Annotated in this window: 99 protein-coding genes and 3 tRNA genes (2 of these 102 cut by a window edge); 52 read left to right on the top strand and 50 right to left on the bottom strand. The window is 58.8% G+C overall.

The features are described 5' to 3' along the window. From yihA to rpmH, 4 genes are all read right to left on the bottom strand, one after another. On the bottom strand, window positions 1-342 hold the 5' portion of the coding sequence (yihA, locus tag ACLB1Z_RS01700) for a ribosome biogenesis GTP-binding protein YihA/YsxC (protein WP_409561760.1). The gene continues 315 nt to the left of window position 1, outside the view; the window shows 342 of its 657 coding nt (coding positions 1-342); its start codon is at window positions 340-342; its stop codon lies off the left edge, out of view. A gap of 51 nt (window positions 343-393) precedes the next feature. Beyond that, complete coding sequence (gene yidC, locus ACLB1Z_RS01695) at window positions 394-2,286, bottom strand: membrane protein insertase YidC (RefSeq protein ID WP_409561759.1); 1,893 nt, start codon at window positions 2,284-2,286, stop codon at window positions 394-396. 90 nt (window positions 2,287-2,376) lie between these two features. Beyond that, on the bottom strand, window positions 2,377-2,775 hold the full coding sequence (rnpA, locus tag ACLB1Z_RS01690; RefSeq protein ID WP_409561758.1) for a ribonuclease P protein component: 399 nt from the start codon (window positions 2,773-2,775) through the stop codon (window positions 2,377-2,379). Window positions 2,776-2,838: 63 nt separating this feature from the next. Then, the gene (gene rpmH / locus ACLB1Z_RS01685) at window positions 2,839-2,973 is read right to left on the bottom strand and encodes a 50S ribosomal protein L34 (RefSeq protein WP_024275086.1); all 135 of its coding nucleotides are present in this window, start codon (window positions 2,971-2,973) and stop codon (window positions 2,839-2,841) included. Window positions 2,974-3,344: 371 nt separating this feature from the next. On the opposite strand from rpmH, the gene ACLB1Z_RS01680 reads away from it, so the two are divergent. The 3 genes from ACLB1Z_RS01680 to ACLB1Z_RS01670 all read left to right on the top strand — a co-directional run bounded on the left by ACLB1Z_RS01680 (window position 3,345) and on the right by ACLB1Z_RS01670 (window position 6,583). After that, entirely contained in the window at window positions 3,345-4,802 is a 1,458-nt protein-coding gene (locus tag ACLB1Z_RS01680) for a dihydrolipoyl dehydrogenase family protein (RefSeq protein ID WP_409561757.1), read from the top strand. Window positions 4,803-4,831: 29 nt separating this feature from the next. Beyond that, complete coding sequence (locus tag ACLB1Z_RS01675) at window positions 4,832-6,346, top strand: sensor histidine kinase (protein WP_409561756.1); 1,515 nt, start codon at window positions 4,832-4,834, stop codon at window positions 6,344-6,346. Between the two features lie 160 nt (window positions 6,347-6,506). Continuing rightward, window positions 6,507-6,583: transfer RNA gene (locus tag ACLB1Z_RS01670), tRNA-Arg, on the top strand. On the opposite strand, the gene ACLB1Z_RS01665 is transcribed toward ACLB1Z_RS01670, so the two are convergent. The 5 genes from ACLB1Z_RS01665 to ACLB1Z_RS01645 all read right to left on the bottom strand — a co-directional run bounded on the left by ACLB1Z_RS01665 (window position 6,554) and on the right by ACLB1Z_RS01645 (window position 11,118). After that, window positions 6,554-8,161: a recombinase family protein gene (locus ACLB1Z_RS01665; protein ID WP_409561755.1), complete on the bottom strand. Its 1,608-nt coding sequence runs from the start codon at window positions 8,159-8,161 to the stop codon at window positions 6,554-6,556. The genes ACLB1Z_RS01670 and ACLB1Z_RS01665 overlap by 30 nt on opposite strands. Next, window positions 8,158-8,400: a hypothetical protein gene (locus ACLB1Z_RS01660; protein ID WP_409561754.1), complete on the bottom strand. Its 243-nt coding sequence runs from the start codon at window positions 8,398-8,400 to the stop codon at window positions 8,158-8,160. Before ACLB1Z_RS01660 ends, ACLB1Z_RS01665 begins: the two co-directional genes overlap by 4 nt. 337 nt (window positions 8,401-8,737) lie before the next feature. Next, complete coding sequence (locus ACLB1Z_RS01655) at window positions 8,738-8,962, bottom strand: hypothetical protein (protein WP_409561753.1); 225 nt, start codon at window positions 8,960-8,962, stop codon at window positions 8,738-8,740. Between the two features lie 9 nt (window positions 8,963-8,971). Beyond that, window positions 8,972-9,661 carry a hypothetical protein gene (locus ACLB1Z_RS01650; protein ID WP_409561752.1) on the bottom strand — a complete coding sequence of 230 codons (690 nt, stop codon included), beginning with the start codon at window positions 9,659-9,661 and terminating at the stop codon, window positions 8,972-8,974. Window positions 9,662-9,747: 86 nt separating this feature from the next. Next, a complete protein-coding gene (locus ACLB1Z_RS01645; protein ID WP_409561751.1) occupies window positions 9,748-11,118 on the bottom strand; it encodes a hypothetical protein in 1,371 nt (456 codons plus the stop codon). A gap of 202 nt (window positions 11,119-11,320) precedes the next feature. On the opposite strand from ACLB1Z_RS01645, the gene ACLB1Z_RS01640 reads away from it, so the two are divergent. Further along, window positions 11,321-11,896 (top strand): hypothetical protein, encoded by a 576-nt coding sequence (locus ACLB1Z_RS01640; protein ID WP_409561750.1) that lies wholly within the window; start codon window positions 11,321-11,323, stop codon window positions 11,894-11,896. 292 nt (window positions 11,897-12,188) lie between these two features. On the opposite strand, the gene ACLB1Z_RS01635 is transcribed toward ACLB1Z_RS01640, so the two are convergent. From ACLB1Z_RS01635 to ACLB1Z_RS01620, 4 genes are all read right to left on the bottom strand, one after another. Further along, window positions 12,189-13,268, bottom strand: a complete 1,080-nt coding sequence (locus tag ACLB1Z_RS01635; protein WP_409561749.1) for a tyrosine-type recombinase/integrase — start codon at window positions 13,266-13,268, stop codon at window positions 12,189-12,191. Between the two features lie 20 nt (window positions 13,269-13,288). Then, entirely contained in the window at window positions 13,289-15,085 is a 1,797-nt protein-coding gene (locus ACLB1Z_RS01630) for a tyrosine-type recombinase/integrase (protein WP_409561748.1), read from the bottom strand. Window positions 15,086-15,136: 51 nt separating this feature from the next. After that, entirely contained in the window at window positions 15,137-15,385 is a 249-nt protein-coding gene (locus tag ACLB1Z_RS01625; RefSeq protein ID WP_409561747.1) for a helix-turn-helix domain-containing protein, read from the bottom strand. Between the two features lie 277 nt (window positions 15,386-15,662). After that, window positions 15,663-16,169 (bottom strand): hypothetical protein, encoded by a 507-nt coding sequence (locus ACLB1Z_RS01620; RefSeq protein WP_409561746.1) that lies wholly within the window; start codon window positions 16,167-16,169, stop codon window positions 15,663-15,665. Between the two features lie 581 nt (window positions 16,170-16,750). Here ACLB1Z_RS01620 and ACLB1Z_RS01615 point away from each other — a divergent pair. Continuing rightward, on the top strand, window positions 16,751-17,440 hold the full coding sequence (locus ACLB1Z_RS01615; RefSeq protein ID WP_409561745.1) for an HNH endonuclease: 690 nt from the start codon (window positions 16,751-16,753) through the stop codon (window positions 17,438-17,440). A gap of 55 nt (window positions 17,441-17,495) precedes the next feature. On the opposite strand, the gene ACLB1Z_RS01610 is transcribed toward ACLB1Z_RS01615, so the two are convergent. From ACLB1Z_RS01610 to ACLB1Z_RS01600, 3 genes are read right to left on the bottom strand one after another with little or no spacing between them, the layout of a single operon-like run. Further along, window positions 17,496-20,210, bottom strand: coding sequence for a hypothetical protein (locus ACLB1Z_RS01610; RefSeq protein ID WP_409561744.1), 2,715 nt, complete (start codon window positions 20,208-20,210; stop codon window positions 17,496-17,498). After that, window positions 20,203-22,026, bottom strand: a complete 1,824-nt coding sequence (locus ACLB1Z_RS01605) for a site-specific DNA-methyltransferase (RefSeq protein WP_409561743.1) — start codon at window positions 22,024-22,026, stop codon at window positions 20,203-20,205. Before ACLB1Z_RS01605 ends, ACLB1Z_RS01610 begins: the two co-directional genes overlap by 8 nt. Before the next feature lie 25 nt (window positions 22,027-22,051). Next, entirely contained in the window at window positions 22,052-24,937 is a 2,886-nt protein-coding gene (locus tag ACLB1Z_RS01600) for an ATP-dependent helicase (RefSeq protein ID WP_409561742.1), read from the bottom strand. Between the two features lie 255 nt (window positions 24,938-25,192). On the opposite strand from ACLB1Z_RS01600, the gene ACLB1Z_RS01595 reads away from it, so the two are divergent. Further along, on the top strand, window positions 25,193-26,512 hold the full coding sequence (locus ACLB1Z_RS01595) for a DUF4365 domain-containing protein (protein WP_409561741.1): 1,320 nt from the start codon (window positions 25,193-25,195) through the stop codon (window positions 26,510-26,512). Beyond that, a complete protein-coding gene (locus tag ACLB1Z_RS01590; RefSeq protein ID WP_409561740.1) occupies window positions 26,509-27,963 on the top strand; it encodes an argonaute/piwi family protein in 1,455 nt (484 codons plus the stop codon). The genes ACLB1Z_RS01595 and ACLB1Z_RS01590 overlap by 4 nt, the downstream gene beginning before the upstream one ends. Before the next feature lie 186 nt (window positions 27,964-28,149). Here the strand turns inward: ACLB1Z_RS01590 and ACLB1Z_RS01585 are convergent, their stop codons facing one another. Further along, entirely contained in the window at window positions 28,150-29,283 is a 1,134-nt protein-coding gene (locus ACLB1Z_RS01585; RefSeq protein WP_409561739.1) for a hypothetical protein, read from the bottom strand. 467 nt (window positions 29,284-29,750) lie between these two features. Between ACLB1Z_RS01585 and ACLB1Z_RS01580 the strand changes: the two genes are divergently transcribed. Then, window positions 29,751-29,975, top strand: coding sequence for a hypothetical protein (locus ACLB1Z_RS01580; protein WP_409561738.1), 225 nt, complete (start codon window positions 29,751-29,753; stop codon window positions 29,973-29,975). A 552-nt stretch (window positions 29,976-30,527) separates the two neighbouring features. On the opposite strand, the gene ACLB1Z_RS01575 is transcribed toward ACLB1Z_RS01580, so the two are convergent. Then, window positions 30,528-30,698: a CGNR zinc finger domain-containing protein gene (locus tag ACLB1Z_RS01575; protein ID WP_409563324.1), complete on the bottom strand. Its 171-nt coding sequence runs from the start codon at window positions 30,696-30,698 to the stop codon at window positions 30,528-30,530. A gap of 834 nt (window positions 30,699-31,532) precedes the next feature. On the opposite strand from ACLB1Z_RS01575, the gene ACLB1Z_RS01570 reads away from it, so the two are divergent. Then, window positions 31,533-32,873 carry a PepSY-associated TM helix domain-containing protein gene (locus tag ACLB1Z_RS01570; protein ID WP_409561737.1) on the top strand — a complete coding sequence of 447 codons (1,341 nt, stop codon included), beginning with the start codon at window positions 31,533-31,535 and terminating at the stop codon, window positions 32,871-32,873. Between the two features lie 31 nt (window positions 32,874-32,904). Here ACLB1Z_RS01570 and ACLB1Z_RS01565 read toward each other — a convergent pair whose 3' ends face one another. From ACLB1Z_RS01565 to ACLB1Z_RS01555, 3 genes are all read right to left on the bottom strand, one after another. Then, on the bottom strand, window positions 32,905-34,092 hold the full coding sequence (locus ACLB1Z_RS01565) for an alpha/beta fold hydrolase (protein ID WP_409561736.1): 1,188 nt from the start codon (window positions 34,090-34,092) through the stop codon (window positions 32,905-32,907). 155 nt (window positions 34,093-34,247) lie between these two features. Then, on the bottom strand, window positions 34,248-36,374 hold the full coding sequence (locus tag ACLB1Z_RS01560; protein WP_409561735.1) for a PQQ-dependent dehydrogenase, methanol/ethanol family: 2,127 nt from the start codon (window positions 36,372-36,374) through the stop codon (window positions 34,248-34,250). 104 nt (window positions 36,375-36,478) lie between these two features. Continuing rightward, a complete protein-coding gene (locus tag ACLB1Z_RS01555) occupies window positions 36,479-37,195 on the bottom strand; it encodes a c-type cytochrome (RefSeq protein WP_409561734.1) in 717 nt (238 codons plus the stop codon). A 593-nt stretch (window positions 37,196-37,788) separates the two neighbouring features. Here ACLB1Z_RS01555 and ACLB1Z_RS01550 point away from each other — a divergent pair. Then, the gene (locus ACLB1Z_RS01550) at window positions 37,789-37,944 is read left to right on the top strand and encodes a hypothetical protein (protein ID WP_409561733.1); all 156 of its coding nucleotides are present in this window, start codon (window positions 37,789-37,791) and stop codon (window positions 37,942-37,944) included. Between the two features lie 44 nt (window positions 37,945-37,988). Here the strand turns inward: ACLB1Z_RS01550 and ACLB1Z_RS01545 are convergent, their stop codons facing one another. Beyond that, the gene (locus ACLB1Z_RS01545; protein ID WP_409561732.1) at window positions 37,989-38,510 is read right to left on the bottom strand and encodes a nucleoside deaminase; all 522 of its coding nucleotides are present in this window, start codon (window positions 38,508-38,510) and stop codon (window positions 37,989-37,991) included. 240 nt (window positions 38,511-38,750) lie between these two features. On the opposite strand from ACLB1Z_RS01545, the gene ACLB1Z_RS01540 reads away from it, so the two are divergent. Further along, entirely contained in the window at window positions 38,751-39,992 is a 1,242-nt protein-coding gene (locus ACLB1Z_RS01540; protein ID WP_409561731.1) for a Zn-dependent hydrolase, read from the top strand. A gap of 7 nt (window positions 39,993-39,999) precedes the next feature. On the opposite strand, the gene ACLB1Z_RS01535 is transcribed toward ACLB1Z_RS01540, so the two are convergent. Together ACLB1Z_RS01535 and ACLB1Z_RS01530 are read right to left on the bottom strand one after the other, a co-directional pair. Next, window positions 40,000-40,332: a cytochrome c gene (locus tag ACLB1Z_RS01535; RefSeq protein WP_409561730.1), complete on the bottom strand. Its 333-nt coding sequence runs from the start codon at window positions 40,330-40,332 to the stop codon at window positions 40,000-40,002. A 10-nt stretch (window positions 40,333-40,342) separates the two neighbouring features. After that, the gene (locus ACLB1Z_RS01530) at window positions 40,343-41,581 is read right to left on the bottom strand and encodes a molybdopterin-dependent oxidoreductase (protein ID WP_409561729.1); all 1,239 of its coding nucleotides are present in this window, start codon (window positions 41,579-41,581) and stop codon (window positions 40,343-40,345) included. A gap of 310 nt (window positions 41,582-41,891) precedes the next feature. On the opposite strand from ACLB1Z_RS01530, the gene ahpC reads away from it, so the two are divergent. The 4 genes from ahpC (at window position 41,892) to ACLB1Z_RS01510 (ending at window position 45,468) form a co-directional block, all read left to right on the top strand. Beyond that, window positions 41,892-42,455 (top strand): alkyl hydroperoxide reductase subunit C, encoded by a 564-nt coding sequence (ahpC, locus tag ACLB1Z_RS01525; protein ID WP_409561728.1) that lies wholly within the window; start codon window positions 41,892-41,894, stop codon window positions 42,453-42,455. A gap of 99 nt (window positions 42,456-42,554) precedes the next feature. Continuing rightward, window positions 42,555-44,135 (top strand): alkyl hydroperoxide reductase subunit F, encoded by a 1,581-nt coding sequence (gene ahpF, locus ACLB1Z_RS01520; RefSeq protein WP_409561727.1) that lies wholly within the window; start codon window positions 42,555-42,557, stop codon window positions 44,133-44,135. Window positions 44,136-44,159: 24 nt separating this feature from the next. Further along, entirely contained in the window at window positions 44,160-45,122 is a 963-nt protein-coding gene (locus tag ACLB1Z_RS01515; RefSeq protein WP_409561726.1) for a LysR substrate-binding domain-containing protein, read from the top strand. Between the two features lie 133 nt (window positions 45,123-45,255). Further along, window positions 45,256-45,468, top strand: a complete 213-nt coding sequence (locus ACLB1Z_RS01510; protein ID WP_013950449.1) for a hypothetical protein — start codon at window positions 45,256-45,258, stop codon at window positions 45,466-45,468. A gap of 61 nt (window positions 45,469-45,529) precedes the next feature. On the opposite strand, the gene ACLB1Z_RS01505 is transcribed toward ACLB1Z_RS01510, so the two are convergent. Beyond that, on the bottom strand, window positions 45,530-46,024 hold the full coding sequence (locus ACLB1Z_RS01505) for a tat pathway signal sequence (protein ID WP_409561725.1): 495 nt from the start codon (window positions 46,022-46,024) through the stop codon (window positions 45,530-45,532). A 501-nt stretch (window positions 46,025-46,525) separates the two neighbouring features. Here ACLB1Z_RS01505 and ACLB1Z_RS01500 point away from each other — a divergent pair. Further along, a complete protein-coding gene (locus tag ACLB1Z_RS01500; protein WP_409561724.1) occupies window positions 46,526-48,886 on the top strand; it encodes an ATP-binding protein in 2,361 nt (786 codons plus the stop codon). 13 nt (window positions 48,887-48,899) lie between these two features. Beyond that, window positions 48,900-49,583 (top strand): response regulator, encoded by a 684-nt coding sequence (locus tag ACLB1Z_RS01495; protein ID WP_409561723.1) that lies wholly within the window; start codon window positions 48,900-48,902, stop codon window positions 49,581-49,583. A 33-nt stretch (window positions 49,584-49,616) separates the two neighbouring features. Here the strand turns inward: ACLB1Z_RS01495 and ACLB1Z_RS01490 are convergent, their stop codons facing one another. Further along, window positions 49,617-50,045, bottom strand: a complete 429-nt coding sequence (locus tag ACLB1Z_RS01490) for a response regulator (protein WP_409561722.1) — start codon at window positions 50,043-50,045, stop codon at window positions 49,617-49,619. Between the two features lie 235 nt (window positions 50,046-50,280). Here ACLB1Z_RS01490 and ACLB1Z_RS01485 point away from each other — a divergent pair, with 235 nt between their 5' ends. Continuing rightward, window positions 50,281-51,009, top strand: a complete 729-nt coding sequence (locus ACLB1Z_RS01485) for a DUF1345 domain-containing protein (RefSeq protein ID WP_409561721.1) — start codon at window positions 50,281-50,283, stop codon at window positions 51,007-51,009. Between the two features lie 15 nt (window positions 51,010-51,024). Here the strand turns inward: ACLB1Z_RS01485 and ACLB1Z_RS01480 are convergent, their stop codons facing one another. Then, a complete protein-coding gene (locus ACLB1Z_RS01480; protein WP_409561720.1) occupies window positions 51,025-52,140 on the bottom strand; it encodes a beta-ketoacyl-ACP synthase III in 1,116 nt (371 codons plus the stop codon). Window positions 52,141-52,423: 283 nt separating this feature from the next. Between ACLB1Z_RS01480 and ACLB1Z_RS01475 the strand changes: the two genes are divergently transcribed. Beyond that, window positions 52,424-53,329: an alpha/beta hydrolase gene (locus tag ACLB1Z_RS01475; protein ID WP_409561719.1), complete on the top strand. Its 906-nt coding sequence runs from the start codon at window positions 52,424-52,426 to the stop codon at window positions 53,327-53,329. Window positions 53,330-53,567: 238 nt separating this feature from the next. On the opposite strand, the gene ACLB1Z_RS01470 is transcribed toward ACLB1Z_RS01475, so the two are convergent. After that, window positions 53,568-54,395, bottom strand: coding sequence for an SDR family NAD(P)-dependent oxidoreductase (locus tag ACLB1Z_RS01470; RefSeq protein WP_409561718.1), 828 nt, complete (start codon window positions 54,393-54,395; stop codon window positions 53,568-53,570). Between the two features lie 161 nt (window positions 54,396-54,556). Further along, window positions 54,557-55,045 (bottom strand): DoxX family protein, encoded by a 489-nt coding sequence (locus ACLB1Z_RS01465; protein WP_409561717.1) that lies wholly within the window; start codon window positions 55,043-55,045, stop codon window positions 54,557-54,559. A 270-nt stretch (window positions 55,046-55,315) separates the two neighbouring features. Between ACLB1Z_RS01465 and ACLB1Z_RS01460 the strand changes: the two genes are divergently transcribed. The 6 genes from ACLB1Z_RS01460 (at window position 55,316) to ACLB1Z_RS01435 (ending at window position 61,023) form a co-directional block, all read left to right on the top strand. Then, window positions 55,316-55,573, top strand: a complete 258-nt coding sequence (locus ACLB1Z_RS01460; protein ID WP_409561716.1) for a hypothetical protein — start codon at window positions 55,316-55,318, stop codon at window positions 55,571-55,573. A 96-nt stretch (window positions 55,574-55,669) separates the two neighbouring features. Then, window positions 55,670-56,065 carry a thioredoxin family protein gene (locus ACLB1Z_RS01455; RefSeq protein WP_409561715.1) on the top strand — a complete coding sequence of 132 codons (396 nt, stop codon included), beginning with the start codon at window positions 55,670-55,672 and terminating at the stop codon, window positions 56,063-56,065. An 11-nt stretch (window positions 56,066-56,076) separates the two neighbouring features. Further along, a complete protein-coding gene (locus ACLB1Z_RS01450) occupies window positions 56,077-56,796 on the top strand; it encodes a cytochrome c biogenesis CcdA family protein (protein WP_409561714.1) in 720 nt (239 codons plus the stop codon). 18 nt (window positions 56,797-56,814) lie between these two features. Then, window positions 56,815-57,693, top strand: a complete 879-nt coding sequence (locus ACLB1Z_RS01445; RefSeq protein ID WP_409561713.1) for a DUF692 domain-containing protein — start codon at window positions 56,815-56,817, stop codon at window positions 57,691-57,693. Between the two features lie 20 nt (window positions 57,694-57,713). Continuing rightward, window positions 57,714-58,547 carry a putative DNA-binding domain-containing protein gene (locus ACLB1Z_RS01440; RefSeq protein WP_409561712.1) on the top strand — a complete coding sequence of 278 codons (834 nt, stop codon included), beginning with the start codon at window positions 57,714-57,716 and terminating at the stop codon, window positions 58,545-58,547. A 139-nt stretch (window positions 58,548-58,686) separates the two neighbouring features. Beyond that, the gene (locus tag ACLB1Z_RS01435; RefSeq protein ID WP_409561711.1) at window positions 58,687-61,023 is read left to right on the top strand and encodes an ABC transporter substrate-binding protein; all 2,337 of its coding nucleotides are present in this window, start codon (window positions 58,687-58,689) and stop codon (window positions 61,021-61,023) included. A gap of 3 nt (window positions 61,024-61,026) precedes the next feature. Here the strand turns inward: ACLB1Z_RS01435 and ACLB1Z_RS01430 are convergent, their stop codons facing one another. Further along, on the bottom strand, window positions 61,027-61,950 hold the full coding sequence (locus ACLB1Z_RS01430; protein ID WP_409561710.1) for a LysR family transcriptional regulator: 924 nt from the start codon (window positions 61,948-61,950) through the stop codon (window positions 61,027-61,029). A gap of 290 nt (window positions 61,951-62,240) precedes the next feature. Between ACLB1Z_RS01430 and ACLB1Z_RS01425 the strand changes: the two genes are divergently transcribed. From ACLB1Z_RS01425 to ACLB1Z_RS01415, 3 genes are all read left to right on the top strand, one after another. Beyond that, window positions 62,241-65,432, top strand: coding sequence for an efflux RND transporter permease subunit (locus ACLB1Z_RS01425; protein WP_409561709.1), 3,192 nt, complete (start codon window positions 62,241-62,243; stop codon window positions 65,430-65,432). Then, complete coding sequence (locus ACLB1Z_RS01420) at window positions 65,422-66,639, top strand: efflux RND transporter periplasmic adaptor subunit (protein WP_409561708.1); 1,218 nt, start codon at window positions 65,422-65,424, stop codon at window positions 66,637-66,639. Before ACLB1Z_RS01425 ends, ACLB1Z_RS01420 begins: the two co-directional genes overlap by 11 nt. Before the next feature lie 85 nt (window positions 66,640-66,724). Continuing rightward, window positions 66,725-67,039, top strand: a complete 315-nt coding sequence (locus ACLB1Z_RS01415) for a hypothetical protein (protein ID WP_409561707.1) — start codon at window positions 66,725-66,727, stop codon at window positions 67,037-67,039. A 9-nt stretch (window positions 67,040-67,048) separates the two neighbouring features. On the opposite strand, the gene ACLB1Z_RS01410 is transcribed toward ACLB1Z_RS01415, so the two are convergent. Continuing rightward, on the bottom strand, window positions 67,049-67,762 hold the full coding sequence (locus ACLB1Z_RS01410) for a YARHG domain-containing protein (protein ID WP_409561706.1): 714 nt from the start codon (window positions 67,760-67,762) through the stop codon (window positions 67,049-67,051). 194 nt (window positions 67,763-67,956) lie between these two features. Here ACLB1Z_RS01410 and ACLB1Z_RS01405 point away from each other — a divergent pair, with 194 nt between their 5' ends. Continuing rightward, window positions 67,957-68,226 carry a hypothetical protein gene (locus tag ACLB1Z_RS01405; RefSeq protein ID WP_409561705.1) on the top strand — a complete coding sequence of 90 codons (270 nt, stop codon included), beginning with the start codon at window positions 67,957-67,959 and terminating at the stop codon, window positions 68,224-68,226. Between the two features lie 77 nt (window positions 68,227-68,303). Here the strand turns inward: ACLB1Z_RS01405 and ACLB1Z_RS01400 are convergent, their stop codons facing one another. Together ACLB1Z_RS01400 and ACLB1Z_RS01395 are read right to left on the bottom strand one after the other, a co-directional pair. Beyond that, entirely contained in the window at window positions 68,304-68,678 is a 375-nt protein-coding gene (locus ACLB1Z_RS01400; protein WP_013950424.1) for a hypothetical protein, read from the bottom strand. Window positions 68,679-68,806: 128 nt separating this feature from the next. Then, complete coding sequence (locus tag ACLB1Z_RS01395) at window positions 68,807-69,319, bottom strand: hypothetical protein (protein WP_409561704.1); 513 nt, start codon at window positions 69,317-69,319, stop codon at window positions 68,807-68,809. A gap of 338 nt (window positions 69,320-69,657) precedes the next feature. Between ACLB1Z_RS01395 and ACLB1Z_RS01390 the strand changes: the two genes are divergently transcribed. Next, window positions 69,658-69,843, top strand: a complete 186-nt coding sequence (locus ACLB1Z_RS01390) for a hypothetical protein (RefSeq protein WP_013950422.1) — start codon at window positions 69,658-69,660, stop codon at window positions 69,841-69,843. A 366-nt stretch (window positions 69,844-70,209) separates the two neighbouring features. Further along, window positions 70,210-70,470, top strand: a complete 261-nt coding sequence (locus tag ACLB1Z_RS01385; RefSeq protein ID WP_409561703.1) for a hypothetical protein — start codon at window positions 70,210-70,212, stop codon at window positions 70,468-70,470. Between the two features lie 17 nt (window positions 70,471-70,487). On the opposite strand, the gene ACLB1Z_RS01380 is transcribed toward ACLB1Z_RS01385, so the two are convergent. The 6 genes from ACLB1Z_RS01380 to hemC form a co-directional block, all read right to left on the bottom strand. After that, entirely contained in the window at window positions 70,488-70,805 is a 318-nt protein-coding gene (locus ACLB1Z_RS01380; protein ID WP_409561702.1) for a PilZ domain-containing protein, read from the bottom strand. 1,447 nt (window positions 70,806-72,252) lie between these two features. Continuing rightward, window positions 72,253-72,328, bottom strand: a tRNA-Thr gene (locus ACLB1Z_RS01375). A 153-nt stretch (window positions 72,329-72,481) separates the two neighbouring features. Continuing rightward, window positions 72,482-74,230: a heme biosynthesis protein HemY gene (locus ACLB1Z_RS01370; RefSeq protein ID WP_409561701.1), complete on the bottom strand. Its 1,749-nt coding sequence runs from the start codon at window positions 74,228-74,230 to the stop codon at window positions 72,482-72,484. A gap of 19 nt (window positions 74,231-74,249) precedes the next feature. Then, on the bottom strand, window positions 74,250-75,953 hold the full coding sequence (locus tag ACLB1Z_RS01365) for a COG4223 family protein (RefSeq protein ID WP_409561700.1): 1,704 nt from the start codon (window positions 75,951-75,953) through the stop codon (window positions 74,250-74,252). 133 nt (window positions 75,954-76,086) lie between these two features. Beyond that, window positions 76,087-76,821: a uroporphyrinogen-III synthase gene (locus ACLB1Z_RS01360; protein ID WP_409561699.1), complete on the bottom strand. Its 735-nt coding sequence runs from the start codon at window positions 76,819-76,821 to the stop codon at window positions 76,087-76,089. Continuing rightward, entirely contained in the window at window positions 76,821-77,753 is a 933-nt protein-coding gene (gene hemC, locus ACLB1Z_RS01355; RefSeq protein WP_409561698.1) for a hydroxymethylbilane synthase, read from the bottom strand. Before hemC ends, ACLB1Z_RS01360 begins: the two co-directional genes overlap by 1 nt. Before the next feature lie 142 nt (window positions 77,754-77,895). Between hemC and tsaD the strand changes: the two genes are divergently transcribed. Beyond that, entirely contained in the window at window positions 77,896-78,999 is a 1,104-nt protein-coding gene (gene tsaD, locus ACLB1Z_RS01350) for a tRNA (adenosine(37)-N6)-threonylcarbamoyltransferase complex transferase subunit TsaD (RefSeq protein WP_409561697.1), read from the top strand. Between the two features lie 82 nt (window positions 79,000-79,081). Further along, window positions 79,082-80,098, top strand: a complete 1,017-nt coding sequence (locus ACLB1Z_RS01345; RefSeq protein WP_409561696.1) for an NAD(P)H-dependent glycerol-3-phosphate dehydrogenase — start codon at window positions 79,082-79,084, stop codon at window positions 80,096-80,098. Here ACLB1Z_RS01345 and ACLB1Z_RS01340 read toward each other — a convergent pair. Beyond that, window positions 80,058-81,911, bottom strand: a complete 1,854-nt coding sequence (locus tag ACLB1Z_RS01340) for a hypothetical protein (protein WP_409561695.1) — start codon at window positions 81,909-81,911, stop codon at window positions 80,058-80,060. The two genes, ACLB1Z_RS01345 and ACLB1Z_RS01340, sit on opposite strands and share 41 nt — an antisense overlap. Window positions 81,912-82,142: 231 nt before the next feature. Here ACLB1Z_RS01340 and ACLB1Z_RS01335 point away from each other — a divergent pair, with 231 nt between their 5' ends. From ACLB1Z_RS01335 to acs, 5 genes are all read left to right on the top strand, one after another. After that, window positions 82,143-83,663 (top strand): NAD(P)/FAD-dependent oxidoreductase, encoded by a 1,521-nt coding sequence (locus ACLB1Z_RS01335; RefSeq protein WP_409561694.1) that lies wholly within the window; start codon window positions 82,143-82,145, stop codon window positions 83,661-83,663. Between the two features lie 4 nt (window positions 83,664-83,667). Next, a complete protein-coding gene (locus ACLB1Z_RS01330; RefSeq protein WP_409561693.1) occupies window positions 83,668-84,174 on the top strand; it encodes a GtrA family protein in 507 nt (168 codons plus the stop codon). Between the two features lie 169 nt (window positions 84,175-84,343). Continuing rightward, window positions 84,344-84,781: an EVE domain-containing protein gene (locus tag ACLB1Z_RS01325; protein ID WP_409561692.1), complete on the top strand. Its 438-nt coding sequence runs from the start codon at window positions 84,344-84,346 to the stop codon at window positions 84,779-84,781. Continuing rightward, the gene (locus tag ACLB1Z_RS01320) at window positions 84,778-85,449 is read left to right on the top strand and encodes a class I SAM-dependent methyltransferase (protein WP_409561691.1); all 672 of its coding nucleotides are present in this window, start codon (window positions 84,778-84,780) and stop codon (window positions 85,447-85,449) included. The genes ACLB1Z_RS01325 and ACLB1Z_RS01320 overlap by 4 nt, the downstream gene beginning before the upstream one ends. A 149-nt stretch (window positions 85,450-85,598) precedes the next feature. Further along, entirely contained in the window at window positions 85,599-87,545 is a 1,947-nt protein-coding gene (acs, locus tag ACLB1Z_RS01315) for an acetate--CoA ligase (RefSeq protein ID WP_409561690.1), read from the top strand. Here acs and ACLB1Z_RS01310 read toward each other — a convergent pair. Then, window positions 87,524-88,018, bottom strand: a complete 495-nt coding sequence (locus tag ACLB1Z_RS01310; protein ID WP_409561689.1) for a hypothetical protein — start codon at window positions 88,016-88,018, stop codon at window positions 87,524-87,526. The two genes, acs and ACLB1Z_RS01310, sit on opposite strands and share 22 nt — an antisense overlap. A gap of 151 nt (window positions 88,019-88,169) precedes the next feature. Further along, window positions 88,170-88,379, bottom strand: a complete 210-nt coding sequence (locus tag ACLB1Z_RS01305) for a DUF1674 domain-containing protein (RefSeq protein ID WP_409561688.1) — start codon at window positions 88,377-88,379, stop codon at window positions 88,170-88,172. 132 nt (window positions 88,380-88,511) lie between these two features. Here ACLB1Z_RS01305 and htpX point away from each other — a divergent pair, with 132 nt between their 5' ends. From htpX to purH, 4 genes are all read left to right on the top strand, one after another. After that, window positions 88,512-89,495, top strand: coding sequence for a zinc metalloprotease HtpX (gene htpX / locus ACLB1Z_RS01300; RefSeq protein ID WP_409561687.1), 984 nt, complete (start codon window positions 88,512-88,514; stop codon window positions 89,493-89,495). 1 nt (window position 89,496) lies between these two features. Beyond that, window positions 89,497-90,912 (top strand): RsmB/NOP family class I SAM-dependent RNA methyltransferase, encoded by a 1,416-nt coding sequence (locus ACLB1Z_RS01295; RefSeq protein ID WP_409561686.1) that lies wholly within the window; start codon window positions 89,497-89,499, stop codon window positions 90,910-90,912. Window positions 90,913-91,011: 99 nt separating this feature from the next. Then, window positions 91,012-92,733, top strand: coding sequence for a heparinase II/III family protein (locus ACLB1Z_RS01290; RefSeq protein ID WP_409561685.1), 1,722 nt, complete (start codon window positions 91,012-91,014; stop codon window positions 92,731-92,733). A gap of 102 nt (window positions 92,734-92,835) precedes the next feature. After that, entirely contained in the window at window positions 92,836-94,419 is a 1,584-nt protein-coding gene (purH, locus tag ACLB1Z_RS01285) for a bifunctional phosphoribosylaminoimidazolecarboxamide formyltransferase/IMP cyclohydrolase (RefSeq protein ID WP_409561684.1), read from the top strand. Window positions 94,420-94,431: 12 nt separating this feature from the next. Here the strand turns inward: purH and ACLB1Z_RS01280 are convergent, their stop codons facing one another. The 4 genes from ACLB1Z_RS01280 to ACLB1Z_RS01265 are packed head-to-tail and all read right to left on the bottom strand — an operon-like array spanning window position 94,432 to window position 98,089. Continuing rightward, window positions 94,432-95,883 carry an MFS transporter gene (locus ACLB1Z_RS01280; RefSeq protein WP_409561683.1) on the bottom strand — a complete coding sequence of 484 codons (1,452 nt, stop codon included), beginning with the start codon at window positions 95,881-95,883 and terminating at the stop codon, window positions 94,432-94,434. Window positions 95,884-95,929: 46 nt separating this feature from the next. Then, window positions 95,930-96,550: a TPM domain-containing protein gene (locus ACLB1Z_RS01275; RefSeq protein ID WP_409561682.1), complete on the bottom strand. Its 621-nt coding sequence runs from the start codon at window positions 96,548-96,550 to the stop codon at window positions 95,930-95,932. Between the two features lie 37 nt (window positions 96,551-96,587). Then, window positions 96,588-97,430: a TPM domain-containing protein gene (locus tag ACLB1Z_RS01270; protein WP_409561681.1), complete on the bottom strand. Its 843-nt coding sequence runs from the start codon at window positions 97,428-97,430 to the stop codon at window positions 96,588-96,590. 38 nt (window positions 97,431-97,468) lie between these two features. Then, window positions 97,469-98,089 (bottom strand): LemA family protein, encoded by a 621-nt coding sequence (locus tag ACLB1Z_RS01265; protein WP_024275055.1) that lies wholly within the window; start codon window positions 98,087-98,089, stop codon window positions 97,469-97,471. Window positions 98,090-98,746: 657 nt separating this feature from the next. On the opposite strand from ACLB1Z_RS01265, the gene ACLB1Z_RS01260 reads away from it, so the two are divergent. Further along, window positions 98,747-99,172 (top strand): hypothetical protein, encoded by a 426-nt coding sequence (locus ACLB1Z_RS01260; RefSeq protein WP_409561680.1) that lies wholly within the window; start codon window positions 98,747-98,749, stop codon window positions 99,170-99,172. Between the two features lie 47 nt (window positions 99,173-99,219). On the opposite strand, the gene ACLB1Z_RS01255 is transcribed toward ACLB1Z_RS01260, so the two are convergent. From ACLB1Z_RS01255 to ACLB1Z_RS01245, 3 genes are all read right to left on the bottom strand, one after another. Then, the gene (locus tag ACLB1Z_RS01255) at window positions 99,220-99,393 is read right to left on the bottom strand and encodes a hypothetical protein (RefSeq protein ID WP_155831102.1); all 174 of its coding nucleotides are present in this window, start codon (window positions 99,391-99,393) and stop codon (window positions 99,220-99,222) included. A 150-nt stretch (window positions 99,394-99,543) separates the two neighbouring features. Next, the gene (locus ACLB1Z_RS01250; protein ID WP_013950392.1) at window positions 99,544-99,756 is read right to left on the bottom strand and encodes a hypothetical protein; all 213 of its coding nucleotides are present in this window, start codon (window positions 99,754-99,756) and stop codon (window positions 99,544-99,546) included. A 238-nt stretch (window positions 99,757-99,994) separates the two neighbouring features. Continuing rightward, window positions 99,995-100,069, bottom strand: a tRNA-Gly gene (locus ACLB1Z_RS01245). 181 nt (window positions 100,070-100,250) lie between these two features. Between ACLB1Z_RS01245 and ACLB1Z_RS01240 the strand changes: the two genes are divergently transcribed. The 6 genes from ACLB1Z_RS01240 to ACLB1Z_RS01215 all read left to right on the top strand — a co-directional run bounded on the left by ACLB1Z_RS01240 (window position 100,251) and on the right by ACLB1Z_RS01215 (window position 105,771). Then, complete coding sequence (locus ACLB1Z_RS01240) at window positions 100,251-100,748, top strand: prolyl-tRNA synthetase associated domain-containing protein (protein WP_409561679.1); 498 nt, start codon at window positions 100,251-100,253, stop codon at window positions 100,746-100,748. A gap of 27 nt (window positions 100,749-100,775) precedes the next feature. Continuing rightward, entirely contained in the window at window positions 100,776-101,690 is a 915-nt protein-coding gene (gene trxA, locus ACLB1Z_RS01235) for a thioredoxin (RefSeq protein WP_409561678.1), read from the top strand. Window positions 101,691-101,720: 30 nt separating this feature from the next. Further along, complete coding sequence (locus tag ACLB1Z_RS01230) at window positions 101,721-102,404, top strand: LON peptidase substrate-binding domain-containing protein (protein ID WP_409561677.1); 684 nt, start codon at window positions 101,721-101,723, stop codon at window positions 102,402-102,404. 14 nt (window positions 102,405-102,418) lie between these two features. Continuing rightward, window positions 102,419-102,649 (top strand): Trm112 family protein, encoded by a 231-nt coding sequence (locus ACLB1Z_RS01225; RefSeq protein WP_409561676.1) that lies wholly within the window; start codon window positions 102,419-102,421, stop codon window positions 102,647-102,649. Window positions 102,650-102,826: 177 nt separating this feature from the next. Beyond that, window positions 102,827-104,722 carry an ATP-binding protein gene (locus ACLB1Z_RS01220; RefSeq protein ID WP_409561675.1) on the top strand — a complete coding sequence of 632 codons (1,896 nt, stop codon included), beginning with the start codon at window positions 102,827-102,829 and terminating at the stop codon, window positions 104,720-104,722. Between the two features lie 80 nt (window positions 104,723-104,802). Continuing rightward, window positions 104,803-105,771, top strand: a complete 969-nt coding sequence (locus tag ACLB1Z_RS01215; RefSeq protein WP_409561674.1) for a GNAT family N-acetyltransferase — start codon at window positions 104,803-104,805, stop codon at window positions 105,769-105,771. A gap of 69 nt (window positions 105,772-105,840) precedes the next feature. Here ACLB1Z_RS01215 and ACLB1Z_RS01210 read toward each other — a convergent pair whose 3' ends face one another. Beyond that, entirely contained in the window at window positions 105,841-108,114 is a 2,274-nt protein-coding gene (locus ACLB1Z_RS01210; protein WP_409561673.1) for an NADP-dependent malic enzyme, read from the bottom strand. Here ACLB1Z_RS01210 and mutS point away from each other — a divergent pair. The 3 genes from mutS to murJ form a co-directional block, all read left to right on the top strand. Beyond that, on the top strand, window positions 108,058-111,153 hold the full coding sequence (gene mutS / locus ACLB1Z_RS01205; RefSeq protein ID WP_409561672.1) for a DNA mismatch repair protein MutS: 3,096 nt from the start codon (window positions 108,058-108,060) through the stop codon (window positions 111,151-111,153). The genes ACLB1Z_RS01210 and mutS overlap by 57 nt on opposite strands. Next, complete coding sequence (locus ACLB1Z_RS01200) at window positions 111,150-113,948, top strand: [protein-PII] uridylyltransferase (protein WP_409561671.1); 2,799 nt, start codon at window positions 111,150-111,152, stop codon at window positions 113,946-113,948. Before mutS ends, ACLB1Z_RS01200 begins: the two co-directional genes overlap by 4 nt. Window positions 113,949-114,082: 134 nt before the next feature. Next, window positions 114,083-115,343 carry the 5' portion of a murein biosynthesis integral membrane protein MurJ gene (gene murJ / locus ACLB1Z_RS01195; protein WP_409561670.1) on the top strand. It continues 320 nt past the right edge of the window, so 1,261 of the gene's 1,581 nt are visible here — the first part of the coding sequence; its start codon is at window positions 114,083-114,085; the stop codon falls past the right edge of the window.

Genomic DNA, 115,343 nt, shown 5'->3' with positions numbered 1-115,343 from the left:
CAGCACCTTATTCCACGCCGCAACCTTGTCCTTTGGCGCTTCCGCGAAGCCATAGCCCGGCATATCGACGAGATAGAGCTCGTCATTGGGCTCGGTGAAAAAGTTGAGGTCCTGCGTGCGGCCCGGGGTGTTCGAGGCGCGCGCCAATCGAAGCTGTCCGACAAGCGCATTAATCAAGCTCGACTTGCCGACATTCGACCGGCCTGCGAACGCGATTTCCGGGCGGTCGTCGGGCGGGAGATGATCGAGATCGGGCGTGCCGCGCGAGAACGTCCACGCGCGCGTGAAAAGCCGCCGTCCATTCTCGATCTCATCTGCCGATAGGGTATCTGTTTCAGCCATGACCAGGCTCCAATTGCAAAGGCCCGGAACGAGCCGGGCCTTTGAGAAAAGCTACTTGCCGGAGCCGCCGGTACCACTGCCGCTCGCCCCGAATAGTCGTAACAATGGTGCGAACGCGCGCTTAAGATTCCCGAACAAATGAATCTCCGCGCCGCTCCTCTTGTTGATCAGGAGCTGCTGGCAGATCGACAGCGTGTTGCTCCACGCCCAGTAAATCACCAGACCGGCCGGGAAACTTGCCAGCAGGAAGGTGAACATCACCGGCATGAACTGGAAGATCTGCTGCTGGATCGGATCGGGCTGCGGCGGGTTGAGCTGCATCTGAACCCACATCGTGATGCCCATGACGAGCGGCCACGCACCAATGTGCAGGAACGTCGGCACATCATATGGCAGCAGACCGAAGAGGTTGAACACGGTCGTCGGATCCGGCGCCGACAGATCGTGAATCCACCCGAAGAACGGCGCGTGACGCATGTCGATGGTGACGAACAGCACCTTATAGAGCGCGAAGAACACCGGGATCTGCAAGAGGATCGGCCAGCATCCCGCCAGCGGATTGATCTTCTGCGTGCGGTAGAGATCGAAGATCTCTTTCTGCTGACGCTGCGTATCGTCTTTATACTGCTCTTTGATCCGCTGCATTTCCGGCTGCATCTTCTTCATGCGCGCCATGCTCTCGTACTGCTTGCTCGCGAGCGGATAGAACGCCGCCTTCACGATCACGGTCAGCACGAGAATGGTGATGCCGAAGTTGTGCACCACACCGTTGATCATCTCCATCAGGCTGAAGAGCGGCCGCGTGATGAAATAGAACCAGCCCCAGTCGATCAGCCGGTCGAAGCGCAGAATGTTGAGCGCCTTTTCGTACCCGTCGATCAGCGACACTTGTTTGGCGCCGGCAAAAAGATGGCCTTCGACGCCCTTGCGCTCGCCGGGCGGAACCGTTACCGCGCCGAGCAGATAGTCGGTCTGGAAAGCATCGCGGCCTGCCGGATCGCGCGCCGGAAGCGCTGAATACATGGCGCGATAGGGCGCCGTTTGATTGGGAACGAGCGCCGTCGCCCAATACTTGTCGGTGATGCCGAGCCAACCACCGACGACGTTTTCGAACGTGCGCGGCACGCCTTCCTTGACGGCGTTGGCGTAGGTGTCCTCGATCAGGCCGTGATCGCCCGAAACGCCAACGAGACCTTCATGCAGAACATAATAAGCGTGATCGGGCGGATGGCCGCTACGATGCACGCGCGCATACGGCAGCAGCGATATATCGCTGCTCGTCTTGTTCTCGACCTCGTCGACGATCTTGAACATGTAGTCTTTGTCGAGCGAAATCATGCGATGGAAGATGACGCCCTGGCCGTTGTCCCATTCGAGGGTAACGGGCGTCTCCGGCGTCAGCTTCGCGCCGCTTTCGACTTTCCAGACGGTATCGCGATCCGGCACCCTGATCGTCGAACCGACCTGCGGCACCCAGCCGAACTCCGCAAAATAGGGATCGAACGACCCCGCAGGCGACAGCAGCGTTACCATCGGGCTGTTGGGATCGACCGTCTCGTGATATTTCCGGAGCACGAGGTCATCGATGCGGCCGGTCTTGAGATCGATCGAGCCTTCAAGCGACGGCGTCGAGATCGGTACGCGCGGCGTTTCCTTCAAAATTTCTTCGCGTGATTTAACCGGCAGACCAGTCGTCGGCTGGCCGCTCGCCGGTACGCTCGCAGACGGTCCCGCGATCGGAGCGTTCGCAACGTTCGGCGGACTTTCCGATGTCGCCGTGCCCTTGTTCTGCGCGTCGAGCTGCTTGTTATAAGCCTGCTTCGCCTGCTCGTGCTTGATCTGCGGTGCTGCAAAAAAATACTGCCAACCGATCAACACAAGGATCGACAGCACTACGGCGATGATCAGGTTGTTCTGGTCTTTTGGATCGCTAGGCGTGCTCATCAAATCCTCGAACTGGAGCGGGCTTCTTCAGGCCTTTTGTTGCCCGGAAGCGATGGAGGAAACTGGTCATAAAGGGAAGAAGACACCCAGTCACGCTGACCCTTTTTTGTCAGTTCGGTCGGCGTGGCGCGACTTAACACTGTGCAATGCGGCGAGCGCCCGATTGACGTCGCCGAGCAGCAGATCGAACGGCCGGTCAAGCGCGGCATGCCGAGCGACCACGACATAATCGCAGGCGCCCAGGCTCTTCGCCTTGGTTTCAGCGGCGAATGCCGCTTTGAGACGCCTGCGGATACGGTTCCGCGTAACGGCATTACCGATTTTCTTGGTGATCGTGAAACCGAAGCGCGGCCCCGCAGAATCGACAAAGCCGCCGCCACGCGGGGTGGCAGCGGAGCGTTCGCGCATTTCGATCAGGAATGCCGGCGTGGATTGACGCCGACCGCCGCGGACAGCGAGAAATTCGGATCGCGCCTTGAGCGTTGGCAAAATAGGAATGACAGCCTCCAGAGCCGCAAGACGCGGGCAGCGGGGCCTAGGCGTTAGACCCGATTAGGCCGAAAGACGCTTGCGGCCCTTCGCGCGACGGCGTGCCAGAACCTTCTGACCGCCGGCCGTCAGCATGCGTTTGCGAAATCCGTGGCGGCGCTTGCGGACAAGGCGGCTCGGTTGATATGTGCGCTTCACGGAAGTCTCCGTCCAAGTCTCTCAAAGCCACCGGTCCAGGCGCTTACCGCGCCGGCCCAAGCAGCATAATTGCTATTATTTTTCCGATGTTTACAAAAACGCGCCGCCTGGGCAAAAACCCCAGCCGATTGCGCATGTCTCCGGAATTCGGGCTCTTATAGTGGGGCTGCGCGGGCAAGTCAACGCAGGCCGTGCGCGCGCCAACGATAGAAAACGCCGCCCGCTTGCATTTGCACATCGTCGAAATTGGCCGACATCTGCTCGTATCCCCCCATTTCCGGCAGGGGATAGGCCCGATCTCCAGCGTGAAAAGTCGCGCCGCCGTATTAATCTAATCGCTATGGCCCCGCGATGACCGGATACCTTTCTCCATGCCCAAGGATACTGTCGAACCCCATCCCGAGACGCACACCGTCAATGCTGACTTCTGCGTCATCGGCGCTGGCGCGGGTGGCGTCGCCGTCGCGACGACGGCAGCTGCGTTCGGACAGCGTGTCGTGCTCATTGAAAAACACAAGATGGGCGGAGATGGCCTCAACTACGGCAGCATTCCCGCCAACGCTCTTTTGGCCGCCGCCAAGCGCGCCCAAGATATGCGGACCGCATCGCCCTTCGGTATTCGCGGTGTCGAACCGCTGATCGATCATGCGGCAGTAAACCGCTACGTCACCGACGTCATCGCCCGCATTGCGCCGAACACGACGGTCGAGCGCTTCGGCGGCATGGGCATCCAGGTGATTTCCGCCGCCGCCAAATTCCTGAACCCGACCACAGTTGCCGCCGGCGAATATCGCATCTCCGCGCGCCGCTTCGTCATCGCAACGGGGTCTTCGCCAATCATCCCGCTAATTCCGGGCTTGGCCGACGTTCCCTATTTCACCAACGAGACGATCTTCGATAACAACGCGCCCATTCCGCATCTCATCGTCATAGGCGCCGGGACGACAGGCATCGAACTGGCGCAGGCCCATCGGCGCCTCGGCTCCCGCGTCACCGTCATCGACGCTGCCCACGCGCTTGGCGATGAAGATTCTGAATTGGCCGTCGTGTTGCTGACGCAGCTTGCCGCGGAAGGCATCGTATTCCTCGAAGGCGTCCGCATCACGCGCGTCTCCGGCACGGTCGGCAATGTCGCCGTCGAGATCGCAGGCAACGAAAGCGAAACGGAACGGATCGAAGGCTCAGCCATTCTCGTCGCCGCAGGCCGCAAAGCCAACGTCGCCGACCTCGGCCTCGACAACGCCCGCATCAAAGTCGCCGGCAACGCGATCAAAGTTAACGAAAGCTTGATGACCACAAACAAGCGCGTCTATGCCATAGGCGATGCCGCAGGCGGCCTTCGCTTCGCACACGTTGCCGCCGAGCAGGCCGACGTCGTACTTCGCCGCTCCCTGTTTCGTCAGTCGGCAAAAACGGTTGGCCGTTCCGCGCCGCGCGTCGTCTTCACCGAACCGCAATTCGCGTGCGTCGGCTTGAGCGAGGCGGAGGCCAGCACTAAATACGGCCGCGTCAATGTTCTGCGCTGGCCCTATCACGAAAATGACCGCGCTCAGATCGAGCGTAAGACAGAGGGCCACATTAAAGTCATCACGACGAAGCGCGGCCAAATTCTCGGCGCGGCCGTCGTCGGCGCCGAAGCCGGAGAAATCATTCAGATGTGGTCGCTCGCCATTTCCCAGCGCCTCAACATCAAAGCGATGACGCAATGGATCTCGCCCTATCCGACGTTTTCCGAGATCAGCAAAAAAGCGGCGATCCGTTACTTTGCAACAGTGCCGAGTAACCCCTTTTTGCGTAAAGTCATCGCGTTGCTCGCGAAGCTCGGTTAATGATCTCCGCGTAGGAGATGCTCGGTCCAGTGCAGCGCGCAATTTTCAACGGCGACGATAAAAACAACAAGGACGCCAAGGGAGCGGCTTCCGTCTTCATGGCGCCGTGGCGTGCCGTGGCGCGCTTCTGGGAAAGCCGTGGCCTCCCGACCAAACTCATTCTGCTGACGGCCATCTTCGTTTTGGTCGCCGAAGCCCTGATCTTCTTGCCATCGATATCGAGCTATCGCGTGACCTGGCTGCAGGAACGCCTGACGGCCGCCCAGCTTGCAGCACTGGCATCGGATGCGTTCCCAGGAGGTCAAATCCCTTCGGCTCTGCGCGCCGACCTTCTCCGAACTGCACAAGTGAAGGCGATCGCCTCGCGCACCGTCAACGAACGCCGTCTTGTCTATCCGCCCGACGGCGACCTTTCGATCGACTACGTTTATTACCTGCCGCCCGAATCCAATTCCTTCTGGCAAAGCCTGTCGACGCACATCGAGCAGGCGCGCGACGCCGTGACGACCCTGCTATCGAACGATCGCACCATCCGCGTCATCGGCCACAGCGGCCCCGACAACAATAGCCTGATCGAGATCGTCATTCCCGAAGCGCCGCTGAAAGCCGCGATGATCCGCTACGGCATGAACATCCTGTGGCTCTCGATTATCCTTTCGCTGCTGACGGCCGTCGTCGTCTATTTCGCGCTGAGCCGCCTGTTCGTGAAGCCGCTGACGCAGATCACGACCAACATGCTGCACTTTTCGGAGAACCCCGAAGACCAAAGCCGCATCATGCCCGACACCGGCCGCCGCGATGAAATCGGGGTTGCCGAGCGCGAACTCGCAAGCATGCAGCGCCAGCTTTCGAGCTTGCTCGTACAAAAGAACCGCCTCGCGCAACTCGGCATGGCCGTCTCGAAGATCAACCACGATCTCCGCAATATGCTGGCAAACGCGCAGCTGATCTCCGATCGCCTCGTCGCCATTCCCGATCCGACCGTGCAGCGCTTCGTGCCGAAGCTGATCGCCTCGCTCGACCGCGCCATTCAGTTCTGCAATTCGTCGCTCAAGTTCGGCGGCGTATCGGAGGCCGCGCCCCGGCGCGAACTGATGCCGCTGAAACCGCTCATCGACGAGGTAGCCGACAGCCAGGGTCTGCCGCGGGAAGGCACCGTCGCTTTCACGACCGACATCGACCCTGCACTCCTGATTGATGCGGACCACGAGCACCTGTTCCGCGTCCTCTCGAACCTCATCCGCAACGCTGTGCAGGCCATCGAGAGTATCGATGGCAAAACGGATGGCGAGGTGCGCGTCATCGCCCACCGCGAGAGCCGCAAGGTCATTATCGATGTGATGGATAACGGCGCAGGCGTGCCGCAGAAGGCACGCGAGAACCTTTTCAAGGCCTTTCAGGCTTCGACGAAGAAGGGCGGCACCGGCCTCGGGCTCGCCATCGCGGCGGAGCTTGTACAGGCCCACGGCGGCAGCCTGACGCTCGTCGACAGCGAAATCGGCGCCCGCTTTCGCATCGAGTTGCCGGACCGACCTGTTGACTGAGCAAGCCGGAGATCAGCCTTTCACGCGCGAGCGCGGCGAGACGTCACGATGCTTGTGAAAGAGGGGTCTTGCGCTCGCCGCCGTGAGCCACTAGAGAGGGTTCCTTCGTTGCCCGGCCTTACGGCCGGATGGGCATCCGGCCCCAATCGCAACGAAAAAAGCGCCCGTAGCTCAGCTGGATAGAGCACCAGACTACGAATCTGGGGGTCAGAGGTTCGAATCCTTTCGGGCGCGCCATTCCTGAACAAAAGAGAGAACTCCGAGCGCGGTTTTATCAAGACCGTTGGATGCGGCCCGTGCCAGAAGGGCCTTAGAGCCCGAGATGCGGATTTCCTTATCTCCGACACTGACCTCTTGCATGGTGAGTCGAACGTATGCCTGCCTGAAGTCCGGCGGCCCGTTTTGGAGCTTATCACTCAGCAAAGCCGCAAAGGCCGCGATCTTGTCTGGAGTGATAGCCGGCTCGCCGTTCGCCAGGCGCTTTTGCAGATCGGCAACCTCCGCTCCCAGCTCGTCGCGTCGAACTTTGAGGCCGACGAGCCTCTCTCTGAGACTACCATCCTCGGCATCCATGACGCCCTGCTCGACGAGTGTCAGAAGCCGGGCAATTCCAGCTTCGGCGTCCTTATACGCCTGCCGAAGTCTGCTTAGCCGCTCCTTGATGTCAGCGGACCTGCTGTTTGCCGATTTGAGATAGGCCTTCAGCAGATCGCTCAATCGATCTGAGTGCAGAACACGAGCGCTAACCTCGTCGATGACGATCTGATCGAGCCGGTCCATCGGCATGCGCAGGCCCCGGCATGCCGTCGCTCCCTCTTTGAGTTTCCGCGAACAGGCGTAGTAGCGGTAGAGACCGCCCTTGCCGGTGTTCTGAATTAAAGCGGCCCCGCAATGTCCGCACCGGGCGACGCCAGCCAATAGCGTCGGACCATTGACGATCCGAGGCGCAACGCGCTTCGGGTTTCGACTTTGCAATAGGGCCTGTACGGCGTTGAAAGTCTGTTCGTCGACGATCGCCGGAACCTGAACTTGGACCCATTGAGAGGGCGGACGTGGCCGTCCGTTGCGGCTATCGAAGCGATTGAACTGATGCCGACCGCAGTAGGTTGACGATGTCAGGAGATCGTGGACGCCTCCAGTCGAGAAGCGCCGGCCGCGGCGAGTGATGCCGCGCTCATTGAGATAGGTCGCAATTGCCTTGACCCCCATCGGTCGGCCTTCTGTCCCCATCGCGAGGTTGAAGATCAACCGCATGATACGCGCCTCGTCGTCGCGTAGGACGAGCACTTTCTTATCTTTTGTACCCCGGCGCTCCTGTATTTCTGTGGCATAGCCGTACGGCGGCTGCGAGCCGTTCCAGAAACCTTGTCTGGCGTTTTCCAACATCGCGCGATGCACATGTTTTGCGTTCTCGCGGGACTGATGCTCGTCGAAGACGTTTAGGACCTTGCGGATGAACTCGCCGCTTGCATCCTGCCCAATGTCCTGCGTGATCGAAACGAGTCCGACGCCGGCCTTACGCAACTGCCGGACATAAAGCTCCGAGTGAAGCGCGTCGCGGCTGAAGCGACTTAGTGAATGAACTACGACGAAATCGTAAGGCCGCTCGATCCGAGTCGCCTTGTAGATCATTTCCTGGAAAACCGGTCTGTCGTCATCCAGCGCAGACGCTCCAGGCTCTGAGAAGACTTCGACGACCTGCCAGCCACGCTGGTCGCAATATGCCCGGCACTGGGCAATCTGATCCGGAAGCGAAAGATCGCGTTCGGCCTGTCTACTTGTCGATACCCGAACATAAATTGCGGCGGTTGTCATCGTGGGTTCTGTTTATCTTGGTCGAACAGGATAGCGTCGATCTCTTTTGCTAGAAATGCCCGGAGTAAAGCTATCTCGTCTCGAGTTGGAACAAGCGTCTGTGGCAAATCTGATGAAATAGTGTAGCCTTCGAAGACCGTCTTTGTCGTCGCGCTTTCAGAGGCAGTTGGAGAAACCTCATCGGATGTCTGGTTCCGATCGGCATCTGCTAACTCGAGATTGTGAGGTGTCTGTTCCACCTCTCAGTCTCTAGGGATAAAATCGATTGTCGACTACTGTGTAGGCAAGCAGTGGTATCGTTTGCGACCCACCCGGAAGCTAGAAAAGCAATCAGAGCAGTGCGAAGTGGCAATCATGCTTGAAGATAAGTTCTTGACCAAGGAGCACCTGGACGCTTCCCTCGATTCGAAAATCGCGGAGCTAACAACATCCATTTATCGAGCGCTGATACTCCAAACGGTCGCAATCGTCGGATTGTTCGCCGCAATATACAAATTTTGTTGCTGACCCGCCGGCCACCTCAATTGCCGCGCTAGAAACTATGGAGTTGGAACTTAAGCTCATGAGGCTCACAGGTCACGAGCTTCCGACCTTTATTAAACCGCTTCGAAGTGCGTCTTCGACGTCAGGAATGGCCCATCGCTCATTGTCCTCAAGGGCCTGATCTACCGCTTCGATAAAATCTTCGCTAGCTTCGTGCTTGTTTAGAAAGCGTCGTACTTTCATCAACAATTGACGTTGGCGGATACACATTTGTGCCTCGTCAATATCCTGCAGGCTAAAGTGCTTCGCTTTTTTCATTGCTGTGCCCTACTGTAATTTGCGGATGAGGTTTCGCGCCGAACGCAATAAGCGGCCGCGGTCTACATATCTTCGGGCATCTATACCCAACTGCTTTATCTCTCCGACGTCGTGCAGCGAAAGACAGTTGTCGTCGCTTTTAAGAAACCTCAAACAAATGGTTCCGGGAAATAGAAGCGAGTTCGTCCGCCCTCGTGGCCAAGCATAGCCAAGCTCGGACGCGATATCGGCGGTCAGTTCCCTCCAGACCGCAAGAGGCGCTTGTCGGTATTTTGGCTTTAGGCAAACCTCGACAGCAATATCAACATCCCCGCAATCGTTGGCTTTGGGATCGGCAGCACTTCCGAACAAAATCAGTTTCGAAATCCAAAAAACGAACCGATCGTCGTCCCTCATCTGTTCGACGCGCCCCAGTGCGCGGGCAAATCGTACCATCGCCTCGTCGCGGCTAATAGGTTTGAGGAACCGGGCGGAGCTTAATTGCAAAGCTTTGGAGGAAAGGACAAAATATCCGTCGACGCGCTCCAAGTAACCCGAACCCAGCAACCGAGTGACAAGCGCTTTCGGATCATCCGAGATTCTACCAAATTTTTTCTCGTACCACGACAGATCAGCCCGACTCTCCGTCAACTGCCGGAGCGCGTCACGCAAAACTTTGGCAGGAACGCCCTCTATAATCTCATCCTTTCGCAAACGCATATTTGACCATGTCTCCTGGATATTTCGTCCAAAACCACCCCGGTCGGTGGGAGGCGGTTGCTCCCGAGTAACTTTGATAGCGGCGCTTAGGGGGGCAGCTCCAACAACTCGTGATCGCTGAAAATCGTCAGCCCAGAAAAATCGATATGGACAACGCTACCGCAGTGCTTCTTGAAATCGTCTAGCGCCCTCTCTGACAAATCGAACGCCTGCATCCAGAATTTGAGGGCTCTCCGAGACTCTCTAAGTATCAGCTCGATGTCGTCGCACTCGCTGAATGCCCCCGCCCATCCATGGATAAGCTCTCTCATTTTGAGAAGGATCAGCTTGGCATCTTCAAGGTCTTTGCCGCCCACCTCCATTAAGTCGGTTAGACTGCACTCCAATTCATCGAATTTGTTTTTGAATGCCCCGATCGTCTCATTGGTCGGTCTTATCGATGCACTCCCTCCTTTGATCTGAAGCTGATGCCCGAGAAACGAGAATGGGTCTCCAGTCTTGCCAGACTCTCGCAGTGCAAGCGTGAAATTCCCGCCCGGGAGGTTTCCTACGGCCTTTACGAACTGCTCCGCCGCGGCTTCGACCTTCTGAGCAGAAGCAGCGAGCAGCAAAAAGTTGTCGGCGTAGTTGATCAAAGCTACGTCATCTCGTTCCCAGCGAAGCCGTGACAAAGACCAGCCGCTAACTATCGGTGAGCAGATAGAGCCTGTAGGAATTCCCGAGCGGGCGTCCGTAATGATCATGGAGGCATTGGGATATGGGGTCTGGACCTTTGGGTCCTTCTTGTGACTCCTTCTCGTGTCTACCTTCACGTTCAGGTGTCGTCCTGAGACGACGTAGTCTACCAATCCCTGTGGGACAGGCAGTTCCTTCAGTTGCTCCCTCTCGAAGCTGCCGAAGAAATTTCGAATATCGAGATGGGCAAAATGCGTCGGTGCTAGTCTCGTTAGTTCGCGGAAGGAAGCGATTGCCCTGTGAACGCCGCGATGGCCAAACTGGAATTTGCGCGGAACAAAGTGGGTGGCGACCAAGTCCTTGGCGATTAGTTGCATCGCCTTTTGCCGAGGACCGAACTTCGCCATCGTCCGATACTTGCCGTTTCCCTTTGGCGTTGCCCAAGCCCAAACTGTCTCTGGCAAAGGAGCTTTGACCGACATCCACAACGGAACTTCGATGCAATCCTCAAGCGGTATGCGGGCTGAAAGGGGGAGTGCTTTGTTAGCTTGAACTGTGTAGGCGATCAGGCAATCCTGATCTGAAACCAAGATACTGGCCCAGAGCCTCTGTTGGTCAATGTCCCGACTCTTCACCGCAGCCCGATAGCAACTGAGAGCCTGCCGCCGGCGTGCGTAACATTTTCCCACGAAGCGGATCATGGATTTCAGCTGGAAGGCCGATGCCTGCGTCGGAAATGGATGCTCATCCATTTCGACAAAATTTGATGGATGCCCCGCCAATCCGAAATCCTCCGCACTTCATCCGTTACAGGGGCAGTCGTACCACGGGATAGCAATAGAAAAAACATCAATTCTTCCTGATAGTTAAGTCAAATTTTTGCAATTGATTGCAATCTTGGCCCTGGAGTTGGATTGATGACGAGAAAAGACTTTGATTGTATAGGAACGCGCTACCCCAGTTTGCTCGGAAGACAGAACAGCCATGCCCGCCACTTCAAAACCTAAGTTTCCGAAGACAGCGAAAGAGGTCGTCAGCGAGATAACTAAGCGCGCTCCTTCGCTTGCCCAAAAGCCAAAAACCTCTGTCCTGAAGCTGGCAGACGACTTGTATACCTTCCGTTCGCTCAAGCGCGACGGCTCCGCGTTTCGCAATTTGGCCGAAAGATCGGGCATTTCCCAAAGAAAAGCCTACCACCTTGCGGACATAGCTCGAAAGCTTGAGGACTATTGGGATGCGGAACGCTTCGAAGCAATCGGCTGGACGAAGCTCTGCATGATTTCCGCCCGTGTAAAAGACGACACCGCCTCGAGAACTGTTGAGCACTGGCTAAAGTTTGCGGAGAGCCACACGGCCCGCGAATGCCAGCTCCATCTCGATGATCAACCGTTCGAACAAGAGACTAGGTGCATGCTCCTCCGGCTTGATGAGAGCCAATATGCAAAGTTTGCAAAGGCAGTCATGAAGCACGGCGCTAAGAAACGGGGAAAGGGCTTGTCCGGGGTGGAAAAGGCTCTGATGTCAATAATCAGAAAAGTCAGTCAGGCCGACGCACCGTAATTCGCCTGCTAAGGCCGCTTTCTGTTTCGAAAGTCGAGGATGCGGGGGGGGGGGGAATGACCATGTAAATTCCCTGCTCCCACGTACCAGTACGTTGTTGAGATTTTCAAATTCCCGAGCGGCTTTAGTGCCCATTGATCATCCGGCCACCCTCCCCCCAGGAGCAAAAAGGAGCATGCGACCTCCAGTTAAGTGAGACGAACGACAAACATCAAGACTCTAATCGAACCGGACGGAAGAACAATTTCAATTGTCAAGCTGTGCATTTTTGCAATCAATTGCAAAATTTAAATCACAGAGAACTATTATTTGTTCGGCGCAGGGCTTCCTTCCTACCCAATAAGAGCGCCTCTTGGACGGCTCTATGTGACTGCATTCCTCGGGAGAGGATGTAATACTTGCTCGTTGTGGCGAGAGCGGCGTGACCAAGTAGGTCCGGTGCAATCTCTATTTGATCGGGCGCATGATCGACAACCCCTGTCGCCGCAATCGTCCTGAATAGATGTGGCCAAATCCGCCGCCCGAAGGCATCGAGCGTTCGCTTCTCAATCTGAGCGCGAACAGATGCTTCGCCCATCGGCTTACCCCAACGATCAATCCAAAGTCGGGACGTAAATGAGGGCCTCTTTGCCTTCGCAAGAAGTTCCGTCCGGTGGATTTTCAGATAGTCGTCAATCCAAGGCGTCAACTCGGCAGGCAATTCACTTTCGTAAGCCTCTTTTGTCTTGGTTTCCTTTTCCGGGAAGCGAAGCCTATAGCGGTCATGATCAAAAAACAGGTGCGTCCCGATCTCGATCGATACCAAGTTGGCAATTCTAACGGGGCAACAGATGAGCATCGCGATCATAATGCCGTCTCGCCACTGCAAAGCGGGGAAGGGATAAGTTCGGTTGTCGCTCGCGCGGGCTTGGATCATGAGCCTGATGCCCAAGTCGTAGAGTTGCTCTGGCGAAACCATATGCGGCCGCTTATCGCGACGCTCTTTTGCAATGGCCTTAAGATCGGACGTTATTCCCCTTATCCAGCTCCAGTCGCACTTTGGCTCCATGACGTCGAGCATCCGCTGCAGCGCCCCCACCATCATGGCGACACTCCACGGAGAAACCCGTTTCTGCAGCTCAACAACAAATGCTTTTATATTGTCGAACGTGACACGGTCCCCCGACCATTCCTCGACCTCAAGGCAGGAACTGCTCTTCAAATGGGCCAGCCACTGACCGTAAGCCTGCTCACAGATACGCCGTCGCTTCGGGCTCCAGTTTCGGGCGGGTGATGAACCCGAAAGAAATACGCTGGGTTGGCATGCGGCAGCCCAGCGCTCTTGATCGCAGGCAGGCCATTCTTTCACCTTCAAACTCAACGCTGTGCTCAAGACCTATCTCTCCCTAGCCATTATTTCCGACCCCGCGATCGCCTAGCTGCTTCAGATCGATCCAGGATCACTCGCTCCTGGTAGCGACGGCTCGCCTCACGCTGCTGCTTGCGCGCGTAATAAGTTCGAGTTGTATTGAAATCCCGGTGACCGAGATGCTGGCTCACCGTGCTCAAACCTTCGGGATTGTTGCGGAGATAGAGTTCCGCCGAAATATGTCTGAACTGATGCGTAGAAACTGGCACACCAAGGATGCGCTTGGTCGCGTTCCGAATGCTGACCGTCATCGATCGCTGATCTAGCATCTGGCCGGTGAAATTGGGAAACAACCACGAGCTAGGCTCCTTGCAGAGCAGTGGACGCCATTCACGTAGGTAGATTTCGAGCAGCTCGGCACTTTCTTCTGGCAAGTGAAACCTGAGCGGTTCACCATTTTTCACATCACCTTCTGCGATCTCCACAATCCAGAGGGCGTTCTTTCCTGCACCGATCTTGCGGATGGTCTTGTCGAGCTCGAGACTGACGAGGTTTTCTCGACGCACCCCGCAAACTAGAAGAATCTCAATCGCAACCGCTGTCCGGAAGATGTTTGCAGCCCAGGCGCGATTGCTGCTGGTCCGCGCCCGTTCGACAAGCATCCCTGTCATCAAATAAATCAGATCCCGAAATTTCGGGTCATCCAAGCGATCAAGAAGAGCTTTATTCTTTGCCGTCATACCCCGCTTGCGCGGAGACTCTTCGATGACAGCCGCGACCAGTTGATCGAGGTGCTCGAGATCGCCCTCCGGCAATCTGGACCATTCCGCAATTCGCCGAGCACGCACTGCAATGTTCAAAAGGTACGGCGTTACTTTCTCTCCTGCGCGCTGATGTAAAAAGCGCAAGATCTGCTCAAGATTGCGAGGCGCAACCAGTGTAGAAAGACTCGAAAGCGACGCGAGCGGCAATCCAGCTGCGACCAGGGAAGACACCATTGTACTGATGCAGTTGCGATATTGACCAATCGTCGTAAACTTCAGATTCCTTCGAACCGGCCGACGGCGACCGTCGCGAGCTTGCCAACGCACTTTCTCTAATCGGGCTCCGAAGAGAGGTGGATCGCTCATTTCGGAAAGAAACCGTGCAATTTCGGCCTGAAGACTTTGAGGAAACAAGTCGGGACTGATCCAGTACGGCGTCCTCTTGGGCTCGGGCGGCGTCAATGTCACAAGGCCTTGATTGGGATCGGCGATCGCAATGCGGTTCCAAGAGCGAATTGTCCCCCTAACCACGTCATCCCATTTGACGACAAGCGCCTCTTCGCAGAGGTGGCTTTTGAATCTTTCAATATGACCGTCCGTTATGTCCTGCGGCGACCATACCTGAGCATTCGCGAAGTGGACCAGACGCGATGTCGACCTGAGATCACGGACTGCCAGGCCCGTCCGAAACAATCGCCATTCGGCGCGCAGCGGAAGTTTTGAGTTGGATGTCGCAATACACGGCTTCGCCAGTCGGAAGGCTGTCCGAACCCGGGATTTTAAGTTGGCAAAGGCCCCCGGGGTCATTCCAGCCATCGCCGGGGAGAACTGGCCGAGCTTGGACATGATCTTGGCGCAGTCCGCAGGAAGGTCGAGCGCGCCGTGCCCAATGAGTTGATCGACCCGCTTGATAGCCGACCGGACTTGCTCCTTCTTTGGACCACCCAGATTGCATCCTGCAATAAACTCCCGCAGGTCTCGAAGCGTATGGATTGCGGAAGTGGCTCTCACCTCCTCCTTATTGCCATTGTTATAGTCAGGAGTTATCATTGTTATGCACGCGCTATCATGGATCATATTTTGTTATTCCCCTATTAGATTATTCCTTGGCAGTAGTGAGATGGGGAATTAACAAGGCCCGGGATGACGGCCTTTTTCCAAGAAACTGGCTAGTTCCTGCCTTTCAATTCTGATTTGACGGCCTACCCGATAGACAGGGAAATAATTCGCCGCGATCCAGCGGCGAACGGTTGGCACCGATACGGCGAGATATTCGGCGGCGCATCGAATAGTGAGCAGATTGACTGGCTGGTTCCCGCCAGTACAGTCTGTCAAAGGTGTCACTTTGATTGGCTTCTGCGGAATACGAGAGGGCATCAATTCTACTCCCATGAAGCGCACCGTGAGAGCAGGTGATGACTGCAGCTTGCCGAAAGCATCGCCTCGACCCCGCGATCACCAGCTGGCTCAAACAAACGGCGCTGGTAATCCGGAATAATGATCAGTCACATCGGATTGGGAACAAGAGATTTCTCGGGTGGCTTGTTTCTGAGCCACCCGAAATTGATGCACGTATCTTGAAAAGCAAACACTCTTGGAGGAAATTTGACATCACGAATGCGATGACTCAAAGCCCCTACCTCCGCGACATTTTTCAGATTTTCAGGTCGGACAGAGCTCGGAGCAGCGCATCTTCCTTATCGATCAGACCACGCCCGACTTTAATTGCGCCATAGGCGACCAATACCTTCTCGAGAACCTCGTAATTCTTGGGCTCAAGATAGAAGAGCACGCTCTTCATACCGGGGCTGGGAAAGTCTTGCTTTAGGTACATTGCCAATTCGCGCGCTGTGCATTGTTCAGCCAGGATCAGCAATTCTTCAAGAATGCTCTCTTCCGCATGCTCACAGAGCAGCCGCACCTTACTCCAGCCGATCGCCGCGAGGCGCTTTTCGTCGACTCCGAGTGCACTGAAGGTTCGGTCTATTTTCGCGAGATCATACGCCTTGCGCAAACCAATACCCATGAACTCGGCTACAGAAACGAAGCTTTCTGGACTTTCGTCCTGAATTTCTCGCAGCCGCTTGGCAATTGAAATGAATCCGTCCCCCGCCCAATCGGCTATCATTTCAATTTTTTCTTTCGAACTACCCTTACTCATTATTCCACCATCTCCAATTCCATCGATAAATGGAAACTGGCTAGATGCCGGCCTCAAGGCAATTAGAACGACACGTGGCATCTCGATAATGGGCGATATGGTTAGCCTAGAAAATATGACCGACGAGAGATCAACCACATAGCGGCATTCCTCCGCATCGGCGCCGGTTAACCGGATACCAAGCGATGCAGAGAGCGATTCTGTTGGTCAACAGTGAAAAAGCCAAGTTACAAAAAATCCGATTAAGAGGGTCTGGACCAATAACGCTTTCAGAAAAGAACGGTGTAGCCTTCGAAAGGCATCGTCGACATCATCCTTGGTGATCCACCTGCATTCGCCCACTGACCGTCCTCCACAATCTGCAGTAGCCTGCGCAGTTCGCAAATATAAAGTTTTATCTCAAACGACGCCACTCTATGGCTGGCCCGCGCCAACAGCGACGCTGAATGTCGCTTAACTTTGTATCTGTGCCGATTCTTTGGGTTGTTTCGCAGGCCGCATCGAGATCCAAATTTTGCCATTCGTTCACCTGCAGCAGTTAGACTTGCTAATCGGGGAAATAGGAAGGTAAGCGGCTACTCATGTCTTTCATCAGCGGAGTTTCAACATCGCGTCCGCGCTGTCTTCTTGAACCCATTCCCGAAATTTATGAGGCCGCAACTTATTTGAAGGGTGCCGCTTCGGCGCTTCTCTCAGGCAGAGTTCAAGATGCTGATGCCTTGGTTCGCGCAGCCGACATTCCCAGGATTAGAGATTGGACGGAAGCTCTTTGGCGCAGTTCACAAATTTGGACCGTACCGTCTCTGATTGTCGGTACGGGCACTATTCGTATCTCGCGAACGGCGCAGAGAATGCCTGACAAGGCGACACGACAGGCGCTAATCCATCGAGACACGTATCATTGTCGGTTTTGCGGGATACCCGTTGTTCGGTCTGAAGTTCGCAATCGGCTCAGGAAATTCCTGCCGGAGGCTTTGCGGTGGGGAAGCTCAAACTCCACGCAGCACGCGGCGCTCCAGGCAATGTGGCTGCAGTACGATCACCTCGTTCCGCATTCTCGCGGCGGCGATAACTCGCTTGAAAATATCGCCATTACATGTGCCCCCTGTAACTATGCGCGCATGAACTACACTGTTGACGAGGTGGGCCTCGAAAATCCGCTGCTTAGAACGCCGGCGCAGTCTGAATGGAGTGGACTGGAGGAAATATTTTCTATCCCCAAGAGGGCGTCATCGACGCGCGACGCTGACTCGCAAGCAAGGAACTGCTGAGGCTTCCCGCGACGAGTTCCGCGATCACCATCTGATCCTTAGCCGTGATGAACTATCAGCGCAGAAAATTCGCATCTTCTAAGGAGACGAGAGAAGGGTCTTGCTCCTGAGGGGCTGGAACAAATTTCCCCCATCCCTCGTCAACTTGCAGAAACCGGTCGAAGTCATTGCTGGTGAGCAGGGCGTAATGGAATTCATTTCCTGATGCCAAACGCCGCGCGGCTTCTTGTTTGGCCAGCACCACGGGGTCATTGGACATCCAGGCGGACTTAATTTCTATCAGATGCGTGGTGCCGCAGGTCCGGATGATCAGAAAATCGGGGTAGTAGTTGCAGACGGTGTGGGAGTCGGGGTGGATGTAGTTGACGCGAAATCCCGACTGGCCGTGTACCAGCATGCCCGTGAAATAGATCCTATCGCCTTTTTCCAAACTCAAGACACGCTCAAAGAACTGCAATTCCGGGCGGCTATCGAAGCAGTAATGGTCGAGATGGAAAGTTCGCTCTTTGGAGGCTATGTACTTTGGGTAGTCACGGCCCGCCAATAGGTCAGGTTTCGCCCTGAAGCGAAACGAGCGCGGCCGATTTGATTGTGAGTTGTATCCCTTGATTAGTTCGACCTGCTCCTCGGTCTCACGCTCATAAGTTTCTATCTCGAAGAGCGAGTAAAACACCTTCGGAAGAATTATGTCGTACAGGACGTCATTCGACATATTCACGGCAGCAACGATCTCATCCAGTGCGGGCGACGCACTCCTGAGCATCTCGTCGATGGTGAATGGCGAAACCCCATCTCCTGCGAAGTATCGAGCAATCTCTGAGACAAGCGTATAAGCGGAAAAGACACGGTTCTCCAAGCGATCCGTGATGTCGGTCTCTTGTCCGATCTTACCGTTGATGGTCCGGCGGGTACGCACGAGGGCTCGGTAACTGACGAGTGCTTCATCAGATAAGTCTAAGGAAAGTTTGTCCGGCTTTTCCTTCCGCTTGGTCTGGTACAGTTCGCGCCTTCGTTTCAAAGTCAACACAATGGGGGGTGGCACTGCTGTCACGTCGACGGTCACGCGATCGTCTTCCTTCTTCGGCCCCAACTCCTCAGTCGTAACGCGGAAGTTCTGCTGAAGCTCATCCTCTAAAATGTCCATGTTCTCTTTGGACAGGTAGATATGTCCGATTTCCTGGATATCGCCTATGGACCGCAGGCAGCGCATCGTAGACTGAAGTACGAAAATTCGGGAACGAGGCGCGCGATAGAGCGCAACCCCAAAAAGAGAACGACAGTTCCAACCCTCTCTACCCTTGCCGACGAGTAGGATGAATTGCTTTTCTGACTCCGGTGTATCGAGCCGATTGAATTCTCTGATTTCCTCGGCGGTTGTTAGCCTCTCGTCGCCTACGTTTATGAGAATTCGGCTTGCGGAAATATCCAAGGAGGCGAGGATTTTCTCTAGTGCCGGCCTCAGCTCCCTATTCAATTCGTCGATCGTGGACGCGAAGAAAGCAAGTTTCGGCAACATTTCCTCGCGGCGGTTCTGACCCTCCTTCTTCCAGAAATCGTTGACGACTTCGCGTAAGAAATCGTTGGATTTTACGTTGCCCGAATAGTCCAGGAACTCCGGCTGCTTCAAGTATTCCTTCTCGATGGCTGCCTTGAGCCCGTAGGCATAGACGACCTCGGGCATGATCCTGTCTTTGACGTATGGTGTGCCGGTGTAATTGTAGCAGCCGACCACCTTGGTCCTTTTAGTTTCGAGCGCTTTCGCAAGTTCGTCGATCGTCGTGCGAAGGGCTGACGCATCCTTTGCTTGACCGAGATCCTTCTCGAGAGAGGCGCCCATCGAGTGGTGCGCCTCGTCGACATAGATGCCAAGCTGGGGCAGGCGCGCGATGCGTTGAAAGCGTGCGTTCACGGCGAGATCGGCATCCGTCTCTGGTGCCGCTTCGCCGAGGATATCGAACAGCTCGCCATACACCTCAGAAAGTGTTCCTGATCTCTCGGCAAACAGCTTATCGGTGACGGTAGGCTCCGCCGACCTGCGCTTCAGAATGATCTTCTGCGTATTTGAGATGATCACATTGAACGAAGAGCCGTCCTGGGTGCCGATCGTCGATGCGGTGTCATCAAGGAAGTGGAACTTCAGGTTCGTACGCAGGAAGTTGGCATACTCCGGCGGGATGACGAGCGACAGGTCGAAAGTCTGGATTTCCTTCAAAGACTGGAGGACCGTCTTGTCCGGTGCAAATACCAGTGCATTCTTGCAATATTTCGAGTCCTTGCCGAACTTGTTGGCCAGCAAAAACTCATAAAAGATACACGTGGCCATGAGGATGGTTTTCCCAAGGCCCATGGTCAGCGCGAAGATGTAATTGGGGTATGAGCGCGCCCGCTCGCTCAGGCGCTTAAAAATGACATCGTATTGAGCCTCACCCTCCAACTCCAAAAAAGGGAGCATGGTGGCCTGTCCCTTACGGTCGGCACCCGTGGTCTGAAAGCCCTCGAACAGGCCCTCATTCTTGGCCCATTCCGAGAAAAGCTCGTGGACGTGTCGGTTCTCTCCGAACTCCTTGAGGAAAACGTAAATCTCAAGCGCCTCGAATTGAGGTTGGCGTAAAAAGGCGTCGGCCCGCAACGCAGGGTCGTTGAAATCGAGGAGGTGGCGTGTGAGCTGCCGATACCGGTTCCGGATACGGCCGCGATTTGCGCGATGAAAGTTAGCGAGCGCCTGGAAGAACGCGAAATCCTGGCGGATGGTTGTGGAGGTTCTAGCCATTCTCAATTTCCCCCTCCCACGATTCTGACAGCAGGTCGGTGATTTTCACACGAATGGTGGCCGCATCAGCTGGGATTGAGTAGCGTCCTGTCACCAAGCCATCCTTATCGGGTGAATCAACGATCGAAGGGCTCAAAATGGCACCGTCATAGTTCCAGTCGACCTTGATGCTCTCTACGAGTTGCCGCCAATCCTCAACCGCATCTGCCTCCATAGAGAGCTTTTGCAGGAGGTTCATTGGGAAAAATCCCGTGACGACCAAATACCCGTCCTCGATCGCCAAACGTGCTTCTGACGCACGTTTGAAATGGAGGTGCGCCTTATCGCGGATGAGATCGGTCACGAGAACTTCGATGTCGAAAGGCTTGGCCGCCTTCTGCAATTCTGCGGCTAAGTCCGGTTCATGCCCCATGCACACAAGGTGGATACGTTCAACCGGCTTTGACGGCGACTCAGCCGCCCGACGCTCAAAGGCTTTGAAATCGAGTCCATTGATGATCTCGTTCAGATCTTGTCGCGTCGCGATGCGATTCACCGGCATGATCTTCACCAAATGTTGGTCGCGTTGACCGTCGAAGATGCTGTCGGACGCCATAGGCTGCAGCTCCATGGCGTCTTTGATCAGCTCTTTCGCCTCAACTGGATTGCGGAAAAAATCATAATTATTGACATTATAGACTTCGAAACCACCGGAAGCCTCGGCGACGGTCCCGTCGAGCGAGGCATCAAACAAGTCGTTCTGTCCGGATCGCAACTCATCACGCACATTATTGATTCGAGCGATCGTTTTTTCGACGGCCCCGAGATTTATATCCGCACCGATGAATCGTCGACCGAGCTTCATTGCCACTGCTTGCGTAGTACCCGAACCCATGAAGCCATCGAAAATAAGATCGCCTTTCCCACTGAAAGCTCGGATCAACCGCGCCAACAGGGCCTCTGGTTTTTGAGTTGGGTAACCGACTCGCTCCCTTGCAGCAGGGTTTATTATCGAAATTTTGAGAACGTCTGGTGTGGCGTCCGCGCTCTCGCCTTCCCAAACATCTGACAGGGGAGATCCCTGCGAATCTTCTTCCGTATCGTGAGCCGTGCGCCGCCCAGAATCGTCGAAGCGCGCCTGTTGTTTTTTCCCGCCCCACCGCCTAAGCGTGCCTTGCGAAGGGGGCTCGTACTCGAGTTGATTGAACGTGCGCTCGTCAGATTTCTCAGCCGACTTGCAGTAGCATAGCAAATTATCGTGGTTTCTTTGGAATGCTCGAATCTTTGTAGACCACTTCCGATAGTGCCATATGATTTCATTTACGAATCGATCTGGGCCAAACACCTCGTCCATCATACTTCGGAGATGATGAGACCGTTTGGAGTCACAATGGACGATTACGTACCCGTTATCCGAACAAAGCTCTCTCAGGAGATGAAGTCTTTCGTACATGAACTGAAGATAATCATCATTGCTCCACATGTCCGTGTACTGCTTCTCTTCGAATGAGGTGTAGTCCGATGCGACCTCAACCCCTCGAAGTGAAACTTTCAATAAATAGTCGGCCTTGCTGTCAAAAGGGGGATCGATATAGATCAAGTCGACCTTCCCTCGGAATTCACGCAGTAGATGAGACATGACCTGAAGATTGTCGCCCCAGTAGAGCCTGTTCCACCAGCCATCTTTCGGATCGCCATAAGCTTCCTTCTTCTGCGCGGGGAAATACTGCGTCGACGTGAACGGCCGCTTGCCAGCCCAGCGAAGCTCAGGGAAGCCACGGATCGGCGGCAGATCGATCTCAAAAGTTTCGAACGCTTCTGTCTTGGTCTTGCTCATAGATTCCCCCTGATGCGCATCGCGACTAGACTCTGCAGAACGTCATGTCGCAATAGTGTTGGAAGTCGCAGCTTTTGCAAAGCTTCTCTGGCCGCTCTCTCAAGCCGTATTGCTTGGTCACGATCTTCTGAATTACCGCATCCACCTGTTTGATGGTCCCTTCGACATCCGACGTCTCGCGATTGAACGTGATGCGCGGATTCCCCATATCCTCGCCGGTGTAGTACAGAGCCATGCGACTGACATGCACGTTGCGTTTTTGCTCGAAGAGGTGGGCGTAGATTTGGAGCTGGCGACGATAGCGGGCCAGTTTGTCGGCATCGGCGATTAGGTCCGGCTTCTTCTCGGTCTTAAAATCGATGATCTCGAATGACCCGTCGTCCGCCTGGATGAGGTCGACGTTCCCGGTGAGGACGTAGTCCTCCTTCAACAGGCTCAGTTCGACTTCCGCTTCGCGCAGCCGATACCAGTTCACGCGCTCTCGGTCCACATAGGTTGCCACATGGCGGCGGGCAATGCGCAGTACTGGCTCCGCCAGGTAGACTCGCTCTTTCTGTGAAATGTTGGCGTAATTCATCTGGAACCATCGATCGATCTGCTGCGCAGTGACCTTGGCTTCTTCACCTCGCAGCACCGCTTTGTGAATGTCCTCGATGGTCTGATGTACCAGCGTGCCGAACAGGATGGCGTTCGTGCGGACAGGTGCGAACTCAAGGTCCTTGAAAAATCGGTATTGCTGCGCGCAGCCCTCGAACACGAGAACATCAGAGGTAAACGAGTAGCTGTGCTTGAGATTCGCAGCTTTTACTTGGGCAAGCTGAATAACGTTGCGATCAAACTTCAGCGCCCGCCAGCTCTGGAGCGGCGTATAGACCGGCTGGAAGTACTGGGACGGGACGTTGCGCTGTCCGCGTGCTTTAGGCGTATTCTCCTGGCACGTGAGCACGAGCATGTTCTGAGCGCGTGAAAACGCCGTATAGAACAGGCGCCAAAAATCAAACGTCTTAATGCGATCTACAGGCTCAAACGGCTCGTCATCACTGAACTCCTGCTCAAGCATTTCATCGAGTTGGCTCTGTTGTTTGCGCGGAACAGCGTCGAGGGAGCCGGCGATGACGATCGGGAACTCTAGTCCCTTGGATTGGTGGATCGTCATAAACGAAACGCAACCGGACGGCGCGTAGTCGGCCTCATCCTCATACTCCTCGATGCCACCGTCCCAGAGGAAGCGGAGGAAGAGGTTGAAAAGCGTAATGAGATCCTTTTCGAGCCTGTCCGGCCTAATGATGATGACGTTGTACAGGTACTCGTACTTGTTCAACAGTCGAGACAGCTTGGACAGATTGCGCGCGGCTCTGCTGTCACGCACCCCACCATGCGCCGCATCCTCGCCTAGGTAATCACTAAATGTCGGGAATTGGAGCAGGTCGTAAAACAACCCGGCGAACGAGTAGTTCGTGTTTTCCGATAGCGCGAGATGACGTTTTGCGCGTAACGTGATCCACGGGGCGATCTGGTCGTCGATCCCAGATTTTAGGTGCGCGATGAAGTGGCGAAGGCAGTCGTCATAGTACGCCCAGACGGCGAGGTTCATGCTGTCGCTTGTCGTGCGTATCGCGCCGTATTGCGGGAACATAAACAGCAGGGCACCAACAACAAGACGCACCTCTTCGCGTTCGAAAAACATGTTCGAGCGAGGCGCGTAGATAGGAATGCCTTCGGCTTCGAGGGCGTTGGCAAACGCGACAACTTTCGGGTTGCGAACGGACCGAAAAAGGAAAGCAACCTGGTTCCAGTCGCTGAGGATGCGTTCCGCATTAAGGTGCTTCAAGAAAGCAACGGTTTCAGACGCCCAGTTTTCTTCACCGTCGGCACCGGATACCTTGAATACGACGGGACGTTCTGCACGGTCGGAGCTTTCGGCCTCGATCGTTTTCGGGAACCGATATGATCGCACGTCGTCTTGCCAATCCGTCAGCTTCATCCACTCGTTATAAAACTCAACGACTCGGGGATGAGACCGGTAGTTCTTAGTCAACTTGATTTGCGTGCATGACCCAAAAGGGAAACGTTGAGGGAATTCAAGAATGTTTCGGATCGATGCGCCACGAAAGCGATAGAGAGACTGGTCGTCGTCACCGACGACGCAGATATTGCGATTCTTGTTTGCCAGGATGAGAAGAATCTTTTCCTGAATGGTGTTTGTGTCTTGGTACTCATCGATCATCAAGTAATCGTATCGGGACTGAAGTTGTTCACAGACCTCTGGCAGCCCGAGCAGACGCAGAACTTCAACCTGGATCGTTGAGAAGTCGAGATAGTTGTATTTCTCTAGAAGCTCTTGATAGAGCTTGTAGGCAAGGCTGTACGCTCGCAGTTCGGGCAATTCGCTCGTCGCAAGAGATTCCGGATTGACGGCTTCTTCAGACAACTTGTTGAGATTGGCAGCTAGCATCTGGGCCACGCGCCAACTCGGCGTCTGAGGCGAAGTCGTCACGGCCGATAGAAGGCCATCAATGGCACGAAACTCGCCAAGATGCTGATAGATGAAATACTGCTGATCGAACTGGTCTAGGATGGTGTAGTTCCGACGGAAGCGCGAGTAGGCGCGGAACTCGTCCAGCATGGCCAAGAATATAGAGTGCAGCGTTCCCACAGCGAGGTCGAGCGGATTTATTCCAGAGAGGGTGGACTGCAGCCGGTTTGAAATCCGAGCTTGGAGTTCCTTTGCGGCCTTCTCTGTGAAGGTCGCGACAAGCACTCTTTCCGGTGCAACAGATCGGGACGCCAAGAGATTTGCCGTCCGCTCAACGAGACAGAACGTCTTACCGGACCCGGGACCAGCAACGATCAGGACTGGACCGTCAAGAGTGCTAATCGCAAGTTGTTGCTGTCGGTTAGCTTGATTCATTGGTTAGACAAACTCACTTTCTAACGCTCAGCTTTGATCCAGCCACAAGGTACGACGGCCCTGCGTTAGTCGGTTCCGCGACGCAGGAGGTACAGTTATTTGAGTGAATTTGCAGCCGCCAAGCCCAACCTGAAAACAAAGGGACACAATCTGCAATGCACACCCTCTGAGAACGTCCTGGTCTTCCACCCAATTTCCTGAGGATTACCAGCAAGAGTTGCTGACAAATGTTCTTGCCTTGTTCTAGCATGGGACATGGCCAAGACTGTTACTAACAACCAGCTGCTGGGGGAAATCGGCGAGACTGCCGTTCGCCTGCGTTTCCTCACGATAGGATTTCAGTTTGACGGGCGTTCCCGGCTGGAAGCAGGGGTGGATGGCATTGCGGAGGTCATGGACAACGGAAAGCCTCTTGCCCGCATGATCGCGGTGCAAGTCAAGGCAACGGAGTCATCCCGCTACGCATCCGAAGATGACAAAGGTTTCAGCTACCTTCTCCGCGCGGAAGACCTCGCATACTGGCGCGGCTCGAACCTACCGATCATCATCGTTTTGTACCGTAGATCGGATGAAACCTATTTTTGGAAGGCGGTAAGTCTCGATATAGAGGGAGACGGGCGCAAACTTCAGTTCGACAAGACCCGCGACATCCTTGATCAGAACGCGGTGGACCGTCTCGCCGTCCTCACGGTCCCGAAGGCGGGATTTGGCTATTACGTTCCGCCGTTGGGCGGCGGCGAAGAAGCGCTGGTGAACATTCTTCCCGTGGTCCTGCCTCCGGAAGTGTTTGTTGCATCGACTTCGCTTGACGCAAGGAAGGCGATTTCAGTCCTGTTGAACAGGGATGAACCAGCCCGCTTCGATTGGGCGATCAACGGAGGCACATTCTGGTCGTTCACCGATCCCCGGGAGTCGAATTGCCGGCATGTTGTGGACATCGATCAGGTAGAAGCGATCGATACGGCCGAGATTGCCTTCCACGAGGACGTTGAAGAGCTAAACAATTTTGCCTTCCTGCTCCGCAAGACGCTCGACCACCAGGTGCGCGCGGATCTGGCGTGGAACAAAGATCGGAAGCTATATTATTTTCGAGCACTGGCCGAGAACACGCCACGTGCCTTCGCCTACGAGGCGTTGAAAAAGAGGGCGTCGACCGAGGTCGTTAACGTCGCCCTGAACAAGGCCGATAAAGCGAGTGTCGACTTCGTTCGCCATCACGCATTTCTCCCCCGGTTCGAGCGCCTCTTCGATCAGTGGTACCTCGTGATCAACCCGACCTACTTTTTCACGACGAACGGGTTTATGCCGCACTCGTACCCGGCTGCATTGCTCGCCGGGAAGAAACGCCTCGACAATAGCGCTTCTCTTCGGGGGCAGGTCGTCATGTGGCACCGCTTTCTCAGCAGGTCCGATCGAGAACAAGGCGGTCTGTTCGGCGCGGGCTCGACGAAGCCGCGCCTTAGCTTCGGTGAGCCGCCGGCGGTCGCGCTCGCGACGCGCGTCCCGGAAGACGTATGGGCTTCCCAGAAGCCCGTACCTGAATCTGGCGGCGAGCAGGAGCGCTTGTTCGGATGAAATTCGAGACCAAAATATTCGACGAACCGCATCTAGAATTTGGTGACAAACACCATCATCCTGATCCGCGCCTTGGCCTTTTCGAAGCCGGTCCGCTACAGATTCCACTGGGCGATGTCGTCAACATCGCCGTCGTCGGCGACGCGAAGACCATCGAAGATGCGAAAGCGTTCTTCACCGGCGCCGCGGCGGGCTTCAAGGGCAAGGGTGACAAGCACCCCAACCTGCATCCGGATTTCCCTGGCCTTGGCAACCAGAACCCCTTTCGGTGTAAGTTCGAAATTGAGGAAGGCGCAACCGCCGCTATTTCTCAATCGAAAATCGACAAGATCCGCAAGGAGCCCCACCACCGTAGAGCCGTCGAAATGGCGGTCGAAGAAATCGTGCAGCAGCTCCAGGTACTGGATGAGGGCAGCCATCGCCCGGACGTCGCGATCATCGCCCTGCCCGTGAGTCTGATCGAGAGGGTCTGGAACGCGAAGGTGGACTCCAAATCGACTGTGGAGAAGGACGACAGCGGCGGCTCGGACGCGCCGGACTTCAGGGGGATGCTGAAAGCGAAGGCCATGAATCTGAGCTTTCCAATTCAGATCGTCTGGGAAGATGTGTTCGATGAGTCCGCAAAGATCCCGCGCAAGATAAAGGAAAATCGTGCCCGCAAAATTCAAGATCAGGCGGGCCGGACCTGGAATCTCCTGACGACGCTATACTACAAGGGGACGGGACGTATTCCCTGGCGGAAAATGCCGAACGACGGCGAATTCACCGCCTGCTACATCGGCGTCAGCTTCTACCGCGAAGTCGGCGGTCAGCAGCTCTTCACGAGCGCGGCGCAGATGTTTGATGAGAGAGGGCGCGGTTTCATTCTCAAAGGCAAGCGCGCCTTTACGGAAAGCCGGGGCCGTCATCCTTACATGACACGGGTCGATGCGCGCCAGCTTATCGCGGACGCGCTCGCCGCTTACAAAAACCACCATAAGAATTACCCAGCACGTGTGATCGTTCTCAAGACCTCGCAATTCCGCGAAGAAGAAGCGGATGGTATCCTTGAAGCCCTGGACGAAGCCGGTGCGGAGCTTCGCGACCTCGTTTGGGTTCAGGAATCTTATTCCGTGAAAGTCCTTCGGGACGGGAACTATCCGGTCATGCGGGGAACGTTTGTTGATCTCGGCGGGAAGGGGCTGCTCTACACGAACGGCAGCATCCCCTACTACGGCACGTATCCGGGCATGTACGATCCCCGGCCCCTACTCCTCTGCCCGTACAAAGGTAGCGACAGCACCATCGCTCAGATTGCAAGCGAGGTGCTGGCTCTTACGAAGATCAACTGGAATTCGACGCAGATGAACCAGAAGCTGCCCATTCCTATCCGGGCCGCCCGTGCGGTCGGCGAAGTGCTGAAGCACGTAACGGATGAGAAAGTCAGTTCGGATTACGCCAGATATATTTAGCACGTGCGGAACAAAAAACGCCCCGAACTCGGGCGCTGCACTCGGACAGTCGCGACACAGCCGAACAAAGATGAAAACTTTTCAGCGGAGATAATCCAACGATGTTCGTAATGGCTAGTACCATCGCGACACTACCGGTCCAAACTCAATCGCTGTTCAGAAAGTTACCTGACCACTTCACGACCACTATGTAACCTTGGAGAGAGTGTCAAACATTTCAGGCACGCCCCGGCGGAATGGATCGAGCGCCGCGGCTCGTTCTTTTGCCCATGCGATCCAATCGTCCAATGAATCACCAGAAGCCGTGATAGCGGCTCCGCTTGGGGCCCGCTTCTCGATTTCCGCAACAAAACCGAGTAGCTTTTCACGCTCCTCCCAGTTCTCCGCATACTCCCGAAATTGGTCCCAGCGCTTATCGTCAATTTCCTTGAGGCGCTTGGTCTCGTAGCGTCGGACTTCTTCTTCTTGGTACCGAGCGTAGCGCTCCTCGCGCTCTCGCTTCATGTGCTCTAGGATCGGTCCCGCCGCCATAATAGTGCTGACGATTTCGGGCAAGCAATCGCCGATTTTTCTTTTCTTGGTTTCAATCCACTCGGGCTTACGCCCATCCAAATAAGTAGTGATAGACACTCGCAAGAAACCCGACGAGTCTAGCCCCGACTGGTGGTGATCGGGATAGGCCGTCCACTTCCTAGTTTCGTCTCGAGACTTAAGTGATTTAACCAACTTCTCGACAATCGAACACTCGACCTCATGGCCCACGATCTCAAAGGTTACCCTTCCTGTTAAAGGGGACTTCTCAATTCTGCCTCCAGCTTTTTCGATACCCTTGAAAACTGCGCTGGTAACCCTGAAACGATAAAGATCGCGCTCGGTCAAATCGGGAAGCAACGAGGGCGACCACCAGTCATCTTGCCGACGCCTCCTATGCTCCTGTTCACGCTCTTTTTGCGATTTCTTATGTTCCGCAATCCAGGCTCTCACTCGCGGATGAAGAGCATCCAGACCTTCAGGTACAACGATCCCAATGACCTTCTCAGCTGCAGTAGCTGCCGATTTCTCAGCTTCCGGCGGCAACCCCCGCTTGGCCGGGGTAGGATAAATATCAGCTCCTTGCGGAACTCCGTCCTTGCGCGGCGGGAGCTTAAACTCGACGACTGGTCTACCGGCTGCTTTCTTGGCCCAATAGCCTCGTGGCGGGTAAGGCACGTCAAGTCGGTCGCATATTTTTGAGAGGCCGTTGCCACTGATACTGAATTCTTCCGCGAGGCGACTTATCGGCTTCTGCCAGACTAACTCATAAAGCTCTTCGCGAGTCACTCGCCGCGCTTGCTCACGGTTTAAGTCTACCATAGCCATCCTGCTAAGATATTTGTTCGGACTGCAGGATAGGGTGAATAAGTGGTCGATGGCGAGAGCAGCCCCGCCCTTTAGCTTGTCAAGGGGCTCTCAAAGGCGCCTTCGCCCCCAGCGATTTAGAATTTATACGGCAATACAATAAGATAGGAGTTCTCATCTTTATCCTTCCCGGCGCGCCATTTCAAAAACAAAAAGATCCGTGCCTTCCATCGTGCCCGGCTGCGGCCAACAATGAAGCGGCTAGCCCCTATAGCGAGCGCGCATTCGTGAACGACACGACAGCCATGAACAATCGATCTTACCTGACGAATTTAAAACCGATATAGCTGTTCCCGTCCCCCCGGTGACGAGGGAGCAAATTTATAGCGCACCGTCACGCCAGCCGGGATGATCTTCCCCTTGAAGTTAACCGCGAGCGGACGAAATTCGTGCAACAACCTCCTGATCATAAAGACGCAGCCTCCCAAGATCATTTGAGCGTCGTTTTAGGCTTTACGGGAATGCTCTCTGGCGGAGGCAGCGCCGACGAAGTGGCACGCTTTGCGACCGATCATGGCTGGCTCGACGCGAACGGTCAGCTCACCGGCGCCGGAGAACAGCTTGCCCACGCGCTCCTGCAACAGAGCGGAACGCGAACGGTATTTCGTATTTAGTGAGCGGATCTCAGGATCCAGGTTCGCGTTCAAGATAGCCGGATCGCTCACTCAGCCCCGAGCCGCCCCTAGGCGTTTCAGCGGAGCAGACCACCACTGACATCCGAAATCTCTGCTTAAAATTCCATTGCGCGCGCCAGCCAAGACCCTGCACGCACTTTGGCCATGCTTAGCAGCTTTATCGATGCCGGACTCAAAAATCCGAACGCAGAAGCGCGCGCTACGAGCGACGATCTTGCGCGCGCAACAGATGAACGTCTTGCGTCAACGGGAGTGCCGGAAAGCGTGATCGTCACACGCGCGGATCGTCGTGGCCGCCAGCGAGAGCCAAGCTGCCTGCGATCGCGGAAAAGACGACCGCTAGGAAAAGGCATCTGAGAAAAGTCGACTTACGGAACCTCCCTGACTGAAATACAGTCTCATGAGCGGCTGCAGGTTTTGCAAACACTCAGAGCCAAACTTCGGAAGGTTCACGCGGGATGTTTCACGCCCGACATAAAATTTCGAGATGACACCAAGCCCTCCCCCACGAGGCAAGCATATCGAAGCCAATCACTCCGCCGGCTTCGGCAGTGTCCTACGGATTTTTTGCTTCGCTCGGTTGCCGCAAGCACTCATGCTGCACCACCGTCTCTTGCCGCCATGTTTCCGATCGAGAAAAAGCAGCGTGCATTCTTTTGCCTCGCACACCTTAACTTTTGCCAAGTCATCTTTACACAGCATGTTGTCGCGCCCACTGCTGATCAGCGTTTCGGCCAGGAGTGACGAGTTCCGCGCGATCATTCGGATCACAATGCGCCAGCTCGCCTCTTGCACGCATCCTATGCGATGGGAAATTCGGCCTGCTTCCAATTAGGCTCAGGCACATAACTGTGCCCGGCCGGTAACTCGTCGGCGGCTATCGCCTCGACAAGGAGTTGAGCCAAACACGCCTGCCAGTTAGGCTAGACGGCGCTGCGAACCAAAGCGGCGATTACTCCTCGCTCAGCAAGGCTGCAAATGAACATCCGAGGGGATGTTAGACGATCGGACACGATGCGCCAATGGCTTAGCCACTTGGTGATTTTTGTGTTTGTTCTTCGCTCGCTCATCCCCGTCGGCTTCATGCCGGACTTCAGCGGCACTTCGATCGGCGCCTTCCGCATTGTTATTTGTACAGGCTTCGGACAACAAACCGTCGACCTTGACGCCAATGGCCATAAGCTTCCCGCCAAGCCAGGCAGCTCAAAGCATCAGCCTTGTGCATTTTCCATTTCTGCAGTCCCGGACCTGCCGCTGACGGCGATCGCAATTATTCAAAGCGCCCTCGCGACTATCATTTCGCGGGGTCAAATATTCGAGGCCTTGCCGCCCGCGCGGGCAGGACCGGCCCTGGGCTCGCGCGCACCGCCTCAAAGCTCCTGAACCTGTTTGCGACAGCACGCCGTTGATGCCGTGCGCGTCGTAGTCAGCAGGATCAGTCATGCCCATCGCGCCGACATTCGATGTCACCGTGCCTCTGAGACGCCACAAAACGTCTCCTCCAACCAAATTCAATGTAACGAAAGTTCATCCCCCATGACTTCGCGCTGGTATAATGCTGTTTGGCGCTGGCACTTTTATGCCGGTCTCTTTTGCATGCCGTTCGTCATCTGGCTCTCCTGCACCGGCGCGCTTTACTTGTGGCGTCCACAGATCGAAGCGTGGCTCGACCGGCCCTACGACAACCTCTCAGTCAACGGCGCACCTGCTTCTCCCGACGCTCGAGTCTCCGCCGCACTTAACGCCGTCCCTGGATCACAGCTGCGAAAATACTATCTTCCGCAATCACCGACTGACGCGACGCGAATTCTCGTCGGCAAACACGGCGCAATGTCTCGCGTCTATGTCGATCCCTATACGCTCCACGTACTCCACGTCGCCGACGAGGAGAGCCGCCCATTCAGAGTGATCTTCCACCTTCACGGCGAACTGCTTGCCGGCGCATTGGGAAGCTATCTGGTCGAGATCGCGGCCTGCTGGACAATCGTGATGCTGATAACCGGCATGTACCTCTGGTGGCCGCGCGGACGCGGGCTGGCCGGCGTCCTCTATCCGCGCCTGTCGCGCGGCGGCCGCGGCTTATGGCGCGATCTGCACGCGACCGCAGGCTTCTGGATTTCGTTCTTCGCTCTCTTCCTGATCGTAACGGGGTTGCCCTGGGCGAAAGGCTGGGGAACCTACCTGACCGAGATTCGCGAACTCACCGGCACCGCGCGTGGCCCGGTCGATTGGACCATCGGCGGCAAGCCCCCAAAAGCCACCGCAATGACACCTGAGCACCATGCGCACATGTCGGCTGAAGACATGGCATCCGTCACGCGCCCCGGTGAACTCGAACGGGTCATTGCCACAGTCGGGCCATTGAACCTCGCGCAACCCGTATCAATCAAACCGCCTGCGGCAGCGGGAGGACCGTGGCTCGTGGCATCCGAAGCCGCCAATCGGCCGCTGCGAAGCAATTTGACAGTCGACGGCGCGACGGGCCGCGTTATCGAGCGAACCGATTTCGCCGAGCGGCACTGGATCGATCAGACGATCGGCTATGGCGTTGCCGCGCACGAAGGCCAATTGTTCGGCATCGCGAACCAGATCCTCGGCACGCTGACCGCACTCTTCCTCATCGGTCTGTCCGTATCAGGTATCGTCATGTGGTGGAAACGGCGACCGACAGGGATTTTGGGCGCGCCGATGGCACTTGCAAGACCTAAGATCGGCGCTGCACTCGTCGTGTCGATCCTGCTGCTCGCAATCTATATGCCGATGTTTGGCCTGACGCTTGCGCTCGTGCTTCTCATCGAAGCTCTCGCGTTGAGGCAATTGGAATCCGTCCGAAAATGGCTCGGTCTGCGAAGCGTAGAAAAGACTCAGTTGGTCTAATAGGCTTTATCATCGCGCTTCCCGTCGCGCATCAGTCGGCGTGATCGCAATCGCTCGGCGCGGTTTTGCCCGCGAAGCGATCCGCCATCCAATCGACTGACGGCTTTGCAGCATCGCGGCTGATCATTCCATGGCCGACGCCGGGATAGGACAACATCGCGACGCGGCTTCCCGCGGCGCAGAGCAACTTCGCATAAGCAGCCGTCACCGGTGGATCGACAACGACATCGGCAGCCCCTTGCGCGATCAGAACAGGGAGGCTCGGCGGCAGCGTGCCGATCGTATTTTCAGCCAGCAGACGCTTCCAAGGTTCCATGGCGGTCGGATCTTTGACCTTCAAAAACTGTTGCGTCAGCTCCTTGCCGACTATCTGTCGCGGCCGAATATCGATGATGGCTTCGAGACAGATGTTCGCCAATCTGTCGACGTCCGGGACCGCTTCCGCAACGACGATCTCGCTCATTGGCGCGCCAAAGACTCTGTCCCACGACCATAATGTCATCGCGAGTAGGTTCTTGCCCCCCGCCGTCGCGATGTCGTCGCGCATCAGTGCGCTGAGTTCCGTTGCCGGTGCCGCCGCGACCACACCTAGAACCGTCAGATCGGGAGAATAGAGAGCCGCCAATTTTGCCGCGAAAAGCACGGCTTGCCCGCCTTGCGAATGCCCCCACAGAACAGATCGCGTGCTGATATTCGCGCCCGGAAGCTCATGCGCCGCCTGGATCGAATCCAGAACCGCGCGCCCCTCGCTGTCTCCAACCAGATAAGGATGCGGACCCGGCGTTCCCAACCCCGGATAATCCGTCGCCGCGATGGCAAAGCCATGCTCCAGCATCATGCGGAGACCTGGAATCTGCTGAAAGAAAAAGATCGCGAGCGTCGGTGCGCAACGCGGAACGATCCCCGTCGTCGGATGTGCCCAACCGACCACAGGCCAACCGCCCGGCGGCGGCGTTCCTCCAGGAACGATCACCGCGCCCGATACGGCGATCGGCTCACCTTTGAGACCTGTCGAACGATAAAGCACGCGCAGGGTTCGCGCGCCGAACCAGCTGTCGCCCATCGGCTCCGTTCGGATGATCGAACCGGGCGGACCGGCGATCTCAGCCGGCGACGCTTGATAGAAAGCAGACTGAGCCGCCGCCGGATGAGCGCCGCCGGCCGTGATGAGCATCGCACCCGCGGCAACCAAAACCAAAATAGGGCTTCTGGAACGCATGCTGAAAATTCCGGTTGATCACATTATCACACGCCTGTGCACAATCGGGCTTAGTCTAAAATTGCGCTAGAATAAAAAAGCCCAGCGCTCCTCCGGGCATAAAAAAGTCCGGGCACAGCAAGCTGTGTCCGGACCAGTCTTGGGGGGTAGGGGAATTACTGTGCCGCGTTACCGGTGTCCTTATCGACGTTCGCGCGGTGAATGACGTAGGCTCGGATCGCAGCCGCATCGTCATGATTGAGGACCTTGGCGAATGACGCCATACCCGCATTCTGCAGACCACCCTTGAGCAGGATGTCGAACCAGGCATCATCCTTCAGGAAGCGCGAGGCGCGCAGATCGGGATTGACGCGACCGCTGACAACGCCGCCGCCATGGCAGACCGCACAGAACTGATCGAACAGTGCCTCACCTTTGGCAACCGTCTCCTGGCTTGCCGTTTCCGGCGGCGGGTTAAGGACGAACTTCGATTCCGGTGGAAGCGGAGGCAGTTTCGCCGTGCCACCGATCTTGAACACCATCAGCCGACTGATGTTGCGGAGATTGCCGGACGCATTGGAGTTCACGCCTTCCATCAGCGGATAGGCGCCGCCCCAGCCAACGAGAACCGCAACGTACTGCACGCCATCAACCGCATAAGTCATCGGCGGCGCGATTACGGCCGACTGCGTATCGAACAGCCAGAGCTGCTGCCCGTTGTCGGCGCGATAGGCGTTGATGTCACCCGCCGCGGTGCCTTGGAACACGAGGTTACCCGCGGTCGCCAGAGTGCCGCCATTCCACGGCCCCCTATGCGGAACGCGCCAGGCTTCCTTCTGCTTCACCGGATCCCACGCTTGGAGATAACCCTTCACCGGCTGGTCGGGAGAAGCGCCGGAGGCCGTCGCCAAGTTCCAGCCCTGGACTTGTGTCTTGTAGTTCTTATCCGGACCGTAGAACCAAGGAATTTCCTGCGTCGGGATGTAAACGAAGCCCGTCTTCGGACTGTACGACATCGCCTGCCAGCTATGGCCGCCGAGCGGTCCCGGCAGGATCGTCACCTGCTTGCCGGTTTGATCGTAGCGAACTTCCGGGTTCTCGATCGGACGGCCGGTCCGCATGTCGATCCCCTTCGCCCAAGTCTGGGGAATGAAGTTGTTTGCGGAAATCAGCTTACCGGTCTTGCGGTCCAGAACGTAGAAGAAGCCGTTCTTGTTAGCCTGCATCAGAACCTTGCGAGTCCGGCCATGAATCTTGAGGTCGGCTTGCATCAGCTGCTGGACGGCGTCGTAATCCCATTCCTCGCCGGGCGTCACCTGATAATGCCAAACGTATTCACCCGTGTCGGCTTTCAGAGCGATGATCGAAGACACGAACAGATTGTCGCCTTCGCCGCGACTACGAACGGCATGGTTCCATTCAAGACCATTGCCGGTGCCGAAATAAACATAATTGAGTTCCGGATCGTAAGAGATCGCGTCCCAAACCGAGCCGCCGCCGCCGACTTTCCACCACTCGCCGTCCCAGGTCTTCGCCGCCATTTCCATGGCTTTGTTTTCGAACGGCTTCGAGGGATCGCCGGGGATCGTGTAGAAGCGCCAATCGAGCTTGCCCGTCTCGGCGTCATAAGCCGAGATGTAACCACGGATGTGATATTCCGCGCCGCTCACGCCGAGGAACACACGACCATTCGCGACGCGCGGAGCCTGTGTCAGCGTCATAGGCGCTTTGGGATCGACCGTCAGCACGCTCCAGACCGGCTTGCCGGTTTTTTCGTCGAGCGCGATCAGACGGCCATCGAAGGTCGCGATATAGATCTTTCCGTTCCAGGCAGCGACACCACGATTAACGAAATCGCAGCACCCATCGACACCCTTCGCTCGCGGCACCAGTGGATCGTATGACCAGAGCAGTGCACCTGTCTTGCCGTCATAGGCTTTGACGATGCTCCACGCCGTCGAAACGAAAAGCTTGCCGTCGATTGCGAGCGGCGTCCCTTCCTGGCCACGATTGGTCTCAAGGTTCGCGTACCAGGCAAGACCGAGGTCTTTGGCGTTTTTGTCGTTGATGCCCTTGAGCGGGCTGAAGCGCTGCTCACTGTAGGTACGACCATAAGTCAGCCAGTCGCCCGGAGTTTTGTCGGCGTGGACGATGCGCGTCGTATTGACTTCTCCAGCCTGGACGTGTGCCGTCCATGGCAAAACCAGCGCTGACGCGCCGCATGCCGCCAAGACGGCGAGTGAGTGAAGGTTCTTGCGTGGCATCTGAAGCGCAACAGAAGCCGAGGATTGTTTCTCTGGCATTTAAGATCTCTCCTGCGCAGGCGTGAATACCGGCGCGGTAAGTCCCGAATTCTGGGACGATGTGAAATTCCGACTGGGTGTGAAGGATCGGCGTTTACGCGCGATCAAGGCTGCTTCGTGCCCAGATACGCTGCGATGGCGCGAAAATCCTCCGGCGTCATGGAGCCGACGATGCCGCGCATCTGCCCATCGAGATCGTTGTGCCTCATACCGGAGGCGAACTCGACGAGCTGCTGCTGGATGTAGGGGGCCTGCTGGCCTGCGAGCTGCGGAGCGCCCGTCGATTGTCCATCCGGACCGTGACACGACGCGCACGCCGGGATCCCTTTGTCCGCATTGCCCTGATTGTAGAGCTTGGCGCCTGGACTGTTCGCGTCGCCTGATGGCGGCGTACCCAAACCCGGCTGCGCCGACCAATAGGAGGCAAGGTCCGCCATGTCCTGCGTGGAAAGCAGACGCGATATCTGGATCATGTCCCGCCAAGGCCGATCGTCGTTCTTGAAATCCTGAAGCTGCTTGTAGATGGTCAGCGGATTCATGCCGGCAAGCGTCGGCATCAATCCAGCGTTGCTCAGTCCGGCGTGGCCGTGACACGCCTTGCATTGAACCGCGAGAACCGCACCGCGCGTTGCATCCCCGCTCTTGATAATGGCCAGCGTCTTGTCATCGAATGTAACAGTCGATGCCGGTTTATCGGCGGCATACGCCACACTGAAAACGACCGGCGTCGACACCGTAATGACGATCGCCGCCAACGCGGCCAGCCGCCTGAACTTGTGCCGGCCGGCATTGCCGTTCACAGGTTCCTGTTCGCACGTCATGATTGCTCCTACCTGCTCAATATTCGCGGCGCAGATGGATTTCGCTCTTCGAACGCTCCGATTTCGATGCAGCAAACTTTGGGATGACGGCGGCACGAGCAAGCGACCTCAAATTCCAAAATCCCTTCATGGTCAGCTGAACAGAAAACTCGGCACAACTCGCCGCACGAAAGCCCGAAATGCTTCCCTGAGATCCACCAGCGGGCCGAACGGTGCGAAGGTTCTGCCGAAGAACTTTAGAAGGCGGTCTCACAGCCTGGGAGCTTCCGGAATGTCCGCTCCGTGGCCACGAGCTTAAGGTTCACTAGAGCACTGGACACGGATCAATCCGACTAAAGTCCATGACCCACATCCGGTATCGCGAGGGCGTGAACTTGCGGTGCTTAATATCGCCTACACTGCGCGACCCCACATTCCCTGCTGCCTGATTTTCGGCTTCCCGGCCTGTCGTTTCATCAGAACAAGTCGCACAGAAGCACGAGATAGACGACAAAGCTCATCGCTCCGACACGGGGCGAACGATTGCGACGCGCGATCGGATTGCGTTTATCCCAGCGCGATCCGTCTCACAGATAAACTGCGATAGAATATCGATGCAGCATTTCGATCCGGAACTCGAAAGACGCCTCCGGACCTTTGAAACCACGCCCGACAACGACGCGACTTCCAAACCGCGCGATTGGTTTCTGCTCATCGCTCTTGGTATTGTATTTCCCGCAGCACTGCGCATCTGGGGATGGCAGCGGTAACGGCGCCCGCAATTTCACTCTCCTGCCGAGACAGAAATGCGAACTCACTTGAAGAGGCGCATGGCCTCATTCGCCAGCACACCGCCCGCAATATCGATCGGTGCGAACGGCGCTTTCGACGCCACGTATTCTGACGAAATGTCGATCTGTTCGAGCTTGCTCGCAATCTGTTCGACGGATGCCGCGTAGACGAGGCGCCCGATCCCGCACCAGATGATCGCCCCCATGCACATGCAGCACGGTTCGCCCGATGTATAAAGGGTACTGCCCTTCAATTCCTCCGGTCCATGCGTCGTAAGAAAGGTCCGAATGGTAACCATTTCCCCATGCGCCGTCGGATCATGATCGATGCCTGTTCGGTTGTGACCGCGGGCCAGGACCTCTCCATTTTTGACGATGACAGCGCCGAACGGGAAGGCAGCCTCGGCAGCTTCCTGCAGCGCAATCTTCATGAATGTCTCATCCTGCGGCAGGACGGGGGCCATGCGCGCGCCCGCCTCACGCGAGAGCGCGATCGTCGAAGCGACGAGCGTTACCCCGCCTTTGAGAACCGTTCGCCGATGCATCGGACCACCTTCGAGATTTGAAATAGGGATATCGTACCCATTCTGCCCATTGAAGCTTGCGCGTCGATGACCTTCGCAGCGTAGAGCAAACGGAACGTGAACTTCTTACGCCGGAAGAATTCAAGGCTATCTCGGAAATCGGACATATCGAAGCGAACACCAAATTGGTTTTGGCTTCCCGTCTCGATCTCGCTATGCGTCGGCTCCAGACATGGACGAGCACATGGATCGCTAGCGACGATGCTGACCAATCTCAAAATCAACGCACGACGGTTGTGGGACAGCTTGATGGACACCGCCACGTTCGGCGGCACGGAAAAAGGCGGCCTCAAGCGGCTAACGCTCACCGACGAGGACAAGCTTGTCCGTGACTGGTTCAAGACCCAGTGCGAAGCGATAGGTTGTACGGTCAGCATCGACGAGGTCGGCAACATGTTTGCGACCCGCAGCGGACGCGACGACAGCCTTCCCCCGATCGCTATGGGATCGCACCTAGACACCCAACCGACCGGCGGCAAATTCGATGGCATTCTCGGCGTTCTCGCCGCACTCGAAGTCATGCGCACGCTGCACGAGCAGGATTACGAAACGAACGCCCCAATCGAGATCGTCAACTGGACGAACGAGGAAGGCTCGCGCTTTCCGCCAGCCATGCTCGCATCAGGTGTTTTTGCCGGCGTGTTCCCCACCGCGTACGCTTACGAACAAGTCGATCGCAATGGCGTGACGTTCCTGGAAGAGTTGGAGCGGATCGGCTACCGCGGCTCGATGAAAGCCGGCGACCACAAGCTGTCGGCTATGTTCGAGCTTCATATCGAACAGGGCCCGATCCTCGAAGCCGAAAGGAAAATGATCGGCATCGTCACCGGCGTGCAGGGCATGCGCTGGTACGAAGTCAACGTACACGGCCAGGATGCGCACACGGGCGCCACGCCGATGTATCTTCGAAAGAACGCACTGCTCGGGGCCGCCCGTATCGTCGAAGCCGTCGACGCCATCGGCCAGAAGCATCAGCCTGGCGTTGCGACCGTCGGATTGATCGAGAACAAGCCCAACAGTCGCAACGTCGTACCCGGCGATGTCTTCCTGACAGTCGACATGCGCCACCCCGATGAAAATGCACTCGATGCGATGGAAGCGGATTTTAGAGCCGCACTTGAAACGGCCATTCCGGCGCTCGGACTAACCTACGAAGAAAAGAAGATCTGGTCGTCATCCGCCGTGAAGTTTGCACCTGAGCTGATCGACTGTGTCCGTAGCGCGGCTGCGAAATCGAACTTTGGTATGCGCGACATGGTCTCCGGCGCCGGCCACGACGCCGCCTACATCGCCCGCATCGCGCCAACCACGATGATTTTTGTGCCCTGCGAGGGCGGCATCAGTCACAATGAAGCTGAAGCAACAAGCCCGGAAGAATGCGCGGCAGGCGCCCAGGTTCTACTCGACGCCGTGCTCGCATACGACCAGACGCTCGCAAAATGATCGGACCCTATTTGCCGGCCGAGGGATGGTTGCTCAGATAATCGACGATGGGTGCAACGTCCGCATCAGGGACAGGCGCCTTATACACGTTGATCATCTTCTTCACGATTCCTTCCCACGTCGCCTTCGATAGACGCGGCTGGACCGTGACCATCCCGGCCGAATGACAGGTTAAACAGTTATTGTTGACGGGGTCCGCACCGGGACCTGTAAACATCCGCTCTCCCGTCGGCAAATCGAAGCTCTCTGACTTGAAGTCGAAGCTGTCTTTGGCCTGTGCTGTCGCGCCAAGCATCATGACCGCACAGAGAACGCCAAAAGTCTGCGCAAAGCGTTGCATGTCATTCTCCTCAAGCCGCAACGAGATCGACGGTCTCGATGACGTTGCGCATAAAGCCCGACGGATTCCAGTTGGGCTTGTCCGGCTGTACCTCTCCATCGGTGTTGGTGCAGCGAACCATGACGCTCAGCCGCTTACCGGCATCGATTGACGCAATATTGGCGTTCCACTTTCGGAAGCCGTACTTGCCTTCGTCCGCGCCAAGTTGAGCCGCTTGCCAGCTGTGGCCGCCATCGACGGACGTTTCGACTTTGGCAACACCACAATCTCCTCCAAAGGCGATGCCGCGAACAGCATTCGGCGCAGATGCTTTGACGTTGGCGACCGGCGCGACATTGGTGAAAAACGATCGCGGCACCATGCGATTGATCGGAATCATCTTCACGTCCTTCTCACCCGGCTTGATGTTCGCACCGGGCGTATCAGGGATGAGATAGGCTTTCTTCGTCCAAAAATTCTCGTCGGGCGTGTCGAGAATTTCGATGTCCGCCAGCATCTTCATCCAATAGGTCGCATACCATCCGGGCACGATGAGCCTCAGCGGAAATCCGTTGAGGAACGGCAGCGGTTCTCCATTCATGGCATAGGCCACCATGACATCGTCATCACGCGCATGATCGACCGATAGCGACTTCTTGAAATGCGGGCCGCCATCGATAACCGGGGTCTCAAGTCCGGCAAAGCGCACCTGTACGCTCCCAGCCTTCACCCCCGCCGAGTCGAGGAGATCCTTGAGACGGAAACCCGTCCATTTCGCATTGCCCATCGCGCCATTCGCCCATTGGGCGCCCGGCACACGCGGATCGAAGAGGCCGCGGGAGTTTCCCGAACACTGATTGACGGCGGCAAGCTCGACGCGAGGCAGTTTGCGAACGAGTTCAGATAGCGAAAGCGATAACTCGCGCTCGACGTTGCCATGCACTTTAAGACGGAATGTATCGACATCGACGCTTCCGGGGATGCCCGCCCAATGCCAGCGCACATAGAACTGATCGTTGGGAGTGAAGACGCCCTTATCGAATGTTTCCCATGGCGTCTCCAAAAGTGGCGGCCGCGTCCGCTGCAAGATCATCTTTCCCTTCTGCGGAAACGCAGTCGTCATCTCGCGCTCGCCGCCGCCACCGTAAAGCGGCAGATCAATCGCACCGGCCCACGCAGGCGCCGCCATCAAAGCGGCACCTGCCGTGCCAGCGCCGCGCAAAAGCGCCCGCCGCGTCAGCGCGTGTTGATCAAAATCGAAGGACGACATGGACGATCTCCAACAAGAAAAACCGATTGCATTTCTCGTTGCTTGATGAAGACGAGATCGATCGTTTTCGTCCAACAGATCTCTTTGATCGTTTCAATCGCGGTGGCTTTTTGAAGCCGCAAAAGACGGCGCCGATGCCCCCTCTTTGCACGGCACAAAAAGGCCAATTCTGCGCCACATCAGCTCTATTGCGGCCATAGGCTGAAGCTATTGAAGTTGCGACATTTATCCAAATTTTCTATCGCCGGAAGATGCTTATATTGCATCGCGAAAGTTTCGCTTTCGCTGCAACCCACGACCAGGACAAAAGATGTCTCTTATCAACACTGCGATCAAACCGTTCAAAGCCCAAGCGTACAAACAGGGCAAATTCATCGAAGTCTCCGATGCCGACACCAAAGGCAAATGGGCTGTTTTCTTCTTCTATCCAGCCGACTTCACCTTCGTTTGCCCAACCGAACTCGGCGACCTCGCCGACCACTACGCCGAGTTGCAGAAGCTGGGCGTCGAAGTCTTCTCGGTTTCGACCGACACGCACTTCACGCATAAGGCTTGGCACGACAGCTCCGACACGATCGGCAAGATCAAGTACGCGATGATCGGCGACCCGACGGGTGCGATCACCCGCAACTTCGAAGTCATGCGCGAAGGCCAAGGCCTCGCCGACCGCGGCACCTTTATCGTCGATCCGAAGGGCATCATCCAGGCGATGGAAGTGACGGCCGAAGGTATCGGCCGCAACGCCGCCGACCTGCTCCGCAAGGTCAAGGCCGCTCAGTACGTCGCTGCGCATCCAGGCGAGGTTTGCCCCGCGAAGTGGGAAGAGGGCCAGAAGACGCTGGCGCCTTCGCTCGAACTCGTCGGCAAGATTTAAGACGACCACGCCTGATGGCCTTCCCACTCCGGGAAGGCCATCGCGGCAACTCTATGCGCGCACGAACTCAGTTCCCCGGACGACGAACAGGATAACGCCATGCTCGACGACGCTCTCAAATCCCAGCTCAAAGGCTATTTGGAAAAGGTCGTTCGCCCGATCGAGATTCGCGCCGCAGTCGACGCCAGCGCCAAATCCGTCGAGATGGTCAGCCTGTTGACCGACATCACCAACCTCTCCGACAAGATCACGCTGGTCGAAGAGCAGAACAGTCCTGACAGAACTCCATCGTTCGCGCTAACGACTCCCGGCCAGGAGATCAGCCTTCGTTTCGCAGGCATTCCGCTCGGACACGAATTCACATCACTCGTATTGGCGCTGCTCCAGGTCGGCGGCCACCCGCCCCGCGTCGAGCAGGCAGTCATCGACCAAATCCGTGCGCTCGACGGCGACTTCAGTTTCGAGACCTACTTCTCGCTCTCGTGCCAGAACTGTCCCGATGTCGTTCAGGCACTGAACCTGATGGCCGTCCTCAATCCTCGCATCAAGCATGTCGCAATCGACGGCGGCGTCTTTCCTGAAGAAGTCGAAGCCCGCCAGATCATGTCGGTCCCAACCGTCTATCTGAACGGCGATGTATTCGGCCAGGGCCGCATGGACGCCGAACAGATCCTCGCCAAGCTCGACACTGGCGCAGCCGCGCGCAGTGCCGAGAAGATCAAGGCCCAGGAGCCGTTCGAGGTGCTGATCGTCGGTGGCGGCCCGGCCGGCGCGGCCGCCGCTATTTACGCTGCACGCAAAGGCATTCGCACCGGCATCGCCACCGAACGCTTCGGCGGTCAGGTTCTCGACACCGCTGCCATCGAGAACTTTATTTCCGTCCGTCACACCGAAGGCCCGCACCTCGCCGCCGCGCTCGAAGAGCACGTCAAGGAATACGACGTCGAGATCATGAACCTTCAGCGAGCTGAAAAGATTGTCCGCAAGGGCGCGTATCTTGAGGTCGAACTGGCGAACGGCGCAGCGCTGAAATCGAAATCCGTCATCCTCGCGACCGGCGCGCGCTGGCGGCAACTCGGCGTTCCGGGCGAAATGGAATACCGCAACAAGGGCGTCACCTACTGCCCGCACTGCGACGGTCCGCTGTTCAAAGGCAAGCGCGTCGCCGTGATCGGCGGCGGCAACTCGGGTGTCGAGGCGGCAATCGACCTCGCAGGCATCGTCGACCACGTCACGCTGCTCGAACTGGACTTTAAGCTTCGCGCCGACGAGGTCCTGCAGCGCAAGCTCCGCAGCCTGCCGAACGTCGACATCATCACCGGAGCCAAGACGGCAAAAGTCGAAGGAGATGGCCAGAAGGTCGTCGGCATCGCCTACGAAAGCCGTTCGACGTCCGACAAGCGCGTACTGCCGGTCGACGGCATCTTCATTCAGATCGGCCTGTTGCCGAACACGGAGTGGCTGAAAGGCGCACTCGAACTGACGCCGCACGGCGAAATCGTCGTCGACTCGCACAATCGCACCTCGATGCCCGGCGTATTCGCCGCCGGCGACTGCACCACGACACCCTACAAGCAGATCGTCATCGCCCTCGGCGAAGGTGCCAAAGCCTCGCTTGCGGCCTTTGACCACCTTATCCGCATTTCGGCGCCGGACGAAAAAGAGGTCAAAGCCGCTTAAGCTGATCAAGGCCCTGAACAGAGTATGACACTTCGCGAGCTCGAATATCTGGTCGCACTCGCGAAGTATCGTCATTTCGGGCGTGCCGCCGAGGCGTGCCAGGTCAGCCAGCCGACGCTCTCAGCACAAATCAAAAAGCTCGAGGATGAACTGGGCGTCGCTCTCGTCGAGCGCGATTCCCGCGGCGTCATCCTGACGTCCTATGGCCATGAAACCGCAACGAGGGCGCGGCAGATTTTAGTTGAAATCCAGCAGCTTAAGGAAAGCGTTCGGCAGAATCAGAACCCCGAGGCTGGCACCGTCCGCCTCGGCATCTTTCCCACGCTCGGCCCCTACCTGCTCCCTTATCTGGTGCCGCCCACTCGCAAGCGCTTCCCCGATCTGGAACTGCTCCTGATCGAGGAAAAAAGCTCTAACCTGCTCTCGCGCCTGCGTGACGGTGAAATCGATGCCGCCATTCTCGCTTTGCCGATCAACGACAGCCAGCTGCGCACCGAGTTTCTGTTCGAGGAGCGTTTTCTGCTCGCGGTCTCAACCAGTCATCCGTTGGCGCGGCGAACCTCAATCGGTATCGAGGAACTCGTCGATCACGACCTGATGCTGCTGGAGGACGGCCATTGCCTCCGCGATCACGCCCTTGAGGTTTGCCAATTTTCGGGCGCCAACGAGCGATCGTCGTTTCGAGCAACGAGCCTTGAGACACTCCGACAAATGGTGAGCGCCGACGTCGGCATCACGCTCCTGCCGGAACTGGCGACTCTGAACCAGAGTACACTCTCAAACAGTATCCATCTGTTGACGTTCAGTGATTCCGAGCCGAGCCGCCAGATCGCCATGTGCTGGCGCAAAAGCTCAGCACGCGAACCACTCTTCCTGAGCCTCGCCGAGCTGTTCAAGACCTGCGCCAATCAAGTATTGCAGCGACCGGCCGCCTCACAGACACGCGGCCAATCGCGCCCCGCAGCCCGTCGGAAAATCGCATCCTGACTTCGGCAGCGCTGCCGTGCTTCGCTGCAACAGTCCCACACTTTTCACGGATCCAACCTATCCCGGCGATTCCGGCAGCGGCGAATTCGCACTAGTGTTGTCATCGACAACTCAGTCTGGGGGAGATCTGCTGATGATAGATTGGGCCAACAGAGAATTGTCCACCCTTGAAGGTCAGCTTGCGTTCTGGAAAGGCGGCGTGGCGCGCGTTTTCAACGGTCCGGCTTCCGATGACGAGATCACCGAAGCCGTTATCGCAACGCTCGAAAAACACGTCGCCGATTGGCGCGCCCTGATGAGCGAGCATAACATTCCCGTCCAGAAGCTGATCGATACGAACGCTTGACGCGGCGCCATCCCCTTCACGGGAAAACACCACCGCGTCTGCTTCATTTTGTGCTGGGCGCTTAGACTTGCCGCCAGGTCGGCTTGGTCGGGTCTGCAAGTTGGATCTTGACCGGCCCCGTGCCGAAAACCGCGACGACGACGGGCTCTTTGATGCCTGCAGGAACGCCGTCGTAATGCATGGTTCTGGCTGTCCGCTTGACGAAACCGCCAGCCGGAACCTGGACGCAGTCCTGTGGTGCAAAATCCGAACCGCTGTTCACCCACCATGTCCCTGATAGAACCATCTGAATGCGGTCCGTTGCGTAGCTATGCGGTGCGCTGAACCAGCCCGGGTTCCACTTCATCAGAACAAGATACGGCCCCGCTTCGTTGAAGTCGCCGTAGAGCTTGGCCATTTCACCGCTTCCCGGCGGCAGCCCGGTCCAAGGTTCGAATTTGATGTCGCCGTGCTGCAAGACGAACGTCTGCTTCGGATCGATCGGCGCGGCATTCGCAGCTCCCGACGCAAGAGCCAAAGCCGATGACAGAAGAAAAGTGCGGCGTTCCAAAATCATGTCTCCGAATTTCACGTGCATCCCAGCCGCGATGAAGACCGGCATATGTGAAATATAAATTGCGCACCGCGATATCCCAGTCCGGACGGCGATCGGGCCCCGCGCAAAAGGCTTATTTCACTGACGCCGCAAACGGATACGGGGCCCGGCTTGGGGGGTAAGCCGAGCCCCGACTATTGAAGCGGCGCTTGTGGGTGGGGTGAGGGACGGCGCACGCCTCTTGACAAAGCGGACCTGCCTAACGTGAGAGACCATGCCGATAGAGCCACCGATCCGCTTGGCAAATGTATGTGTGCGCCTCTTGAATTGGCGAGGCCACTCAGCCCGCCGAACTAAGTCAATGCAACGAAATAGGCCGAATAGCCTATTCTATTGCGTAAAACCTATGCCGTCCGCTGTGCGGTAACACGTCCCTGTCCAGACTTTAAGAAATCCGGCCTTGATATCCTTCTGGATTAAGTTTGAGGGTACTTTCCGCTGTCGCGGAACGAGCGAGATCCGATGCGCCGTGTATCGTTGAAAGTATTGATTGCAGCCGCGATTTCGGTCGTTTCGCTTTTGCTGACGATTGCCGTGTCCTATGTCATCGGCCACGACGCAGTGAGCCGCCTGGAGCAGGAAATCGGCCAATCTCTGGCGCTGCTCGCCGACGAAATGCAGGACAAGCTCGACCGTGCGATGTTCGAGCGTTTGCAATCTCTCGACAACATGGCGGCGCTCGGCCGTATCCTGCAAAAAACCGACTCACCGGATTCGCTGCGCACGTCTCTCGAAAGATTTCAAAGCGCCTATTCTGATTATTCCTGGATCGGATTTGCCGATCCCAACGGTAAAATTCTGAGCGCGACGGGCGGCGAATACGAGGGTCATAACGTCAAGAACCAGCTTTGGTTCAGGCGCGGACTAAAAGATGCCTACGTCGGCGACGTCAAACTGCCCAACGCCGCCACCACACAGCGCATTCCCCACGAAGGACGCGGTGCATCCGATTTTATCGACCTTGCAGTTCCGGTTTCAGACGACAAGAAAATTATCGGCGTGCTCGGCGCAACGTTAAGCGCAGACTGGGCCGAGGAAGTCCGCGACACGCTTCTTGGCAGCATGAAAGATGCGATCCCCGCAGATGTGATCGTTCTGAACGAAGAGCGCCAAGTTCTGTTCGGGCCCGACGACATCAACGGAAAAACACTCGATTTGCCGAGCATTCGCGCCGCTCGTCCAGGTCATGCCGGCTTTGCCGTCGAGCGCTGGCCGGACAACCGTGCTTACGTCACCGGTTTTTCGAAAAGCGACGGCTATCGCTCGTATACGGGTTTGAACTGGATCGTCCTGGTACGCGAGAACCAGCGGCAGGCCTTTGCCCCCGTCCGCAGCCTCCAGCGCACGATTGCCATCTCCGGAACGATCTTTGCGCTTCTTGCAGCGGCGCTCGCCTGGGTCCTGGCCAGCAAACTATCGCAACCATTGCTGCAGTTGGCCGACGTTGCCGAACGCCTGAGACGCGGCCAGAAACTCGAATTCCCGCAGGTCTCAGGCTATCAGGAAGCCCGTGTCCTCTCGCAATCGCTGCGATCCCTCGTGAAGGAATTGGACGCCCAGAGATCATCTCTCGCGGCCGCCAACCAATCGCTGGAAAGTCAGGTACGAGAACGCACACAGCGGCTCGCTGAGCAGAACATAGGTCTTGAACGAGCGAAGGCCGCCGCCGAAAGCGCGACCGAAGCCAAATCGCGCTTCCTCGCCGCTGCCAGCCATGACTTGCGCCAGCCCCTCCACGCCCTGACATTGTTCGCACGCGCCCTTTCTCGCCGTGTCAGCGGCAACGAGGCGACGACACTCGTGGCGCAAATGGAAGAAGGCCTGCGCGGGCTAAAAGGCATGTTCGATGCGCTGCTGAACGTATCCCGCCTTGACGCGAAACTCATCGAGCCTACGAAAACGCCAGTTTCCATGAGCGAGCTCATCGAACGCATCTCCGTCGGATCGCGCGTCGAAGCTGAGCAAAACGGCTTGAAATTCCTGAGCCGTGGTCGCGATTGGGTAATCGAGACCGACGCTGCCCTGCTCGAAACGATTATCCGCAATCTCGTCTCGAATGCGCTGAAATTTACCAAACACGGCGGCGTCATTCTGGCTGCCCGCTGCCGAGACGGACAGCGCGTCATCGATGTCTACGATACCGGCCCCGGCCTGTCGGATGATCGCCGAGAACAGATCTTCGAAGAATTCTCGCGTGCGGCCCATCGCGCTTACGGCGCAAACGACGGCCTTGGCCTGGGACTGTCCATCGCGCGCCGCTACGCTGAGCTGCTCGATATGCGAATCGCCGTCACTTCAAGACCCGGATACGGCTCGCGTTTCTCCATTGTTTTACCAAAAAACGCCGTCGAACATGTGCAGCGCCCGCCGGCCCTCACAGCGCTCGAGCCCAGCATCAGCGGCATGCGGATTTTGATATTGGACGACGATCCCCTGATAGTCGCTGCACTGACGAAAGACTTGGAAGACCGCGGCAACGTTGCTTTCGGCTACCAACGCAACACCGACGCCGAGGCCGCGCTCGACAACGGCCTCGTCATTGACGCTGCCGTGCTTGACTTCGATTTGCGCGGCGCTGAAACCGGACTTGAATTCATCAGACGAATGGCAAAAAAAACGGGCGAAGAGATTCCAAGCATCCTGTTATCGGGAGGCACCGATTCTGCGACGCTGGCGATCCTTGCCAAAGCTGGGCTTCCGTGGCTAACGAAACCAGCCGATCCTGAGCTTATCGCAGCGACCCTCGGCGCTATCTTGAAAGCTCAAACGAATTCAAAGAACGGCTTTGATTCTGAGTTCGGAGCGGAAATGAATGTCGGTTAATCCAGAGAAACTCATGACAAACAATCAGCATGATACGGTTTTGGTCGCCGACGATCACGGACTCTACCGTTCGGGTTTCGGCTTCCTGCTTCGCGATCGCATGGGCTTTCGCTCGGTTATCGAAGCAGCAACCTTCGATGCCGCTTTGGATCGCCTGGCGGAAACACCGAACGTCGAGCTTGCTCTTTTCGATCTCGCGATGCCGGGAATTTCCGGCCCTGAGGGCTTGAGCGTCGTCAAAGAGACCTATCCCGGCATTCGCGTCGCCATCGTCTCGGGATCGGAAGAACGCAACGACGTCGTCAAAGCCGTCGCTATGGGCTTGAACGGCTACGTGCCAAAGTCGCTCGCCGATGACGAAATCGTCGGTGCACTGCAGGATATCCTGGACGGTCGCGTGTTCGTGCCGCGCTTCATGACATCGGGCGCCGCAGCAGCCGCGATTTCGTCCGCAAAACAGCAGATGCGCTCTGAATCGGCCGGAACCGGAAAGGTGGGGGACCCCGGCGGTGGAGCCACCTACAAATCCATCTCACCGCGCCAACGCGATGTGCTGGACTGCGTCCGCCGGGGCCTTTCGAACAAAGAGATCGCACGCGAGTTGGACATTGCCGAAGGTACGGTGAAGATCCATCTCGCGGCTCTCTTCTCGCATTACGGTGCCCGCAATCGCACCGAACTCGCGACGCGCAGCTAACCGCGCCGCGAAACACATCAGCATCGCCCACGCTCAACTCATTGCAGAGCCGACGCGATGCATCAGCCACCGATGCAGAATATCAGGATCGAATGGCTTCCGGATGACCGGAAAGGGCGAGGCGACGGCGGCGTAATCGGCATGCCCGGTCGTGATGATCGTCGGAACGGCATGGCCAATCGTAGCTGCGATCGCCTGCGCGTCACGAATGCCGCGCATCTGTCCGTCTATCTCGATATCCGTGATGATTGCCGCCACTTTGCCCAGCCGATGGCCGAGTGTCCGCACAGCCTCGCGCGAAGATCGTGCAGCTACGCAAGAATACCCCCAATCGTCGATCAGCATCGTCAGTGCCATGGACGACCGGTAATCGTCTTCTATGACGACGACCAACGGCCGCGCGCAAACATCAGATGTCAGCGAAGCACAATCGACTGCCATCTCCCGCATGGGGGTGGTCATCGAAGAGCCTCCTCGTTTTTTGCCTATCCTACAGTGTAATGTGAGGCTCTTTGCCAAGGCGTCGCCATTCAGCGTGAGGCTATAGGCCGCTCGACATAGCCGAGCAGGAGGGAAATTTTCAATGCGTAGAAAACGTTGGTAGTTCCCAGTCAGCTCCATGGTGGCCGTCGCAAAACATGTTTAAATCGCGCCTCCAGAGTAAGACCTGAACGACATATGAGCGTGAGCGCGAGACATGGCTAACACATTAAAAGCCGGCCCACTGCCAAAGCCGACACGTCGCACTCGCTGGTACAATCCACGTTCGATCGGCCGCTCGATCGTTTTACGACCGCGCGTCGTAATCGGCGCCCTCGTAACAGTTACAGCGCTGTTTCTACTGCCGCCGTCTTTCCGTGGCTCGGTGCGCGAAGCGCTCGCCTGGTGTACTGGCGGCAGCGCCTATCTCGCCATGGCTTTCTATGTCATGCAGGGGTGTCACTCTGACAAAATCCGCACACGGGCCGCGCGTCAGGACGACAGCGGCGTCGTTATCCTTGTCATTGTGCTGATGGCCATGTTCTCAAGCTTCGCAGCGATATTCGGATTGCTCGTCGAGGCCAAAGCAGCATCCAACGAAGGTAAGCTGTTCTTTGCAGCCCTCGCCGCGGCGACCATCGTCATCTCATGGCTCGTGACGCAGGTCTCCTTCACGATGCATTATGCGCATGAGTATTATGCGCCGGACCACTTCATCGATAAGTCAGACGCCGAGAACTCCCTGACGTTTCCGGGGGACACAAGACCTGACTATTGGGACTTCTTCTATTTCGCGACCTCATTCGGCGCCGCATCGCAGACGTCGGATGTCGTCATCAACAGCAAGTCCATGCGCCGCCTGACGACGCTGCACGCCATCGTCTCGTTCTTTTTCAATACGATGGTTCTCGCCCTGACAATCAATCTCGCCGCGAGTCTGGCTTGATCGAAAGCGCCGCACTTACCGCTTGCGAACGAACACGGTCCCTGCGGAATAACCGGCGCCGAACGAGCAGATCAACCCCGTCTCGCCCACCGCGAAGTCACCGTTCGCTTTATGGAAGGCGATGATGGAGCCAGCCGAGCTGGTATTCGCAAACTCATCCAGAATGATGACGTTCTCTTGCGGTGTGGGCACGCGATCCAGAACTTTCCGGCCGATCATATCGTTCATATTGATGTTGGCCTGATGCAGCCATAGCCGCTTCAGTCCTTTCGGATCGACGTCCAGATCCGCAGCATGCGCGATGATCATATCGATCACCATCGGCACGACTTCACGAAAAACTTTGCGGCCTTCCTGCACGAACAATTTGTCGGCGCCGCCGATGCCTTCCGGCGCACAGCGATTGAGAAAGCCGAAATTGTTTCGGATATTATTCGAAAACTGCGTCTTGAGACGTGTCCCGAGAACAGACCAGCCGCCATCCGCCAGCGTTTCGTCGGTGACAACGATGGCCGTCGCCACGTCGCCGAAGATGAAATGGCTGTCCCGATCGCAAAAATTGAGATGCCCCGAGCAGATTTCCGGATTGACGACGAGCACAGCCTTTGCCGAACCGCTGGATATAAAGTCAGCTGCCGTCTTGATGCCGAACGTCGCCGACGAGCACGCGACATTCATGTCGAAGGCAAAGCCCGACACGCCAAGCGCACTCTGCACTTCGATCGCGATGGCCGGATATGGCCTCTGCATATTCGAAGCCGCACAAATGACCGCCCCGATATCGCGGACATCGCCGCCCCAGCGAGCCAACGCATCCCGGGCGGCCAGGACGGCCATCTCGGCAAGCACGGAAAGCTCGTCATTCGAGCGCTCAGGAATCGCCGGGCGCATTACCTTAGGATCGAGAATACCAATCTTGTCGACGACGTGTCTCGATTTAATGCCAGAGGCTTTCTCGATAAAATCAGCCGACGACGGAAGCAGCGGCGTGAGCTTGCCAGCCGCGATGTCGGCCGCATGGTCCGCGTTGAAAGCTGCGACATAATCATTGAAGGCGGCCACGAGTTCATTGTTCGAAATGCTGTCCGGCGGCACATAAAGGCCCGTCGCAGCGATGACTGGTTGGCTCACGTTCGTTTCCAATGGCACTCCAGGACGCGCGTTGATCCGCACGCCTCTTATAAGTTATGGCGCGCTCGGTGCTGGCAACCGAGCGTCAGCTTGCGAGCGCTTCCCATAGCGCAGCTTGATGCGCTCGCCAATCTCGGCCACGAACTCCCCTCGGCCCGAATGTTCCGCAGGGAACTCAGCGAACAAAATCAAGGCTTAGCACCCATGCGCCTGTTGCAGACGGAACAGCCGCCTGGCATCAGCGAACCTAAAGCTCGTCTCCAGTCCAACGGGAGACGACGCCATGTCCGCAGCCATCTCACCACTTACGACGACGCCACTCCACGAAACAACCCCGACAAAAACCACGTTTCGGATCGCAGGCGGCCGCACGGGCGTACTGCTGATTCACGGCCTCTGTGGTACCCCCGCTGAAATGCGCTTCGTCGCCCTTGGTCTTGCCCGCGCCGGCTACACCGTACACTGCCCGACACTCGCCGGACACGGCGGCACGCGCGCCGATATCGTCGCAACGACGTGGCGCGATTGGCTTCGCAGCGCCGAATCCGCCCTCGAAGAGCTGCGCCGGGAATGCGAGACTGTCATCGTTAGCGGGCTCTGCCTTGGCAGCATCATTGCGCTACATCTGGCGGCAGACCATCCGGAAAAAGTGCAAGGCGTCGCGCTTTTCTCGCCGACGTTTCGGGTGAACGGCTGGGCAATGCCCTGGTACAGCCGATTGTTCTCGCTCGTGCGCAGCCGCCGCATCGCCAGCATGATGCAATTTCCCGACGCAGAGTCTCTCGGCATCAAATGCCCCCGCGTTCGCGATTTCGTCCGCGCAGCTCTTGCAGCGTCCGACGGCTCAGCCCTCGGCACCATTGGAACGCCGGGAGCCGCGCTCTACGAACACCGCCGCCTCGTATCGGCTGTGAAAAAACGAATTGGAAAAATTTGTCAGCCTGCGTTGATCGTGCATTCCCGCGAAGACGACTACGCCGATCTCAAAAATGCGACGTACCTTCAGGCGGCTCTGCATGGCGCCCCCGAACTTCTCGTCCTCGACGATAGCTACCACATGGTCACGCTCGACCGGCAGCGTCATATCGTGGTGGAAAAGACACGCGCCTTCATCGCACGCATCATTGCCGATCAAGCAGCCGTCGCAGGTGAAAGCAACTCAGTTCCTCTGCCCACCAAAGCCGCATAGTAAAATGACGCAAGACGCCAGCAAAACGCGAAACTATCGCTGCGCTGACATCACGACAAATACATCGCGGCCACGCACCGGACATATCGAACTCGAAGGAGCCCGTGCCATCCGCTCAGCGTAGCCGCGTGGGAAACTCCGAATACGCGAAACCTCATTCCGGAGCCCTTATCACCGTAGACGGAAATGGTTGCCATAATGCAAACATCGACAATTATCGTAAAAACGCGCTCCGATCTTAACGCCCGTTTAAGGTATCGGGACGGCGCAACAGCCAATACATCATCGGCACGGTGAGCATGTGAGGCAGAAGCCTCAACGCCACGTAGAAAAACAGATTGGGAATTCCCGGCACGATGACGCGGTTACCCCACATGAAACCGCGATACGCACTGCGCGCCACGCCTTCAGGTGACATCGGTGGCAGGACATATCGATAAAGCGATCTCTCGGCACCCATCTCTTCATGAAACGCCGTATTCACCGGCCCCGGCAGCAGCGCGCTCATACGCACGCCCTGCCCGGCGATTTCACTCGCGATCGCTTCCGTCAGCGAAACGACATAGGCTTTGCTGGCATAATAAGCAGCTTGGTTGGGACCTGGAATGCTCGCCCCGAGCGAAGCGATATTCAGCACGCCTCCTTGCCCCCGCGCGAGCATGTCGGGAAGCGCCGAGCGCGTCAGTCGCGTCACGGTCTCAACATTGAGAGCGACGAGCTTCGATAGTTCTGCTTCCGACTGATCGACGAATGGCCCCGCGAGGCCTAAGCCTGCATTGTTCACCAAAACATCGAGATAGAGACCGGAACGAGCGAGCGTGGCCGAAATCACGTTCAACGCGCTGGCTTCGCTGACGTCGCATAAGATCACCACGACATCTGCACCCGTCGAGGCTTTAAGCGCGGCTGAGGCTTCCTCCAGACCAACTGCATTCCGCGCCACAATCGCCGTTCTGTGTCCGGCCTCGAGAAACCGCTGCGCGAGAGCAAGACCGATGCCGCGCGATCCCCCCGTAACAACGACAGCGGGCTCAAGGCCCGCCACCTCTTCTCGTGATTTGAGCATCTCCGCCCGTCTGCGCGAATGACGCCACGGCAACAGCCGCGTGTACCAGGGCGGCGACGTGTTGTGCATAGTCTGGATACGCTCCGCTGACGGCTCTCCCGACGCCAGCGAAACTACGGAATGGACCGGCGCCTCGCAAGACCGCGAGCCGCAGGACGCCTTCAGGTTGTTCGCACCGACGGCGACAGCACGTTGCGATCGTCCTTCGGTTGCAGCCTCTGCAAGAGATAGTCGAGAGAGATCGGTCCCGGCCCCGCAACGGCAAGCCAGCCGAACAGAGCCATGTATGACATCTCTTCAAACCCGGCGAGCGTTTCGAAGGAATCGACCTGATCCAATTTGGCGCTGATGATCGCGACGATCATGACAACCACGAGCGGCACGGCAGCGATCCGCGTAAAGAGCCCGAGCAGAAGAAAGAGGCCGCCGAAAAATTCCACGCCCGAAACGAATGGCGTCATGATCTCCGGAAACGGAATTCCCCATGACGCAAAATTTGCCGTTATTTGCGGCAGCGCATGCAGCTTCTCCCAGCCGCTCCACATGAAGACCCATCCCACCACGATGCGCGCAAAGAGCGGCGGCAACCATAAGAAGACCCGAGAGAGCTTCTCGGGAACGTCTATCAACCAGTGCGTGAGAAATTTCATCGGTTTTGCCTTCAGTTGGAGGACGAGGCGGGATTTCCCGCGCAACTGAAAGGCACTTACGAGCCACCTCGCTTGCTGGTTACAGCCAATCCGGAATAATTTGGCGCGTCGCTAGTCCACCCATTGTCATGCGCAAGGACGGGGGCCTCAATTTTTTTTCCAAATCCGGAAACATCCCTAGCAGGGCAGCCGTAACCACCCTCGTGACCAGGTTTCGGCCCGGCACGAACGACAGCGTGGAAACACAATACCTTCCAAAGGGAAAACACCATGAAGATCAGTGCAAAGTCTGGTTCGGCGCTCGCAGCCGCAGCAGCATCTCTCATGCTCGCGAATGCCGTTGTCTCGACGGTTGCGTACGCCGATGAAGCGATGGGCCACTGCGTCGGCGCCAACGCCTGCAAGGGTCAGAGCGCCTGCAAGAGCGCAACGAACGCTTGCAAAGGCCAGAACGCCTGCAAGGGTCAGGGCTTCACCGAGACGACCAAGGAAGGCTGCACGACCGGCCATTTCGAACCGGCGAAGTAAGCACGCGAAGGTAAAAAACGCCGCCTCCAGCGCGGCGTTTTTTATCCCGCCGAGACGATCCTCCAAACCACATGACTATGAGAACGAGGCCGATAGATGTCGCTCAGATATATTGCGCAGGCTGCCTTGGCGCTGGCTATGATGACGCTGACCGCAGCCGGCGCGGCAGCAGCCGAGCGCAAGACGTTCGATGAAAAAGATTTCGCCGCCGCACAGGCACAGGGCAAGCCGATCCTCATCGATATCTCGGCGACATGGTGCCCGACATGTCAGGCGCAAAAGCCCATCATCCAAAAGCTGTCCGCCGAGCCGCAATACGAGAACCTCACAATTTTCGATGTCGATTTCGACACCCGCAAGGACGTTTTGCGAAAGTTCGGCGCCCAGGTTCAAAGCACGCTGATCGTTTTCAAGGGTAACAAGGAAACGGGCCGCTCCGTCGGCGCCACCAGTGAAAGCGCGATTGACGGCTTGATGCGCAAGGCTCTCTGAGGACCGTTCCAATGCTGGTATCCTTCGCCTTGGCCTTCGTCGCCGGAATTCTATCCGTCCTGTCGCCGTGCGTTCTGCCCCTCGTCCCGATCGTGATGGCGACAGCGGCCTCGGCCCATCGCCATGGGCCGTTCGCATTGGCTGCAGGCGTTGCGATCTCCTTTGTCGCGATCAGCCTTTTCGTTGCGACGGTCGGATTCGCGGTCGGCCTGGACGGCACCTTCTTCCGTTTCATTGCCGCTTCGCTTTTGATCGTGATCGGCGCCGTTCTGGTGATCCCCGTCCTGCAGCAACGGTTCGCCGTTGCCGCTGGACCGATCTCGAACTGGGCGGATCAAACACTTGGCGGCTACGCCGGTTCCGGCATTCTTGGCCAGTTCGGCGTGGGCCTCGTTCTCGGCGCCGTCTGGAGCCCATGCGTCGGCCCGACGCTCGGCGCCGCCTCGCTGCTCGCGGCTCAGGGCAAGGACCTTGGCCAGGTCACCATCACGATGCTCGCATTCGGCTTTGGCGCCGTCGTCCCGCTGCTCGTCTTGGGCGCGTTGTCGCGTGAGATCCTCAATCGCTGGCGGGACACGCTGGCCTCAGCAGGCTCAGGCGGGAAATATGTTCTGGGCGGCGTCCTCATTCTTACCGGCCTCGCCATTCTGACGGGCTTTGATAAGACACTCGAAGCCCAGATCGTCGCTGCGTCCCCGGCCTGGCTGACGGCGCTGACCACCAGGTTCTAGGACAAAAGGATTTTTGTCATGCTCGGTGCAACGAAAGCGAAGGCCGCTGCCGATCTAAGGCCCGCGCCCGAGGGAAAGCCACGATACCTCGGCTACGGTCTTGGGCTGCGGTCCCAGCACTATGCCGACATCCTGAACGGCGACCCCGACCTCGACTGGTTCGAGGTAATTTCGGAAAACTACATGGTGCCGGGCGGCCAACCGCTAAAAATTCTCGATCAAATCCGCGCTCGCTATCCGATCGTCATGCACGGCGTTTCGCTGTCGATCGCATCCACTGCGCCGTTCGACCCCAACTACCTGAAGCAGCTCAAAGCCCTCGCCGATCGTACCGAGCCGGTATTCGTCTCCGATCATCTATGCTGGACGGGCGTACACGGCGTGAACCTGCATGACCTGCTACCGTTTCCGTATACGCGCGAAGCCCTCGACCACGTCGTCGCACGCATTCAGCACGTGCAGGACTATCTCAAACGGCCGCTGGCGCTTGAGAACGTCTCGTCCTACGTCCAGTTTCGAAACTCCGAGATGCCTGAATGGGAATTCATCGCCGAAATGACGAAACGGACAGGCTGCTGGCTCGTCTTCGACGTCAACAACGTCTACGTCAGCGCTTTTAATCACGAATACGATCCGTATGAGTTCATGGCCGGAATTCCCGCCGATCGCGTCGTGCAGTTTCATCTGGCGGGTCATGAGCACAACATGACCCACATTATCGACACCCACGATGCGCTCGTGTGCGACGAGGTTTGGACACTCTATAAGGCGGCACTCGAGCGTTTCGGCCCCGTCTCGACGATCATCGAACGCGATGACGACATTCCCCCACTCGACGTAATGCTGGAAGAACTCGGCAAGGCGCGCCTTCTTGCCGAAGACGTATTCTCTGCATAGCGGGAGCGATCGACATCCTCATGCCGCCAACCATCGCTCCAGAGAAACAAACCGAACCTGTTGAGCACGCACCTGCGCCGACGCTCAGCGAAATGCAGGCCGCATTCCAGCGCGCGGTCATGCACGGCGACGACACGGTGCTGAACGAACTCCTGGATAATTCGCGCACGAACCGCAATGTCCTGTTCGGCGTCTATCGCCACGCTTACGCTGCACGTCTTATTGAAGTGCTCCGCAACGATCATCCGCTATTGCACGCCTATCTGGGCGATGAGGCCTTCATCGAGGTCGGAAAGGCCTACGTGGCGGCCTGCCCCTCACAAAACCAGAATGCGCGCTGGTTTTCTCATCGCCTGCCAGAGTTTCTTTCGGAAGCGCACCCTGATGCTCCCCAGCTCGGAGAACTCGCGGCTCTCGAACGTGCGCTGAACGATGCGTTCGATGCTCTCGACACTGAGCCTCTCGCGCTATCGGATCTCGCCGCAGTCCCGCCCGAACAGTGGTCGGACCTCGTCTTCAGCGCCCACCCTTCCGCCTGTCGCCTCGCCTTGTTCAGCAATGCGCATTCTCTGTGGATAGCGCTGAAAAATGACGAGACACCACCTCCGGTTGAGCTTCGCATGCGGCCAGAAAGCGTCATCGTCTGGCGTCACGAGACGACGCCCAAAGTCCGCCGCATGCCCGACGAAGAAGCCATGATGTGGACGGAAGCGATGAATAGCGTTCCGTTCGGCAGCTTGTGCGAACTCGTCGCCGTCTACGACGACCCTGACACCGCGCCCTTGCGGGCCGCCCAGCATCTTCAGGGCTGGATCCTATCCGGGCTCCTCGCGAAATCTCCGCGCGAAGATTAATTTCACCGGAATACGGCAAACAACCCTGAAGCCGCCTAATCCAAACCAAATTCTTTCGTTCTCTGGCCCGGACTTATAAAGGTCTCACGGGCACGAAACGTTTGAAATGCGGGAAGGCGGACCTCCGGAAGATATCCGGATGTTCCGATCTTATAAAATCGGGGTGGGCGACGTGACATTTGCGGGGTTGGGACTTTACGTGCGCGCATTGGGGCAGCGGCCACTGCAGCGCCTGGCTGGCATCATCGCGCTATTGCTTGTTCTGTGCGTCGGTCCCAGCACCGCGCCGGCAGCAGTGCAGGCCATCGATGACGCCGACGCCGCCCAGCGACCGCCGGTTGCCGTACCGATTTTCTTTTCATCGAACACTGACGATTGCTACAGCAGCGGCATCGTCACCGCGATCAAACGCATAGCAACGCTCGCGCAGAACTATATCAACCGTACCGGCGGCATCGCCGGACGAAAGCTCATCGTCTCCCTTTACGACGACAAAGGCGACACGCAGCGCGCCACCGCAAATCTCGCCGAAGCCATCTCTGATCCTCAAACCGTCGGCATGGTTGGCATGACGAACGCAACGCGCGCCAAGGCAGCGCTCGACGCCGACGGAAAGGCTCTGAGCGCCAGCGGCATTCCGTTTTTGTCGGACATCTCGGTCACAAGCCTTATCGCCAATTACCCCTCCGTCTTCACGACCCGTCCGTCGGAAGACGAAGAGCGGATGCCGATCATCACTGCCTTCATTAAGGAGATGAAATACACGAAGGTCGCGTTCGTCGGTCTCGACGGGAACGTCTTCAGTGCCAATCTCGGGGATTCGGTGAAGAAATTTCTTGGCGATGATGCTGTCGTTTCGGATCGCCGCCTCAAGCTCACCGATGACAAGCTCAACCCAGCCGATATCGCCGCAACCGTCGAAGAGCTGAAGGCAAAAGGCCCGGAGCTGGTTTTCCTTTCGGTCGGCGGCAAACGCCTGAAAGATGTTTTCAGCCAACTCAAGGCCGCCGGTTACACGCCGCCCCTCTTCGTCACCGGACGCGCCGACATGCTGACAGCCAAAGGCAACGGCAGCTATCCTAACGACATCTATTTGATGGCGTTCGATGGATTTCCCGACGTCTACAGTGAACGCCTCCGCGACCTGCTGTTGACGTCGATCCATCCGGAGTATTGGGTCTTCGAAGCCGCAAAGAACGACGCTGCGCCCGGTTGGAAGGACGGCACCTGCAAAGTTCGCGACGACGACCTCCCGCCCAATCCGCTTGAAGATGACAACATACGCGCCCTGCAAACAGCGATGCGCTACGCCGACATGATCCGGCTCATCGCCGAGGCTGGGCGCTCAGCGCCTGCGGCGGCCAACGTCTCCGATCTCCGCGAATTTATCGTCAATGAACTCGGCACGACGTATGCTGCCGGTAAGGGCGTTTTCAAAGGCAGGTTTGGCAACTGGTCGTTTAGGCCGGCATCGCGGGCTGCAGCGCGCGCGCCTCTCATCGTCATGTTGCCGCGCGGTCTTGGGCATGCCCAACTGGCCCCGTTCCAATTTCTGCGTCTGCGGAACAACACGATGAAGCGGATCGACACGCTGTACGCCGACATCGACCTTATTCACGCGGACCAGATCGACGACAACAATCAGACGTTCCTCGCCGATTTCTATATTTCGATGAATGACCGCAACGGCGCTTCGATCGACCAGATCGAATTTTCGAACGCCTATCTCGATCCGGGCTCGAACAATCGTGAGATCACGATTCAGCCCATTCATGACGGCGGCAAAAGCGACGCCTACCCGGACCACATGAAAATTTATCAGGTGACGGGCAAGTTCCTCTACTCGCCAAACTTGCGCAACTACCCGTTCGACACCCAGCGCTTTTCAATCGATATTCAGCCTAAGCACGGCAACGCGGCGTTCATCGTCCAGCCGCCACCGGCGAGCCTGCGTGACAAGTCGGTTACCGTCGACGGCTGGGACCCGAAAGATAACTATGTCGGCTATGACGAGGACTTTGTCCGCACCGTCGACGCGCAGACGTTGGAACCGAGCGTCGTGCCTTTCTACAAGGCGAGCTTCGTCTGGCTGATGAAACGGCAAACGACCGACTATGTTCTCCGCGTCGTCGTTCCGCTGGGCTTCATTCTGTTCATCGCCTATCTGTCGATCTTCATTTCGACGCACCACTTCGAGGCGATCGTGACAATCCAGGTGACAGCACTTCTTTCGGCCGTCGCGCTTTATCTGGCGTTGCCGAAACTTGACGCCAATATCGAAACCCTCTCCGACCGTTTGTTCCTATTCACGTACCTCGTGTTAAGCGTCATCATCGCCATCACCATCGCGCGGGTGAACAGACGCATCGAACCAATCGGCTGGCTCAAGAAAGGCTTAGCATTCCTGCACATTGCCCTTATCCCGGTGATGACGGCAGCCATGGCCTACTATGTGTATCAGGCGAGCATCGCCTGATGCTCAGGCCGCGATGGCGTCTGAGCGAATTTTTTCGACGAGCTTTGTAAAAGCGGCGACGGCCGGGTTGCGCGTCTGCGCAGCCCCTGCCCGCCCGCTGCATGCCGCGACGAGATCCCAGGCTATATGGGGCTTTTTCAAAGTCGCGACGCCAAGCTTCGGCGACTTCGCCGCCGCGATGCGCGCACAAGCAAACGTCTTGGGAACCAAGGCGATCCCAAAACCATACGCGACAAGATCGAGCAGCACCTGGATATCGCCGACTTCAAGCACCGACCTGCGTGAAACGTTGGTGCTCGCAAACGCCCGATCGACGATCTTGCGCGTCCCCTTGTCCGGCTGAAAATCGACGAATGTTTCCTCCGCCAGACTTTCGAGCGGCACGTTCTCACGCCCCGCGATCGGGTGCCCCATCGGGTGAACAACAACCAGATGATCCGACGCAATCGGGATGGTGACGATCTCGCGACTCTTCTCGTAGAGCGGAAAAAATCCGATATCGACGCTGCCGTCCTTGACCGACTCCATCAGCTTGGTCGCCGTGCCGTGGCAAAGCTTGATTTCGACGCTCGGATGCAGGGCATGAAATTCGCCGAGGAGCTGCGGCAGATCGAAGAAGGCATGAAGACTGCCGCACGTCCCGACGCTGAGCGTTCCCCGCTCCAGGCCATTGATCGCGGCAACGGCCCGCCGCGCCTCCTTGATCCCGGCAATGATCTCCTGCGCCTTCGCGTAAAGCACGCGGCCCGCGACGGTCAGCTCAACCTTGCGGGTGGTCCGCACGAACAACGGCGCCCCCATCTCCTGTTCCAGCGCGCGGATCGACGCAGACAAACCAGATTGAACAATGTTCACTTTACGTGCAGCGCGCGTAAAATGCTGTTCGTCCGCGGCTGCTACGAAATGTTCGAGCTGTCTGAGGTCCATGGTTCAGCACCATCCACGATTAATCGCTATCAAGAAATAATAGCATCCCAACATACTATTGGACAGATGGCTGGCAATCCCCCAAATCTTAAACTCGGCGTTTGATCGGGCGTCGCCGTGGGGGAGTGGAGTGGCGTCCCGAAGAAAGCGATCCAACCGCGCGACGTGCGGTTTCGTCGCGAGCAGATTTTGCGATCTTACAGACGGAAGCCGTCCGGTCCGACAGTTAAAGGCCGGGGCGACAGCTGGGCTCTACCGGTCAGAGCCAGCGATGTGGAGAATTCGGAACTATGGCTGCACTCGTACGAATCGCGTTGCGGTTGCCGTACACGTTCGTGGTGCTTGCACTGCTCATTCTTCTGACGGGCGGGCTGGCCGCGCTCCGCACGCCGATCGACATCTTTCCGGATATTCGCATCCCGGTCATTGCCACGGTGTGGCAGTATACGGGTCTGCCGCCGGATCAATTGTCCGGACGCATGGTGACGCCCTTCCAGCGCGCGCTCACGACGACCGTCAACGACATCGATCACATCGAGGCGAATTCCTATAACGGCATCGGCGTCGTCAAAATCTTCTTCCACCCATCGGTCGATATCAGCGTCGCGAATGCGCAGGTGACGGCGATCTCGCAGACGATGCTGCGCCAGATGCCGCCGGGCACCAACCCGCCGCTCATCCTGAACTACAGCGCTTCGACAGTGCCGATCGTGCAGCTTGCGCTTGGCGGCGACGGCCTGACCGAGCAGCGCCTTTTCGATCTCGGCATGAACCAGGTCCGCATCCGTCTGGTGACGGTGCCGGGCGCCGCCATCCCGTTTCCCTACGGCGGCAAGACGCGCCAGATTCAAATCGACCTCGATAACGCGCTACTGCATGCGAAGGGCCTATCGGCGCAAGACGTGCAAGCTGCTCTGGCCGCGCAAAACCTGATCAATCCGGCCGGCACTCAGAAAATCGGCGCAACCGAATACGTGATGCAGCTCAATAACGCGCCGTCCGCACTTAAAGATTTGGGCGACCTACCGATCAAAACCGTCAACGGCGCGATGGTCTACATCCGTGATGTCGCCCACATCCGCGACGGCAACCCGCCGCAACAAAATATCGTGCACGTCGACGGCAATCGCTCAGTGTTGCTGACCGTTTTGAAGAACGGCGCGATTTCCACGCTCGATATTATCCAGGGCATCAAGGACAAGGTGAATGAAATCAAGCCGGGCCTGCCCGATGCTCTGACCTTTTCCTACCTTGGTGATCAATCGGTGTTCGTGCGCGGCGCCGTCACAAACGTTATCCACGAAGGCGTTCTTGCCGCCGTTTTGACGAGCATCATGATCCTGCTGTTTCTCGGCAGTATCCGATCCACGATCATCATCGCGACGTCCATTCCGCTCGCTGTCCTTTCGTCCATCGCCATGCTGTCCGCGCTTGGCGAAACGTTGAACATCATGACGCTCGGCGGCCTCGCACTCGCCGTCGGCATTCTGGTCGACGAAGCGACCGTGACGATCGAAAACATCAACTATCATCTGGAACAGGGAAAAGACGTCGAAACGGCCATTCTCGACGGCGCCGATCAGATCGCTACACCCGCTTTCGTGTCGATGCTTTGTATCTGTATCGTCTTCGTTCCGATGTTCTTCCTCGAAGGCATCGCGCGATTCTTATTCGTACCGATGGCCGAAGCGGTCATGTTCGCGATGGTCTCATCGTTCATTCTATCGCGGACCCTCGTCCCGACGATGGCCAAGTACCTGCTGAAACCGCATGACCACAACGCGCACGAACGGCCGACGCGCAATCCATTCGTCCTCATTCAGCGCGGCTTCGAACATGGCTTCGAGAAATTCCGCGGGGCCTATCACGGCCTTTTGGAGGGCGCGCTCGCACATCGCGTGATCGTTCTGATCGTTTCGTTCGGCTTCATTGGGTCGTCATTCTTGCTGGCCCCGTATTTGGGCAGGAACTTCTTCCCGGCGGTCGATGCCGGCCAGATCCTGATGCATGTGCGCCTCCCGATCGGAACGCGTGTCGAGGAAAGCGCCCATGAATTCGCAAAAATCCAGGACGCCATTCGCGACATCATCCCCCAAGATCAGATCGAGGTGATGGTCGACAACATCGGCATGCCCATCAGCGGCATCAATACGACCTATAACAACACCGGCATGATCGGCGCTCAGGACGGTGACATCCAGATCGCGCTGAAGGAGGGCCACGAGCCGACGGCCGAATACGTGAAACAGCTCCGCAGCCAGCTGCCGAAAGAGTTTCCCGGCGCCACGTTCTCGTTCCTGCCGGCTGACATCGTTAGCCAAATTCTGAACTTCGGTGCGCCCACGCCGATCGATCTTCAGATCCGAGGCAAGGATCTCGACGGCGCGTTTGACTATGCGCAGAAAATCTTAAGGCAAATTAAGATGATCCCAGGCGTCGCCGACGCCCGAATTCAGCAGTCGCGCCGCAATCCGGGCTTCGACATCGACGTCGATCGCTCCCGCGCGCAATATGTCGGTGTGACCGAGCGCGACGTGACTGAGAGCCTCGGCGCGAGCCTTGCCGGAACGGGACAGGAAAATCCCGCCTACTGGCTCAACCCGAAAAATGGCGTCCAGTATCCGATCGTCATTCAGACCCCGCAGTACAAGCTTGATACGCTGACGTCGCTGCAAAATCTGCCGATCACCTCATCAAATGACAACGCCGCGCCCCAGATCCTGGGCGCCGTGGCAAATTTCAAACGCTCTGTCATGAATGCGGTCGTATCGCAGTACGACATCCAGCCCATGGTTCAGATTTTAACGACAACGGAGGGCCGTGACCTGGGAGCCGTCGCGAGCGACATCCAGAAAGTTCTCGACGCCACCAAGAGCGAGCTGCCCAAGGGCGCAAGCGCGGTCATGCTGGGCCAGGTTAAGACGATGAATAGCGCCTATGCCGGAATGTTGTTCGGCCTACTGGGCGCCATCGTGCTTATATACCTGTTGATCGTGGTCAACTTCCAATCGTGGGGCGACCCGTTGGTGATCATTATGGCGCTTCCCGCTGCTCTGGTCGGCATCATCTGGATGTTGTTCCTCACTGGAACGACTCTGTCGGTGCCTGCCCTCACCGGCGCGATCATGTGTATGGGCGTCGCGACCGCGAACGCCGTGCTTGTCGTGAGCTTTGCCCGAGAACGGTTGGCCGACCATGGCGATCCGATCCTCGCCGCCCTCGAATCCGGCTTCGTCCGTATCCGTCCCGTCTTGATGACCGCGCTCGCGATGGTCATCGGCATGGCGCCGATGGCGCTCGGACTGGGCGAAGGCGGCGAACAGAATGCGCCGCTCGGCCGCGCCGTCATCGGCGGCCTGATCTTCGCGACGGCCGCGACCCTCTTCATCGTACCGATCATATTTAGCCTGATGCACAAACGCCGGACGTCAAACGCGTCATCGCCGCAAGGCGCCATCCCTGGAGAATTCCATGCTGCCTGAAACGCCCGCGGAGCCGCGCCAGCGCTCACGCTGGAAGATGCCCTTGGCGGCGGTCATCTTCATTGGGGGAGCGGCGTTTCTCGCCTTCACGGGAATTGAGAGTCGCGAACAAAGCGTCGCGCAGCTGACAACCAAAGCCGCCGAACGCGCCGTACCGACGGTCGCTGCCGCCACGCCCGCGGTCGAGCAGAGTGTTGGCGTCCTCGATCTTCCGGGCCGTCTCGACGCCTATTACCAGGCTGCCCTCTTCGCACGCGTCAACGGCTACGTCGCCAGCCGCAACGCCGATATCGGCACGCGCGTGAAGACTGGCGACGTCCTTGCGACGATCGATGCTCCCGATCTCGATCAACAGCTGTCGCAGGCTGAATCCGATCTGGTCAACGCCAAAGCCAACGCCGCGCTGGCTAAAGTCACGAATGGGCGATACCAGGCGCTTCTGCCGAGCAACTACGTCACGCATCAGGCGGCGGACGAAAAGAAGGCCGACCTCGACGCCAAGAACGCGCTCGTGAAGTCGGAGCAGGCAAACGTCGATCGGCTCAAGGCGCTAACGGAATATAAGCGCATCGTCGCTCCGTTTGACGGTATCGTGACGGTGCGCAACACCGATGTCGGCAACCTCATCAACACCGGCAGCGCCACGGGCTCAGAGATGTTCGTCGTCGCCGATGTGCACAAGCTGCGCCTCTACGTCAACGTACCCCAAGCTTACGTCCCGATGATCCCAACCGGGACCGTCGGCAGCCTGAGCGTGCCCGAGCGCCCCGGCAAAACGTACGAGGCCAAGGTCGAAGCCTCGTCCGGCGCCGTCGATGCGGCTTCCGGCACGACCCGCATGCAGCTCATCGTCGATAACGCGGCGGGAGAATTGATGCCGGGCGCCTACGCAAACGTCCGCCTGAAGGTCGGCAGCAAGCACAACGTCCTGGTCGTTCCATCAAGCGCCATTATCTTCGACAAGGAGGGTCTGCGCGTCGCAACAGTCGGAACCGACGACAAGGTGAACCTGAAGTCCATCACCATCGGTCGCGACCGCGGCGCCACCGTCGAGATTGCGTCCGGCCTCGCGCCCGAAGACCGTGTGATCGAAAGTCCGCCGGACGGCATCGACGACGGCGATAAAGTCAACGTCAAGGAAAAGCCCAATCCGGCGAACGCGCCCTCGACGTCGAACACCTCCGCACCATCGAACAAAAAAGGCTGACGCTTAAAGCTCCGACGATCCTTGGGAACACCTTCGTTGCGCCATGCGTTTGACGCCCATGGAACAGCGGAAGGAAAATATATCCATGAGCACGAAACTTCTCATGGCCGCCGCGATCGCGGTGGCCGCGCTCGGAAGTTCGCTGCCGGCCTTCGCAGATGCAGCCAGCAATAGCGCACCGAACGCCGCAAAAACGATCGAGCCCGGCAAAGTCGGCCCCGGCAGCGAAAATAACGCCGTCGTATCGCCCACCTCTCCCGACGTGCCGATCAACAAACAGCCCCCGCCGGAGATCAGCTTGCCAGCTAATTCAGGCTCGGGCAGCAGCACGGGTGAAAAAGGCAGCGGACCGGAAGCGACGACACCGCCCCACAATCCAACGGCACCGGGGCTGCAATAGCCCCGGCTCCTATTCACCGATCAGCTTGCAGCTTATCTCGACCTGTCCGGCTTGCGCCGCTGCACCTTGATAGATGCCGCAATCGAGCAGGTTGTCGGGAAACACCTTGCGGCTGGTGTAGACGTTGATCAGCAGCATCGGTTGGCCTTCGGATGCCTTGCGAACGTCTGCTTCGGCAATGGAAATCCCGCCGAGGTTGACCGCCGTCGTTCCGCTCGGCAGATCGACAGCTTCGTTCGCGAGCGCGATTTCGCCGTCGTCATCAGCGGAATGTTTCATCGCACTGCCATAGTAGAAAGCTGCAACCCGCACCGTTTCGCCGGATTGCGCGAGTTTGTTTTGGGCCGCTCGCGATAGCGTCAGTTGGACGACGTATTTCGGAACGACTCGGACACCACCGGGCGCGGGTCCCATGGCTGCGCCCATGATCCCGGACGGTATTGCGGCGCACCGCTGATGCGCCTCAACATCCTTGATCCGCTGAACATCGGCTTCTTCCGCGCGCGTAAGCTTGCCGTACGGCGGAAAGCAACCCTTTCCAAATGCAGCTTGTCCTTCGGGACTTTCGAAGCAATAGCCCTTATTGGCGAAAATGGCATTGCGCGCCCGCCAGAGCGCCTCGCAGACGTCGGCGGCTTTCGCGGCGCCGATCCATGCGAACGCCGTAAGCGAAACGGCCATCGCCGTAGCAAACGCTCCTCGCCCGCCAAGGATATAGCGCATCTCAGGACCTCGGAAAAACGCCTCTGCTCGTGACTCAAAAAAGGACACCGCCCCCTGTTTGTCAGGGAAATTTCACGATGTGATTAAAAACGTTCGCATTCACCGACACGGAATTTGCCAAAGCGGCAGTTCCCGATTGCGTTCCCGCGGCAGACGCGCGACTGAACGGCAGGCAACAAATCGAGAGGCTGCAAATGTTGAAGTTTGTAGGCGTCGCAGGCATCGCCTTGGGGCTCACGGCCCTGGCGCCCGCCGCCGAGGCACACCACTGGCATCATCGCCATGACGGATACTTCCGGCTCGGCTACCATCGCGCCGGTCCGCCCCACGGCTACCGCTTCGGCTTCTGGACGTATGCCGGCGACCCATTCGCCCGCGACGACTATTTCGACGGACGCCGCTGCTACTACCTACACCGCCGCGACTTCTGTCGTGGACCACGGGCGTGGGGTTGGATCCGCTAAGCGATAAAAAGAGACAAGGGGCCGAGATGGATCGGCCCCTTAATCGTTTCAGGTGATGCGTAGTCGGCGGCTGCCGCTCACCACGCCGGAGTGCAAACCGTACGCGGGCGCATGTCGTAACCGTTGTCGTAATAGCAGTATGACGACGGATATGCCGGGTAAGCCGGATAAATGGGCGGGGGCACCGCATAGACGGGATAGGCTGGCGGCGGCAGCGCATAATAGCTGCCTGCCGGATAGAACCCGTAAGCCGGATAAAAACCCCAGCCTTGGCGATAGGCGCGGCGGGCCGCACGCCGGACCGCCTTCGGACATCCACGCCAGCTCGGCGGATGATAGCCGTAGGGGTCGTAGCCGCAGCCACGATAAAATGTTGCATCAGCCTCTGACGAGAGTGCAACGAAACTCAATGCTGCGGCCAGAGCGCCGACAACGACCTTCAAACCCGACATGGGACGTCTCCCAAATGCATTCCCTGCCCTCGCGGGCAGGGTCACACTAGGAGACAAATCTTAAATTCGAGCATACCGCGCGAAGTTAGGGTTATCAAAGATTTGCTGGAGCCACTGGCTCCAACCCGTTATTTCGGCAGCTTCGGCGTCAGATTGATTTTTGTTGCAAGCGCCTGCATCTGAGCCAGCGCTTGTTCGTCGATTTCGATGAGCTTTGGCAGCCGCTTCGACATTTTATCCTTGAGGTCGGCCGGACATCCCGCCGGCAAGCTCGCCAGAGTTTTGTCGACCTCCGCTTTGGCCTTCGTCTCGACGTCGACGCGGTCCACCGTGGTGTCGACGCACTCGTAGAGGCTGATGACGTAAGGCGTCGTCTGGCTGTAGAATTTTTCGAGCTTATCGGCCTCGGCATTGAACCCGCAGCGCCGCGCCAGCGCGATCTGCTGGAACTGGTCAGCGACCTGCTCTTTCATCAGCAACGACGTACAGCCGAAGCCGGTGGCTATGCCCGGCTGCTGACGACAGACGCCGATGCGGGTGTTCGGCTTTTCAATCTCGTTCATCGTGCACTCGGCATTTGCCTCCGAGGCGGCGACGGTGAGACCCACGGCCAACAGAAATGAGATCAGTCGCGCATTCACGGCGTTTGGCTCCCCCAAATAACGATTGGTGCTCGGACCGTAGCAAAGAGAATGTGGCAGACCGAGTTCTTGAATAGCCAATGTGACTTTATGCGCGCTGAATCGGCGCCCCGAAGCCGCCACGAGCATTTTTTGTGCGAAGTGTTACGCTGCAGTCACGTTTACTTTCCGCGCCCAATGCTAGCCTCATTCCGAGTCTGTGGTTGGCGCGTAACGCGAGGAAACCGCACAAGAAAAACAGGCGGCATTGCGCACCGCCTTTCCCCGCGACTCAGCACATTGGGATGTGCGCAAACGGGAGCAACGCTTGAGGGCTTTTCTCATGGGGAGAAGCCAACATGGCGAAATTCAAAGTCGTTGTTTGGTGTGACCATTGCCGAAACGATGCCGAGGGCTGCTTTGGCGGCGGCACCGAAACCATCGGCAGTTCCTACGAGACGTGGGAAGATGCCCAGAAGGCCGCCGAGGAATATTGCGGCCACTTACCTTACGGCTATCGCGTCGAAGAAGAAGACGACTACTAGACAGCGCAGCGAAAACAACGCGAAGGCGTTTTTGTTACGCGCTGTGACACGCTTTGTGAATTGTTCATGACAGCAGCATTAGCTATCGCTGCTGATCTCAGCGGGAAGTGCATCGCTGCCAATCAGGTCGGACGAGCGGGACCGAAACCGGTGGGCGCGAGGGCGGTGCGAATCCTGTAGGCCCTGCCAGTCACATGGCGGGGCCTTCCTGTTTTTCACTCACTCATTCATTCCAACACTCGCCGCTCCAAAGGTGTTGGCTTCAGTTTATTTTCTATACGCAATCATACTAAAACGTATGCTGACCGACGTCGCAGCGAATGGCAGTGTGCAAACTGTTCACTGGCCAAATAACGACGTGGTTTCGTGCAGAAATTTCAAACCCGCATTGCGTTTGTCGAGGCATTACGCTGGTCACCTAACGCCGATTTTCACCACTTGAACTTGGCCCAGAACATCATCGCGCAACGGGACGCCCGCGCGTTCGTCATGACTCCAGAAGGTCAGCGGGAAATTCGTACGGGCGACTGGTTGATCAAGGATTCGGCTGGTGCGTTCAGGCCTATGAGCGATGAAATGTTCAGGCAAAAATACGAGCCAATAAAACTGCCCTTCCCTGCAGTCTGACGGCCACCAACGTCCACTCAATCTTTTCTAGCGCGTTTTCCAAACGTTGCCTGTGGCCGCACTGGATGACCGAAACGCGTCGATTGTCCGTCGATGTATTCAACCCCTACCCGATTGGGCGCGGTCCAGGCTTTGCGCACTTCACGCCGCGCATCGGAGGCCATGTCAACGACATGAAAAATATTCGGCAGCGCATCGCCGTCAGGAAAAATCAGCAGTGCACCGCCCTGTGAGAGATTGGCGATCCGCGCCGAAAAGCTATTCCCGTCCTCAAGCTCAATCCGCGCCGGATGGCTGACGGCCTGTCGCTCGGATTGTCTGCGCTCTTTTCCCATGCGCGGACCCTGAGGCTGCAAAATCTAACAGCGGGTTACTTCCGCTCATGCAATTGCGGCCTTTGCAAACTCGGCCGCACCCTGCATCAAAATGCGTTCGACGCCGGCAATCGCGCGCCGGTCAGCGAAGCTCCGTTGACCAAGCAGCCAGCAACAAAAAAGCACCGTGCAACCGCACGCGCGGTATCTATTGATGGATCAAGACGAAAGGGCTGAATACGAAAGACAAGCCCAAATATGGTATGAAAGACAAAGACAGAATGTAAATTAGGGGGTGTTTTTGCAGTCCCGGCGATGCTGCAATATCTAACAGTGTATCTAGTGTAGGATAAAAAGGTAATTTCCCTATAAAAGGGCCTCTCGGAAAAGTTTACTGTTTACCCTACACTAGATACAACTAAATGGAACACTGAATCAAAAACACGTCATATTTTACGGCATCGAGGGTTTGTATATGGATTGAGGGGGAAGCTTTGAGCCGAGTGCATCGCGATCTCCGCCTAATTTGTATTGCAGTTTTGGGCCTCACTGCGTTCCTATCTAATCTCGCAGCTTCAGGGGCTGCCACGCTTTGGATATATCCTTACGTGAGAGGTTGCCTGCTAGAGATTATTACTCGATGTCTGCAGGCTGCGTTATTAGCGGGAGGCGGCCTTATCCTATATCAGTTTGTTCAAATTAATGAAAATCGCGGCGCGAAATCAGTAAAGCTGACGATCGCATTGCTGGCGATTACACTGGCTAGCGCCGGAATAGTGACTAGACTAGCACCACCCGCCATAGCTTTTTCTAGATGCGCCTATCACAACGCCAAGGAGTCGCCCTGCTATATCACCATAGATAAGGCCACCGAATGCCAGCTGCAATCAATAGACACAAAACTGAGGAGCCTTACGGAAATGAAGCTTTTCTATGAATATGACGACTTCGATCAATGCACTTCTGATTCGAAAAAATAAGGGGCACCATTTCTGGCACCCCTTGGCATTATCTAGTCTTTATGGACAGGTAGATTAGGAACCTGAACCGCAAATTCTTGAGAAGCGATTTCATATAAGCTCCATTCTTTAACTACCCTGGAGCGTTCCCCTCATCGTTTCTTGAAATTTGGTCGCATAGAAGCTGAGTCGTGACCCAAAATCACGGAATTTCTACGCGATATTTTTTGTCTGTCATTCTCTAGGCCCATACCCACCCCCGCCCCCACACTGGCCTCGTCTCGCCTCGGTCAGAGAGAGTGGACGCCGTCAGTCACTAGCCGCTTTAGCTCAGCCGGTAGCGGGCGAACGTAGGAGAGCGTAGCTCGACGTGCGTGAGCACGCGAGGAACGAGCGTAGCGAGTGACGGGGGCACGTCACATTCGCAGACCTCGGGGTTTATCGTGGTATCAAAAGCTAGCAGTTGCCAATCAATCGCAACTAAATCAGAACCAAGCTATTGAATTATATGGTGCCGCTTGTGTGACTCGAACACACGACCCCGTCATTACGAATGACGTGCTCTACCGGCTGAGCTAAAGCGGCTTTTGTTCCGGCGGAGGGGCGTTCCCCCCGAGAAGGCGCGAGGGATACTCTGGGCGGCCGGGAATTGCAAGGGTCGTGGCGTCAAAAGTCATTCCTGCCGCAGAGGCCCGCGCAAACCCAGCACGAGCCAAGACCCTCAACCCGATCAGCGCCTTAGTTGACCGACCGGAAAGTCCGGCGTGCGACGGGTTGCTCAAGCTCCGGCTCCGGCGGCTCCGTGCCCGGATCGTCCGGCGCGCGCGGCGTGATGAAGACGGCCGAATCCCCCCGCCCGGACGGCGAGCGCTCCTGGGGCAGCGTCTTGAGCGTCGTTGCAACCTCATCGCCGCGTGCCACCGCCGCTGGATGCGCGGCCCCATTGGCGGCACTTGCTGCCGATGCCTTCGGGGTGCTGCCGGAATTCGGCGTCACTGGAACGGTGACTGGCTCGGCGGTTACGACCTCAGGCTCGGCCGCCACCGTCGCCGTCACGGGCTGGCTTTCGGCAGAGACGGGCGTTGCTGCTTCGGCCTTGCGATCCGGAGCCGCTGGCGCTTCAGCCTTGATTTCTGTCGTCGCCGGGGCAATGGCGATCAACTCGTCGATCTTGGTCGCCAGAATTTCACCGCCAGCACTGTCGATTGTTTCAACCGGCACGCGCCATTGGAAGGCATCGAGACGACCATCGACCGGAGAGATCGGTTCCCAGTGATCGGAGATGACGCCGTCGGCCATCCACACCGGATCGCGCGCAGCGTTCATCGCCCGCGCCAGCCATTCGCGCACCCGGCCCTTCTCTCCGTTCTCGCCGGCTTCGATCCGAGCCATCAACAGCGCAACGCGTTGCGTCAAGCGGTCGGCGAGCAGCGGCTCCAGTGCCCGGCGGGCTTCGTCATACAGTCGGGCCTCCGCCGCGGTCGTCGCCACTGCGATCGGGCTTTCGATCGAATGCGGATTGAGAGCCGCGAGCTGGCGGACGCGATCGAGACGGTCCCGCGTGCTGTCGCCGACACGCGCATGCGCGTAAACTGTCGCGAGATCGGGATGCGGCGCCTTCGTCCAGGTCTTCTGGATGATCTTTGCCGCCTTCGAGGTGTTGCCGCGCGATGCCAGAATGCGACCCGCAACGACGGCAGCCGGCACGAGATCCGGCGCCAAGGCGTGCGCTTCGAGCGCCCAGGCGAGCGCCTTGTCGGGCGTATCGTCCTCGGCTGGGATCGCCTTTGCCGTCAACAGCACTGCGCGCTTGCGATCGGCAGCGGCTTTTGGAATGTGACTGCTCTTGCGCGCATGTTCGAGCGTCGCCAGCGCCGCCGTCCAGTCCTTCTGCTTGCATTGCTGCTCAAAGAGCGCCGTCGACGACCAACCGAGTTTCGGATTGGCCTTGAGCGCCCGCGCTGCAAACTGCCGCGCAGCTTCGCCCGCGCCTTCCCGCTGCGCTTCGAGGAACAGCCCGCGAAGCCCCAGCTGTTCGGTCTCGGGAGACGCCAACATCGCCTCATAAATGCGCCGCGCCGACGCGCGGTCGCCGGAAAGCTCCGCCGATTGCGCGCGCAACAGTTGCGTAAGCGGTTCATGCGGCAGACTCTTGCGTGCCTGCAGCGCATAGCGCGCCGCAAGCGAACTATCGCCCGCACCGATGGCGATCATGCCCCCGGAAAGCGCATCAAGCCCTTTTCGCTCGCGATGCCGCATCAGCCGGCTGCCGATTATCGCCGGGCTGTTCCACAGTGTCTTGAAGACCGACCACAAAAAGATCAGCGAAGCGACCAGCGCCGCCAGGATGACGACGGCACGAAACACCGAGGTTTCGATGTCGTAGCCCTGCCAGACGATTTGCAGCGTGCCGGGCCTGTCGGCGAGCCAGGCGAGACCGGAGGCGATGAGGGCGATCGTGAGCAGATAAACGACGAGGCGCACCATGACGCAGACCCTTTATCGATTATGGCGACGGCTGTGCCGATTGCTGGGAGACGCCCGCAATGGAAGACTTCAGTTGTGAATTGAGGTTCTGAAGCGCGGTCTCGACGCTGACCCGCGCCGCAACCTTGTCGAGGAAGGGGCGCATCGCATCCTGCGCCTTCGGTGACAATTCCTTGCCCTGGTCGATGACCTCTCCGAGACGACCGTCTGCCAGCGCAACCTGCATGCGCCCGACGACGGCTTCCGTGCTCTTGTCATCGGATTTGAGATCGATCCGGCGAACGCGCACAACCGATTTCGCACCAGCCCAAAGCCGATCGACGACGCTCGCGTCCTGCGGCTCTGAATCGGCGTCGATTGCACGGTCTGCCGCCGTGCGGAATTCCTTGGTCAGCTCGGGCAACGTCGGCACACCCGTGTCCTGAAGCTTCTCCAGCGCTGACAGATCGAACGTCGGCCCCGCAACCTTCTTCACGTCGGCAAGCTGAGTCGAGAAACTCTGCCCGCTGTCGAGCGCGCGCTGCAGGTTCTGCAGTTCAAGCGCGAGGACAACGCGCTTCGCGCTTTCCTTGCGCGCCGCATCGCCTTCGACGACCGCCTGCACGCTTTTATCAAGCGCCGCGATCTTCTGGTCGATCGGCTGCACGGCGGCTGAAATGTCGGCAGGTTTCGCCGCGGCCGTCCGCAAACCATCGAGCGCCGTCCTGAGACTTGCGAGCTGATCCTGCGTGACTTTGAGATCGGCTGCGACGTGATCGGTCGTCGACTTCAACGCCGCGATCTCTTCTTCCATCCGCACATTGTCGGTCTTGAGACCGGCGACATCCTTGTCGATACGCTGCGTGCCCGCACGTGCCGTCTCGGCGGCTTCGGTCGCCGATTGAATGCGGCTCTCGACATCCTTCGTCACGTTCGTCCGCAGCGCGGTCAGCTGCGTCGCAAGGCTCGTTTCGAGATCGGACACTTTGCCCGTCAGCCCCGCGATTTGCTCGATACGCGTCGCATTGGGATCGTTGACGCCCGCATCCGCCATCGCCTTCAGCCGATCCTCGATCTTGCCGATGCGCTCGATAAGTTGCGGCTGCCCAGCGTCGGAGGCGGCCGAGGCCAGCGCCGCTTTCGTCTCGGCGACGAGGCGCGTCTGCCCTTCGATCAGCGACGGAATTTTCTGTGTCGCATTTTCGAGGCCTGCGATCTTCGCCTGAATTCCGCTGAGATCCGGTGGCGGCGGTGCTGCACTTTCGTTCTTCTCAATCGTCGCGAGACGTTGCGAAAGATCGGCGATCTTTGCATCCGCGCCGTTCTGCATTTCAAGCTGAGGCAAGGCCCACAGCACGGCAGCGAACGCCAGCGCGCCGCCGGCAATCCCGGCCGCCAGATGACTGAAAACGCCGCCGCGTTTTTGCACGACGATCGGTTCTTCTAACTTAGCCGCACGGGCGGCAAAGGCCGCCGACGACGTGGCCGATGCGCCAGGTTTATCGGAGCTGGGCTTATCGTATTTGCCGGCGCCGAACGTCGCCTTGGCGTCGCTCTTCTTCGGCTCCTCAGCATAAGATCCAGCCGCCGCCGGACGCGGAACCTCGCTGCCTGCCGCGCTCTGAGCCGCGGCGCTCGATTTGCCCGGCGACACCTTCACCTCGGTCGCTTTCAGGTCGAGCGTCGCGTAGGGCTTCTTTCCCGCTCCACCGCTTGATCCTGTACCCGATTTCTCATCTGCCATCGGAGCCTAAGCCTCCTTACGAAACTCGCATATGTCATCCGGTCCCGGTTCAGAATCCAGGTGCTCCGGAAAAATCTGTCTATTGAGAGGGCTCAATTGCCGGGGCGACCAGCCGGTCTGTTTTTACGCCTTGTTACTCCGCTTTCGAGCTTGCCGCGAGACGTTTTACGAGTGCAATCATTTCTTCGATGTTAGGTTGCGAAGAAACGAGAGTCATATCGGTTTTTGCAATCGGCCCCAAGGCTTCACCTACGCGCTCGGACAGGCATAAATACGTTATGCCTGAAAGTTGTACCGGCGGCGACAGCGCGGCAACCAACCGTGACCAGATCCGCGCCGTCCGCGGCGACATCAGCGTTACCGCATCGATGCCGCCCGTTTGGAGCGCTTTGATGACATCCGGCGGCAACGCTTCCGCTTCGACTGACCGATACGCCAGCACCGGCACAACGTTAACGCCACTTTCGGCCAACGCGCTTTCAAGATCGAACGCGACGACGTCGCCTCTGAGATAGATCAAACGTTGGCCCGCGGCCCGCGCCCTGAGCATCGGTGCAAGGTCTTCGGCTCGCCCCGGCCCTTCCACGATCCGCGCAAAACCGATGTCCCTCGCCGCAGCTGCAGTTGCCGGCCCGACGACGTAAAGCGGCAGCGGCGTCAGCGTGGCAAGTACAGGCGAAGCGGCAAGCGCCGTCAAAGCGTTACGGCTGGTCGCAACGATTGCCGTCGCATTGGCAAACGCGTCCGTCGGAACATCGTTCGCAACGGTTTCCATAAGTGGCGCCAGCATTACCTCGCACCCAAGCTCTTCGATGCGCGTTTTCAGCGGTTCGGCATCTTGAATTGGGCGCGTAATGATGACGTTCATCAGACGTTCGGCCTGACAAGCAACGCGGCATCCGCCTGGTTTAGAATTTCATCGGCCGCGGACAATCCGAGGTCGTGGGCATCTTTGACATTTCCGATACGAGAAACGTCATAGCATTTCTCGCCATCCGGCGAGAGCAGTTGCCCGCGAAAGCGCACTTCATCCCCTGCGACGATGCCATGCCCCGCGATCGGCGTCCGGCATGACCCTTCGAGCCGCGCCAGGAACGCCCGCTCGGCCGCGACCGCCCAAGCCGTTGTCTCATCATTCAATGCTGCAACGATCGGCGTCACGAGTTCATCGCCATCGCGAATTTCAAGCCCGATCACGCCCTGCGCCACGGCCGGCAGCATATGCTCCATCGATACTGGCGATGTGATCCGCTCCGTCATTCCCAGCCTCTTGAGACCGGCGACCGCCAGAAAGGTTGCTTCCGCCACACCGTCTTCCAGCTTGCGCAACCGTGTCTGCACGTTGCCGCGGAAATCGACGACGCGCAGATCGGGGCGCGCATGTAGCACCTGCGCCTTCCGTCGAAGCGACGATGTCCCGACGACCGCATTCTGCGGCAGCTTCGAGAACGATTCATGCCGCAAAGAAATGAATGCGTCGCGCGGATCTTCTCGCGGCAGCACCGCGCCGATCACCAGCCCGTCGGGCAGTACGGTCTGCATATCCTTCATCGAATGGACGGCAACATCGATCTCGTCGGTCAACAGCGCTTCTTCGATCTCTTTCGTAAAGAGACCCTTGCCGCCGATCTCCGACAGCGGCCGGTCGAGCACGCGGTCGCCCGTCGTCTTGATGACCTGAATGGTGACGGCCTCATCGGCCAGACCATGGGCGGCGATGATCCTATCTTTGACTTCGTGCGCCTGGGCGAGGGCCAAAGGCGAGCCTCGGGTCCCGATGCGGATGCGGGTCGCTTGCAAAAAGGTTTCTCCGGATGCTAGGCGGGGCGCTCGAGCCCAAATGCCGATAGATGAATGCCGGTAATTCGGGCGACAGGTATGCTCCAAAGAGGCGCGGATTCCAACCACGCGCCAGCAAGTTCTAAGTTAAGTTCCTGAACAGATGTCTGAGCCTTCCGATACTGCGCCTTCTGCCGCCCTTGTTCTCGGCATTGAGACGAGCTGCGACGAGACGGCCGCCGCCATTGTATCCCGCAACGCCGCGGGAGAAGGGCGAATTCTGTCCAACATCGTTCTGTCGCAGTTCGACAAGCACGCGATCTACGGCGGCGTCGTACCGGAAATTGCCGCCCGCGCCCATGCCGAAAGCCTCGATCTTTTGGTCAAGACCGCCCTCGATAAAGCGGGCGTAACGCTCGGCGACCTGACCGGAATTGCAGTGGCCACCGGCCCGGGACTGATCGGCGGCCTCGTCGTCGGCGCCACCACGGGCAAGGCGCTGGCCCTCGCAACCGGCCGCCCGTTTGTTGCGATCAATCATCTGGAAGCGCACGCCCTGACGGTCGGCCTGACCGATCAGGTCCGGCCGCCCTATCTGATGCTGCTGGTCTCCGGTGGCCATACGCAACTGCTGCTCGTTGAAGGCGTCGGCCAGTATCGCCGGCTTGCGACGACCATCGACGACGCCTTGGGCGAAGCCTTCGACAAGACGGCAAAGCTCCTCGGCCTGCCCATGCCCGGCGGCCCCGCCGTCGAAAAAGCCGCAGCGAACGGTAACGGCACGCGTTTCGACCTTCCGCGCCCAATGAAAGGCCGGAGCGACCCGCACTTTTCATTCGCCGGTTTGAAAACGGCGGTCAGACATGCGGCCATGCAAAGCGCGCCGCTATCCGAGCAAGATATCGCCGATCTCTGCGCCTCCTTTCAGGCGGCCGTGTGCGAGAGCGTCGCTGATCGCGTGCGGCTCGCGATGCGTACGGGCGCATCGCATTTTCCGGACGCCGGGCAGCGGCCATTCGTCGTCGCCGGTGGCGTCGCCGCCAACAAGGCGCTGCGTGCCACCCTTGTAGATGTCGCCCGAGCGCATGACTTCTCGTTCCACGCACCGCCGTTCGAACTTTGCGGCGACAATGGTGCCATGATTGCCTGGGCAGGCGCCGAACGCTTGGCCCGTGATCTTGCCGACCCGCTCGACGCGCCGGCAAGACCGCGCTGGCCGCTTGACGCCGAAGCGCCCAAAGCCATCGGCGCCGGTGTCAAAGCTTAAGCTCATTACGGCTTAAGCCGCCGAAGGCTAGTCTGAATGTGCCATTTGCATTCCAATCGAAGTGCCGTGCTAAGTTGAACGAATGACAGTCCCGGGGGCGGTTTTGCAGATACGTTCGATCAGTGTTGTCGGCGGCGGCGCCTGGGGCACAGCCCTCGCGCAGACGCTATCGCACGGCGGCACGGCGGTGACGCTTTGGGCGCGCGAGCCCGAGGTCGTCGACGACATCAACGCCCGCCATGTCAATCGCACGTTTTTGCCGGGCGTCGATCTCAATCCGGCAATCCGCGCGACCGGCGATCTCATGAGCATTGCGCATGCTGATGCCATTCTCGCTGTCGTCCCGGCACAGCACCTGCGCGGCGTGATGGCGAAACTCGCGACGCAGATTGCACCCGATACCCCTGTCATCCTTTGTGCCAAAGGCATCGAGCAATCGACCGGCCGCTTCATGGGCGATGTTCTGGAAGAGGTCGCGCCGCGCTTGCTTCGCGTTGTGCTTTCCGGACCGAGCTTTGCCGCTGACGTGGCCCGCGGCCTGCCATCGGCGCTGACGCTCGCCTGTCGCAATGAAGCCGTCGGCCGCGCGCTCGCCGCGACGTTGTCTTCGCGCCAGATGCGCCTCTATTGGTCGAGCGACGTACTCGGAGCCGAGCTCGGCGGCGCCGTCAAAAATGTTCTCGCCATCGCGGCTGGCATCGTCGCCGGACGCGGCCTCGGCGCCAGCGCGCATGCGGCCCTCGTGACACGCGGCTTTGCGGAGTTGCGCCGGTTCGGCGACGCCTTGGGCGCGCGTCCCGAAACACTTCTCGGACTATCCGGCCTGGGCGATCTCATCCTGACGTGTGGCAGTCCGCAGTCGCGAAACATGTCGCTTGGCCGCGCCCTCGGCGAGGGCCGCACGCTAGCCGAGATTCTTGGCGCCCGTGCCGCCGTCACGGAAGGCATCTATACCTGCAAGGCGCTTGTCCGCTTGGCGCACGAGCATGGCATCGACATGCCGATCGCCGAAGCCGTCAACGATATCATCGAAGGCCGCCTGATGGTCGATGAGGCGATCACGGCGTTGATGCAGCGGCCTTTAAAAGCTGAAGATTGAGCGCCGCGCGATCGACCTTCCAGACGTGATAGATCGCGTGCGGATCAGGTAGCGCCACCGGCACCAGGAAACGCGGCGCTTTGCCATTCGCAAGATCGACCTTCAGCGTTCCCTTCCAGTCCAGACTCGATGCAAGCGGCTTATCAAGACCATCGCAGATCGCAACGTAATCGACATCCTCCTGCTTCAACAGCGCAGCCGCAGTCTTGGCATCGTGCGCTGAAAAAATCAGATGATTGGCGATGATCGCATTCGCAATCCGATGATAGGGCGCCGAGAGCACGCGATGATGCGTTTCGGCGGCGATAAAAGCGCCAACGTCGATATGCGCAGCAACAAGCCCCGCAGGCAGGTCGGCCAATTCGCGGATCGCTTCGGGCTTGGAGCAGGCATCCGCGTCGGCGCGTACCTGTTCCGTCATGGCAGGCGGAGCACCGACCGCCGCATCGACACCACCCGATGCCCACAGCAGCACTGTCTGATTGAACAGCACGATCGCGCCCAATCGTATTGTCGACGCGCCGATATCTCCGACCGGACCCAGGCGGCTGACGACGAGCGCCATCGGCACGATCGAGATAAACGATGCGTAAGAAACATACTTGTATTGCCAGCAGGCTAAACCGATCAACGACACAACCGCGGCAAGCAAAAAGAGGTCAGCCGCGCTGCGCGTCTCTTTCAGTCGATGAACTTGCGCCCAGAGCGCAATGCCATAGAACGCAAGCAGACCGAACGACTGACTGAAATGGCGATGGAAGAAATCCGCAACAATGCTGTTGTTCTCGGCGACCTTGTCCAGCCAGATCTTGATTGCAAGCGGCGGCAGTTGTCCTAAGGGACCCCCGAGGCACTTCGGCTCAAGCCATCCATAGGCTGCAATGCCAACGCCCGCACAGGCCGCAATCGAGGCGATACGCGCATAAAGCTTGCACTCCCGGCCCGGCACAAGAGCGACCAGAACCCCCACGACCCCCGATGCGACCAGCACGACCATGTTGAGCGAAATGGCATCGCATTTGATGTCCATCCAGCGCGACGGCGGAATGGTCGCGAAGAAAGCTGCTGCGAACGTCAGCGCCAGCGCAATCGAAAACGCCGCCGCACCTTTCTCGACGCGCCGGTCGAAAAGCCCCCACGCAGCAACGAACGTTCCCAGCACAACCGCCGGAGCCAACGCCTCATAGCCAACGGCGAGCGCCAGGCCAACCAGCACGCCAGCAAAGCGCCAAGCGGCCGTGCGCTGCGGATAGGCCCACATCAATAGGGTGGCGGAAACCGTACAGGCGATCATCACATTATGATGGTCGATGCGGCCAACAGCGAATTGATACCACCCAAGCGGCGTCAGCGCCGCGAATAGCAGTGTCAGACGGCCGATCATATCGCCGCCGACCTTCGCTGTGGTTTTGAACATGACCCACGTGAGGAACCCCAGCGTCAACAGCGGCCACGCAGCATGGGTCAAACGCTCCGCATCTTCGATGGGAAGGAAGAGATTGAAACCCGCGATTAGCGCTGCAATCGGTAGATCGACAAGGCGAGACCAATGCGACAGCATCCCGGCATCGCCGCCGAACTTTATCGTCGTCGTATCGAACCAGTGCCAGGAAGCCATCAGCTCCCGGACCTGAACAAGGCGCGTCGCGTCGTCCGGATCGCCAAAGAAACCGTAAATCCCGACGCCGGTGACATGCCAACTGCGAGCGCCGACGAATGCGAGCGCAATCAGCCACCAACCCCAATTCGGAACATCGCGTAAGCAGGCCCTAATCCCCTGCTCGACCGATACCTTCGATGTAGCGGAATGCATACGCTGGTCCCCGGAAAGGCCGCGAGCCTATCGGACGCCCATTAGGGGACCGTAAACTTCGGCCAGCCGCAGATAAAAAAGGCCTGAAATTTTATATTCGGGCTTGCTTCGAATTCTTTGCAAATATCAGCCTTTGTTTACCCATCCTCCCTAGTCTTCCGCTCAAGCATATCCGGCTCCCGGTCGCGAGCTGCTGCCCAAAGCCGTTCTGTTCATGCGTAGGCGCGTTTCATGTCCCATAGCGAAGTGTTCGTCATCGGCGCGGGTCCGGCCGGTCTCACGGCATCGTATCTTCTGACCAAGCAAGGTATTTCCACGACCGTCATCGAGGCCGATCCGCACTACGTTGGCGGCATCAGCAGAACCGTCAACTACAAGGATTTCCTGTTCGACATTGGCGGCCATCGCTTCTTTTCGAAGTCGAAAGAAGTCGTCGATTTGTGGAAGGAAATCCTGCCGCAGGATTTCATCAGCCGTCCGCGCATGAGCCGCATCTACTACGACGGCAAGTACTATTCTTACCCGCTGAAAGCCTTCGAAGCGCTCGGCAACCTCGGCGTCGTCGAAAGCGCCATGTGCGTGCTCTCGTTCATGTACAAACAAGCCTTCCCGAACGAAAAGCCGGAAACCTTTCACGACTGGGTTGCCAATCAGTTCGGCGAGCGCCTGTTCTCAATCTTCTTCAAGACCTACACGGAAAAAGTGTGGGGCATGAGTTGCGATGAAATCTCGGCCGATTGGGCTGCCCAGCGCATCAAAGGCCTCGATCTCTGGTCGGCGATGGCCAACGCGCTGCGCAATTCCGTCAAGCCGAAGGGCGTCAAGGACGGCACGGGCGCACACGACGGCGAAGTCATCAAGACGCTGATCGAAAGCTTCCAGTATCCGCGCAAGGGCCCCGGCATGATGTGGGATGCGGCAGCGGCCAAGACCCGCGCCCAAGGTGGCAAGATCCACATGGGCACCGAGCTGTCGACCCTCAGATACGACGCTCGCCAGAACCTCTGGACCATTAAGGCCCGCACACCATCGGGCGATCTCGCAACCTTCACCTCGCGCCACGTCATTTCATCGGCCCCGATCCGCGAACTGATGCACGCTTTCGCCGAGGCCCCGAACGCGCTGGCCGCCGCCGACAATCTGCGCTACCGCGACTTCATCACGGTCGCCCTCGTCGTGAATAAGCCGGACCTCTTCCCCGACAACTGGATCTATATCCATGAACCGAGCGTAAAGGTCGGCCGCATCCAAAACTTCCGTTCGTGGTCGCCGGAAATGGTGCCCGACAGCAAACTCGCCTGCCTTGGCCTCGAATACTTCTGCTTCGAGGGCGATGGTCTCTGGGCAGCAGAAGATAAAGACTTGCTGGCGCTCGCCCGCAAAGAGCTTGCGACGATCGGCCTGGCCACCGAAGACGAATGCGTCGACGGCTGCGTCGTCCGTCAGAAGAAGGCCTATCCGGTCTACGATGATGGCTACAAGCGCAACGTCGAAGCCATCCGCTCTGAGCTTGCCGAAAAATACCCGACGCTGCACCTCGTCGGCCGCAACGGCATGCACAAGTACAACAACCAAGACCACGCGATGATGACCTCGATGCTGACGGTCAAAAACATCGCTGCCGGCGAAATGCTCTACGACATCTGGAACGTCAACGAGGACGCCGAATATCACGAAGCCGGCGGCTCAGGCGCGGAAGAAGCGCTAAAGAGCGTCCGCATGGTTCCCGCTAAGCTGCGCAAGGCAGGCTGATCGCATGGCGCTCGCACCGGCTGATGACGTGACGATGCCCGAGAGCGGTCGCGGAGCGAGTCACACCGCCGCGGTCGTTCCGCAGCTATCGCGCTATTCCGTTGTCAGCGTCGCCGCGCTGGCGACCGATGTCGCCATCTACATGTCGCTCTGCGCGCTCGCCATTAACGCTCCGGTAGCAGGTGTCGTCGGATATGGAGTGGGCATGATCGCTCATTACGCATTATCGACCGCCTTCGTCTTCGACGTCGCCCACGCCCGAAAATCGGCGCCGCGACGCCTTGCGGAATTCGCGGCCTCCGGATTGCTCGGCTTGATGCTTACCGGCCTCGTCATTGCGGTGATGACTGACTACTTTGCCGCATCCGCCATTGCGGCCAAAGCCGTCGCGACGATCGCCAGCTTTCTCGTGGTCTTTCTCGTTCGCCGCTGCATCGTCTTCGCGCCGGCCGCCGACAAAAATATCTGGGACGCAAACCTCGTTTACTCAAAATCAGGGTCTTGCGACTAGGTTCAGTCGAACACGTCGTAAGCTGTACCTCCGGCAGCCCGGCGAATTGATTTTCAAGTAGTGTCGCGTCTGAACCTCCGCACTTCGGTGCGGAGGTTCTGTTTTTTCAGCCCTTGAGATCGATCTCGTTCCACGCTAGGCACGCTTATCTCGTGGAACGCGCTATCTCATGCAAACCTGGCTATTCAAATCCGAGCCCGACGTTTTTTCCTGGAGCGACTTAATCGCGCGTGGGACTAAAGGCGAAGCCTGGGACGGCGTCCGCAATTATCAGGCCCGCAACAATATGCGCGCTATGAAGATTGGCGATCTCGGGTTCTTCTACCATTCCAACGAAGGGAAGGAGATCGTCGGCATCGTGCGCGTCATCGCTTCCGCACATCCCGAAGCAAAAGACGAAACCGGAAAATGGGAATGCGTCGACGTCGCAGCCGTCGCGCCGGTCCCCTCGCCCGTTGGCCTCGATGCCGTCAAAGCCAATCCGAAACTGTCCGGTATGGTTCTCGTTAACAATTCCCGGCTGTCGGTCCAGCCGGTCGCCGCCGACGAATGGAAAGAAATCTGCAAGATGGGCAGCGTCGACTTGAAGAAGCTTAAGGGCTCATGACCGGCGGCAAACTCGATCTCACCGACCCGCGCGACGCCGAGCGTTTCATCCTTGAAAATACCAGACCGATCGCCCCGCCTCTGGTTCCCGAAATCACACTGCGGCTCGCGGAAGAATCTTTGCCGATCTGGCAGAAGACCGAGGACGAACTGGGCGAATTGAACGTCCCGCCGCCCTATTGGGCGTTCGCGTGGGCCGGCGGCCAGGCTGTCAGCAGGTACCTTCTCGACAACCAGGACATCTGTCGCGGTTTGCCCGCGTTCGACCTCGGTAGCGGCTCAGGCATCTCGGCGATCGCCGCTGCCAAAGCCGGCGCATCCCACGTCGTAGCAGCAGACATCGACCCACTCGCGCTCGCGGCATGCGCCGTCAATGCCGCCGCCAATGCGGTGACGCTTTATACCACTGATCGCGACATGCTGTCGGCGGCGCCGCCCAGAGAAAGCATCGTCATCGTCGGCGATCTTTTCTATGAGCGCGAACTGGCCGAACGCGTGCTGCGCTTCATTGATGACGCCAAGAACGAGGGATGCTCCGTCTACATCGGCGACCCTCGCCGCAGTTACTTTCCGGAAGGAAAGTTTACGCCGCTCGCCGAATACCAGGTACCGGTAACCCGCGAGCTTGAAGACTTCGAAATCAAACGGACCACCGTCTGGCGTGCTTAAGAAAAACATGCCGCGGTGCGAGATTGATTTCGATCATTTTGGTTGCGAACCCCCTTCCCCCACCATCGAGCATGTTGTGGAGCGGGGCTCGTCGCCGCATAATGACAGGAAATGGCCGCAGCTCAGACGGCCAAACGGAGGTGCGCTCTATGTCGGATAAAGTTTATGCCGTCCCCCAGGCGTGGGCGGAGCGGGCTTACGTCAATGAACAGTCTTATGACGCAATGTATCAGCGATCGATCAGCGACCCTGAGGGCTTCTGGTCGGAAGCCGGCAAACGGTTGCACTGGATCACGCCCTATACGCGCGCCAAGAACACCAGCTTCGCGCCGGGCAACGTTGACATTCGCTGGTTCGAAGACGGGACGCTGAACGTCTCGGCGAACTGCATCGACCGTCACGTCGAATCCCGCGGCGACAAGGTCGCCATCATCTGGGAAGGCGACAACCCGAACGAGAGCGAACAAATCACCTACCGCCAGCTCCATGAGCGGGTTCAGCGCTTCGCCAACGTCTTGAAGAAACTGGGCGTCAAGAAAGGCGACCGCGTCACCATTTATTTGCCGATGATCCCAGAAGCAGCCTACGCCATGCTGGCCTGCACGCGGATCGGCGCTATCCATTCGATCGTGTTCGGCGGCTTCTCGCCCGACAGCCTCCAGAACCGGGTTGAAGACGCGGAATCAAAGCTCATCATCACGGCCGACGAAGGCCTTCGCGGCGGCAAGTCCGTTCCGCTCAAAAAGAATTGCGATGCCGCGCTCGCAAAATGCAAGGGCGACGAGAAGGTTCTCGTTGTCCGCCGCACCGGCAATCCTGTGCCTTGGACGCCCGGCCGCGATTTCTGGCTGCACGAAGAGCTCATTACCGTCCCGGCCGAGTGCGAGCCGGAGGAAATGCGCGCCGAGGATCCGCTGTTCGTGCTCTACACATCCGGCTCGACAGGCAAGCCGAAGGGCGTCGTCCACACGACAGGCGGCTATCTCGTCTACGCCTCGATGACGCATCAGTACGTGTTCGATTGCCGCGACGATGATGTCTACTGGTGCACCGCCGACGTCGGTTGGGTCACCGGCCACAGCTACATCGTGTACGGCCCGCTCGCGAACGGCGCCACAACGCTGATGTTCGAAGGCATCCCGACCTACCCGTCTGCTTCGCGCTTCTGGGACGTCGTCGACAAGTGGAAGGTCTCAATCTTCTACACCGCGCCAACCGCTATTCGCTCGCTGATGGGCGCGGGCAACGACCTTGTAAACAAATCGAGCCGTGCATCGCTGCGTCTGCTGGGATCGGTCGGCGAGCCGATCAACCCCGAGGCTTGGGAATGGTATCATAACGTCGTCGGCGAAGGCCGCTGCCCGATCGTCGATACGTGGTGGCAAACGGAAACCGGCGGCATTTTGATTGCACCGCTTCCCGGCGCAACGCCGCTGAAGCCCGGCTCCGCCACGAAGCCATTCTTCGGCGTGAAGCCGGCGCTCGTCGATGACAAAGGCAAGATCCTCGAAGGCGACACGCAAGGAAACCTCGTCATCCTCGATAGCTGGCCGGGCCAGTCGCGCACCGTCTACGGCGATCACGATCGCTTCGTGCAGACGTACTTCTCAGCTTATCCCGGCATGTACTTCACAGGCGACGGCTGTCGCCGCGATGCCGACGGCTACTACTGGATTACCGGCCGCGTCGACGACGTCATCAACGTGTCGGGCCATCGCATGGGCACGGCCGAAGTCGAAAGCGCACTCGTTTCGCATCCAAAGGTCGCCGAGGCGGCCGTCGTGGGCTACCCGCACGACCTCAAGGGCCAGGGCATCTACTGCTATGTCACGCTCAACACGGGCGAAAATGGCGATGACGCTTTGAAAAAGGATCTGGTCGCTCACGTTCGCCGGGAAATCGGCCCGATCGCATCGCCCGATCTCATCCAGTTCTCACCTGGTCTGCCGAAGACGCGCTCGGGCAAGATCATGCGGCGGATCCTCCGCAAGATCGCCGAAGACGATTACGGTAGCCTGGGAGACACATCGACCCTCGCCGATCCAGCCGTGGTCGACGACCTCATCACAAACCGTCAGAACCGGCGCATGATCTGACCGCGAACGTTAACCCTATCGTCCTGGGCTTCGGCGCTTTCCGGCGCCCAGGATGTTGTCGCGTTTGCCGGCACCTCGATTTCACTGACGCCGAACAAGCGGCTGACGGTCATCGCGACCGTCCCTTTCGCGCCCACGGTAACTGTATGAGCTTCACGGTCGATCCGGATGGTGGGCGGATCGATTGTCCCAACATGACGAGCGAACGTCACGTCCTTGTCGAAATGGGACAACGCCATTGTCTCGATCTGGACATCCTCCGGCGTGCCATCGCGCACCGCTCCGGCGCCAGCCTCGGACGCAGCCCGGACTGCCCCTTCGACACCTTCCCGCATGTTCGCAACCCGCGCGTAGTCAAGCGCAGCGCCTGCTGCCAAGACCAGGGCGACGATCATCGATACGAAGATGACAATTGCTGAATATTGTTCACCGCGGTCGAACGGTAGAACGGCCGCGGTTCGTCGCTTGAGCATCTGTCCCTCCTTGAAACACCCCTTCCCGATTACGAGTGCGGTCATGCAACTCGGATGCCGGAATAAAGGCGTTCCGTGGGCGGACAGTTCGATCAACACGTAATTTAAAAACGCACCGCCCGGAACGGCGGTAGGGCCAGGGAAATCGCGCTCAGAAATCGGACGTAATGCCGCCCTTCTCCCAGTCGCCGAAACGCGTCGGTTCCGGCCCCTCGCGACCGCCGACTTCGGCAGGGCGTGCCTGCGCAGCCTCGCGCCCCTTTCGACGCGCCTCGGCCTCGGCAAGCGCCCGCTGTGCCTCCGGCGTCAGGACGCGCGGAAGAGGCTCGTTGTCGGTCACAGTGTCATCTTTGGCGGTCATCGCACGTCGGGGCTCCGGGAGGGCAATCGCTACCTTTTTCGGCGCGTCACCTTTATGAATGGTTGGGATACCATATATACGCGGCTGTAAGGTTGCAGACCAGTTGATGGACCACGTGTCGCGAGTAACCCCATGCCCATGAACTACCTCAAGACCGCAATGCTGCTTGCATTGCTGACCGGCATCTTCCTTGTGCTCGGTGCGCTTGTTGGCGGCAAGACCGGCCTCGTGTTCGCGTTTTTCATCGCGCTTGCGACGAACGCGTTCAGCCTCTGGAAGTCCGACAGCGTCGTCTTGCATATGTTCGGCGCGCAGGAAGTGACTGACGCCACTGCGCCCGAACTCGTCGGCATCGTCCGCGATTTGGCACTCCGGGCCGAACTACCGATGCCCCGCGTCTACATCATGAACAATCCGCAGCCGAACGCCTTTGCGACCGGCCGCAGCCCATCGCACGCCGCCGTCTGCGCCTCGACTGGCCTGCTGGAATCTCTCGACCGGCGAGAATTGTCCGGCGTCATCGCGCACGAACTCTCGCACATCAAAAATCGTGACACGCTGACGATGGCGGTTGCAGCGACCATCGGCGGCGCTGTTTCGATGTTTGCGCAATACATGCAGTTCGGCATGATTTTCGGTGGCAATCGCGATGGCGACCGCGGCGGTCTCGGCATGATCGGCACGCTTGCAGCAATCATCATCGCGCCGATGGCCGCAGGCCTCGTGCAGATGGCAATCAGCCGTTCACGCGAATATCAGGCCGACCACATGGGCGCGATGATCTGCGGTAATCCGCTTTGGCTTGCATCTGCGCTTCGTCGGATTGATGGTGCCGCCCGCCGCATTCCGAACGAAGAAGCGGAAGCGATACCGGCCGCGGCTCATATGTTTATCATCAATCCGTTGAACGGCCACGGCGTCGATAACCTGTTCTCGACCCATCCGAACGTCGAAAACCGCATCGCGGCGCTTGAAGCGCTGGCGCGCGAGATGGGTGTCAGTAGCGGAAATTCCGGTATGACGAGTGCGCCGGATCCCGCACCGCGTGGCGGCGCGACAGGAGAAGTCTGGATCGGCGGCAAAAACTATACTAAGCCTCCGAGCCCCTGGGGCTAACGTGCAAGATCATACAAAATCCAAAAATTCCGCGCCGCGACCGTCTCGTGCGCGCGCCGGCGGCCCGTCGTCTCCCCGAGGAGGCGCATCCCGTCCACGACCGGCGCAAAGCCCGGACGGGCTGAAAACGCGCGACGTCGCCGTCTCCGCGCTCTACACTGTGCTTGTCGAGCGGCGCCCGTTTGACGACGCCTTTGCGAGAGCCGCCGCCGCGCGCGATCTCCCGGGCCGCGACCGCGCTTTCGCGCGTCTCATCGCCACCACGGCGCTCCGGCATCGCGGATCGCTGCAAGCCGTCCTCAACACCTATCTCGCCAAGCCGCTGCCCGAACGCATGGGCCGCCTCGACGAGATTTTGCTCGCAGCCGTGGCGCAGCTTCTGCTGCTGCAGACGCCGCCGCACGCCGCAATCTCGCTCGCCGTCGATCAATGCCGTGCCGACAGCTCCGGCAAGCGCTTCGCCAACCTCGCCAACGCCGTTCTGCGCCGCGTTAGCGAAAGCGGACACGGCCGCTTGGCCGACCTCGATAATATCGCGCTGACCTTTCCCGATTGGCTGCTGGCGCGTTGGAGCGACGCCTATGGCGCGCCCGCCGCCCGCCAGATCGCCCGCGCGTCCCTCGCTGAGCCCGCCCTCGACCTGACGGTCAAATCCGATCCCGAACGGTGGGCAAAAGAGATTGGTGCCGTTGTCCTGCCGACCGGCTCGATCCGTTGCGCGCAGGCCGGACGCATCGAAGAGCTGCCCGGCTATCTCGACGGCGCCTGGTGGGTGCAGGACGCCGCCGCCGCGCTCCCCGTCAAGCTGATGGGCGACGTCGCCGGATTGTCGGTGCTCGATCTCTGCGCCGCGCCCGGAGGCAAAACGGCCCAGCTTGCGACCGCCGGGGCCAATGTCACCGCCGTCGATAAATCCGCGGGCCGTCTCGGCCGCTTGAGCGAAAATCTTACACGCCTCGGGCTGACCGCGACCACCGCCGTTTCCGACGCCTTGACCTTCAGCGCCGACCGGCAGTTCGACGCCGTCCTTCTCGATGCCCCCTGCACGGCGACCGGCACGATCCGTCGTCATCCCGATATTCTCTATCTGAAACGGCCCGAGGATGTCGGTGCCCTGGCAGCCCTCCAGAAACGGCTCCTCGACCACGCGGCTAGCCTTGTGAAACCCGGCGGCATACTCGTCTACTGCACTTGCTCGCTCGAACCGGAAGAGGGCGAAATGCAGGTCGAAGCCTTCCTCGAGAGCCACCCCGATTTCGCGCGTCGCCCGATTGCCCTCGACACCGACACGATCCCGATGACGTGGCGCACGCCCGCCGGCGACCTGCGGACGCTGCCGACGCAATTTGCCGATTTACCGGAAGGACTTCAGGGCCTTGACGGATTTTTCGCGGCATCTCTGGTGAAGACCTGTTGAGCGCTGGTGCGTGTGACGCCTGTCCGCCTTGTTTTGACTGAGGTCGGGGGCTAATCCATTCTGAGGTGGTAAGACCATCTCTGGACGGGGAGCCAGACTTTGAGTCTCAATGTTTCGGAACGACTGAAAATCCGCTCGCTCTCGGTCGAGCGATTGCGCCGTCGCGCCGTGACTTTGACGCTCTCATCCCCATTCCTGCGGTGGCGATACGCCGGCAACGGCGCCGATCAGATCCTGATCGTCCCCCAGGAACTGCGCGCTGCCGATCCAAGCTTCTGGACCGAGGTTTCACACGGCTACTTCGGACTTGCCGCCGAGATCGCCGATCTCAAAGGCGCATCCGTCTTTCGCATCACACCGCCCAGCGTCGCTTGGGAACGCGAACTGCATGGCTTCGGCTGGCTTCGTCACCTCGCCGCAACCGAAGAAGACGAAGCCGCAGCCGCCGCACGTGAGCTTGTGCTCGAATGGATCGCCCTCAAGCGCATCTCTCACGGCATCGCCTACGAGCCCGAGGTCGTCGCCCGCCGTCTGATCTCCTGGATCTCGCAAGCGAACATGCTGCTCGAAGACCTCGACGCGCGCGCTTACACCCAGATCATGTCCAGCATCGGCCAACAGATCGGCGCGCTGCGGACGACGTGGCGCAACGCGCCTGACGGCGTACCGCGCATGGTCTGCCTGATCGCGCTCGTGCTGACAGGTCTCGCTGTCTCTGGTCACGACAAACAGTTGAAGGATGCCGAGGCCGCGCTCATCATCGAGTTGAAGCGACAAATCCTCGAAGACGGCGGCCACATCAGTCGCAGCGCCAGCGTGCTCGAAGATGTCGTTCTCGATCTACTGCCGCTCGGTCAGTGCTTCGGCTCGCGAGCCCTCGTCGCGCCGGACGAGATCAACGCAGCGGTACGAAAATCGCTGCGTTTCTTGCGTTTCATGCGTCTTGGAGACGGCATGCTGGCCCGCTTCAACGGCGTCAGCACGGGTTCACCAGCCGCGCTCGCTACCGTGCTGGGCTACGCCAGCGACGGCGATTTCGATATCATGCCGGTGGCCCGCGCCTCCGGTTACGCCCGCCTCGACCGCGGCACCACGATCGTTATGACTGATGTCGGCTCGCCGCCACCGCTCGAACTTTCAACGGAAGCGCAGGCAGGCGCGCTGTCTTTTGAAATGACGTCACGCCAGTACCTGATCTTTGCCAACGGTGGTTTTCCCGGTCCAGCCGATCACGACTGGGATTCGGTCGCCCGCGCCACCGCCAGCCACAACACACTCTGCCTCACCGAGACGTCATCCTCGCGCCTGATCCGCCACGAGCAATTGGAATCGATGGTCGCCGGCCTGCCGATCCGCGGCCCTGACACCGTTTCATTCGAATTCCACGACGGCCCGACGCAGGCAGAAATCAACGCGACGCACGACGGCTATCTGAAACGCTTCGGCTTGATCCACGGCCGACGCTTGGCGCTTGCGCCCAAAGGCGACAAACTCGAAGGCGTCGATACGCTCGAACCGCCCAAGGGAACGCTGCGACTGAAGCAGGACCTCCCCTACGCCATCCATTTTCATCTGCATCCTGATTGTCGTTGTCAGTCCGCGGGCCACGGTCAATGCCGCCTCACCCTTCCCGACGGCGAGGTCTGGATTTTTGCCGCCGACGAGACGGCACAGATGTCGATTGAGGAAAGCCTTTACTTTGTCGACAGCGCCGGACCGCGTCCAAGCCTGCAAATCGTGCTGCGCGGCACGACATTCGGCGAGACGTCTGTTCACTGGTCCGTGCGAGCCGAAGCGGCTGAGTCCGCTCCGAATTCGTAAATAACAAATCTTGCGCGTCACAATCGCGCGCTCGTCCTGACGCGGGATGGCCACGCCCGGCGCGCCGTGATAACGGCCAAACCGAAAAAAGCTGGGGTGAACATGGCTGACCAACGCATACGCCGAGCGCTTCTCTCGGTCTCCGACAAAACCGGGCTCATCGACTTCGCCGCCGCGCTGAAAGGCCGTGGCATTGAACTCGTCTCGACCGGCGGCACCGCTGCGGCGCTGAAAGCCGCAGGCCTCTCGGTGATGGACGTCTCGGAACTGACCGGCTTCCCCGAAATGATGGACGGCCGTGTGAAAACGCTGCATCCAAAAGTCCACGGCGGGCTCCTCGCCATTCGCGGCAACGCGGTCCACGACAAGGCGGCAAGCGAGCACTGCATCCTGCCCATCGATCTGCTGGTCGTGAACCTCTACCCCTTCGAAGCAACCGTCGCCAAAGGCGCAACGTATGACGATTGCGTCGAAAACATCGACGTCGGCGGCCCGGCGATGATCCGCGGCGCTGCGAAAAACCACGACAGCGTCACGGTGGTCGTCGAGCCTTCGGATTACGAACGTGTGCTGAGCGAAATTGCAGCTAACGATGGCGCAACGAAGCTCGCGACTCGCAAAGCGCTTGCCGCCAAGGCGTTCGCCCGCACCGCCGCTTACGATGCCGCAATCAGCAACTGGTTTGCCCGCGAGCTTGACAGCAATGCTCCGGAATGGCGCGCCTTCGGCGGCCACCTGGGGCAAGCGCTGCGCTATGGCGAAAACGCCCACCAGACGGCGGCGCTTTACCTCTCAGCGGACACGCGCGTCGGCGTCGCGACAGCGAAACAGCTTCAGGGCAAGGAATTGTCCTATAACAACATCAACGACACCGACGCCGCTTTCGAGCTTGTCTCAGAATTCGATCCGAAGACGCCCGCGGTCGCCATCATCAAGCACGCCAATCCGTGCGGCGTCGCAGTGAATGCCTCTCTCGCCGAAGCCTACCGCCAGGCGCTCGCCTGCGATCCGGTCAGCGCCTTCGGCGGCATCATCGCGTTGAACAAAACGATCGACGCCGCCACCGCCGAGGAAATGACGAAGATCTTCACTGAGGTCGTCATTGCGCCCGACGCAACCGATGAAGCCAAAGCCGTCTTCGCCGCGAAGAAAAACCTGCGCCTTCTTCTGACGGGCGGGCTTGCCGATTCACGCGCACCGGGCCTCAACTTCAAATCCGTGGCGGGCGGCTTTCTCGTCCAGTCGCGCGACGCCAGCAACGCCGACGATCTCGATCTGAAAGTCGTCACCAAGCGCGCCCCGAGCGAACAGGAACTGAAAGACCTGCGCTTTGCGTTCAAGGTCGCAAAGCACGTCAAGTCGAACGCCATCGTTTATGCCAAGAATGAATCAACCGTCGGCGTCGGCGCCGGCCAGATGAGCCGCGTGGAATCTTCGCGGATTGCGGCATGGAAAGCTGCCGAAGCCGCCAAAGCGCTTGGCCTCGACAAGTCGCTGACGATCGGTTCTATCGTCGCCTCCGACGCCTTCTTCCCGTTTGCCGACGGCTTGATTACGGCGGCGGAAGCAGGCGTTACGGCGGTCATTCAGCCGGGCGGTTCGATGCGCGACGACGAGGTCATCAAAGCCGCTGACGAACGCGGCCTCGCGATGGTCTTCACCGGCGTCCGCCACTTCCGCCACTAAGGCAGCCTCCCGTCAGCGAGCCGGACGCGTCCGCACGAACATCATCATCACGACGCCGATAGCAAGGAAGGCGAGAACGGCGGCCATGCCGACCCGCTGGCTGCCGGTCTCCTGCGTGATGATCGCGACGCAGAACGGCGCCAGGAATGCCGTGACCTTGCCCGAAAAGGCAAACAGCCCGAAGAACTGCGTGATCTTGTCGGCAGGCGCGATGCGCGCCAGCAGCGACCGGCTGGCGGCCTGAACCGGGGCCGACACGACGCCGACCAAAATCGCAAACGCTAAAAATACCTGCTCGCCCGGCGCTGAGAACGGCTTCGACCCGACAATCTTTTCTGCCACCTCGGTCGTGAAAAAGATGTGCGTCTTGTCGACAGAAAGAATACCGAGCGCGCCGACAATCAAAGCCAGAAGCGCCAGGATGATCACCGCTTTCGGGCCGATGGCGTCGTCAAGCCAGCCGCCGAACAGCGCTCCGAACGCACCGACCAGAGTGAGGATGATGCCGAACATGCCGAGTTCGAGCGGCCCCCATCCGAACACCGATGCGCCGTAGATACCACCGAACGCGAAAATCGCCGACAACCCGTCCGTAAACAGCATCCGCGCGACGAGAAAGATCAACAGGCTCGGCATCGAAGGTAGCGACTTGATCGTCTCCCAAAGTTCCACCGCCGCGGATCGCTCCGGGTGTGCCGTCGATGCGCGGTGCCGGTCCGGCACGAACAGGAAGAACGGAATAATGAAGATCGCAAACCAGATTGCCGCAAACGGCCCGGTGATGCGATCGCTCTGATGCGTCGCGCCGTCGAGATGCAGAAGCGGCTCAAGCCCCAGCAGAGTTTTTGGGTCACCCGGCATCGGCACCAATAGTCCCGCGACCACCGCCAAGCTGACAAGGCCGCCGAAATAGCCGACGGCCCATCCGGTGCCGGAAAGCCGCCCAAGTTCCTCCTTTGGCGCCAGACCCGTCATGATGGCGTTCGAGAAGACGCTCATCAATTCTGCGGCGAGCGTCGCACCGACGAACCCAGCAAGCACGATGAGGATCGTCGTCATGTTGGCATCGGGAACGCCGAGCCACAGGCTCGAAAGGCTTGCGAGAAAGAGCAGCGACAGCATCGCCATCCACGGCTTGCGCGATCCGCGTCCGTCGGCCGCCGCGCCAAGTAGCGGACTGATGATCGCAATCAGAAGGCCCGCCACCGCAGCCGCATAGCCCCACAGGGCCTGCCCGCAGGCTGCTTTCTCACTTCCGACAGCAAGTCCGCAAACCGAATTCTGGACGACGGCGTTGGCGAAGTAGGGTCCGAACAGAAAGGTCTGCACCAGCGTGTAGTGCGGCTGCACCGACCAGTCGAACAGCATCCACGAGACGCGAGCGCGGAGCGGCGCGCGCTTGACGGCGCCGTCGGTCGCCATCGCGGCCTGCTCGGCCCCCTCGCCGATGTCCAAGGTCGACATGCCTTCCCCCTTTTCGTGTGACCGTCTCGTCGCTCGCGCGAGATAATCAGCTTCGCAAGACGATAAGATGATCGGGCAATTCGTTGGGATCGACAGCGCCCGGCGGGAAGTGCTGCGCGAGCAAATCCCCGATCCGCGCAATCGCCCGCTCGAAACCGTCCGCCACTCGCCCCGCGCCGATATCGGCCGTAAAATCGTTGACGATCTTCTGCCAGACGCCTTTTTCAACGAGCGCGTCGATGCCGCTGTCGGCGATGATCTCGACGCGCTTTTCCGCAACGGAGACGAAAATCAACACGCCCGTTCGCCCGGTTGTCGTATGTAAATTCTGCGCAAGAAATTGCTCGCTGGCACGCCGCCGCGTGTTGGCATGAAGGATCGACTTCGGAACGAGAGACAGTCGCACCTTCGGATGCCAGGCGAGCGCCAACAGCCCGAGGAAGACCAAAAGCTGGATGAGAAAGATCCACTGCACTTTCATCCACGTGAAGTGGATGAGCGGCCACGGAATGACCAGCGCCAGCAATGCCGCCCACATAAACGGAATGTGCTGATACCGGCTGCTCTGATCGGCGACGACGGCCACGATCTCGCCTGAGGTATTGCGCTCGGCTTTCGTGATCGCCGCCGAAATCCGTTCGGCGTCCTTGGCGCTGATGAAGCTCATCGTTGCGTGCTGCCTGCTAGCGTTGATCTCGACACTGCTACCACCCTCCCGATGCGCCACCGCCGCCGAAGTCCCCGCCGCCGCCCGACCAGCCTCCGCCGCCGCTATCGCCGCCACCACCGGACCACCCACCGCCCCAGTCGCCCGATCCGCCTGGAATAACGACGATGCCACCCCGGCGTCGCGGCGCACCCGGCATGCCGGCCCGCATCGCCTGCGCGTTGCGATAATTGACCCAGATGATGAAGGCCACAATCGCGAGAAACAGAATGATGTGAAAGATCACCGTCGGATCGTTTTCCGGCGTGCGCGGTCCGGCAGCGCGCCGCTTCACCTCCTCGGCATCACCAAGCACCACCGACTTGATATCGCGGACGCCATCCTTGATGCCGCCCGCATAATCGCCGCGCCGAAACTTCGGCAGAATGGCATTCTGAATGATGAGCGCCGCCATCGTGTCGGTCATGAACGGCTCAAGCCGACGCCCGACTTCGATGCGCACCTTGCGATCGTTCGGCGCGACGATCAGCAGAATGCCGTTGTCCTTGCCCTTCTGACCGATGCCCCATTTGCGCGCGAGGCCGATGCCGTAATCCTCGATGGAATAGCCCTGCAGCGACTTGACGGTGACGACCGCAAGTTGATCGGTCGATGTCTGCTCAAGCGACGCAAGATCGCTTTCGATATCGGCCTTCTCGGCAGGCGTCAGCAGTCCCGCTTCATCCGTGACGCGGCCCGCCAATTCCGGATAGACGGGATCTGCAAAAGCTACTGAGAAATGCGCCGACAGCACAAGAACGAGCGCCGCCAGCAAGCCCGGCAGCGCCTGCACCATGCCACGCCATGGCGAAACCCGAGCGGCGTTGATGACGCCAGCCATTTCAAAGGCTCCCGGCCAAAAGCGATGCGCGCCGCGGTTCAAGGCTTGCTGAAATCGACTTTCGGCACCTTCTGCTCTTCAGGCGAAATGTCGAACGTCGCCATGTCTTTGGCCTGCGGATAAAGCACCATCTTCCAAAGCCGGCCAGGAAAAGTGTTGATCTCGGTATTGTACGACTGCACCGCCGTGATGTAGTCGCGCCGCGCAATGGCGATGCGGTTCTCGGTGCCCGCAAGCTCACTTTGCAGCGCCAGGAAGTTCTGCCCGGACTTGATATCGGGATACCGCTCGACGACCGCCATCAACCGCCCGAGCGCGCCCGAAAGCGTCGCCTGCGCATCCTGGAATTTCTTCATCGCATCGGGGTTCGTCAGAATGTCGGGCGGCAGTTGAATGTTCGTCGTCTGCTCGCGCGCTTTCGTAACTTCCGTCAGCACGCTTTTCTCCTGATCGGCAAAACCCTTCACCGTCTCGACGAGATTGGGAATGAGATCGGAGCGGCGTTTGTACTGGTTCAGCACCTCGCTCCAAGCGGCTTTCGCCTGCTGCTCCTTCGTCGGAATTGTATTGACGCCACAGCCCGCCATCGACAGGGCAGCGACGACGATCGCAAGAAATGCGATCGGGCGAACAATGAGAGTTTGCATGCTGGCGGTCATGGCGCTGGCGATCCTCATGTCTGGTCCGTAAGCGGTGCAGGATTGGAAAGCGAAGAGAGAGGCCTCAGGAATCGGACGTCTGTGGTATGATTTTCATCTGTGACGTTCAAGCGACGCCTTCGCCGTTCGTCGCAAATTCGGGTGGCCAACCAACCGCGATCTCATGGCTGATCGATTTCGATCAGAGGAATTGCCGGCCGGAATTTTTCCGCGCGAAATGGAATTGTTGTGAAGAGATAAACGCCTCATTCACCTGGCGTTCATTTTGTCGGCAAGTGTTAAAAATTTCCGACTGCGAATTTGGTTTGCGCTGCGCATACAAACGTATCGAATCCGTTCGTATTCGTACTTACGATCTGACGCAAAACGTCCTTCCAAAGACCAAATTCCGGCGTGACCTCGCTTGCAAAATGCCGAGGCGAAAGCTGCCCCAAGTGCATAAAAATCCCATGAAATGCGGTCTTTTTTGAAAGACGGCCTACCGCTCCGCGATCAGTGTTTGCACCGCACACGCGGCCGACCAAGCGGCTGCAAAAGGGCTCGGGCCTGCCATGCGCAATTGACAGGATGACATTGGAAACGATGTTTAGTGACACCACGTTATAGCCACCGGCGGTCGCGCAGAGAGACGCGATTTTGTTTCGTATGGAGCACAAAATGCAGAAATGGAAAAATGCGGTGGTGGGCGCTCTCGCAGCCTTAGCCGTGGGCGGCTTCTCCGCAGCCGCTGAAGCTCATGGTGGCGGCGGCTTTCATGGTCGCGGCGGCTTCCACGGTGGTGGCGGCTTCCACGGAGGCGGCTTCCACGGTGGTGGTTTTCATGGTGGCTTTGGTGGTGGCGGCTTCCGCGGCGGTCACTGGGGTGGAGGCCACTTTGCGGGCGGTCACTGGGGTGGTCGCGGCTGGCACGGCGGCGGATGGCATGGCCACGGTCGTCACTGGCGCGGCGGCGGCTACGGTTGGGGCTGGGGTCCCGGCTTCTACTACGGCGGCCCGTACTATGATGATTACTACGCCTACGACGACGGCTACCTCTGCAATGACTATTGGTATCGCCGCCATCACCCCTACTGCTACTACTGACAAGTGACCTGACACCGGCCCCGTGAGGGGCCGGCTTCATTTTAGGATCACGGCAGAAGCGGCGCGGCCGTGCTGTCCGCATGCTGCGGCCCGGCTAGCAGACGGTCCGGATGAGCGAACGAAATGCCGAGGTGGATTGGCGTCGAAGCCATGACAACCGGAATGCTGAAGATCAGAGCTACCAGGATTGTGCAGGCAAGTGCCGCCTGAAGAAACTGCACGAAGCGTTTCAAGTGAGTTGCACCCTTTCAAAGTCCCAGCCGGGTGCAATTATTTTCCCTCCCGATGGCGGCATCGAGTCTGAAGCGCGGCGGCGCTGAGTCAAAAACCGCAGAATGTGATACGGCGCCGCTTGGGCGCCGTAAGACACTTCACCACCAGCGGCAGAAGCGATGGCCGTGCCGCCACCAGCAATGGCGGTGACGATGATGCCAACGGCGCCAATAAACGTCCTGTGCTGCTGACGAATGAGCCGTAAGCAACTTCAGCGCATGCACGTCGCTGCTGACCGTTGCGGCGTTTGCGAAGCCAGCGCCGAGAACCACCGCCGCAGCGGCGATGGCCACTCTCAATGTCGTTTTCATGAGGTCTCCCCCCTTGCTTGTGAGAACAAAAGTCACGCCAAGTGAGGGCACACCTATAATCGGGGCTAATCGGGCGCCGTCCATACCATTTCGTAAAGACTGGGGTCCACGCCATATAGGCGCGTCGAGTGTTGCGGAGAATCCGCCGCGGCACCGATCTTAAGAAGGGATGGCCAGCCCGCCGAAGCGGCTTTTGGCCGAGACGATTTCAGGAGGTAACTGAAATCCGATTGGTGCCTGGAGCGGGCGAAGGGATTCGAACCCTCGACCCCGACCTTGGCAAGGTCGTGCTCTACCCCTGAGCTACACCCGCATGTCCAGAAAGCTTACGCCGCCTTGCGGCGGCGGAAGACCCGCCTTATGGCGCAAGTGATCGCCCAATGCAAGCCCCTCAATCACAAAGGCGAAAATGTCCAATCGCCCTTATATATCAGGGGCGGCCAGGGTATGGATGCGCCGCCCCCGACAGGAAAGCCTGAGAAAAGCCTCGACCGATGCCCGTAACGCGCCAACAGCTCTTTCAGACCCTCGCCGATCTAGGAATTGAGACGGAAACGATCGACCATCCGGCTGTTTTTACCGTCGCGGAAAGCGACAAGGTCGAAATTGCCCTGCCGGGCGCCCACACCAAGAATTTGTTCTTAAAGGACGACAAGGGCGCGCTTTTCCTCGTCATCGCCAACACCGAAACCCGCGTCGATCTCAAAGCCTTGTCGAAACGCCTTGGCGCCGGGCGATTTTCCTTCGGCAAGCCCGAGTTGCTGATGGAAACGCTCGGTGTGACGCCGGGCTCCGTCACAGCCTTTGCAACGATCAACGACACCGGAAATCGCGTGAAGATCATCTTCGACGAGGCTCTGATGGCCGCCCCCTCGGTCAACTGTCATCCACTTGAAAACACAGCAACAACAAACATTGCGCGCGACGGCCTTTTGCGGTTCATTCGGTCCACCGGCCATGAGCCTCAGGTCATGGTATTGACCGCATCTTGAGGTTCGAGCGGCGAGGAGATTGGTTCAATGGAATTTGGCGCTAAAGGCACGGAGTTCGGTGCACCCGGTGCCGCCGACATGATCAAGGACGCGACCACCGCATCGTTCAAGGCTGACGTTCTCGATGCCTCGAAGACGGTTCCTGTCATCGTCGATTTCTGGGCGGCCTGGTGCGGCCCCTGCAAGCAACTCACGCCCGTTATCGAAAAGGTCGTGCGCAGCTACAGCGGCAAGGTCCGCCTGGTGAAAGTCAACGTCGACGAGAATCAGGCGATCTCGGCACAACTTCGCATCCAGTCGCTGCCGACCGTCTACGCCTTCCGCGACGGCCAGCCGATCGACGGTTTCGTCGGCGTGCAGCCGGAAAGCGCGATCAAGGCTTTCGTTGATCGCCTCGTGGCCGACGATGCTGAGATGGGCATCGCCGAAGTTCTCAAAACCGGCGAAGAACTGCTGGAGCAGGATGACCTGCAAGGAGCAGCCGAAGTTTTCGCGAGCATCCTCCAGGAAGATCCGGCCAACGCCGAAGCCATCGCCGGTCTGACATCCTGTTACATGAAGAGCGGTGACATCGCCCGCGCCAAGCAGACACTGGCGCTCGTGCCGCCGGATAAGCGCGAGCTTGCTGCCGTCAAAAGCCTCGAAGCAGCGATCGAGCTTGCGGAAAAAGGCGCTGACACTGGCGAACTCGATGCGCTCCAAAAACGCGTCGCCGAAAACCCTCAGGATTTTCAAGCTCGTCTCGATCTCGCCGTCGGCCTCGGCGCGACCGGCGACCGGCAGGAGGCGCTCGAGCTTCTCCTCGATCTCATCAGGGCGGACCGCAAATGGAACGACGAAGCCGCACGCAAGCAGCTTCTGCAGTTCTTCGACGCCTGGGGCCCCAAGGAACCCCTGGTGGCCGAAGGGCGCCGGAGGCTATCATCCATCTTGTTCAGCTGATCCAGAAACGATCCTTAGCGGAGATTTTTTTTGATACTCACGGAGCGCTATCGACGCCCGGCCGATTTGCCCCCGAGGATTCCCGTTTTTCCTCTTCGCGGCGCGATTCTCTTGCCGCGCGCCACATTGCCCCTGAACATCTTCGAACCTCGCTATCTCGAAATGATCGATCATGCGATGTCAGGCGCGCGCATCATCGGCATTTTGCAACCTGTCGTATCGGGCGATGACGATCAGGAAAGCCCGATCGAAAAAACGGCCGAGTTGCGCTCCGTAGGCTGTGTCGGGCGCATCACATCATACCAGGAACTGGACGACGGCCGATTGATCATCACGTTGACGGGAGTCACGCGCTTCGAGTGCGTCGGCGAAGCCGAAACTGAGATGCCTTACCGCATCATGACTGTGAGCTACGACAAATTCGCCAGCGATCTGACCGAAGGTCTCGGCGAAGAGCTGGTCGATCGGCAAAATCTCTTGCGCGTCTTGAAAACTTATCTCGAAGCCAACCGCCTGAAAACCGATTGGTCGACAATCCAGCGCGCATCGAACGAATTTCTCATCAACGCTCTGTCGGTGATGTGTCCTTACGGACCGGAAGAAAAGCAGGCACTGCTCGAAGCCAAGGATCTGCGGTCGCGCGCCGAAGTTCTCGTTGCGCTCGCCGAGATCGATCTGGCGTCGAACGGCAGCAGCGGCACGACACTTCAGTAATATCGGAAAAAGCCATGACCGATGACGCTGACGATAGCTCTCCAGACGACGCCAACGCCGTCGATCCGAAGCTGCTTGAGCTGCTCGTCTGTCCTTTCACCAAGACACGTCTGGTCTACGATGCGAGCAATCGCGAATTGTTGAGCAAAGCTGCAGGCTTGGCATTTCCGATCCGCAATGGCGTACCGTTGATGATCGAAGATGCAGCTCGAAAGCTGACCGACGAAGACCTACGCCGGCTGTAATGAACATCTGAGCGGCTTGCTATTGCGACAGCAGATTTGATCGCCGCCGCTGTGCGCTTAACCACGTCTCTTTAGACTCTGTAAAAGTGCACTGGCCGACTGTGCCCCGGCATTTAGGGGCCAAAGAAATTGTTTCGAAAACTGATGTACTCGCGACCTGTCGGGGAGCGTATGGACATGCAGCCATCGCCCGGCGACAACAGGCGAGCGACTTGGACATGGCGCGTGTGCGCGTCAACGGCGGCTATCATCGGCACGCTTTTGCTTGTCCTTGGCCTTGTCTCGAGCGCCGTGACATTCGATAGCGGCCTCACTGCCGCTTTTGTCGGCGTCGCGGTGCTGACCGCGGCCACGATCTTTTGCGTCACGCTGCCCTGGAAATTGTGGCGTCAGAAAACGCCCGTCGCGCAACGTGATGCAAGGCGTGCTGACGATGACATCGAAGACCTCAAGGATGCGCATTGGCGCCTATCCGACAACGCCGTCCGCTATCGCCAATTTTTGGATTCGCAGCGCGACTTCATCGTCCGCCGCGCGAAAGACGGTCGTCTTGTCTTTGCGAATACGGCATTCCTTGAAGCCTTCGGGGTGCGAAGCGAGGACATTCTCGGCTCGCGCTTCCGGCCGCATATCCTGCGCAGCGAATCCACGGTCGGCATGTCGGCCACCAACTTGCGAACGATTGAGCTTCTGCCGACGCGGCGCGGCAAACGCTGGATCGCCTGGGACGAAACGGAAGTCTTAACCCAGGACGGCGCCATCGAAATCCAGAGCGTCGGCCGCGACATCACCGTCGAGCGTGAAATCGAAGAGCGGCTGCGCGGCGCCCGCGATCGCGCCGAGACGGCCAACCGCGAGAAATCCCGCTTTCTCGCCGCCATGAGCCACGAAATCCGCACACCGATGAACGGCATCATCGGTATGATCAGTCTACTGCGCGATACTCAGCTTGATCCGGAGCAGAGAACCTATGCGCGCGTTGCGGAAGATTCCGCTCGCGCCCTTCTCGGTCTGATCGACGGCATTCTCGATCTCTCCAAAATCGAGGCGGGAAAATTCGAACTGGCGAACGAGATCTTTTCGCTCCGGAACTGCATGACCCAGATGATGCAGCTCATGGCGCCCGATGCTGCCGCCAAGAAGTTGACGTTGAATTTGGCGATATCTGACGCAGTGCCTGAGTGGGTTCGGGGGGACGAAATCCGTCTGCGCCAGATCATCCTCAACCTGTTGTCGAACGCCATAAAGTTTACCGACACGGGCGGCATCTCCGTCAGCATCTCCATCGCGAATGATCCCCCTGCCAATCCCGACGCCGTGCGCATCGCTATCGAAGTCGCCGATTCCGGCATCGGTTTCTCGCCCGACGCGGCCCGCCGCCTTTTCAACGAGTTCGAGCAAGACGCAAGCGCGATGAACCGCAATCCGGCAGGCACCGGCCTCGGCCTCGCGATTTCAAAACGCATCGCCCAGGCCATGTCCGGCGACATCGTCGCTTCGGCCGGCCCCGACAAGGGCGCCGTCTTCACCGCTCGGGTGGAACTCCATGCTGCCGGCGCGCCGCCGCTCACGGCCGGTTCGCTCGTGCCAGAAGAAAGCGGACGAGACGGCTCCGAAACAGCCTTCCGCCGCGCCCCTTGCCCGCCGTTTCGCGTTCTGGTCGCCGAGGACAACCAGATCAATGCCCTCCTCGCCTGCAAAATCATCGAGCGCGCCGGCGGCACGGCGACCGTGGTCGAGGACGGACGTTCCGCAATCACGGTGATGTGGGAAGTGCTGGAGCGCAAACGTCCTGCTTTCGACCTCGTGCTGATGGACGTCCTGATGCCCGAGATCGACGGCATCATGGCCACCAAATCGATCAAAGCGCTCTATCGGGAACGCAAGGACGCGGCCCTTTCCTGTCCGCCGATCATCGCGCTGACGGCGAACGCCTTCGCCGAGGACCGCGACCGTTGCCACGCCGCCGGAATGGACGACTACCTCGCCAAACCCTTCGACGCCCGCAATCTCCATGACCTGCTTCTCAGGTGGGCACCCCAGCCCCTTCGCGCCGCCCCACCTGCGGCTTGATCAGCGGACGTTTCGATCTAAAAACTGTCACGGAATCGTGCTAGCGGCGTGTGCTAGAGCACCGTAGGGATTTCCATCCGATGTGGCAGGCAATTGCAGACCGAAGCAAACGTAAGCCCGGCCGTCTCGGAAAGCTCCCGGCGGGCCTTGCCGCCATTGAAGCGCTGAGCGCTCCCGCCCGCCGCCTCAAGGGCTTCGCCCGCGACATCGAGCCAAAGGTGTACGGCCGCGTCGGCAATCTGGAAGTGCGGTTGGCCCGCACCTGGACCGAGATCAAGCTTGCGCAACGTCTGCGCTATCAGGTCTTTTTCGAAGAAATGTCGGCGGTGCCGAGCCGCCTCGCGCAATTTCGACGTCGCGATGAGGACGCCTACGACGCGCTCTGCGATCATCTTCTTGTCGTCGATCTCGATAAGACGATGCCCGGACGCGCCGGTCGTCCTGAACGTCCGAAAGTCGTCGGCACTTACCGCATTCTTCGCCAGGAAATCGCCGAGCAAGGCCCCGGCTTTTATTCCGCCGGCGAATACGACATCGCCCCTCTTCTCAAAAGCAAGGCGGCGACCCACCGCTTCATGGAGCTTGGCCGCTCGTGCGTGCTCGCCCCCTATCGCAGCAAACGATCGGTCGAACTGCTGTGGCACGGCCTTTGGACTTACGTCCGCGAAAATCGCATCGACGTGATGATCGGCTGCGCCAGCTTCGAAGGCATCGACCTCGAAGACCACAAGATGGCGCTGAGCTACTTGCATCACAAAGCCCTGGCGCCGCTCGAATGGCGCGCCAGTGCCCGCCATCCGCTCGGCGTCTCGATGAACCTGATGCCGATGGCCGACGTCGATCAGAAGGCAGCGCTGAAAGCTATGCCGCCGCTGATCAAGGCTTATCTGCGCTTAGGGGCCTATTTCGGGGACGGCGCCGTGATCGACCGGCAGTTCGGCACGACCGACGTGCTCGTCATCATGCCGGTCGCAAAAATCGATCCGCGCTACTTCGATCACTACGGCGCCCCGGCCGAAACCAAGAGCCGCATTGCCGTCGACGCCTGATCGCCTCCGACCTCAAAATTCCCTCGCTCTGCTGGGAGGTCGTCGGGGTAAGCGGGCAAAAATAGCCCGCTATTCCTTCCCCGCACCATAGGCGGCCAGCGCCGCCATGTTGACGATGTCCGCGTCCGTCGCACCGAACGTGCAGATCTGCACCGAATGCGACAGCCCGGTAACAATCGGCCCAATCAGCGTCGCGCCCGCCAGCTCCTTGATCATCTTCGTCGAGATCGACGCGGCATGGAACGCCGGCATCACCAGAACGTTTGCGGTGTCCGACAAACGGCAGAACGGATAGTGCTCCATCAGGCTGCGATTGAGCGCGACGTCGGCCGCCATGTCGCCATCGTATTCGAAATCAACGAGACGCTCGTCGAGAAGCCGCACGGCTTGGCGCACCTGCTCCGAACGCTCGCTTTTCGGCTGCCCGAAGGTTGAGTAGGCAAGCAACGCCACTCGCGGCTCGATGCCGAAATAACGCGCAGCCCGCGCCGCTTCGACGGCAATATCTGCAATCTGCTCGCCTGTCGGCAAATCGTGAATGCTCGTGTCGGCGATGAGCACGGCGCGGCCGCGGATCAGCACCAGCGACACGCCGATCACATGGCGGCCGGGCTTCTCGTCCATGACCCGGTGGATGTCGGCATAGACGCTTGTCCAGTTGCGGGTCACGCCGGACACCAGCGCATCGGCATGCCCGTGCACGACCATCAGCGCGGCGAAAATATTTCGCTCATTGGTGACCAGACGCTCGCAGTCGCGCTTCAAATACCCGCGCCGCTGCAATCGCGCATAAAGAAACTCGGTAAACTCATCGAGGAACGGCGACTCGCTCGTGTCGATCAACTCGAATTCCCGGCGAAGCGGAATGCCGAGTTCGCGGAAGCGATCGGTGACGACTTTCTTCCGCCCGATCAGGATAGGCTGTCCATAGCCCTGCTGGAAGAACGTATGCGCCGCACGGATAACGGCAGGCTCTTCGCCTTCGGCAAACACCACGCGCTTGGGATCGTTACGAACTGCGTCGAACGTTGATTGCAACCAGCCCTGCACCGGATCGAGCCGCGCATTGAGGCGTGCAACGTAGCCTTCCATATCGACGATCGGATTGCGCGCAACGCCCGAATCCATTGCCGCTTTCGCGACAGCGGCGGAGACGTGCGGCAGCAGGCGCGGATCGAACGGCGCCGGAATGATGTATCCAGGACCGAACGTCGGGCGCTCGCCAAGAAACGCCGCCGCAACCTGATCGGGAACCTCGGCCCGCGCCAGCGCCGCAATCGCTTCGGCAGCCGCGATCTTCATCGCGTCGTTGATCGTCGTCGCATGCACGTCGAGCGCGCCGCGGAAGATGAATGGAAAGCACAGAACGTTATTGATCTGGTTCGGGTAGTCCGAACGGCCGGTCGCCATGATGGCATCGGTACGTACCGACCTCACCTCTTCCGGCGTGATCTCAGGATCCGGGTTGGCCATCGCAAAGATGAGCGGCTTTGGCCCCATCTGCGTAACCATCTCTCGCGACAGCACGCCGGCCGCCGACAGTCCGAGGAAAATATCGGCGCCGCCGATGACGTCACTCAACGTCCGAGCGTTCGTCTTCTGAGCGAAAGGCGCCTTATAGGGGTCCATCAGCTCCTTGCGACCCTCGTAGACGAGACCTTTGATATCGCAGACGTAGATGTTCTCGCGCTTGAGACCTATCTTCACGAGCAAATTGAGACAGGCGAGCGCCGCAGCACCCGCGCCGGCGCACACGAGCTTCACGTCGCCGATATCCTTTTCGACGACGCGCAATCCGTTCAGTACGCCTGCTGCAACGACGATGGCCGTCCCGTGCTGATCGTCATGAAAAACGGGAATATCGAGCAGCTCTTTGAGCTTCTCTTCAATCACGAAGCAATCGGGCGACTTGATATCTTCGAGGTTCATGCCGCCGAACGACGGCCCGAGATAACGCACCGAATTGATGAATGCATCCGGATCGGGCGTATCGACGAGCAGGTCGATGGAATCGATGTCAGCAAATCGCTTAAACAGCGCCGCCTTGCCTTCCATCACCGGCTTCGCTGCCAGCGCCCCGAGATTTCCAAGCCCCAGAATGGCGGTGCCATTCGACACCACGGCAACGAAATTGCCCTTGCTCGTGTAGGCGTAGGCATCGCGCGGATTTTCGGCGATGGCCTGAACTGGAATGGCAACGCCCGGAGAATATGCCAAAGACAAATCGCGCTGCGTCGCCAACGGCTTCGTTGGCGTAATTTCGAGCTTGCCGGGCTTGCCGTTGGCATGGAATGCAAGCGCTTCTTGAGCCGTCACGTGGGCTGCGCGGTGAAGGGAGGGCATGATGTTGACCGTTCAGGATTTCGTGCGCCAGGGCAGTGTTGCCCAAACACACATCAGGGGATAAGGGCCGGCACGATAGGTTGCGGGAGCCGGGACGGCAACCTATGCATATCCAGCGCTTGGATGGGGCGGCGAGACGTTCCTTTTCGCGCCTTTCGTAAAGCCGAACAGGGCAATTTGAAACGTAATCTCTTGATGTCCAGAACCGACGAGCCGCGCAAGAGCAGGCGGCCAGAATCGGCGCCGTCGGCGCCTGCCGAAGTGTCGCAGAGCAGCACTACGCCCGCGACGCCCGAGGCCACGCCCTCCATGGCCCAATACCTAGAAATCAAAGCGGCCAATCCCGATAGTCTCCTTTGGTATCGGATGGGCGATTTTTATGAGCTTTTCTTTGACGATGCGGTCATCGCCTCCGAGGCGCTTTCGATTGTTCTGACCAAGCGCGGCAAACATCGGGGCGAGGACATCCCAATGTGCGGCGTCCCCGTGCACCGCGCCGACGAATATCTGCAAAGGTTGATCAAGCAAGGGCACCGCGTCGCGGTTTGCGAGCAGCTCGAAGACCCAGCCGAGGCGCGGAAACGCGGCGCCAAGGCCGTCGTCAAACGTGACGTCGTCCGCCTCGTAACCCCCGGCACGCTGACCGAGGAAGCCCTGCTCGACGCCAAGGCGCGCAATTACCTGACGGCCGTTTTCCTCGCCACCCCGGCTGAGTTGGGTCTCGCATTCCCGGACGCCCGCGTCGCGCTCGCCTCGATCGATATTTCGACCGGCGAATTCGAGGTCTCGGAAGTGTCAGGCGTCGATCTTTCCGGTGAACTGATCCGCCTGGCATCGAGCGAAGTTCTGGCTGCCGACACGCTCATCGGCATGGAAGCCTTCGCACGGACGGTCGATTATTCCGGCGGCAAGATGACGCCCATTCCATCCGCCTATTTCGACGGCGCTTCCGGCGCACGCGATCTCAAAGAATGCCTTGGCGTCGCCGATCTCGCCGGTTTCGGTTCGTTTTCACGCAGCGAACTCGCCGCCGTCGGCGCTGTTCTGAAATACGTCGACCTGACGCAGATGGGGCGAAAGCCGCTGCTGCAAGCGCCGCGCCGGTCGGGGAGTGCGGCCCTCTTCATCGATGCTGCCAGCCGCGCCAGCCTCGAACTCGTGAAATCGACGTCGAGCGACAAATCCTCGACCTTGCTTGCCGCGATGGACCGCACCATTACCGGCGGCGGCGCACGCGAACTGCAGGCACGAGTTGCGAGCCCCCTGATCGCGCCGATCACGATCGAAGCCCGGCTCGACGCTGTGTCCTTTCTCGTCGACAACCGGCGTCTCATGGACGACCTTCGTGACTGTCTGCGCGGCACGCCCGATCTCGCGCGTGCCCTGCCGCGACTGACGTTCGGCCGTGGCGGCCCTCGCGACCTTGCCGCCGTGCGCGATGCCATAGACGCGGCATCCAACGCCGCAAATATGCTGAACCGCGCCGCAACGCCGCTCTCGTTGCCGCCCGAGCTGCAATCCATCTGTACGCGTCTTGAGGCCGTTCCGGCAGCCCTTGCGCACGCATTGACGAATGCCCTTGTCGACGATCCGCCGCTGCTTCGCCGAGACGGCGGTTTCATCCGCGAAGGCTACAATTCAGATCTCGACGCGGCACGCGCTCTGCGCAACGACAGCCGCCGCGTCATGGCTGAGCTTGAGACCCGCTACATCGAAGAAACGGGCATCAAGACGCTCCGTGTGCGCCACAACAACATTCTCGGCTTCTACATTGAGGTCACACAACTAAACGCCAAGCCCCTGATGTCGCCGCCGCTGTCCGAACGCTTTCGTCACCGCCAGACGATGGCGAATGCGGTACGCTTTGCGACCTCCGAACTGCTCGAAACCGAAGGCCAGATCGCATCCGCCAGCGAACGCGCACTCAATCTTGAGCAGGAAATCTTCACGTCGCTGACTGAAGACATCTCATCCGCAACGGACGCGCTCGGCGCAGCGGCCGCCGCGCTTGCCGAACTCGACGTTTACGCGTCTCTGGCATCGCTCGCGCTGGAACAGGGCTATGTGCGCCCATCCATCGACGAAACGTCCGCCTTCGAAATTCGCGGCGGCCGCCATCCCGTCGTCCAGCAGGCACTGGCGAAACAGGGCGGGACCGCCTTCATCGAGAATGATTGCATTCTCGGCCGCAGCGGCACCCCCGAGGCCCATCCCGCCGAAAACCAGCTTCCCGATGCCCGCATCTGGCTCGTCACCGGTCCGAACATGGCCGGCAAATCGACGTTCCTGCGCCAGAACGCGCTCATCACCGTGATGGCCCAAATGGGCTCTTACGTGCCCGCACGCTCGGCTCACATCGGGGTCGTCGACCGGCTGTTCTCGCGCGTCGGCGCCTCCGACGATCTGGCGCGCGGCCGATCGACGTTCATGGTCGAAATGGTCGAAACGGCTGCGATACTCAATCAGGCGACGAAACGCTCGCTCGTCATCCTGGACGAGATCGGCCGCGGCACCGCAACCTTCGATGGGCTTTCGATTGCGTGGGCGACAGTCGAATATCTCCACGGCGTAACGAAGGCCCGCGCCCTCTTCGCCACACACTACCATGAGCTGACCGCACTCGCCCGCCGTCTCGACGACATCGCCAACGTCACGATGGACGTCGCCGAATGGCACGACACCATCGTTTTCCTGCACAAAGTGAAGCCCGGCGCCGCCGACCGCTCCTACGGCATCCAGGTGGCAAAGCTCGCAGGCCTTCCCGATCCTGTCGTCGCCAGAGCGCGCCAAGTGCTCGCCCGCCTTGAAAAAGCCGACCGCCGGCCCAAAGCCGGGGACGAAAGCATCGATGATCTGCCGCTATTCTCCGTGGCGCGGCCCAAAGGCGCATCAGGCGGCGCGTCGGCCAATGATGAGCCTTCTGCCGTTGAAAAGCTGCTCTTGAACATGCATCCTGACGATCTCTCGCCCAAGGCGGCGCTCGAGAAGCTCTATGAACTCAAGGCTCTGGCCGAAAATTTGAAGAAGACGAAGCCTTGACCGACGATACCGTGAACGTCCTTACCCCGCCGCCCTATTTTGACCGGCTCGCCGCCCGCCGCGAGTTGACGGGGCATTTCAATGCCAGCAACGCCTCGCACGCGGAAGCGCGCCCCAAGGTGCTGGAAAGCCTCAAAGGCCTCGTCAAGAATGCGCGCGAATCTGCCCGCACGGCGCTTGAAGCCGACGGCAACGGTCGCCGCTGCGCCGCGGGCCTGAGCTTGTTTCAGGACGAGTTGCTGCGCCTCATTTACGATTACACGGTGACGCATGTTTATCGCGCCACCAATCCCTCCGACGCCGAACGTATGGCGATCGTGGCGACAGGCGGCTACGGCCGCGGACTGCTGGCGCCGGGCTCCGACATCGACCTGCTGTTTCTGCTTCCTTACAAGCAGACGCCGTGGGGCGAGAGTGTCGTCGAATACATGCTCCTGATGCTCTGGGATCTGGGCTTCAAGGTGGGGCATGCGACGCGTACGGTCGATCAATGCCTGAAGCTCAGCCAGGCCGACATTACCATCCGCACCGCGCTGCTCGATTCCCGATTGATCCTCGGCGACACGCAGCTCTTTGCCGAATTCGAGGATCGCTTCCGCGCCGAAGTCGTCAAAGGCACCGCGCGCCAATTCATCGACGCCAAGATGGCCGAGCGCGACGAGCGCACGCGCCGGGCCGGCGAAAGCCGCTACAAAGTCGAGCCCAATATCAAGGACGGCAAGGGCGGCCTGCGCGATCTCCATACGCTGCAATGGCTGTCGAAATATATCTTCAACCAGGAGGTCGGCGCCGCAGCCGTCGAAGCTGGTATCTTCACGCCGGAAGAAGTCCAGACATTCCGCCGCTGCGAAGATTTCCTGTGGCGCGTGCGCTGCTTTCTGCATTTCCTCACCGGCCGCGCCGAAGAGGTTTTGTCGTTCGAAGTTCAGCCCGCGATGGCGAAGAACCTCGGCTATACGTCGCGTGAAGGTCTCCGCGCTGTCGAACGCTTCATGAAGCATTACTTTCTGATCGCAAAGGACGTCGGTGACTTGACGACGATTCTATGCGGTGCGCTGGAAATGCAGCAGCTGAAAACATCGCCCGGCTACAAGCGCCTGTTGAGCCCGCTAAGCTGGAAAACGCGCCGCGAAGTCCGCGAAAAAACCGATTTCCGCATCGACAACGATCGGCTCAACGTCACCGACCGCGAGGTTTTCGCGCGCGATCCGGTCAATCTCATTCGCTTCTTTGCGCAGGCCGCGAACACCGGCGCGTATCTTCATCCCGACGCCATCCGGCTGCTGCGTAGCTCGCTGCGCCTGATCGACGACAAGCTGCGCCACGACCCCGAGGCCAACGCCATTTTCCTTTCGCTGCTGACGGCGAAGGGTAATCCCGAAGCCTCGCTCCGGCACATGAATGACGCTGGCGTCCTCGGCCGCTTCCTGCCGGAATTCGGTCGCATCGTCGCAATGATGCAGTTCAACATGTATCATCACTACACGGTCGATGAACATCTGCTGCGCACGCTCGGCAACATCGTTGCTATCGAGCGCGGAGAGCTTGCATCCGAACTGCCGCTTTGCACGGCCATCTTCTCGTCGATCCAAAACCGCCGCGCCTTGCTTGTCGCCGCGTTCATCCACGACATCGGCAAGGGCCGGAAGGAAAGCCACTCGATCGTCGGCGCCCGCATCGCGCGCAAGCTATGCCCGCGGCTCGGGCTGACGGCAGCCGAAACCGATCTCGTCGCCTGGCTGCTCGAAGAGCATCTGACGATGAGCAACTTTGCGCACTCACGCGACATTTCAGATCCCGACACCATCCGCGCGTTCGCCGACATCGTACAAAGCCCGGAGCGCCTGAAGCTTCTTCTGCTGCTGACCTGCGCCGACATTCGCGCCGTCGGCCCCGGCGTCTGGAACGGCTGGAAAGGCCAGCTTTTACGCACACTTTACCATGAAACCGAGCCGCTCGTGGCGGGCGGCCACACCCAGATTCCGCGCGACGAACGCATCGACAAAGCGCAGGCGGCACTCCGTCAAGCGCTCGTCGATTGGCCAGCAGACGTCGTCGACGACTTTATCGACCGGCATTATCCGAACTATTGGCTTCGCACAGATCTTTCGACGCAGATCGCGCATGCAAATGTCCTGCGGGATGCCATGCAATCGCGCGGTAAGTTCGCGACCAACATCAAGACCGATGCCTTCACTGCCATCACCGAGCTGACGGTCTTCGCGCCAAACCACCCCCGTCTTCTCTCGCTGTTTGCAGGTGCATGCGCCGCGGCGGGCGCCAACATCGCCGGCGCTCACATCACGACCACCCGCGATGGCTACGCACTCGATACTTTCCTGCTTAATCGCGAGTTCCAGGATGATGAGGATGAGCTGCGCCGATCTCGCCGCATCATCAACACCATCGAAAGCCTGCTCAACGGCAAAGAACGGCTATCGACGTTGCTCAAGAAAAAACGCATCGGCACGCGCGGCGTCGAAGCCTTCACGGTAGAACCAGAAGTCGTCATCAACAACGCGCTGTCGGATCGCCTGACCGTGCTCGAAGTGTCCGGGCGCGACCGCCCCGGCCTTCTCTATGAGTTGACGTCGGCACTGTCGGACCTTTCGCTCGACATTTCCTCCGCACACGTAACGACGTTCGGCGAAAAAGCTGTCGACGTCTTCTACGTCACGGACCTCCTCGGCAAGCAGGTCGTCAACGAGACCAGGCAGGCCACATTGCGGTCGCGCCTCAGATCAATCCTCGATCCGGCCCGCCCGAAAAGCGCGACCGAGCCCGCCAGAGTTTGATGCTTGTGCCGGCGCGTGACTTCACGGCCACGGCCCACAAGGCAGCCGCCGGGCCATCAAATTGCCGGATGTCTACGGCCTGAAGCCGGTTTAAGAGGGCAAATCTGCTTTGTGGCACGACGCGAACCTTTTCGATGAAACTTTATAAATCGTTTGCCACCGTCGGCGGCTTGACGCTGCTAAGCCGCGTCTTCGGCTTCATGCGCGATATCCTGATCGCCGCCACGCTTGGATCGGGCTGGGTCGCGGACGCCTTCGTCGTCGCCTTTCGTTTCCCCAATCTCTTTCGCCGCCTCTTCGGCGAGGGCGCATTCAATTCGGCGTTCGTGCCGATCTTCGCCAAAAAACTCGAAGGCGACGGCCCCGAAGCTGCCCGACGCTTCGCCGAAGACGCGATGGCGGGCCTCCTGTTCGTGCTGCTGATCGTTACCATCGTCGCTGAAATTGCGATGCCGTTTCTGATGTACGGCTTGGCGCCCGGCTTCGACGCCCGGCCAGAGAAATTCGATCTCTCCGTGCTGCTGACCCGCATCACGATGCCGTACCTGCTCTGCATGTCGCTTGTCGCGCTGATGTCGGGTGCATTGAACTCGGTCGGCCGCTTCGTCGAAAGCGCATCCGTCTCGATCGTGCTCAACGGCGTGATGATGGTCGCGACGCTGGTCTCGATGTGGATGGGCTACAAGGCCGAACCGGAAGCCGGCATCATCCAGGCTTGGGCCGTCTTCGTCGCCGGTTTTCTGCAGCTCGCCGTGCTGATATGGGGCATGCACCGGGCTGGGATGCGTCTCGGCATCCGCCGGCCACGACTGACGAACGACGTTCGCCACCTTGTCCGGCTCGGCATCCCAGGCGTCATTTCCGGCGGCGTAACCCAACTCAACATCGCCATCGGAACGATCATCGCATCGCTTCAGCCGGGCGCCGTGTCCCACCTCTATTACGCCGATCGCATCTATGAATTGCCGCTCGCAATTGTCGGCATTGCGGTCGGCATCGTGCTGCTGCCCGACGTCGCGCGCCAACTCAGAGCCGGCAACACGGCGGCCGTAATGGACAGCCAAAACCGCTCGCTCGAATTCGCACTGCTGCTGACGGTCCCCGCAGCATTTGCGCTCGCCGCGATCCCGACCGACATCGTCCGTGTACTGTTCGAGCGCGGCGCTTTCGGCCCGAAAGATACCCACGTCACGGCGTCTGTGCTGACGATGTTTGCGCTCGGCCTGCCCGCATTCGTGATGATCAAAGTTTTTTCACCGGCCTATTACGCTCGCGAAGACACCAAGACGCCGATGCGCTACGCCGTGATCAGTCTCACGGCAAATACCATCGGCTCGATCGGACTGTTTTTCCTGTTCCGCCATCTCGGCATGCTGCCGCAGCTCGGCATCGCCA

It is taken from the genome of Hyphomicrobium sp. MC8b, from assembly GCF_905067615.1.
Lineage (GTDB): Bacteria > Pseudomonadota > Alphaproteobacteria > Rhizobiales > Hyphomicrobiaceae > Hyphomicrobium_B.
Note: the sequence above shows the minus strand (reverse complement) of the source record. Positions and strands in the feature narration are given on the sequence as shown.

Coding starts and splice junctions, on each gene's coding strand:
- ACLB1Z_RS01665 (WP_409561755.1), bottom strand. CDS start 8,161: ATGACAACCGCCGCAATTTATGTTCGGGTATCGACAAGTAGACAGGCC.
- ACLB1Z_RS01265 (WP_024275055.1), bottom strand. CDS start 98,089: ATGACCGCCAGCATGCAAACTCTCATTGTTCGCCCGATCGCATTTCTT.
- ACLB1Z_RS01390 (WP_013950422.1), top strand. CDS start 69,658: ATGGCGAAATTCAAAGTCGTTGTTTGGTGTGACCATTGCCGAAACGAT.
- ACLB1Z_RS01560 (WP_409561735.1), bottom strand. CDS start 36,374: ATGCCAGAGAAACAATCCTCGGCTTCTGTTGCGCTTCAGATGCCACGC.
- ACLB1Z_RS01435 (WP_409561711.1), top strand. CDS start 58,687: ATGTTCCGATCTTATAAAATCGGGGTGGGCGACGTGACATTTGCGGGG.
- ACLB1Z_RS01540 (WP_409561731.1), top strand. CDS start 38,751: ATGCTGACCAATCTCAAAATCAACGCACGACGGTTGTGGGACAGCTTG.
- ACLB1Z_RS01445 (WP_409561713.1), top strand. CDS start 56,815: ATGCTCGGTGCAACGAAAGCGAAGGCCGCTGCCGATCTAAGGCCCGCG.
- ACLB1Z_RS01470 (WP_409561718.1), bottom strand. CDS start 54,395: ATGCTCAAATCACGAGAAGAGGTGGCGGGCCTTGAGCCCGCTGTCGTT.
- ACLB1Z_RS01415 (WP_409561707.1), top strand. CDS start 66,725: ATGAGCACGAAACTTCTCATGGCCGCCGCGATCGCGGTGGCCGCGCTC.
- ACLB1Z_RS01680 (WP_409561757.1), top strand. CDS start 3,345: ATGCCCAAGGATACTGTCGAACCCCATCCCGAGACGCACACCGTCAAT.
- ACLB1Z_RS01425 (WP_409561709.1), top strand. CDS start 62,241: ATGGCTGCACTCGTACGAATCGCGTTGCGGTTGCCGTACACGTTCGTG.
- ACLB1Z_RS01545 (WP_409561732.1), bottom strand. CDS start 38,510: ATGCATCGGCGAACGGTTCTCAAAGGCGGGGTAACGCTCGTCGCTTCG.
- ACLB1Z_RS01310 (WP_409561689.1), bottom strand. CDS start 88,018: ATGCTCAAGCGACGAACCGCGGCCGTTCTACCGTTCGACCGCGGTGAA.
- ACLB1Z_RS01345 (WP_409561696.1), top strand. CDS start 79,082: ATGACAGTCCCGGGGGCGGTTTTGCAGATACGTTCGATCAGTGTTGTC.
- ACLB1Z_RS01405 (WP_409561705.1), top strand. CDS start 67,957: ATGTTGAAGTTTGTAGGCGTCGCAGGCATCGCCTTGGGGCTCACGGCC.
- ACLB1Z_RS01515 (WP_409561726.1), top strand. CDS start 44,160: ATGACACTTCGCGAGCTCGAATATCTGGTCGCACTCGCGAAGTATCGT.
- ACLB1Z_RS01380 (WP_409561702.1), bottom strand. CDS start 70,805: ATGGGAAAAGAGCGCAGACAATCCGAGCGACAGGCCGTCAGCCATCCG.
- ACLB1Z_RS01210 (WP_409561673.1), bottom strand. CDS start 108,114: ATGCCCTCCCTTCACCGCGCAGCCCACGTGACGGCTCAAGAAGCGCTT.
- tsaD (WP_409561697.1), top strand. CDS start 77,896: ATGTCTGAGCCTTCCGATACTGCGCCTTCTGCCGCCCTTGTTCTCGGC.
- ACLB1Z_RS01510 (WP_013950449.1), top strand. CDS start 45,256: ATGATAGATTGGGCCAACAGAGAATTGTCCACCCTTGAAGGTCAGCTT.
- ACLB1Z_RS01225 (WP_409561676.1), top strand. CDS start 102,419: ATGACCGATGACGCTGACGATAGCTCTCCAGACGACGCCAACGCCGTC.
- ACLB1Z_RS01325 (WP_409561692.1), top strand. CDS start 84,344: ATGCAAACCTGGCTATTCAAATCCGAGCCCGACGTTTTTTCCTGGAGC.
- ACLB1Z_RS01615 (WP_409561745.1), top strand. CDS start 16,751: ATGTCTTTCATCAGCGGAGTTTCAACATCGCGTCCGCGCTGTCTTCTT.
- ACLB1Z_RS01595 (WP_409561741.1), top strand. CDS start 25,193: ATGGCCAAGACTGTTACTAACAACCAGCTGCTGGGGGAAATCGGCGAG.
- ACLB1Z_RS01370 (WP_409561701.1), bottom strand. CDS start 74,230: ATGGTGCGCCTCGTCGTTTATCTGCTCACGATCGCCCTCATCGCCTCC.
- ACLB1Z_RS01495 (WP_409561723.1), top strand. CDS start 48,900: ATGACAAACAATCAGCATGATACGGTTTTGGTCGCCGACGATCACGGA.
- ACLB1Z_RS01430 (WP_409561710.1), bottom strand. CDS start 61,950: ATGGACCTCAGACAGCTCGAACATTTCGTAGCAGCCGCGGACGAACAG.
- ACLB1Z_RS01605 (WP_409561743.1), bottom strand. CDS start 22,026: ATGAGCAAGACCAAGACAGAAGCGTTCGAAACTTTTGAGATCGATCTG.
- ACLB1Z_RS01450 (WP_409561714.1), top strand. CDS start 56,077: ATGCTGGTATCCTTCGCCTTGGCCTTCGTCGCCGGAATTCTATCCGTC.
- ACLB1Z_RS01260 (WP_409561680.1), top strand. CDS start 98,747: ATGCAGAAATGGAAAAATGCGGTGGTGGGCGCTCTCGCAGCCTTAGCC.
- ACLB1Z_RS01650 (WP_409561752.1), bottom strand. CDS start 9,661: ATGCGTTTGCGAAAGGATGAGATTATAGAGGGCGTTCCTGCCAAAGTT.
- ACLB1Z_RS01610 (WP_409561744.1), bottom strand. CDS start 20,210: ATGGCTAGAACCTCCACAACCATCCGCCAGGATTTCGCGTTCTTCCAG.
- ACLB1Z_RS01270 (WP_409561681.1), bottom strand. CDS start 97,430: ATGGCTGGCGTCATCAACGCCGCTCGGGTTTCGCCATGGCGTGGCATG.
- ACLB1Z_RS01455 (WP_409561715.1), top strand. CDS start 55,670: ATGTCGCTCAGATATATTGCGCAGGCTGCCTTGGCGCTGGCTATGATG.
- acs (WP_409561690.1), top strand. CDS start 85,599: ATGTCGGATAAAGTTTATGCCGTCCCCCAGGCGTGGGCGGAGCGGGCT.
- ACLB1Z_RS01625 (WP_409561747.1), bottom strand. CDS start 15,385: ATGCCCTCTCGTATTCCGCAGAAGCCAATCAAAGTGACACCTTTGACA.
- trxA (WP_409561678.1), top strand. CDS start 100,776: ATGGAATTTGGCGCTAAAGGCACGGAGTTCGGTGCACCCGGTGCCGCC.
- ACLB1Z_RS01490 (WP_409561722.1), bottom strand. CDS start 50,045: ATGACCACCCCCATGCGGGAGATGGCAGTCGATTGTGCTTCGCTGACA.
- ACLB1Z_RS01335 (WP_409561694.1), top strand. CDS start 82,143: ATGTCCCATAGCGAAGTGTTCGTCATCGGCGCGGGTCCGGCCGGTCTC.
- ACLB1Z_RS01365 (WP_409561700.1), bottom strand. CDS start 75,953: ATGGCAGATGAGAAATCGGGTACAGGATCAAGCGGTGGAGCGGGAAAG.
- ACLB1Z_RS01460 (WP_409561716.1), top strand. CDS start 55,316: ATGAAGATCAGTGCAAAGTCTGGTTCGGCGCTCGCAGCCGCAGCAGCA.
- ACLB1Z_RS01305 (WP_409561688.1), bottom strand. CDS start 88,379: ATGACCGCCAAAGATGACACTGTGACCGACAACGAGCCTCTTCCGCGC.
- ACLB1Z_RS01550 (WP_409561733.1), top strand. CDS start 37,789: ATGCAGCATTTCGATCCGGAACTCGAAAGACGCCTCCGGACCTTTGAA.
- ACLB1Z_RS01440 (WP_409561712.1), top strand. CDS start 57,714: ATGCCGCCAACCATCGCTCCAGAGAAACAAACCGAACCTGTTGAGCAC.
- ACLB1Z_RS01620 (WP_409561746.1), bottom strand. CDS start 16,169: ATGAGTAAGGGTAGTTCGAAAGAAAAAATTGAAATGATAGCCGATTGG.
- mutS (WP_409561672.1), top strand. CDS start 108,058: ATGGAATGCAAGCGCTTCTTGAGCCGTCACGTGGGCTGCGCGGTGAAG.
- purH (WP_409561684.1), top strand. CDS start 92,836: ATGGCTGACCAACGCATACGCCGAGCGCTTCTCTCGGTCTCCGACAAA.
- ACLB1Z_RS01570 (WP_409561737.1), top strand. CDS start 31,533: ATGACTTCGCGCTGGTATAATGCTGTTTGGCGCTGGCACTTTTATGCC.
- ACLB1Z_RS01240 (WP_409561679.1), top strand. CDS start 100,251: ATGCCCGTAACGCGCCAACAGCTCTTTCAGACCCTCGCCGATCTAGGA.
- ACLB1Z_RS01280 (WP_409561683.1), bottom strand. CDS start 95,883: ATGTCGACCTTGGACATCGGCGAGGGGGCCGAGCAGGCCGCGATGGCG.
- ACLB1Z_RS01410 (WP_409561706.1), bottom strand. CDS start 67,762: ATGCGCTATATCCTTGGCGGGCGAGGAGCGTTTGCTACGGCGATGGCC.
- ACLB1Z_RS01340 (WP_409561695.1), bottom strand. CDS start 81,911: ATGCATTCCGCTACATCGAAGGTATCGGTCGAGCAGGGGATTAGGGCC.
- ACLB1Z_RS01360 (WP_409561699.1), bottom strand. CDS start 76,821: ATGAACGTCATCATTACGCGCCCAATTCAAGATGCCGAACCGCTGAAA.
- ACLB1Z_RS01575 (WP_409563324.1), bottom strand. CDS start 30,698: ATGCTGTGTAAAGATGACTTGGCAAAAGTTAAGGTGTGCGAGGCAAAA.
- ACLB1Z_RS01330 (WP_409561693.1), top strand. CDS start 83,668: ATGGCGCTCGCACCGGCTGATGACGTGACGATGCCCGAGAGCGGTCGC.
- ACLB1Z_RS01630 (WP_409561748.1), bottom strand. CDS start 15,085: ATGATCCATGATAGCGCGTGCATAACAATGATAACTCCTGACTATAAC.
- yidC (WP_409561759.1), bottom strand. CDS start 2,286: ATGAGCACGCCTAGCGATCCAAAAGACCAGAACAACCTGATCATCGCC.
- ACLB1Z_RS01485 (WP_409561721.1), top strand. CDS start 50,281: ATGGCTAACACATTAAAAGCCGGCCCACTGCCAAAGCCGACACGTCGC.
- ACLB1Z_RS01655 (WP_409561753.1), bottom strand. CDS start 8,962: ATGAAAAAAGCGAAGCACTTTAGCCTGCAGGATATTGACGAGGCACAA.
- ACLB1Z_RS01590 (WP_409561740.1), top strand. CDS start 26,509: ATGAAATTCGAGACCAAAATATTCGACGAACCGCATCTAGAATTTGGT.
- ACLB1Z_RS01250 (WP_013950392.1), bottom strand. CDS start 99,756: ATGAAAACGACATTGAGAGTGGCCATCGCCGCTGCGGCGGTGGTTCTC.
- ahpC (WP_409561728.1), top strand. CDS start 41,892: ATGTCTCTTATCAACACTGCGATCAAACCGTTCAAAGCCCAAGCGTAC.
- ACLB1Z_RS01400 (WP_013950424.1), bottom strand. CDS start 68,678: ATGTCGGGTTTGAAGGTCGTTGTCGGCGCTCTGGCCGCAGCATTGAGT.
- ACLB1Z_RS01555 (WP_409561734.1), bottom strand. CDS start 37,195: ATGACGTGCGAACAGGAACCTGTGAACGGCAATGCCGGCCGGCACAAG.
- ahpF (WP_409561727.1), top strand. CDS start 42,555: ATGCTCGACGACGCTCTCAAATCCCAGCTCAAAGGCTATTTGGAAAAG.
- ACLB1Z_RS01275 (WP_409561682.1), bottom strand. CDS start 96,550: ATGAGCTTCATCAGCGCCAAGGACGCCGAACGGATTTCGGCGGCGATC.
- htpX (WP_409561687.1), top strand. CDS start 88,512: ATGCCCATGAACTACCTCAAGACCGCAATGCTGCTTGCATTGCTGACC.
- ACLB1Z_RS01465 (WP_409561717.1), bottom strand. CDS start 55,045: ATGAAATTTCTCACGCACTGGTTGATAGACGTTCCCGAGAAGCTCTCT.
- ACLB1Z_RS01535 (WP_409561730.1), bottom strand. CDS start 40,332: ATGCAACGCTTTGCGCAGACTTTTGGCGTTCTCTGTGCGGTCATGATG.
- ACLB1Z_RS01530 (WP_409561729.1), bottom strand. CDS start 41,581: ATGTCGTCCTTCGATTTTGATCAACACGCGCTGACGCGGCGGGCGCTT.
- ACLB1Z_RS01420 (WP_409561708.1), top strand. CDS start 65,422: ATGCTGCCTGAAACGCCCGCGGAGCCGCGCCAGCGCTCACGCTGGAAG.
- ACLB1Z_RS01500 (WP_409561724.1), top strand. CDS start 46,526: ATGCGCCGTGTATCGTTGAAAGTATTGATTGCAGCCGCGATTTCGGTC.
- ACLB1Z_RS01505 (WP_409561725.1), bottom strand. CDS start 46,024: ATGATTTTGGAACGCCGCACTTTTCTTCTGTCATCGGCTTTGGCTCTT.
- ACLB1Z_RS01215 (WP_409561674.1), top strand. CDS start 104,803: ATGTGGCAGGCAATTGCAGACCGAAGCAAACGTAAGCCCGGCCGTCTC.
- ACLB1Z_RS01320 (WP_409561691.1), top strand. CDS start 84,778: ATGACCGGCGGCAAACTCGATCTCACCGACCCGCGCGACGCCGAGCGT.
- ACLB1Z_RS01220 (WP_409561675.1), top strand. CDS start 102,827: ATGCAGCCATCGCCCGGCGACAACAGGCGAGCGACTTGGACATGGCGC.
- ACLB1Z_RS01475 (WP_409561719.1), top strand. CDS start 52,424: ATGTCCGCAGCCATCTCACCACTTACGACGACGCCACTCCACGAAACA.
- ACLB1Z_RS01565 (WP_409561736.1), bottom strand. CDS start 34,092: ATGCGTTCCAGAAGCCCTATTTTGGTTTTGGTTGCCGCGGGTGCGATG.
- ACLB1Z_RS01600 (WP_409561742.1), bottom strand. CDS start 24,937: ATGAATCAAGCTAACCGACAGCAACAACTTGCGATTAGCACTCTTGAC.
- ACLB1Z_RS01640 (WP_409561750.1), top strand. CDS start 11,321: ATGCCCGCCACTTCAAAACCTAAGTTTCCGAAGACAGCGAAAGAGGTC.